Raw genomic sequence first — 115,343 nt, forward strand, 5'->3', positions numbered from 1 at the left:
CGACTCTATTCCTTATGGAGTTCCTTCTTCACTGTGAAGAAGGAACTTAATTAAAGTAGTTAAATCGATTAAAACCGATTATTTAGCGTTACGAGCTTCGATAACAGCTTGTGCAACGTTGTTTGGTGCTTCATTGTACTTCAAGAACTCCATTGAGTATGAAGCACGACCTTGCGTTTGTGAACGCAGGTCAGTCGCGTAGCCAAACATTTCTGACAATGGTACTTGTGCACGGACAATTTTACCAGTTGCCATGTCATCCATACCTTCAATCAGACCACGGCGACGGTTCAAGTCACCAATTACGTCACCCATGTAGTCTTCTGGTGTTTCCACCTCAACTTTCATGATTGGCTCAAGCAGAACAGGTTTCGCTTTTTTGAAGCCATCTTTAAACGCGATTGATGCCGCCAGTTTAAATGCCAGTTCAGATGAGTCAACATCATGGTAAGAACCAAAGTGCAGACGAATCCCCATGTTAACAACAGGGTAACCAGCCAGTGGGCCAGATTTCAACTGCTCTTGGATACCTTTATCAACGGCAGGGATGTATTCACCAGGGATAACACCACCTTTGATTTCGTTGATAAATTCGTAATCCATTGGAACGCCGTCTTTATCATTTTTGTCAAGTGGGTACATATCGATAACCACGTGACCGTACTGACCACGACCACCAGACTGTTTCGCGTGTTTACCTTCGATATCAGTAACTTTCGCAGTGATAGCTTCACGGTAAGCAACTTGTGGTTTACCAACGTTCGCTTCAACTTTAAATTCACGACGCATACGGTCAACCAGAACGTCCAAGTGCAATTCACCCATACCAGCGATGATAGTTTGACCTGTTTCTTCATCACTTGATACGCGGAATGATGGGTCTTCCTGAGCCAGACGGCCCAATGCGATACCCATTTTTTCTTGGTCAGCTTTAGTTTTTGGTTCAATTGCAACAGAGATTACTGGCTCTGGGAATTCCATACGTTCTAGGATGATTGGTGCATCAACCGCACACAGAGTATCACCTGTAGTAACGTCTTTCAGACCGATAGCAGCCGCGATGTCACCAGCGCGAACTTCTTTAATCTCTTCACGCTTGTTAGCGTGCATCTGAACGATACGACCAAAACGTTCTTTTTTAGCTTTAACTGGGTTCAGTACAGTGTCACCTGAGTTAACAAAACCAGAGTAAACACGGAAGAACGTCAGGTTACCAACGAACGGGTCAGTTGCAATTTTAAATGCTAAAGATGAGAACGGCTCATCGTCACTTGCGTGACGTTCCGCTGGAGTATCTTTACCGTCATCCAGAATACCGTTGATTGCAGGTACATCTGTCGGAGATGGTAAGTACTCAATAACTGCATCCAGCATTGCCTGAACACCTTTGTTCTTAAATGCAGAACCACAGGTAACCAGGATAATTTCGCTTGCAAGAACGCGTTGGCGAAGAGCCGCTTTGATCTCTTCTTCAGACAGTTCATCACCGCCCAAATATTTTTCCATCAGTTCTTCTGATGCTTCAGCAGCAGATTCAACGAGGAAGTTATGCCATTCTTCAGCTTGTTCTTGCATGTTTGCAGGGATATCTTCGTATTCGAAGGTAACGCCCTGATCTTCATCGCTCCACTTGATCGCTTTCATTTTGATCAAGTCAACAACGCCGGTGAAGCCTTCTTCAGCACCAACTGGCAGTTGAAGTGGAACTGGGTTTGCAGCCAAACGTGTTTTTAATTGATCAACAACACGCAGGAAGTTTGCACCCATACGGTCCATTTTGTTAACGAACGCGATACGTGGAACTTTATATTTGTTAGCCTGACGCCATACTGTTTCAGACTGTGGCTGAACACCACCAACTGCACAGTAAACCATGACCGCACCATCAAGAACACGCATAGAACGTTCTACTTCGATTGTGAAGTCAACGTGTCCTGGGGTGTCGATAATGTTAATACGGTGTGGTTCGAATTGTTTTGCCATACCAGACCAGAATGCAGTAGTCGCTGCAGACGTGATAGTAATACCACGTTCTTGCTCCTGCTCCATCCAGTCCATTGTTGCAGAACCTTCGTGAGTTTCACCAATTTTATGGTTTACACCTGTATAAAACAGAATACGTTCAGAAGTTGTTGTTTTACCGGCGTCGATGTGTGCACTGATACCGATGTTACGATAGCGTGATATGGGCGTTTGACGAGCCATTTTTTCCTCTCTCGTGGGCGTTCAATTCATCATTTAAAGGGTAGCAGAAAGCTACCCTCAGAAACACTAACGTGGTGAAATTACCAACGGTAGTGAGCGAACGCCTTGTTAGCTTCTGCCATACGGTGAACGTCTTCACGTTTCTTAACAGCAGAACCTTTGTTTTCAGCTGCATCCGATAATTCGTTTGCCAGGCGCAGAGCCATTGACTTATCACCGCGTTTACGAGCAGCATCAACGATCCAACGCATTGCCAGTGCATTACGACGAACCGGACGAACTTCTACAGGAACTTGGTAAGTTGAACCACCAACACGGCGGGATTTAACTTCCACAGTCGGACGCACGTTGTCTAGTGCAAGTTCGAATGCATCAAGTTCACTCTTACCAGAACGCTGAGCCAGGGTCTCAAGCGCGTTATATACGATTGCTTCAGCAGTAGATTTTTTCCCGTCTACCATCAGGATGTTCACAAATTTGGCCAGTAATTCTGATCCGAACTTAGGATCTGGAAGAATTTTACGTTGACCAATTACGCGACGACGTGGCATGGATATTACTCCGTTTTTAATTCAGGTTTGCCCAAAACTCGATTCGAGTATTTTGACATTAAGTTTAAAAATGTTTGGCCTTACTTAACGGAGAACCATTAAGCCTTAGGTTTCTTAGCACCGTATTTAGAACGGGCTTGTTTGCGGTCTTTAACACCAGAGCAGTCCAGTGCACCGCGAACGGTGTGATAACGCACACCTGGCAAGTCTTTAACACGACCGCCACGGATCAGGATTACGGAGTGTTCCTGCAAGTTGTGGCCTTCACCACCGATGTAGGAAGAAACTTCATAACCATTAGTTAAACGAACACGGCATACTTTACGTAGTGCTGAGTTTGGTTTTTTAGGAGTGGTGGTATATACACGAGTACATACGCCACGTTTTTGCGGGCAAGCTTCCAGTGCTGGAACGTTGCTTTTAACAACTTTCGAGCTACGTGATTTGCGTACCAGCTGATTAATAGTTGCCATTATTAAAAAAGCTCCTGGTTTTTTTGCTTCGTAAACACGGATTTTCGACCTCGTTCGCCAACATGACGATACACGAGGACGCGAAATTTTATTGCTGACTGACTCAGGTGTCAAGAAATATACAACTTTTAACCCTTTTATAGGGCAAAATGTTGTTTATGACTCACTGTGAGCTGTACAAAATCTCGATATGAGGCTAAAGACACCTGCTCTGAAATCATATTCTGCAAGCCGCGGGCATTAACATCTGCATCTAATGCGTAGACTCGCGCACCTTTTTGTTGCAGTTCACGTAAATGAGTCGATTGACTTACCGCGGCAATCACACCGTCTTGTATCAGTAATACCGCATCATCTGGCGCAATCAGCCGCAAAATGGCCGTGAAATCACAATGAAAAGGTGAAGTTGCTATAGTATAAAGCATAGAAAAGATCCTACAACAGATCAAAATTTAAGCACAACATCACATTTGGATAATTTATCGCGAATTTGTGTCGAATTGATGACACTCGCGTCCACAATCCATCGACTCTCTTCGCAAATTCCTCTTTCCTTTAAAGAATCAGAGCAAATGTAAATATTGTCGATATCGTAAAGCGGCAAAATTTTAAAGGTAGAAATATAGTCCCGCGCTAAAATTTCAGTGGGATTTTGATTTGCCAGTAACTGGCACACACCATCCGACAAGAAAAACACTGAAATATCCTCCGTCAGTGCTGATGTCGCCAATAAGGCATCTAACCCTTCTCGGCCACTGGCATTTCCATGAGGCATTGATGTAAAAACAAAAGCGAATTTTTTCATATCTGCTCTAAATAATTCGAAATGCGGCTAGGCATTGAGGTAACGGCATCATTCGCACGGATCCCCCACGAACGTCACCATTTCTACTGCAATATCATGCTATTTTTGCAGTATAACGAGGAAGCCCTAAAAACGGATAGTACGATCTGCCGTCATCATTGCTTCTGCCAAACTGCCTAATCCGCTCATGATAAAGCCATCACCGAGGTTACTGACAGCAAGGGAGAGTAGCTCAGCTTGTTCTTTATCGACCACACCACGGCGCAATGCAGCAGACACACAGATATGCATTTCACAACCCGACTTTTGAGCAAGCTGTTGCCATGCTTTCACTAAATTAAATTCATCATTGGCAGGTGAAGTGAGCGCATTCGCATTTGTAACACCTTCACTGTAAAAAAACAGTGTTTTTAAACAATGCCCTTCTTCAAGAAGGGCATGAGCAAATTGGTAAGCACTCGCGGCTTGCTGAGTACCATAAGCAGGCCCGGTCACCAGCAAACAGTATGTTAGAGGTTGTGTGTTCATTCCCCACTCTTAAACTGGCGAATATAGAGATAAACAGTATGTTTAGAGATATTTAGGCGATCTGCAACTTGGTTTATCGCATCTTTGATATCAAAAATCCCTTTTTCATAAAGATTCAGGACAACCTGTTTATTTTTCGCATTATTTGACACATTACGATCAGAGCTAACTTCTTCAATCGTATATTCTAATGTTTGTGCAACCAAATCATCGACTGAGGAGGCAAAGTTAACGTCTGAAGTCACATCTTGCTTCTCTTCAGGGACAAAACTTTTGATGATTTCTGAGAATGGCACATCAAGATTCATGTTAATACACAGTAAGCCAATGACACGCTGATTGCGGTTACGAATGGCAATCGTAACCGATTTCATTAAATCGCCGCTTTTAGCCTTGGTGAAATAGGCTTTTGATACATTAGATTCTTCATCAGCCATGTCATGCAGCATACGCAATGCAAGATCCGTGATTGGTGAACCAATTTTACGCCCTGTATGTTGCCCGTTGGCTATTCTGACGGCTGAACATTTTAAATCTTCCAGAGAATGAAGGACAATTTCACAATGTGCACCTATCAACATAGCTAAGCCATCAACGGCCGCTTCATACGATTTTAGAATTTCATGATCGGTTTGGGTGAAAGGCTCATTATTAAGTAAATTAATATCACTGTGATCATTTGAAAGTACTGAGTTAGACATTTTTAAACACCATCCTTCAAGTGTACGAAAATTCACCAATCTGACTAATGAGGCGTTAATTGTTAGAGGCTTTTGCCTGCATTTCATTATAAAGCGTCAGTAAATAAGGCGAAGAAATAATAAAACGTTATATAGTGAAGTTAAAACTACGGGGCGCTGCCGTCAAGCGATTGCATGCAAGACAGTTTGTTTTATCACAAGTTTTAAACAAAATAAGCATTATTTTTAGCAAATAATCAATAAACTTATTCGAAATCAAATTCCAGATGGCTTTTCTTAAATATGTCAGCATAATCAACTAATTATTTATTATATCTTGTTTAACTTTTTCTTCGCAAAAAATAAGTTGATCCCGCCTTAACGTAAAAAACCCAGACAATGCTGGGTTTTTTAAACTACTGCTTAAAAGTTATTTGCCTGTTGGCTTGATATCTAACAATTCAACATCAAACACCAGTGTGGAGTTAGCAGGAATACCTGGAACACCATTTTCACCGTACGCCAGTTCTGCAGGGATCACTAACTGGATTTTCCCGCCTTTTTTCACGTTAACTAGACCTTCGGTCCAACCTTTAATCACTGAATTCAGTGGGATTGTCAGAGGTTCATTGCGTGAATATGAGCTATCGAACTCAGTACCGTCAACTAATGTACCTTTATAATGAACAACAACGGTATCATCTGCTTTAGGTTTAGCGCCAGTACCTTCTTTTTCAATTTTGTATAACAGACCAGATTTCGTTTTCACTACGCCTTTTTCTTTCGCGTATTTTTCACGATATTCAGCACCTGCTTTTTCGTTAGCCGCTGACTCATCTTTCATTTTTTTTTCAGCTGCTTCTTTCACTTGGCCTTCAAACTGACGCAAAGTTTCTTCAACTTCTGCATCCGTCATTTTACTTTTGTTGTTGAACGCATCTTGAACGCCTGCAAGCAGTTGCGCTTTATCTAAATTGATACCAATATTTTTCTGCTCATCCAGTGAGTTTTGCATATAGCGGCCTAAAGATGCCCCTAACGCATAGGCATTACGCTCTTCGGCTGATTTAAATGCGCTACTTGTTGGCGCTTTCGTTGTCGTTTCAGCGGCCATAACTTGTGGTGCTCCGAAAGCTAGCGCCAATGTCGTTGCCAGAAGACTTGCCTTAAACAGTGATTTCATCCTAATCTCCGATATCTATTATAAGTATGCGTTGTTACTTACTTCATAATCTTTAGTATAGAATAGTAAGCAACAGAATTGACTACTTAGACAACATTAACAAAAAGAGGTTTCAACGCCTATCCTTTTAACTAAAACTTATCTATTGATTTGTAATGTTCAGTTATTATGATGATTTTTTTATGATGAAAAACCATAAGGAGCCACTAAATGGATTCATCGGACGCTTTTGAACAACGCCTTGAGCTTTTGGAAAGCAAAGTTGCTTTTCAAGAGGTAACGATAGAACAGCTCAACCAAGTCATTACGGACCAACAAATGCAACTGTCTAAATTACAAGAGCATATCCGTATTGTGGCTGAAAGACTAAAATCATCACAATCCTCGCACCTTGCGAGGCCTGAAGAAGAAACACCACCGCCACACTATTAAGTTTTCACCCATTATAAAAACAAAAAAGGAAAGCTATTTCAATGCTTTCCTTTTTTAATATTGATTAATTAGTGGCAGCCACAACCGCCGTGTTTGTGACCATGTCCGTGACCTTCGCCACCACCACAGCAACCACCTTCTTCGCCATGGCTATGACCGTGACCACCGCCACAGCAACCCCCTTCATGGTCATGATCATGACCGTGAGCGCCATGTGCGTGACCATGAGCTAATTCTTCTTCTGTTGCTTCACGAATTGCGATGATCTCAACATTGAATTTTAGGTTTTGGCCAGCCAACATGTGGTTACCATCAACGATCACTTCATCACCTTCAATACCGGTAATTTCAACTGGCACTGGTCCCATATCTGTATCAGCCAAGAAGCGCATACCAACTTGTAGTTCTTCAACGCCCATAAACACATCTTTTGGAACACGCTGAACTAAATTTTCATCGTATTGACCATATGCGTCGTCTGATGCCACTTCAACGTCAAAGTGATCACCCACCGCACGGCCTTCTAGCGCTTTTTCCAAACCTGAAATTAAAGAACCACGGCCATGTAGATAGTCGAGTGGCGCATTTGCCGGGGACTCATCAACTAAAACACCGTCTTCTGTTCTTACTTGATAAGCCAAGCTGACTACCAAATCGTTTGCTACTTTCATGACATCTCCTACTACCCATAGAGGGGGAAAAAATTTTGCTAATTGTACCGGAAAACAAGACGGCTGTATTGAGAATTGACAAAATTCTCTTACTCAGGTGTAAAAATTCCGATAACTTGTTCCTGCTTGCGTACATGAGGCGTTGCACTATCGTCAACTTGGCGCTGCTGATCCCCACAATTCACACATTCGACGACATCAATTTTATCTTCACGCCACATCATAAGAGTGTCTTGTGACTGACATTTAGGGCATGTTGCCCCTGCAATAAATCGCTTACGTGTTGACGACATTGTCCTATCCTTTATTCATCATGATTCCAGCTATGAGGCTGGCGGTGCTCTCTAAGCATCTCTTTTTCGAACAGCTCATTTAATTCTCTACGAGCCTCTTTCACACGGGAAATTTGACCACTATCCCCTTCATTTTCAGGGATAATCTCTCTTAATACCCGCATATCTAAGCGCCTAAAATGCTGTTTTGCACGATAGGCTTTATGAGGGTGCATTCCCGTACTGATTAACGCCTTGCTGCCAAGCTCTAGAGCACTGGAGAACGTTTCACGGCTGAAATCTTTAACGCCGCTTTGCAATAATTCATGGGCTTCAACGCGCCCTTTCGCTCTAGCAATAATATGCAGGTTAGGGAAATTTTCTTGGCATAAATGAACAATTTCCATGACCTCTTCGGGAACATCGCTCGTGATCACAATCGCCTTCGCTTTATCTGCCCCAGCAGAGCGTAGCAGTTGTAATTCGCGCGCATCCCCATAATACACCGTATAACCATAACGGCGCATGGTACTAATTGCCGTGACATCCTGCTCAAGTACCGTAATTTTAACTTTGTTCGCCATCAATAAACGCCCGACGACTTGCCCCATCCGCCCAAAGCCAACCAAAATAACGTGTGGGTCGTTATCTTCCACAAAGGGCTTCTCCGTGGACGTTGGCTGGCGATTATAACGGTAGTTGAGGTAGGCATCTATCAACTGCATCACAAGTGGCGTCGTCATCATAGATAAGGTGACGACGACTAACAGTAAATCCATTTGCCTTTCATCAATCACGCTTGCCCCAGAGGCGGTCGCAAAAATAACAAAAGCAAATTCACCACCTTGGCTTAATACCCCTGAAAACTGAGCTCTCGCGCCACCGCGTAATCTTGCTATCCAACTTAAGATATATAAAACCAATGCTTTAACCGTGACTAAAGCCAACACCCCAAGCAAAACTTGCGGTAGGTATGACCAAAGGACTTGTAAATTTAACGACATCCCTACTGAGATAAAAAATAGCCCCAATAATAGCCCTTTAAATGGCTCTATATTGATCTCTAATTCATGGCGAAATTCCGTTTCCGCCAGCATTACACCAGCCATAAACGTACCTAATGCCATAGAGAAGCCAAGGCTTTCCATAATCAGTGCAGAGCCAAGCACCACGAGCAATGCCGCCGCGGTAAAAATTTCATGTACGCCAGATTTTGCAGCAAGACGGAACATTGGGCGTAACAGATAGCGTCCTACAACCCAAAGGCCAGCGAATGCCACCACTTTTATCCCTATACGATACCAATCATTACTTGCTGTATCGCCGGCTAACAGTGGGATCAACGCCATTATCGGGATCACCGCCATATCTTGGAATAGCAAAACCGAAAACCCTAGCTGCCCGCTCTCTTTGTTGGACATCCCTTTTTCGTTCATGAGTTGCAATGCCATTGCGGTTGATGACATCGCCATACCAAGACCACCCACAACGGCAGCTTGCCAAGAGAACTTAGCTAAAAAGAGTAAACCTGCCATTAAAGCAGCCGTCACAACGACTTGAGCCGTTCCTACCCCAAAAATTGAGCGGCGTAGCTCCCACAGTTTGGATGGTTTCAGTTCCAATCCAATCAGAAACATCAAAAAGACAACGCCCATTTCTGAGAAATGGAGAATATCGTCAACGTTATGGATAAAGCCAAATACGAATGGCCCGATCACAATCCCTGCGAGAAGGTAACCCAGTACCGCCCCTAAACGAATTTTTTGTGCGATGGGCACCATCACTACACCAGCACACAAGAAAATAATCACAGATTCAAAGATATCGAGTTGCCCCATTAGGATAGCCCCCCAATTTGTAGCGGCTGTTGAATCCATTCGCGATATCCCGCAATAATCTGTTGTAACTGTTTTTTATCTTGCCGACGTGCTGCATAAATCACACTTGGCTCTAACCATTGCATATCACACATCGCTGCCGTTAATTCAAAAGGCCGTAAAATATCGCTCAAAGGGTAATGGTTATACCCTCCGTATTGATAGGCCTCTTGAGGTTCCCCTGTAGTAATAATGGAACGCCAATATTTCCCTTTTAGCTTTTGATATCCCATATCCGTTGCGAAACGGCGAGTTAATACCCTATCAAACCACTCTTTTAATAAGGCCGGACAGCTATAGGTATAAAGTGGGTGTTGAAATACAATAATGTCGTGCTGGCATAACAATTTTTGCTCTGCCGTCACATCAATAAAATAGTCAGGATACGTCGCATACAGATCATGAATTGTGACATGTTCTAAATCCTCAACGGCTTTGAGTAAAGCTTTATTGGCGACGGATTCATCAGGATCTGGGTGTGCATAGAGCACCAGTATTTTCAATTTATTTGACATCTTTCCCTCCTCAAAGGCGTGTCAGACGGATAATTTTCCGTTACCATGCAGCTTTTGGTAAAGCGCTTTTATTTTTACGCCCCGTCATTTTCATATGGCCATACGCTTGTTGAAAATCTGAGGGTATTCATTATTTAATTTAACATATTTTCAACTGACGGCTGCTATGATTGTTTTCTCTTCCTTACAAATTCGCCGTGGCGTACGTGTTCTTCTGGACAATGCCACCGCTACAGTTAACCCCGGTCAAAAAGTTGGGCTCGTGGGGAAAAATGGCTGTGGCAAATCCACACTGCTTGCGTTACTCAAAGGTGAATTACAAGCAGAAGCAGGCTCAGCTACCTTTCCCAGCACATGGTCACTGGCATGGGTTAATCAAGAAACACCTGCGCTGGATGTTCCTGCTCTAGAATATGTCATTGATGGTGATCGCGAATTTCGTGCGCTTGAGCAACAGCTACAATTCGCCAACGAAAAAAATGATGGTAATGCAATCGCGGCCTTGCATGGTCAACTTGATGCAATTAATGCTTGGAGCATCCGCTCTCGCGCCTCTAGCCTATTACATGGCCTAGGTTTTAGCCAAAACCAGTTACAAGAGCCTGTAAAATCTTTTTCAGGTGGATGGCGTATGCGCCTTAACCTTGCTCAAGCGCTGCTATGTCGCTCAGACCTCTTGCTGTTGGACGAACCGACCAACCACCTTGATTTAGATGCTGTTATTTGGCTAGAAAAATGGCTCAAAAGCTATCCCGGCACATTAATATTAATTTCTCATGACCGAGACTTCCTCGATCCTATTATCGATAAAGTGCTGCATATTGAACAAGAAACAATGTTCGAATATACGGGCAACTACTCCTCATTTGAACGTCAACGCGCCACGAAACTCGCTCAGCAACAATCTCTCTATGAGAGTCAGCAGGCTAAAGCGGCTCACTTACAAAGTTATATCGACCGATTTAGAGCAAAAGCCACCAAAGCGAAACAAGCACAAAGCCGTATTAAGATGTTAGAGCGTATGGAAATGGTGGCACCTGCACATGTGGATAATCCGTTTCATTTTTCATTCCGCCAGCCAGAGAGTTTGCCAAATCCATTATTAAAAATGGAGAAAGTCAGCGCGGGTTATGGTGATAAAGTCATCCTAAGCTCAATCAAATTGAATTTAGTACCAGGCTCTCGTATTGGTTTATTGGGCCGTAATGGCGCAGGTAAATCGACACTGATTAAACTACTTGCAGGTGATTTGCAACCTCTGCAAGGCGTAGTATCGCTAGCGAAAGGGATTAAACTCGGCTATTTCGCACAGCATCAGCTTGAGTACTTGCATGCGGATGAATCCCCTTTACAGCACCTAGCACGAATTGCGCCACAAGAGACTGAACAACAGTTACGTGATTATTTGGGAGGGTTTGGTTTTAAAGGCGATCAAGTTACTGATCCTAGCGGGCGTTTTTCTGGAGGGGAAAAAGCACGCTTAGTGTTGGCATTGATTGTTTGGCAACGGCCTAATCTGTTACTACTCGATGAGCCAACCAACCATCTTGATTTAGATATGCGCCAAGCCTTAACAGAAGCTTTAATTGATTTTGAAGGTGCATTAGTTGTCGTTTCCCATGATAGGCACTTATTACGCTCAACAACGGATGATTTGTATCTCGTGCACGACGGTTTAGTAGAGCCTTTTGATGGTGATTTAGATGATTACCAGCAATGGCTAGCAGAGCAAAATAAACTGGAATTGCAGCAAGTTCGTGAATTGCAAGAAAAAGAGCGACCAACCAATAACGCAACGGTCACTGCGCAAGATAGGAAAGATCAAAAGCGCCGCGAAGCAGAGTTTCGTCAACAAACTCAGCCTATCCGTAAGAAGTTGATTGAGTTGGAAAAGAAAATGGAGAAACATTCAGCGCTGCTAGCAGAATTGGAAGCAACATTATCTGACGCTGCAATTTATGAGCAAGAGCGTAAAGCTGAATTGACCGAGTGCCTGAAAAAGCAAACGGAGCAAAAAAACGCATTAGAAGAGGTAGAAATGGCGTGGATGGAGTTGCAAGAGCAGCTTGAAACCATGACTAGCGAATTTGAGGCCAACGCATAATTGTTTGATTAAGATAGCCCATTTAATATCGGGCTATCTTTTATCGCTTATTCGTCACATGTTTTCACACACATCACATAATATTGGCCATCAATAATTTCTGTTCCTTCTGTTTCATGCTCAAACCCGGGAAATTCACTATCCCATGCCTGTAAACTCCGTAGATAATGAATATGCGGGCTATTTTCATCACCAAAGTTCTCCCCCGATAAGAGCATCGGGATCCCCGGTGGATAAGGGATAATCGAGTTTGCAGCCACTCTCCCCATGAGCTGATCAACGGGTACGGCTTCAACACGGTTAGCGACTATTTGTTGATAGGCATCGCGTGGGGTCATCATCACTTGAGGTAATTGCGAATAGGCCTGATTTAATCGTGCACCCGGATTATTTTTTTGTAGATAGGCAAACATTTTATCGCCGAGATCACGTAATCCCATTTCACCATAAATTTCAGGTGCTGACGCCACGACTTCGGGTAACACCTTTTTCAAGGCAGTGTTGTTATCATAATGGCGTTTAAAGGAAAGTAACGTATTAACTAATGTTCCCCATTTTCCTTTGGTGATGCCCATGGAGAATAAGAACATAATTTGGAAATCCGTCGTTCTTGTTGGCACAATGCCATAGTGATTCAGCCATGCTGTCACGAGAGCGGCAGGAACCCCTGTATCTAACAGCTTTCCATCGTCTCCCATACCGGGAGCAAGAATACTCACTTTAATGGGGTCTAGCATGGCCCAATTATCAGGAATATCATTAAAACCATGCCATTTATCTTCAGGGTGCATTACCCAACAACTCTGTTCCCTCATCAATAATTCAACAGGTGCATCTTCAAAGGCGTATCGTTTCCCTGTTGCGGGGTCTTTCACCATCTCCTGATTCCAAGGTTTGAAAAACCATTCATCATCATTGAGAAACTCTTTATATAGGTAGGCTAAAGATTGCCTAAAGTCGATAGATTCTCGGATCACTTCATCCGTCAGTGAACGTCCACTATTGCCGTCCATCATGTCGGCAGCAATATCATTAGATGCACAAATAGCATATAGCGGTGAGGTTGTTGAGTGCATTAGATAGGCTTGATTAAAACGATTAAAGTCAATGGCGTTACGCCCGTTACGCACATGAATAAACGACGCTTGAGACAGCGCATTGAGTAATTTATGGGTGGAATGGGTAGCGAAGATAGTCGGCTCGTTTTCTGTCCGCTCTTCGTCACGCATGGCAAAGTGGTTACGATAAAGCGGGTTAAAGCGCGCGTAACCATACCAAGCCTCATCAAAATGAATACGGTCTAAAGAGCCATCGAGCAAATCTTGCACTTTACGTGCGTTATAGCAGACACCATCATAAGTACAGTTAGTCACCACACTATAAGCGGGTTTTTGCTTTACTTTACCTTTCGTTAACGGGTTAGCCGCGATTTTAAATTTAATCGCATCTGGGGTCATTTCTTTTGGGTAAATTGGCCCGATAATACCGTAACGGTTACGACTTGGGATCATATAAACGGGTTTTGCTCCCGTTAAAATCAAGCCCTGCTCGATCGATTTATGGCAGTTACGGTCAATCACCACCACATCATCATCGGTCATACAGGCCTGCATAATTGTCCGATTAGAGCCGGACGTACCGACCACCACGGAATAAGATTGGTCGGCGCCAAAAATGCGAGCGGCGTTCTTTTCACACTCACCAAATGCACCGGTATGATCCAGTAGCGATCCCACTGCCACCCGTTCAATACCAATATCTGTACGAAAGAGATTTTCACCAAAGAAATCATGGTAAATACGTCCAGCAGGCGTTTTGGTAAAACCAACACCTCCTTGGTGCCCCGGCGCTGCCCATGAATATTCATGAACATCACTGTATTTAATGAGGCTTTTCATGAGCGGCGGGAGTAGTTGTGAGCGATAACGTTGGATAGCGGCAAGTACTCGACCCGCAATAAAGTCGGCAGAGTCCTCCAATATCCATGCGAACTCGTCAACTTGCTCCATCATATTGCGGTCAAAGGCGACCAATGCCTCTTCACGGTCACTAAGCAAGAAAACCGGTACATCTTCTTGCCTTCGGTGTAATTGCGTAATTAAGCGATGTGCTTGGATTTGTTCGTCACGATCCGACATATCGCGACCGTATAACAAGCAATCAATACTGGTATTTGAACGGATATAAGCGAGGCCATCTTCAAAGTCACGAATAATGACAGTTTCCACATGCTCATCATTCAACTCACTGGCAAGTCTTGCTACAGCATGGCTAATCACGGAATCTTTATCCGTTAGCTCGGTATAAACAATTAGTGCCCTCATTAATAATGCCCCTATAAATTACGTCAAATTATTCACTCACTACATTAGTCTTAACGCAAATAGGTACTTTTTGCAAAAACAAGCGGATTACTAATTGATAAAAAACAGCTTTATTTTTATTCATCTAGCCTGTTGATCATGACTCGCGCATTCATCACCAACATTTTCGCCCGTGCTTCACGTTTTTGTAATAGCGCCATAAACAGCAGATCGGTTAAGGTATTTTGTGCCGTGCGTGAGGAAATCGATGAACTGCGCCATTCATTTTCTTCCGCGATACTCTCAAGCACATAATCAGCTAATTGAGCAAGCGGTGACAGCCGACTACGGGTGATTGCAATCACATTCGCACCTTGCTTACGCGCAATACTCGCGGCGGTCAGCATGTCTTTACGTTTGCCCGTAAAAGAAATGACAATCTGTGTATCTTGTGGGGTCAATGTCAACGCTGCAGCAATTTGCACATGATGATCGGACTCCACCAATGTGGTAATGCCTATCTTTTGTAATTTATAGCTTAAATCCTTCGCGGTTAACCCCGAGCCGCCAATGCCAACAATTTGTACACGCTGGGATTTATCAATGGCATCCACAATTTTTTCAAACAGTTTGAAATCGATATGGCGAGTTGTTTCAGTAATCGAATAATTTTTTTCTAATGCTAATTTTTGTGCAACTACCATCAAGTTATCATTTTGCGTGATACGGTTATGCAACGCCGTATGCGGATTGGCCTCATCAAATTGCTGCCGTCCGATGATCTCACTTAACGCTAACTTCAATGCTGGATACCCTTTGACACCGACTTTTTGGCTAAATTTCACCACAGCGGATTGGCTCACATTTAATGTTTCCGCTAACTGCTGTGACGATAAGCTCAGTACACGCTCTGGCTTCTCAAGAATAAACTGAGCGATCCTACGTTGGTTTTCCGCAAGTCTTGGCAGCAAACAAGTGATGGTATCCAGTAAAGTCATCCTTAATTCCTTATTTGTTGAATATAATAAAAAATAAATTATTCCTATTAGAATAACTTCATTACTTAGTTTTAATCCTTTAAATTCAATAAGTAATTTATTTAAGCAATCTAAATTATCCGAAAATATTCTTTCATATTGGCAATTCAGAATAGAGAACGCCGTGATCATTATCACATCACTGGAATAAATAATTCCTTAATATCGCCTCATTAACTGAGGTAGGAGTAATTTATTATGACCATTGACTTAAGCAGAATGGTAACTGAAAGCCGTAACGCCGCGAGCACCAATATCGATCAACTGTCGACCATCGATATGTTGCAAGTCATTAATAACGAAGACAAGCAAGTGCCTTTAGCGGTTGAGAAAGTCCTGCCGCAAGTTGCCCAACTTGTCGATAAGGTGGCCCAAGCATTTCTTAATGGTGGCCGCTTAATTTATGTTGGTGCTGGCACTTCTGGCCGTTTAGGAATTTTAGATGCCAGTGAATGCCCTCCTACCTACGGTACACCTCATGAACAGGTGGTCGGCTTAATCGCTGGCGGCCACCAAGCTATTTTTCGCGCTGTGGAAAATGCCGAAGATAAGCCAGAGCTGGGTGAGCAAGACCTGCTTAATATCCAATTTAACGATAAAGATGTTTTAGTGGGTATCGCGGCAAGTGGGCGTACACCTTATGTACTCGGGGCACTGGCTTATGCGCGCAAGGTCGGCGCAGTTACCGCTTCAATCAGCTGTAATCCGAATAGCCCTGTCGCAAATGCTGCCGATATCGCCATCACCCCTATTGTCGGGCCTGAAGTCGTGACTGGCTCTTCACGTATGAAAGCAGGTACTGCACAAAAACTGGTGCTCAATATGATCACGACTGGCGCCATGATCCGTATCGGAAAGGTTTTCGGTAATTTAATGGTGGATGTCGAGGCAACCAATGCCAAATTGGTTGAGAGACAAGTCAAAATTGTCATGGAGGCAACTGAGTGTGACAGGCAAACTGCGGAGCTAGCACTACAACAATGCCAAAGACACTGTAAAACTGCAATTTTGATGATCTTATCTGGGCTTGATGCTCAGGAAGCGCGTCAATTGCTATCGGACAACCAAGGTTTTATTCGTACAGCTCTTAATGTCGCAAAGTCCGTTTAATACACGGGAACTGATAGGGTAAATGGCATGGCTAAAATAACAAAAGAAATGATGCAGGCAATCCTGCAAAATGTCGGGGGTAGTGAAAATATTCGTCATGCAGGAAACTGTATGACACGTTTACGTTTGACCCTCAACAATGACCAACTTGTCGATAAAACAGCAATTAAACAGATCCCCGGCGTTCTTGGTGTGATTGAAAGTGAAGATCAATTGCAGATTGTACTCGGCCCCGGCAAAGCACAAACCGCCTCTGATCTCATGAATCAGCTCTTAGAAAGCGATGAATCTGGTTTCTTTTCTAACATCGATACATCATTAGAAAATAACTTAAATGCCCTCGCTTCATCCAATAAACAGCAAATGAAGCAAAAGCAAACAAGTGCAATTCATCGTTTTTTATCTAAGTTTGCGACCATTTTTACCCCTCTTATTCCGGGCTTTATTGCAGCAGGCTTATTACTCGGTTTTGCTACGTTAGCAACTCAAACCCTTTACCCTGGGGGTTTACCGAAGTCGCCTGAACAACAGACATTCGCAGTTCATCTGATCCTGTATATGTCAGTGTTTAGTAAGGGGCTATTTAGCTTTTTAAGCATTCTGATTGGTTATAACGCGCAAAAAGCATTCGGTGGAAGTGGCGTCAATGGTGCTATCATCGCTGCACTATTCGTCCTTGGTTATGACCCAAATGCCACTTCAGGGGTCTTTTCTGGAATGACCAACTTCTTTGGTTGGGATATCGACCCGCGTGGTAGCATTATTGGCGTGTTAATCGCTTGTATTTTCGGTGCATCGGTTGAAAAACAAGTCCGTAAAATCATTCCTTCTAACCTCGATATGATTTTAACATCAACCATCACGTTGCTTATTGTTGGTGCTGCCGCTTATGTTGTCATTATGCCACTAGGAAGCTGGTTATTTAATGGCATGTCATGGCTGTTTATGCACTTAAACGGTAATCCTTTCGGAACGGCAATATTAGCGGGTTTATTCTTGATTGCGGTGATGTTTGGTGTACACCAAGGGTTTGTTCCCGTCTACTTTGCCCTAGTGGATGCACAAGGCTTCAACTCCCTATTCCCTATTTTAGCAATGGCGGGGGCAGGACAAGTCGGTGCAGCATTAGCGCTCTATGCGAAAGCGAAGAAAGGCTCTATCTTACGTAATCAAATTCGTGGCGCTATCATTCCGGGTTTCCTCGGTATCGGCGAACCGCTGATTTATGGTGTCACCTTGCCTCGAGTAAAACCTTTTGTAACGGCTTGCTTGGGGGGTGCTGCGGGTGGTTTCTTCATTGGGCTAATCGCTTGGATGGGGTTACCTGTCGGGCTTAATACCGTATTCGGGCCATCGGGTCTTGTCGCCATTCCGCTAATGACATCAGCCCAAGGCGTATTTGCAGGAATGGCTGTGTATGTTGGTGGTATTGCTGTTGCTTATGTATGTGGATTTATTTTCACTTACTTATTTGGCAGCAAAAATATCGATTTAACATAAAGCCAATCAATGCAATGGGGGGTTGTCTATCCCCCCTTTTTTATTCGAGCCAAATTAATGGCACACACGCCGCGGTTAATAGCCCCATCACTAAGTTGAAAATAAACCACGCTCTGCGACTTTTTAGAAAATGGCCGATCAACGCTCCGCCCGCCATCCAGATTAGCCCTGCCACAAAATTAACGGTAACCACCGCAATACTCATGATGATAATGGATTGCACAAACAGTTCTCCGGGTAGACTATAGCTCCCCACAGCACCTAACCCCATCATCCATGCTTTAGGATTTAAAAATTGTAACAAACCACCTTGATACCATTTGATATTTTTTGTTGCTGTCGTTTCTGTTTTTAGTGGCGAATAACGAGCCGTAGCGGTTTTCCATGCTAACCACAATAGGTACGCACTACCCGCGACTTTCATCGCCACATGCAAAGCAGGATAAAGCAATAAAAGCGCTGCAACACCGAAAGCGGAGAGGTAAAGTATTGATTGCATGCCTAACATAATCCCTAATAATAAGGGAATACTGCGACGAAACCCATAATTTGCCGTGCTTGATGTTAATAGCATGTTATTAGGGCCAGGTGTTATTGCTGCAATGAATAGAAATGTAAAAAGAGAAAAAACCAGCCCTAGACTCATTTATAATCAATCCTCAAAAATTGAGCATACTTGCATCATAAAAAAATAACAGTATGTTATGTGCCCTACAAGGGAATTACTAAATTAAATTAAGGCTATGTCAGAAAACTTTCGCCCTATTAATTGGGCTAAAAATCCACATCTTCAAACATTATTGCCAAGAATTTTTCGTAGAACGCCGAAAATCAAACCAATTTGGCAACGGCTAGAGCTACCTGATGGCGACTTTATTGATCTTGCATGGAGTGAAGCTCCCGAACAGGCAAGCAAAAAACCTCGTTTAGTCATCTTTCATGGCTTAGAAGGTAACTTTAAAAGCCCCTATGCGCATGGGATGCTTGAAAGTGCCCAAAAACAGGGATGGCTGGGTGTGATTATGCATTTTCGCGGTTGCAGCGGCGAGCCTAACCGCCAAAAACGGATCTATCACTCTGGCGAAACCAGTGATGCACGTTACTTTTTGCATTGGTTAAAGCAGACTTGGGGGGATGTTCCGACAGCGGCTGTTGGTTATTCTCTTGGTGGCAATATGTTAGCCTGCTATTTAGCGGAAAATGGTGATGATGCCGATATTGATGCAGGTGTTGTTGTTTCCGCACCTTTAATGCTAGAGCCTTGCTCAATCCGTATGGAAAAAGGGTTTTCTCAATTTTACCAACGCTATTTACTTAATGGATTAAAGCGTAACGCAACACGTAAACTCGTTCGCTACCCGGGTTCATTACCGCTTAATTTGCTACAATTAAAGCAGCTAAAACGTATTCGTGAATTTGATGATGTGATCACCGCAAGAATTCATGGTTTTGAGAATGCGACCGACTATTACCAGAAATGCAGCGCATTACCAAGACTGCCTCGTATTACAAAACCAACATTAATTATTCACGCAAAAGATGACCCTTTTATGGCACCTGAAGTCGTGCCAGATATCTCACGTTTACCTGCTAATATTGAATACCAAATGACAGAGCATGGTGGGCATGTTGGTTTTGTTAGTGGTAGTTTAAGAAAGCCAGAAATGTGGCTAGAGAAACGTATTCCACAGTGGCTAACACCGTATTTGGATAAACAATCATGATTATTCCTTGGAAAGATTTAGCACCTGAAACTTTGGAAAACCTAATTGAAGCTTATGTGCTCCGTGAAGGAACGGATTACGGCGAGCATGAAAAGACGTTACAGCAGAAAGTGGATGATGTGAAACGGCTGTTAGTTTCTGGGGAAATTGTGCTAGTCTGGTCAGAATTGCACGAATCTGTTAATTTTATGCCTAAAAATCAGTTTCGCCCGTAACCCCGTTTCGCTCATGGCTTAAACAGCGTGGACGTAACGCAACACAGGGAGTCCACGATGTCAAAAAAGCACCCCATTATTGCAATTACCGGTTCTAGTGGTGCTGGAACCACCTCAACAAGTCTGGCATTTCGTAAAATATTCCACCAATTAAATATTCAAGCCGCAACCTTAGAAGGTGATAGTTTCCATCGTTATACTCGGCCTGAAATGGACATGGCTATTCGCAAGGCGAGAGAGCAAGGCCGCCATATCAGCTACTTTGGCCCAGAAGCCAATGACTTCGCCTTATTAGAGCAGACACTGTTAGAGTATGGCTTACATGGTAATGGTAAATCGCGTAAGTACCTGCATACCTATGATGAAGCGGTACCGTATGGGCTTCAACCCGGTACATTTACGCCATGGGAGTCCCTGCCTGCGAACAGTGATATTCTTTTTTATGAAGGCTTGCATGGCGGGGTGGTGACGCCAGAAAATGATGTTGCACAACATGTTGATTTATTGGTGGGCGTTGTACCAATTGTTAACCTTGAATGGATTCAAAAGTTGATCCGCGATACGACCGAACGCGGCCATTCACGTGAAGCCGTCATGGACTCCGTCGTTCGTTCAATGGGGGATTACATCAACTATATTACGCCGCAATTTTCACGTACGCATATTAATTTCCAACGCGTCCCCACTGTCGACACATCAAACCCATTTTCTGCGAAAGCGATCCCTTCACAAGATGAAAGTTTTATTGTGATCCGTTTTAGGGGGCTAGAACAAATTGACTTCCCATATTTACTGTCCATGTTAAACGGCTCATTTATATCAGCAATGAATACCATTGTTGTTCCTGGCGGTAAATTAGGCTTAGCCATGGAATTAATTATGACACCTCTCGTTGAAAAATTAATAAAGCAGAAACACGATTAAGCGCCGATGATGCTTATTATTATTTAATAAATAAGCATCATGAATTAAAAAAATTATATAATTAATAAATAAATTATTGATTCTGGATTTCAAAACTGTGGGTAACTTTAACCGCTTTTTCTAACATTAAAGAGACTGAGCAATATTTTTCAGCCGAAAGTTGAACTGCACGTTCAACCGCTTTTTCCGTTAAATCCGTTCCAGTTACAATAAAATGTAAGTTGATATGGGTAAAATAACGTGGAGCTTCATCGCGGCGTTGTGAGGTTAATTTAACTTCACAACCTTTTACGTCATGGCGGCCTTTTTGTAGAATAGACACAACATCCACTGAACTACACCCCCCAACCGCCATTAACACCATTTCCATTGGACTTGGAGCTTTATCACCTGAATTGCCATCCATCATAACTTGATGGCCTGATGCTGATTCTCCTAAAAATGAGAGACCTTCAACCCATTTAACTCTTGCTTCCATATTTAATTCCCCTAGGAAAATATTTTCTAAAAGATAACATTGTTGCATAAATACTTTCAATCAAATAGCTGCTTTAAGATGCTGAACCGATAAAAGCAAGACTTTCTCGGTTGAATATGTTACAAACAAAGTTCCACCTGATAGGGTTAAGATCAAAACTCAAGGTTTCAATTGATAATATTATAGTGTTGGTATTAACTTGCTCTATAATGCGAATTAATATGCTAAGCTAGTGACTTTAAAAACCAGCCGTTCTCGTTACAATTAACTGAATGGCTGTATTAACATACAGAGGATAACGCTAATGGTTCTCGGCAAGCCACAAACAGACCCTACTCTTGAATGGTTTTTGTCACACTGCCATATTCATAAATATCCATCCAAGAGCACTCTGATTCATCAGGGTGAAAAAGCAGAAACCCTTTACTATATCGTTAAAGGCTCAGTGGCTGTTTTAATCAAAGATGAAGAAGGCAAAGAAATGATCCTCTCCTATTTAAATCAGGGAGATTTCATTGGTGAACTAGGGTTATTTGAAGAAGGACAAGAACGTTCAGCTTGGGTTAGAGCAAAAAGTGCCTGCGAAGTCGCTGAAATTTCTTACAAAAAATTCCGTCAACTTATTCAGGTCAATCCTGATATTCTTATGCGCCTTTCTGCGCAAATGGCAAGTCGCCTGCAAACCACCTCAGAAAAAGTAGGTAACCTTGCTTTCCTTGATGTGACAGGCCGTATTGCACAAACTCTGCTTAATTTAGCGAAACAGCCCGATGCGATGACGCATCCAGATGGGATGCAAATTAAGATCACTCGCCAAGAAATTGGCCAAATCGTTGGTTGTTCACGCGAAACCGTTGGTCGCATTTTGAAAATGCTAGAAGACCAAAATCTGATCTCCGCACACGGTAAAACGATTGTCGTGTACGGTACTCGTTAACCGATATTAGTCTCACCACTTTGGTAAGACCGCGATTGCATAATGGCTTTATATCTTTGATATAGAGCCATTTTTGCTTCAACATCACCGAAAACCAGAAAATAGCATTAATATCGTTATTTTATATTATTCATATCTACTAAAAAATAAAATCTAGAATAATTAATATACTATTATTTGAAGGTTTTATTAAAATGAAAATAAGTGAACATCGTCCATCCCTAAAATATATCAACCAAACAATCACGGCTCATGCAGAGATGCTAAAGCGTGGCAATATGACCCCTGAGACAATCTCTGAATCATGCCGGATAAAAAGAAATAATTTAGAGGCAAAATATAAGTTTCTTAACGAAACAAATAGCATTAAGCCAATATCAATCACCTTACCTACACCAGTAAAATTCGATGACAACGCATTTAAAGAGCGACAAGCTAAAATCGATGCGGCAATGAATATCGCCAATATCCTAAAGGAGAGTCAACTCCCTTCTCTGCCCTCATTATCGTTACCATTGAACTATTCATTAAAATCGAAGCATTCAACAAATACGATTAAAGAGCATGATTGTAATATGAGTGGTAACCAGTCAGCTCATTCGCTAAATATACCTAGACCCACAACGGATCTTCGACAAAAACTTGAGCAGTTGAGATCTAAATGTGAGAGGGTTGCTGCTAATTTAGATGCTAATAGTTATTCTGCTGAATCACTAAAGGTGAATTCAATGATCCACCTGAAAAAATTAGAACTCAATGCAAGCCTTATTGGCACTGACTACTCAGAGCTGGATTTAGTATGGTATATGGATAAAAAAGCACAAACTCAATCCGAGAAAGAGGCAATAATTAAAAATTTCACGCCCCCAAAACCAATCGCACATTAAAAAGGAAGCCGAATTCCCCTCAAGATACCGACTATCACTCAGGAATTAGATCAACCTAGAAAAAAACGTTCCATTCATCAGGCTACTGACATTATTTCATCTCATTCTCAGGGCAAGGGGCGAGTGATTATCAATGGGCAGGTAAAAAGAGACCTGAGTGGAGTGGCATTATCCCCTTCGACTGCCGATCCGCGCAAAACAAATATCGATAAAATGTCCAAGAAAGAAATTAGCATTAATCATACAAAAAATATCAATACAAAAAGTGCTAGGGCATGTTGACCTTTGCTGTTTATTTTTTAATAAATCATATAGGGAGCCACATGACTGAACATGCTAAGGCGACCATGCTTTTATAATTGCTTGTTAATTTGTGATACCGAGTTACGACGGCTCGGTATTTCTAAATTTACAGGAAGGCATTTTCAACTACGTGCCAATATTACTTGTCCACAGCTCCTTAATTGAGACAGCGATAATTAGATTTTTAGCCCGAAAAATATAACGCTTGTTGCCGACATCCAGTGTGTGGACTGGCTGAATCATGCCAATGAAGTTATTTATTGAATAAGTGAAATCAAATCTCAGTAGATAAAATTAACTACTGGTAACTGATTGAACAGTTAAGGATTTTTAAGTCTATAGTCGAGGTGATTGTACTGTAAAAACACAAACAGCTAAAGAACACGCGGTAAAATCAAGATAGTATACCATGGGGTACTTGCGCCCCCGCCCATAGCTGATTATTAGTGGTCAGTGGCAGAATGAGCTCGGGTTTACGGCAGGCAGTCACTTTACCCTCACACACCAAGCCGAGTCGTTGATTATCCGGCTGGCTGATAATTTCAATCCTTCTTTATCTGCCATTGCGGCAATATCCACATACAGGCTCTTTTGTCACCCTCATATTCATATCTCGACCAACGGTAATAATTTTCATATGCTTGCGAATAGTACCAACTTCAGCATGTGCAGAAGCCATATTTCCATTTGATACATATTTGCTAGGATTTTTTCTACGTTAGTTTCATTCTATCGTTAATTAACGTTGGACGATTTTTATCACCTAAAAAATAATCCGGTCTATTTCCTTGGTTAGTCTCTTTAAATATTTCGCTTTTTTCTTTATTTATTAATTAATTCCGCTTTCACCTTCGGAATAGATGTATGTGTATTGGCATAGTTAATTTGGCCACCTAAATAGAGCTGTTATTATACACTGCATAACTTAACAGGTGACATGTTTGTTAAGTGCTGTAAGTAAACTCATGTATTTGCTATAAAATCTAAACCAACATACAAAGAGGGGGGAATCCCATACCCCGGCGCTTCGCTTGGGGTAAAACCCAGCCCGAGTTTTATTCCCACCATTCCACGATATGATGAAAGCCCGCCTGTGCTCCGCGTCATTATTTGAAATCGGCACATTCTTCCTATTCGACAGCCTCAAGAAAAGAAGAGATAAAAAAGAGAGTAGAGCGTCGGTATATCAACGATAAAAGCGGTAAAGAAAGTCATTGCTGTGGCAGCGATGGGTTAATGAAACTATATCGTATGTTGGTCTAAATGTTGTAAAACACCTCTTCTAAGATTGTATTTTATGCACTGCAAAATATTCTACTTTTAATTTTCATTATCTATTGATTAAATGTAAATTATTTGTAATTGACCTTGCATTAATGTTACATGTTGGTTATAAAATAACGTGTTTTAAACGGCTTGATTGGTTTTTGGAGTTACTATCGTTTTAAAAGGCATTCAAAATGTATGGAATAGAGAATTTGACATCTATGGGGATTTTTGCATGTGTGGTCGAGTGTTTAAGTTTCACTGATGCCGCTAAATTGCTTGGAATGTCCAAGTCGTCAGTAAGTCGAGAGATTTCCACTTTAGAGATAAGATTAGGGGAGTCCCTACTGAAGAGAACGACTCGTAAAATTGAAATAACAGAGTTTGGATTAAACTATTATCAATATTGCTTCAAAATATTGAACGAATTAAAAGAATCTGAAAGTTTTGTTAAAGGCTATTACGAGAAACCGGCAGGAACAATCGCAATGCTTGCTCCAACAACTTTTGGTATTCAATGTGTTGTTCCTACCTTAAATTCTTTTCTATCACATAACATTCATGCCAAAATTGATTTAGACCTTTCAGATAAAATAATTGATATTAAAAACAGTAGTTATGATATAGCAATTCATGTTTCTCAAGATACACCCTTACATGAACACTGCAAGTTTATAGGTTCAATTCAGTGGGGGTTGTATGCCACACCACGATACATTGCACAAATTAAGAAGATAAATGCCCCTTCTGATTTACCTACTCGTGACTTCCTTCTCTTTCGTGGCATAGCGAGAACATTATCTTTATCTTTTAAGCGAGAAAAACAGAGAGTGGATATCAGCGTACAAAGTCGATTTCGTAGTAATAATAGTATTGCATTGATGAGCATGGCACTTTCAGATTTTGGAATTGCATATTTACCAAATTATGTTGCTAGTGAATATCTGGCCTTGGGGAAACTTGAAAGAATATTACCGAATTGGAGTATGGATGAATATAAAATATGGCTATTATTAAAAACCAAGGACACTCTTACATCGAGTGTCAAAAACTTTACGAGTGAATTACAAAAATGTATTACTAAAGATCGAGTTAAAGATAATCAGTAATATCTAACTCTCCTTGCCTAAGAATTGTAATTGTGTCATTTATTAGAGATATGTGTGTAGTAGCTTTGGTTTGCATATTCTTATTTCTAGTGGGTACGACAAGGTCAACAGCAGTGCCGAAACCTTCTCTGGCTTTCGTAAAACTAACAAGCTTAGTTGAATTGCCATAATAACCAGCAGGAATAACGGCTAAAGGCATTCCTAAAACGGTAATAATTTCGCGGAAAATAGCGTTTTTAACACATACTACAGCAATTGATTTATCCGGTAGGATGTTATTAAAAGCCGCTTCGCTTGCTTTTAAACTAATTTTTAATGGGCCAGGCCAAAAAGTGTTGCTCAGTATATCAAGTTGAATTCTCTCCCATGCACTAACATCAATCCAATCCCAGATTTGTTCTAATTCAGTAAAACAAAATGTGATTTCTTTTACATTCAGTATGGATTTTTGATTAACCAACCAATCTAAGGCCTTAGCGCTATTCGGATTTACAGCAATAGCAAAATGAGTATCAGATGGCACTAAAATAGTGCCATCGTTGTTCAGTATATTAATAACTCGTTCTATAAATGACATGATTGCTCTTTAAGGCGCTAATGCGCCTATATTTTAGTAGTAGTCACCGTGCCGAAAATCCCATGAATTAAATGTATTTGATAATATTTTAATAATCTTATCTACATCCAGCCCCTTACGGATAAGGACAGGACACGGAGTTATATTCCTGTTTTTTTGTTGTTCAGGCACAATGTTCCCTTTTTTATCAACCATGGAAATCATTACACCTTGTTCGTACCTTGTTTTTTCAGTTTCATTAGGCTGAATGGATTTGACATAGTCATTGGCACAGATGATTAAATCAGTATATTCTTCGATACGAGAGCCAATGTTTTCTACTAAACCTCTATTTCCTTGTCCGGATGGATTGGCTGAGCTAGCAAATGATAATTTCCCGTGCTTTTCCCATAACGATTTAGCGATAATTTCTCCAGGTTTACCAAATTTAATGACAAAACAGCTAGTACGGCGGTTGTCCATCATTAATTCTTTGATTCCATTCGAAGGTAGGTTGTTAATAGCTTCTTCTTTCCACGGCAAAATGCATCCCAAAAGAATGTCCTCATCCCAATGAGTTTGATAAAATTTTTCAATCTCTGGCGTCATTTGCGCTAAGCTTTTTAACTGCTCAATACTTCCACACAATACAACACCGGGCTTATTTCGATTTCTTTGTTTTGCTTCAAATTTACGCTCTAAGCCTTCTTTGTCTGAAGTCATAATGATATATCCTACCTTGGTAGGGCAAACAATCATTCCACCAGGAGCAGATAAAACCTTCAAAGCCTCAGGTTGCTCACTACCATTCCAAACTACTTTTTTATCATTCATATTTTGCTCTCATCTTTATCAATACAGTTATGTTCCATATAGATTGACTGCAATGTCTGATGTGACCAACTAGATTGTCAAATTCGAAATGATTGTTTAAGAGCTGCAACAATTAATAGCAATAACAATAAAATCCCCTATTTTGTAAAAAATCATTTAATAGAATCATTGCCTTTCATTTAACTATAGGTGGTCGAATGTTTAACTATGCATTTAATGAATTTTAATAGGGCTAAAATATGAAATTACAAGTTGTTGGTTCTAATGAGTATGCTTTTTTAAGTAAAGACAATGAATTTAATTTTTTTGGCGGAAATGGAGAAAATAAATCCCCTGAGCTTTCATGGACAGATGTACCTGGTGGAACTAAAAGCTTTGCTGTGACAGTTTACGATCCGGACGCACCGACTGGTAGCGGCTTTTGGCATTGGATAGCATACGATATACCACATACCGTTAGAGTTCTTCCTGAAAACTCGGGTTCTAATATTGTTGCTAACAAGCTAAACATGAAACAGGCGGTTTCCGATTTTGGTCAATTAGGATATGGTGGCTGTTGTCCACCCGAAGGCGGCTCACCCCATCGATATATATTTTGTGTTTACGCCCTCAGTATAGAATCTCTTCCAGTCACCGCGGAAACCTCAAATGCAGTTATTAGGTACTTGATACATACCAATACAATTCAGAAAGCCGAATTTACAACCCTATATAAACGTTGATGAGATTGCTGTGGACATAAACATAAAAAAGATATGGATAGCAGTTACTAAACATCCTTTTAAATTAGTTGCAGTTATATTTTTTATTTCATTCTTTTCATTTTATATATATGGATATGACAACTCGAGCAAAGAAGCATTTATTAATGCCCGAGTGGCGCGAATATTGTCCCCAACACAAGGTACCCTTAATTTTTCTCACGGGATATTTCCTGGACAACATGTAGCTAAAAATCAAATGATTGGCTCTGTGCTGGCTGCCCCAGCTAATGATCAAATCATTCAGTTAACAGCACAATATAATGAATTAGATATACAAATAGCGGTAGTTAAAGAGCAGATTACAGGACTAGAGAAACGTCTTGCTATATATAAGACGCAACAAGAAAAATACATATCAGAAAGTGAGGTTCAACGAAAACTAGAGCTAAATCAGGCCAAATCAATACTGCTACAGTTAAGAAATGAATTGAAGGCTATTGATGAAAAAACGAGAGACTTTGTGCTGATAATTTTCAGTATATTTTATTTAATTGGGACTTCTATTGTATCTATTTTTTTCTCTAATTAATTAAAACACTAATAGTATTAATGCAAATTTGGAACAATTTAACCATATTTAGGAAATAAAAGTCTATTTAATATAATAATCATTGCACGTTCCAAAAATTTAAATTCTAATTATTTAACTTAAAGTGGAGAGATGAGCATGCAATCACCTGTAACAAATAATAAGAACCATTCAATGACGCTGACAGAGAAAATATTAGCGCGTGCTAGTGGCCGAGAATTTGTAGTGCCAGACGAAGTCGTTTTTGTGAAAGTTGATGTATTAATGTCTCATGACCCTTGCACTCCGGGCCTTGCTAGTGTGTTAAAGAAAGAATTCGGTGAAAATGCAAAGGTCTGGGATCCAACACGTTTTATAATGATTCCTGATCATTTCACTTATTCAGCCGATCCGCAGGCGAATCATAATATACGTATTATGCGTGAATTTGCTAAAGAACAAAAGATTAGCCATTTTTATGATGTGGGAACACCAAACTATAAAGGAGTCTGTCACATAGGTTTAGTTGAAGGTGGTCACGCACGTCCCGGAGAGGTATTACTAGGAACTGATTCACATACTGTAACTGCTGGTGCTTTTGGAGCATTTGCGATAGGTGTAGGTATTACAGATGGCGCTTATACATTAGGTACCGGAGAAATTCCTTTAAAAGTGCCTACCACAATACGTGTCAATTATACTGGCACTAAGCCTCCAAGTGTACAAGCTAAAGATTTAATTCTAGTTTTACTGAAACAATTGGGTGTGGCAGGCGCAACCTATCAAGCTATTGAATTTGGTGGAAATGTTATAGATGAATTGTCGATAGATGAACGAATGACTCTGTGTAATATGGTTGTGGAGTCAGGCGCGAAAAATGGGATCATGGTTCCCAACAAAGCCACCTTAGAATACTTGGACTCCAGGACAAATGTCCCTTTTACTGTAGTTGAGCCTGATGTTAATGCAAATTATAAGCATACAATTAATATTGATGTAAGCAAGTTGACTCCGATGGTTGCAAAACCTCATTCTCCAGATAATGTGGTACCTATCAATGAGCTGGGTGGTATTTCAATTCAACAGGCATATATTGGTTCGTGCACTGGAGGAAAGACGGAAGACTTCATATCTGCAGCTCGTGTTTTAAAAGGTCATAAAGTAATCATCCCAACTTATGCAGTTCCAGCCACTAAAGAAATATTTCATAATCTAATAACTACCTATATAGATGGTGTTTCGGTGTATCAAATACTTATTGAGGCAGGAATAAATCTTTCTTCGGAACCTGGCTGCGCAGCTTGTTGCGGTGGTCCTTCCGATACATTTGGCCGTATTAACGATCCCATAAGTGTTATATCAACAACTAATCGTAACTTTGTTGGTCGTATGGGAAATAAAGGCGCATTAATATATTTGTCATCCCCTTATTCTGTAGCTGCAACAGCTATTACCGGTGTAATAACAAATCCAGAGCGGTTTTTATCATGATTAATCAATCAAACATTCTTCGCGGCAAAGTCTACGTCTTGGGAGATAATATTGATACAGATCAAATTTTATCTGCTGAATACCTTAAAGTGAATCCAGCCACTGAAGAGGGGAGAAAAGAACTTGCAACACTAGCTATGTGTGGATTACCTGAAGGCTCGATTCCATTTGTGGACAAAAATACAGGCAAAGCTAAATATGATTTCATCCTAGCAAAAAATAATTTTGGATGTGGTTCCTCAAGAGAACACGCGGTCGTATCGCTTGGAGCATCTGGAGTTAAAGCTGTTATAGCGTTATCTTTTGCAAGAATTTTTTTTAGAAACTGTGTATCAACAGGGGAGTTGATGCCAATTACAATACAAAATAGTCACTTTCTGGACTGTATTAAAACGGGAGATATGATTGAAATTAATTTGAAAACTAATCAGATAGTAATACATGGAGAGACTTTAAATATGGCCCCAATCGGAGAACTTGCAAGTATTGTATCCGCAGGGGGGCTATTTGCCTATGCTCGACAAAATGAAAAAATGTAGAGCATTTATAAAACCATAAAGGACAAACAAAGCGCCTCACTTTCTCAGGGCAAGTCGCTTGTTTGTGTGTAGTGGCATAGTTAATTTGGCCACCTAAATAGAGCTGTTATTATACACTGCATAACTTAACAGGTGACATGTATAACAAAGCAAATTCGACGTAACTTCAGGGCGGAATTTAAACGAGAAGCGGCTCAATCAGTTCACTCGACGGCTGACTAAACTGATCGTTGAAACAACATTAAATATGGAATTGACTGAACACTTTGAGCATGAAAAAATCCCCCTCAATCAGGCTCTAATGATCCTGTGCGTAAAGTCATTTATTTAGCGATTGAATCGGCCTCTAAAAAGTAGAGTATGCCAATTCAAAACGGGAAACAGGCAATGAGCCGTTTTATTATTGTATTTGGTGACCGCCTAGATGGTCACCTTTAATGAAAGGCAAATACCCCAAATTATTTATAGGGTCAAAAAGACTCAAAGAGGTATTAACCTCTTTGAGTGTTAAAAATGTATTTATTTCAGAATACGTTCAATCGCTTTTTCTAATTTCAACATACCACTATTAACTTCTTCTTCCGAAATAATTAACGATGGCGTAAAACGTAATACATTAGCGCCAGCATTAAGCATCATTAATCCTTCATTGGCACAAGCTTGTAAAATATCTTTCGAACGATCTTTTAATTCCCCTTTAAGCTCTGCACCAATTAATAGCCCCATACCTCTAATTTCAGCAAAAATATTATATTTCTCATTCAGCTTATTCAAATGAGCAACAAATAATTCACGACGCTTTGTCACACCATCAAGTACCTCTTTTGTATTGATAATATCAAATGCTGCATTACCAACCGCACAGGCTAATGGGTTACCACCATAAGTGGTACCGTGAGTTCCCAACCCCATAGCTTGCGCAATTTCATGGGTTGTTAACATTGCACTGATAGGGAAACCGCCACCTAAAGCCTTAGCTGTAGTCAGAATATCCGGTGTCACGCCGTAGTGCATATAAGAGAATAACTGCCCAGTGCGCCCCATACCACTTTGTACTTCATCAAATACCAGTAATGCATTGTTATCATCACATAGCTTACGCACACCTTGCATAAACTCTTGCGTGGCAGCAGTCACACCACCTTCCCCTTGAACAGGCTCTAATACCACCGCACAGGTATTTTCATCTATCACCGCTTTCACGGCATCGAGATCATTAAATGGCACATGAATAATATCAGCAGGTTTCGGCCCAAAACCATCCGCATATTTCGCTTGGCCTCCAACTGAAACCGTAAAGAAAGTACGCCCGTGGAAAGCTTGTTTGAACGCAATAATTTTGGTTTTATATGGGCTGTGCTTGGTAATGGCATAATGGCGCGCTAACTTAAACGCAGCTTCATTAGCTTCCGCCCCTGAATTGGCGAAGAACACTCGCTCAGCAAACGTCGCATTGATCAGCTTCTGTGCCAATCTTAAGGTTGGCTCATTAGTAAAAATATTACTGACATGCCATAGTTTCTCACTTTGCTCACGAACAGCAGCAACTAATGCGGGATGACAATGGCCTAATGCCAATACCGCGATCCCACCAGCAAAATCGATATATTCTTTACCTTGCTGATCCCAAACTCGGCTACCTTCCCCACGGACAGGAATAAATTCCGCTGGAGAATAAATAGGTAAAATAACCTGATCATAAGTTTGCCGATTTACTGCTTGTGGTTCTTTCATACCCCTCACCTGCCTTATCCAATGCCTAAGTGAAAATATAATCATTAAATATGAATAAAAAATCACAAAAGAGCAATAGCAAAGCGAGTGATGGGAATGAATTTATTTTTTTATAGATACAGTGAGTAACTAATATTTTAAAAAATTATTCAGCAATTCATGGCCTTGTTCACTCAGAATACTTTCTGGGTGAAACTGAACCCCCTCAATTGGCAGAGTTTTATGACGTATTCCCATAATTTCATCTACGTCACCGTTATTCAGTGACCATGCTGAGACATCAAAAGACGCTGGTAATGTTTCTGCGGCAATAACGAGAGAATGATAACGTGTAACTGTTAGTGGCCGATTTAAACCTTTAAATACCCCTTGGTGGTTATGATGAATAGCCGATGTTTTGCCATGCATCACTTCTCTAGCCTTCACAACCGTTGCACCAAAGGCTTGACCGATCGCTTGATGACCAAGACAAATGCCTAAGATAGGGATTTTCCCTGCAAAATATTTAATTGCTTCAAGAGAGATCCCTGCCTCATCAGGCGTACAAGGGCCTGGTGAGATCACTAGGTGTGTAGGCGCTAACAACTCTATCTCTTCGATAGAAATTTCATCATTACGTTTAACGAGTACTTCCGCCCCTAATTCACAGAAGTATTGATATAGGTTATAAGTAAATGAATCGTAATTATCAATAAGTAAAAGCATAGTAGCCTATCCGACTGATTTTTATCATTATATGTTATATTCCCATACACAGTTTTTTGCGCTTAGCAATCAGAACTCTGACTAAAAAATAGCAAAAAATAGTCGGGGGCAGGTATCATAACACAGCCGAAGCAGGAAAATAGCCTATTTAAATCAAGTAATCTGATTTACTGAAGCCAGTTTCCATATAAAAATCATGGAATTATATTCACATACTGATAACAAGTTATTCTTAATTAATAAGAATAACAACGTTCCATTCTACATCTATTCATACAATTGCAAGACAACCGCTTAGGGCATGGCGTTTCATACCCTAAATCTGTTTATCGTTGAAAAACCCGCTTACCGTTTACAAAGGTTGCTTGTATTTCGCCTGCTGTATCACAGAGCGTTAAATTCGCTTGCTTGCTGGGGGCGATTGATCCCAGACGATCCGCAATACCTAATGCTTTTGCTGGATATAAACTGCCATGTAACCATGCTTGTGCGAATGATATGTCGCAAGCTTGCTGCAATGTTTTCACTCCTTGTTCGAGGGGTAAGGTACTCCCTGCGAGGCTACCACTTTCTGTTCTGACAACCCCCTTTTTCATCTGCACAGTCATTTCACCGAGAGAGTATTCACCATCAGGCATGCCAGTAGCACGCATCGCATCTGTAATCAGTAGTAACCGCTCCCCACAGCAGCGGTAAACCACTTTGATAGCGGCAGGATGTACATGATGACCATCACAGATTAATTCAACCTGACATTGGTCGTTGGTTAAGGCTGCACCGACCATGCCTGGCTCACGATGATGTAGGCCATTCATGCCGTTATAGCAATGAACAACCCCATCCGCACCTTGATTTAGCCCATCCTGAGTCAATGCATAATCCGCACTGGAGTGGCCAAGCATGACACGGATCCCTTGTGATTTTAACCAAGGTATTAGCTCAAGAGAGGTTGGATGCTCGGGTGCGAGAGCTACACATTTTAAACTTCCTTCAGCAAGTGATATCCATTGCTGTAATAGGGCTTTCTCAGGTTGGTGCAATAAGCTTTCTGGGTGAGCTCCTTTATGTTGGGCCGTAAAAAATGGCCCTTCAAGATAACTTCCTAGAATTTCGGCGCCATCTACCCCTTGCTTCTGACTATCTTTCACTTGAACCAATGCCCGCTCAATATCTTTATGCTGGGCGGTCACTGTTGTTGCTAAAAATGCGCCAACGCCTTTCGATGCTAAGAAACGAGATATATTATTGAGCGATTCATGGGTCGCATCCATCACATCGGCACCAGCACTACCATGAATGTGGGTATCAATAAGTGCAGGCAATAATGTGAATGGCAATAGCTCTTCAGCAGACTTCGTATTCGGGATAACGTGTTGGATACACCCATTATCATTCAATACGACTAAAACATTATCAGCCCACCCAGAAGGCAATAATGCCCTACGAACATATATCTGTTTATCTGATTTCATCATCTTACATCCTATCAGTGCCTCTTGTATGCGTCAGTAAACACGGCTTACATCATACCTGCACTGCCACAAATATTGATTTTACTTTCAACGACTTTACGCATTGCCTCTTTACCTGGTGTAATATATTTACGAGGGTCATTAGCGTCTGGGTGCTCAGCAAAATGCGCTTTGACAGCATCCGCAAAAGCAATTTTTAAATCTGTTGCCACATTCACTTTGCACACACCAAGTGAAATCGCTCGTTTAATCATCTCTTCAGGGATACCAGAAGCACCGTGTAGGACCAAAGGAATATCGACTTGCTGTTTAATCGCCGCTAAACGCTCAAAATCAAGGTGAGGTTCACCATGATATAAGCCATGGGCGGATCCTATCGCGACGGCCAATGAATCAATACCTGTACGCGTGATATACTCTTTCGCCGCCATAGGATCAGTATAGAAGCTATCTTTGCTATCAACGACTAAATCGTCCTCTTGCCCCCCTAATCGCCCTAACTCCGCCTCAACGCTGACATCATAATTTTGGCAATATTTCACGACTCTACTGACGGCTTCGATATTCTGTTCGAAAGCAAAGTGAGAGCCATCAATCATCACAGAACGAATACCGGCACGTACTTTATGGCAAATATCGTCATACTCCTCATGGTGATCAAGATGTAATGCAATCGGTAAGTGATTCACTCGTGCAGCTTCACGACAAATCGATACCATGTATTCCAATCCTGCATAAGTAAACGTGCTCGGTGTTCCTGCTAAAATAACGGGGGATGACATTGCTGCTGCTGTTTCGACAACAACTTGAACAGTTTCAAGGTTATGTACATTAAAAGCGGGAACTGCATAACCATTACGTTGTGCTTTTTTCAACATTTCACGGTTAGAAATTAAATACATATGCTCTCCTTAAATGCCATCATCATGAGCAACAGATTGTTTTTCACGTTGTTGCTCATGCCACAAACTGGTTAAACCCCGATGCCCACACTCCAATGCCATATCGCGGAATTCTGTTACTGACATTCCATCCCTCTCCAGCATCATTTCTGCGACCATTTGCATATTGGTTCCAGTGATAACTTGGTAGTTTTGATTTTCCAAGGCCATCAATGACGCTTGCCGAAATGGTGAGCCACCTAATAAATCTGTTAAAAAAACGACACCATCACCTTGATCACATTGCTGACTTGCCTTTCTTAATGCTTGTTGAAGCGAATCGGTACACATTCCCTCAGGAAAATCTATCGCAACACATTGTTCTTGTGGGCCAATAACCTGTTGTACTGCTTGTAACAGGCCACTAGCAAAACCTCCATGGCCTGTAATGACGACACCTAACATTTGCCATTCCTCTTATAAGAATCCAACTAATTTACCAAGCACGCCAAATACCACGGTGACACCAATTAATTTCACAGGTGAAAAACCTTTTTTCATTAGCCAGTAGACAAGTAACGTAAAGCTTAATGGCAATAAATTTGGCATCAGTTTGTCTAGAACGTCTGTCTGTAAAGCCACTTTTGCTTCACCAGCCGTCATGATTAGTGGTGTAGAAAGATGCACATAAGAGGCAACTAGGGCGCCGATAACCGTCATTCCAACAATAGAAGCGGCATGTGAGATATTTTTGGTATGTGCTTTTAGCATGGCTATCGCTTTTGTTCCCGCGCGATAACCATAATGAGCCAGTCCAAAACGCAATGCGAAATGCACGATATTGAACATAAGCAGAAAAATAATCGGCCCAAATAAACTGCCTTGTAGTGCGAGTGATGCCCCAATACCAGCACAGATGGGCAATAAGGTTAGCCAGAACAACGCATCGCCGATGCCGCCTAGCGGCCCCATTAACGCTATTTTCACTGCACGAATGGTGGAAATCTTCTCCTTGCTACGCTCCATCGCTAGCACTAAACCGGATAAAAATGTCACATCAAATGGATGCACATTGATAAATTCCATGTGCATTTTCATAGAATTAGATAAATCTTCCGGTTTTTTATGAATTTTACGTAACGCTGGGATCAAGGTATAAAGCCAACCGCCAGCTTGCATACGTTCATAGTTAAAAGAAGCTTGTAGTAATAGCGAACGCAGTGCCATAACGTTAATATCACGGTGAGTCAGTGCTGTTGCAGGTTCGCTATCAAGGTAATCATCACGCTCAACCTGACTAGTTGCCATCGCTTGAGCCATTCGTTGCTCCGCTTTTGCTGCCAGAGCTTCATCATTGTCATTAAATGCCATCATTCATCTCCTGAGCAACTTTAGGTGAGCTGCCGTTATCATTGTTGTCATTACGTGTGCGGTTGAAGAAATCAATCAGTGCGATTGCAAACGCGCCAAGTGCGACCGCAATAATGGGCATATTCAGGAAAGTCACTGAAATAAAACCAAGAATAAAATAGGCAACATACGTCTTTTTCATCATGATTTTCATCAGTAGTGAGAAACCAATCGCAGGCATCATGCCACCTGCCACAGCTAAGCCATCCAATAGCCATTGAGGTGCTTTTTGCACCATGGCGCTTGCGGCATCAGCACCAAAGTAGATGGGTAAGAAAGCAACAATAAAGTAGAAAGAAAACAGAATCAGGATCCCAAAATAGTTCACCATCTCAATACCGCGCCAATTGAGCTTTTTCACCATTTCGTCGCATTTATGCATCATGGGTGAATAGAGTGTGAACAGTAATGTGATACAGCCTTGTACCGCGATAGAAAACGGTACAGCAATACCGATAGCAACTTTAGGATCCGCATGTGTCATGATGGCAAATGTCGTGCCAATAATACCGCCAATCACGACATTGGGTGGCTGAGCACCAGCAAGTGGCACCATCCCCATCCAAACCAGCTCTAACGTTCCTCCGACTAATAACCCCGTTTGCACATCACCTAAAATCAATCCAACAATAGGCCCAATAACCACAGGTCGATGGAAGTGTGTCAAACCATTAAATAAATCGACCCCCGCGATCCCAGCAATCAAAGCGATAAGTAGTGCGTCAGTCATCATACTGACCTCCTTAGCTAATTAGCTTAGAGACGGCTTCCCCCGCCTCATCAGGTACACGACGAATTTCACAAGTGATCCCTAATTTTTCTAATTCGCGGAATGCATTAATATCGCTATCATCCACAGAGACCGTTTTATGAATTTGTTTTTTACCTTCGATAAAGTGCATATTGCCAACATTGACAAATTTGATAGGAACTCCACCTTGAACTAGGGTGAGTACATCTTGAGGCGTTTTACAAACGATAAAAATCTTTTGTCGATCCGCAGCCTTATGGATCACATCAATGGTTTTTTGCAGCGTAAAATAGCGAGTTTGTACACCATCGGAAACCACCATATCCATCAAAGATTGAGCAACGGGATCAACGGCGGCTTCATCATTTGCAACAACCACTAAATTAGCACCAAGAGAATTTGTCCAAGTCACGCCAACTTGACCATGGATCAAACGATTATCGATACGAGTCATCAATATATTTGGGGTAGACATACTCACTCCTATTATTATTTTGTTGATTTGTATGGGTATAGCTGAACACCTTTAACAACACGATTCACTTCCCCCGTCGGACAAGGGTTATCCGGTGATAAACCATGATTGAGAGAAGCTTCAAATGACAAAAGCTGTAAAAAGACGAGATAAGGAAATATCAACCAAATATCATTGAGTGGGCTATCAAGCACGACGGCCTGCTCTAAAGGTAAACTACTCAATGCCACAATGTGTTTTGCCCGCTGGTCATGTTTCAGCTCATTGAGCAAATCTATATCATAGTGACGGCAATACTCTTCGGCTGATAACATCACTATTACCAATGTTTCTTTATCAATCATAAATTTAGGGCCATGGCGAACCCCTAATGTTGAATCAAAGCGCGTTGCAACTTTCCCCGATGTGAGCTCTAACATCTTCAGCGCCCCTTCTTCGGCAATCCCCGTAAAACAACTTGAGCCAAGCACAACCATTCGACTAAAACCATTTCCTGTCATGCCTTGGATCATCGGCAACCATTGTGGAATGCCGGTTTCTGCAAGTGTGGCAATCTCTTCAACATAACTACGTGCTTGAGTAAAATCTTGAACACCAAATAGTAATAATGTCGCTAATGTCATACAGCTAAAGCTTGAGGTCATGGCAAAGCTGCTGTCATGAGAACCATCGGGCATGATTAAAGAGCAAACATGCTTTTTCCCTTCCGCATAACGTGCCAAAGCGCCATCTGGATTACAGGTCAACATAAGGTGATAAACATCGTCGAGTAGCTCATCTGCCAGCTCTACGACACCAACACTTTCAGGACTGTTACCCGAGCGAGCATAAGAAACTAATAATGTCGGTTTATGTTTATCGAGGTAATGCCAAGGTGTTGGTACAATATCGGTAGATGCATACGCATGTACGTCTAATCCACAATATTCACGTAACCAAGGTGCCATGGCTTTCCCTGCAAAGGCAGACGACCCAGCACCACATAACACAATTTGTAAATCCGGCTTGGCGAGCAGTTCAGATAAAAACGGTTGCCATTGCTCCGATTTAGCCGCTAACTCCCGATATAATTCACGCCATAAACGGGGCTGATGAGTAATTTCTTGTGCAGTAAACAGAGCGCCGTGCTGCTCTAACCATGATTGTGAATATGACAATATTTCCTTCATGCCACCGCTCCTTTTGACTGTGATTCACATGCCAACGCATATTGAAGTAATACGCTTCGAACCTTATCCATGACCCACGCTTTTGGGTCATTCTCTAAGTCACCGACTTTAACGGCTTCGGCCTGCTCTGGTAGGTATTGGCTCAGCATCGAAATCGGTACTGGGTTTTGCCGTAAATTGTCCAATAATTTCGCCACTGCTTTTTCAACTTCAGGCTCCGCCCAGTAATAGCGAATACGGTCACTTAAGCTATATTGTCTGTCGATGTATTGCTGATGAGCACTCCCTTTGTAATAAGGGCTCCAACGCTCTGGCTGCTCATTCATAATTTGTTCGAGGGTTGCGTGTAAATGGGCAGCATCACGCTCACCATTCCATTCACGATCTAATTTATCGAGTGCAAATAACCCTTCACGTAAAGCAAACGTTAATGCAGGGCCAACTTTTAAGATCGCAAAATGGTCGCGGACTAACTGACGATACGCCTTTAGTGCTTGGTAATCGGTAGAGTGTGCTTCATAAACAAGATGGGGAACTGATTCGATAAATTGGCTAAGTGCTTTCGCTTTTTCAGGTTGATAATGTTCAACATTGTGATGATCAAATTCGACCCCTGGCTGAACAACCAAGGCAATCACTCGGGGCCACACATCGGCTAACCCATGCTCTTGCCATTTATTTTTATGGATAGACAATGTGGTTTTAGCAGCTTCGGGCGATGTTACTTGTAATCCATCCATCGATTCTTTCGCACCGCCCGGCACAGGAACTTCTGTGCCAATAACATAAACAGGAGCTTCACCACCATGATCTTGCCAGCTACGTTCAGCCACTTGGCATAGCCTTGCCGCACGGGAAGCGACAACGTCATCGCTCAAAGGAATAGGGTCATCAGCACAAGACATTGAACAATCAAGGTGAATTTTACGAAAGCCTGCCGCAACATAATCATAAATGAGTGTTTCTGATAGTTGCATCGCCTCATCAGCGCAACGGTTTTGCCATGCATTAGGGCCTAAATGATCGCCGCCTAACCACACTTTTTCACGTGGGAAAGCCAATCGATCGGCGATTTTCCATACCATTTCACGAAAATCGCAAGGAAGCATACCGGTATAGCCACCGAACTGGTTAACTTGGTTAGAAGTGGCTTCAATTAATACTGAAGAGTTGCGTTGTTTAGCAAAACGAATCGCACTTTCTAGAACCCAAGGGTGTGCGGAACAGACAGAGTAAACCCCAACGTCCTCGCCAGATTTATGGCGATGGATCAGCTGTAATAGCGGCTGCATAATATCTCCAAATAACTCAGATATGATTAAAAACGTTGCGTTTTTAATTAAGAATTAAAATAGATATGCCTTATTCATCAACAACAATGACTTCTACACCAAATGCCGTTAAAGCTTGGCGATAATGAAGTGGAATGCGGCTATCAGTAATAAGACGATGGATCAGTCTAGCTTCGCGTATTAAACAAAAACTCTTTCGCCCAAATTTAGTGCCATCTGCTACAGCGATAATTTGATGTGCCACATCACACATCACACGGTTGAGATGCGCTTCTCCGCTATTCGGTGTGGTGATCCCAGCTTCAAGATCAAAGCCATCTACCCCAAGAAACAACGTATCAAAACGGTACTGTGATAACTGCTGTTCGGCGGCAGGACCATAAAGGGAATAAGAATTTTTGCGTACGTGTCCACCAAGAACCATAACATCTACGCTGTCGAAACCGGCCAGTTCGTATGCGATATTGAGAGCATTAGTCATCACGACTAAATCACGGTGGTGTTTTAAAAAAGGAACGATTTCTGCTGTTGTTGAGCCTGAATCAATGATGAGAGAATCCCCATCATTCACAAATTCCGCCGCTTTTTTGGCAATACGAGTTTTAATTTCTCGATCCATGCGGCCTTTCACTTGTAACGGTCTATCAAAAGCAAATTTATGATTCACCATTGCGCCGCCATAAGAGCGTAAGGCACAACCCTTTTTTTCCAGATAACGTAAATCATTACGAATAGTGACGCTAGAAACATTAAACTGTTTGCTTAAAGCATCGACACGAACACTCCCTTCTTGGCACAACATATCCATGATGCATTCACGTCTTTTTACGGTATCTGTACTCATGTTTATCACTCCGAAAAACATCACCTTGTTATCACGATTGACCATGCTAACAACATATCTGAATTACAGCAGAGTGAGTCAATCGAAAATGTGATCCTTGTTAAAGTTCATTTTTAGAGCAAAAAACCTCAAAAAACCTTTCGATTCCATTCAAATCGAAAGTCACCGCTTTCAATTGATTGACTTATTTTTTCATGCAAATGCCTAGCAAAGGCCAATATTTAAGTTAGTAAATGTATTAACAACGAAACACAAAGAAAAAATGTCAAACAAACCGTTTTCAAACCGCGCGGTGAGCAAGATCACAAAATTGAATTTATGTAAAAATAACTAGCAGGTTAATAAGAAGAAAAGAATGAAAAAAGAGAAGGGAAAAAGAAAATAAATTCTAATTAATGAGGAAATATACTCTGTGAGTACATCACTACATAAATAGCACTCACAGTGATACAGCCTTATACATGAGAAATAATATAAGTGGGTAAATACTAGCGACCTACCCACTCTATCTATTATGGCTTTTTAATGACTTCCGCAGAAATAATTGATATTGGTTCAACAGGCACATTTTGATATGGACCAACATTCTCTGTTTTTACTTTAGAGATTTTATCCACTACATCCATGCCTTTTACCACTTTACCAAAAACAGCGTAACCAAAATCACGTTGACCGTGATCTAAGAAAGCATTGTCAGCGACATTAATAAAAAACTGGCTGGTCGCACTGTCTTTATTCGCTGTACGTGCCATAGAAATGGTTCCACGTAAATTGCGCAAACCGTTATCTGCTTCATTTTTAATTGGAGCACGAGTCTGCTTTTGCTGAAGATCTTTGTTAAAACCGCCACCCTGGATCATAAAACCAGGAATAACACGGTGAAACGTTGTTCCGTTGTAATAACCTTCATTCACATATTGTAGAAAGTTCTCAGTGGTCACAGGTGCTTTTTTATTATTCAGTTCTAATTCAATATTACCTGCTGAGGTGACTAATTTAACATACGTTTCACCCGCAGCTAATGCTAGAGAAGATGCGCTGATAGCACAGACCGCCAGTAAAGGCACAAAAATTCGTTTTAACATTCAAGATCCCTTTCGCTATAGCTAAATGACTTAATTATACTCGAAATAGTTCGAGGTGCAGCTAAGCGCATAAGCAAATATGTGACTCATGTGAATAGACATAGCCAACAAAGCTGCAACTGGAAGTATGACGAGTACAATTCACCAATTCTAGAGCTAAGCTGAATATATTGCTAAAGATTTACCTTTATTTACGTCAGATAAGCGAGTAATCATCAAAAACTGTCAGATGACGCCCAATATGTACGTAAAATCGTTGTTTCAAAAGCAAACAGCTACTGCTCTATCGCAATTTTGGCTTTGTTTGTCTGCCACCAGTCGCTATAATCCCTCAGCCTCAAAAGGTCAACTCAGGGAGAACAACCTATGACAATCAAAAACCATAACTACCATATGACAAAATTTGTCATCAGTGCACCCGATATCCGTCATCTACCAAAAGATACGGGTATAGAAGTTGCCTTTGCAGGCCGCTCCAATGCAGGTAAATCCAGCGCACTAAACGCGCTTACACAACAAAAAAGCCTTGCTCGCACCAGTAAAACGCCTGGACGGACACAGTTAATTAACCTGTTCGAAGTGGAAGAAGGCATTCGTCTTGTCGACTTACCGGGTTATGGCTATGCCGAAGTGCCGGAAGAGATGAAACGCAAATGGCAAAAAGCGCTTGGTGAATACCTACAAAAAAGGGAGTGTATTAAAGGTCTTGTCGTATTGATGGATATTCGTCATCCACTAAAAGACCTTGATATGCAAATGATTGAATGGTCTATTGCGATGGAAATTCCTGTATTAGTCCTTTTGACTAAGGCAGATAAACTCGCTTCTGGCGCACGCAAAAAACAATTAATGGAAGTCCGCCAAGCACTCTCTCCATTAGGGGGAGACGTCGAAGTCGAATATTTTTCAGCATTGAAAAAAATCGGTATTGATAAATTGCGTCTCAAACTTGATAGCTGGTATAGCACGCCAATTTGATCCATTTCGATCCTTGTGCGTCACTCGGCGCACAACGGCAAGCACGATAACTTTACACAAATTTTGGATAAAAAAATGCTCCAGTCAAAATTTTGACTGGAGCAGCTAATATTCAGCTAAATCCGATTACGTGAAGTAAAAGGTCTGAAAGATAGAACATCTTACCTCTGTACCCTACGCCTTATACTTTACTTGATTTTTTACGCGAAAAAAAGCTTTTCTGTAATTTTTTTTCAATGCTTACTACGATTCAGCGAATAAAACATCATAATAATAGCCAAAAAACGTATTTTTATTACATATTTATGAGAGCCAAGTCGCATTAATATGTAATGTAAATTTTTTATCTCATTAGGTAATAACGCGTATTTTGTTCAAATAACAGACAGAAATAAGCTTTATCGCATCTATATGGCAACATGCGATAAAGAAAATAAGAAGAGTGTTTTATCGAATCGGCGAATAGGTTGACGCCATTATTGATGACTCAGAGAATAAGCAAGCTCGCCTCTATTGTTTTATATCCGCTGATGACAATGCGCTTTCGGGAAGTAATGCTCCGCCATCAACGACAATAGTCTGTCCTGTCATATATCCCGCGGCTTGTGAGGCTAAAAATACCATAGCGGCAGCAATATCTTCTGCTTCCCCTAAACGCCCTAGTGGTACAGCACGAGCAATCCTTTGATTCAATTGCTCATCCCCTAAGTTTTCCATCGCAGGTGTTCGTATCATCCCCGGCTCAACGCCATTCACCGTTATCCCAAAAGGAGCCAACTCCAATGCGGCTGACTTAATAAAACCATTAACCCCCGCTTTAGAGGCGGCATAATGCGCAAGCCCTGGGTAAGCGACTTTAGGACCAGTGACAGATGAGGTGATTAAAATACGCCCTCTTCCCTGCCTTTTCATAATCGGTTGAGCCGCTTGAGCCAAATAAAAAGGCGCCATTAAATTAACACTCAGTGTCTGTTGTAATAAAACCTCATCAATTTGCATAAATTCTGTTAGCGGAAAATAAGCTGCATTATGGATAACAACATCTAATTGATGATATTCGCGATCTATTTTTGCAACCAATGCTGTTATTTGTTGCTGCTTTGCACAGTCACAACCTTCCGCCTGAACGTTAAACCCTTTTGCTACTAATGAAGCTGCGGCTGCTTGCGCCTTTTGTAACTGCAAATCAGCCATAATCACGCAAGCCCCTAATTGAGCAAAGGCTTCAACAATCGCTAAACCAATACCTTGAGCCCCACCAGTAACTAGCACGACCTGCCCTTGAAATGCAGTTGGAGAAAATAAGCGTTCCATGATTAATCCTTTGGCTCTGAGATAAGCCTGTCGCCATAAAAGATATTACGTTACATGAACGCTATATTGAGGTAAAAAAATGTACTGTGACAATCGTTCTTAGGTAGTAAATGCACGTTACGTTCGACAGTAAAATAATCTCATTTTTTACACTAACTTAATCAAGTTAGCTCATATAGCAAAACATATACATTAAATTAAACTTTTAAATGTGGTTTTTTATATTTACATTTTAATAGCTGAGCTATAATTTAATTAAAACCTCTTTCTTAAATCCCATTTAGACTAAACTGTAAAAAATTAATTAGGAATTAATAATAATGAATAAAATAATTAAATTATTTATTTTAATAAGTTCAATAATTATAGGTTATAATTGTAACGCAGAGGATTTATTGCAAGTTTATAAAATAACGAAAGATAACAACCCCACATTAAAAAAAACAGAAAGTGAACGTTATCAAGCCTATAAAAAAATAGATGAAGAGCGTAGCTCATTACTCCCTCAATTAAAATTAAAAGCTAATTCAAACTATAAAAACAATGATGGTACAGATGATAATAAAAATATTAAAAACACCGAATTATCTCTACAAATGACACAATCTATAATTGATATATCTAAGTGGAAATCACTATCTATTCAAGAAAAACATGCAGCTATTTCAGATATTAACTATCAAATAAGCCAGCAAGATCTGCTGTTAGAAACGGCTATCTCTTACTTTAATATATTAAAGTTTATTGATGCCCTCACTTACATAAAAGCCCATAAACTCGCGGTTTATCATCAGTTAGATCAAACCACACAACGCTTTAATGTAGGGCTAACGACCATCACTGACGTACAAAATGCGAGAGCTAACTATGACAGTATCATTGCTCAAGAGGTTCTAGGTTACAACGAATTGAAGAATTCAGTTGAGGTATTAAGAAAAATCAGTGGAGTACGATATACTCAATTAGCAAAACTCAATATTAATAAGTTACAACTCACCAAACCAGATAATATCACATTTCTACTTGAAAATGCGCGAATTAAAAACCTGAGCTTATTAAAAGCTCGCCTGTCACAAGAAATATCAAATGATAAAATATCCCTCGCCAAAAGCGGGCATTTACCTATAGTCACTTTAGATGCTTCTACAGCCATCAATAACACTCGGCTAGATAAGAATAGTATCGAAAGCCAGCATAAAATAAATAACCATTCAGGGAAAAACAATGCAGCCCTCTCGTTAAATTTACCAATCTATCAAGGAAATACGGTTAATTCTCAAGTTAAGCAAGCTCAGTATGGTTTTGAGGCTGCAACAGAGCAACTTGAAAGTGATAATCGAAACGTCACCCAGCAAGTTAACTCTTCATACAATAATCTATTGTCGTCAATAAGTAGTATTAATGCCTATAAGCAACTAATCATTTCAACACAAAGCTCATTAGATGCCACAGAAGCGGGTTATCAAGTAGGAACACGCACTATTGTCGATGTACTATCTGCAACTGCCGCCCTCTATCAGTCGAAAAAAAATTTATCGAATGCCCAATATGATTATTTAATCAACCAATTAAAAATGGAATATTTACAAGGTTCCTTAAACGAAAATAGCATTCAGCGTATCAATAAAATGCTAGGTAATGAAATATCAATTTATGAATCAACAATGCAATAATTAGCATTCGAATCATTTAATATTAAATAATTTATTTTAATTAAAACTTAATAAATTTCATTTTTATCACTCATCATTTTCTATGCCATTATTGATTTTAAAGTAAAAATGAGCTCAAGGAAATAAACAGTGAAAGTAAATGAAATGTATTGCATTAAAAATGGAGAAGAGTTAATCATTTCTCCTTCACCACAAAAAAGGAAAATAACCATTCCAAAATTGATGGCATCGAGTAGAGGGCAAAAAACAAAAGCCCATCACCGTCTAGATATCAATGGAAAGCAAGTTGCAATTGCTGAAGTTGATACACGTTATAATCAATATGGAGTTACTTTAATCAGTATATCATCTTGGTCTGGAATTATTGAGCCTAATACCCAAATGAAAATCATGGCTAGTGAAAGAACATCCAAATATTCATCTGTACTTAGTTATGTATTAGTATTAATAGAATAATATATAATTTCACAATAGATAATATGACTAAATAAAACTGAGTCGAATTAAGCATTATCCGACTCAGTTCAGACTCTAGCTAGTGGGCTTCATCCCAGTTATCACCAATACCGACATCAACCTTCAACGGTACATCAAGTTGCATACTTTGTTCCATCAACTCACGTATTTTGGTGGTCACACTATCGAGCTCTGACTCTTTGACTTCGAAAACTAATTCATCATGCACCTGCATTAGCATGTCTGCATGCGGTTTTTCGGCCTGTAACCAAGCATCCACCGCGATCATCGCTTTCTTGATAATATCTGCTGCCGTACCTTGCATCGGTGCGTTAATAGCCTCACGCTCAGCCGCTTTACGACGCATTCCATTACTTGACTTAATGTCGGCAAGATACAAGCGACGCCCTTCTAACGTTTCAACATACCCCTGCTCAGCCGCTTGATGGCGCGTATTTTCCATATAGCGCAGCACGCCTGGATAGCGTTCAAAATAGAGGTCCATATAACGCTGAGCTTCACCACGAGGAATGCCTAACTGTCGAGCAAGACCAAATGCGCTCATACCATAAATCAAACCGAAGTTAATCGCTTTTGCACTACGACGCTGATCACTTGTCACTTCATCCAGTGGTACACCAAATACCTCTGCTGCCGTTGCACGGTGAATATCTTTGCCTTCAGCAAACGCCGTTAATAGCCCTTTATCTTGCGATAGATGCGCCATAATACGTAATTCGATTTGCGAATAGTCCGCGGCCACTACTTTGTAGCCTTTGCGTGCAATAAATGCTTGGCGGATACGGCGACCTTCTTCCGTCCTAACCGGAATATTTTGTAAATTGGGGTCTCGAGATGATAAGCGCCCTGTCGCTGTCACTGCTTGATGATACGAGGTGTGTACCCGTTGAGTTTTCGGGCTGATCATCAACGGCAACTTGTCGGTATAGGTTGATTTCAGTTTTGCGAGACTACGGTGCTCAAGCAAGAGTTTAGGTAGGGCGTGATTTAGAGCCAACTCCTCAAGCACTTCTTCGTTGGTAGACGGTGCACCACTCGGTGTTTTTTTCACTACAGGCAGTTGTAGCTTTTCAAACAGAATCGTTTGTAATTGTTTGGTTGAAGCAAGATTGAACTCTTCACCCGCAAGCTCAAATGCCTCTTTCTCCAATTCTGCCAAACGCGCAGTGATCTCTTTCGATTGGGCCGCTAGTACCGCAGCATCGATTAATACCCCTTTACGCTCCATTCTGACAAGAACAGGCACTAATGGCATTTCAATTTCACGAAAAACGTGATTCAGTTTAGGCTCAGCCTCTAATTGAGGATACAGTGCTTGATGAAGCAATAACGTCACATCGGCATCTTCTGCCGCGTAATTGGCTGCCTGCTCAAGCGCTATTTGATTGAATGTTAGCTGCTTTTTCCCCTTCCCTGCAATCTCTTCAAAAGAGACCGTTTTATGGTTAAGGTGCCGTTCAGCGAGGCTATCCATATCATGGCGCCCCATGCCCGCTACGCTATTTAGCACATAGGATTCCAGCATGGTATCAAATGCAATACCTTTCAGTTCAATATCGTAGTTGAGTAAAACCTCAGCGTCATATTTTAAGTTCTGACCTATTTTGAGTATTTTATCATTTTCCAATATCGGCTTCATGGCAGCCAACACATCATTTAATGGGAGTTGGGCTGGTGCATCAAGATAATCATGACCTAATGGCAAATAGGCCGCATAGCCGGGTTCAATGGCAAATGACATCCCAACTAAACGCGCTTCTTGTGTATCCAAACTGTCCGTTTCAGTATCAAAGGCAAAGATTGAGGCTGACGTGAGTTTTTCTATCCAGCGGTCTAAATCCGCTTTTTCCAAGATAGTTTGATAGTTTTCCGCACTCAACGTCGGTGCTGCCATGACGGCTTCAATTTTCTTTTCTGTTTTACTTGCCGCTGGCGCACTACTTTTACCACTTTTACCATCCATCCACGTGCCATTCTCAACATCCGCTAACCAGCGTTTAAACTCATAACGGCTAAACAACTGGTAAAGTTTGTCTGTGTCTGGCTCGGAGATCGCAAGTTCTTCGCAGCTTTTTTCTAGCTCCACATCGGTTTTGATGGTCGCTAATTGGTATGAAAGGAAAGCAACCTCGCGATTCTCTTCCATTTTCGGGGCTAATGTTTTCGATCCTCTAAAGCCAAGTGGGGCGATTTTATCTAAAGAGTCGTAAATCTCTTTTAAACTGCCAATACCTTGCAGCAAAGCAAGTGCCGTTTTTTCGCCCACACCGGGAACGCCTGGAATATTATCGGAAGAGTCGCCCATCAATGCGAGGAAGTCGATGATCAGCTCTGGCGGAACCCCATATTTATCCTCAACTTCTTGAGGGCCTAAAATGGTATTGGTCATGGTATTGATCAAGGTGATATTAGGCTCAACCAATTGAGCCATATCTTTATCGCCTGTGCTGATCAAGACAGGGATCCCTTTTTGACTCGCTTGCCTCGCAAGAGTACCAATGACATCGTCCGCTTCAACACCGGAAACCACCAGCAACGGTAGTCCCATCGCTTCGACCATTTCATGCAATGGCGCTATTTGCTCACGCAAATCATCTGGCATCGGTGGGCGGTGTGATTTATAACTCTCAAACAGCTCATCACGGAATGTTTTTCCTTTGGCATCAAAGACGACAGCCACATGACTTGGCTTATATTGCATAATCAAGCTACGCAACATATTGAGCACACCATACATGGCTCCTGTCGGTTCGCCCGCACTGTTAGTCAGTGGTGGGAATGCATGATAAGCACGGTACAGGTAAGATGAACCATCTACCAATATAAGGGGATTTTCTGCTATCTGAGCCATAATCTGTCATCATCTTTTTGTCAGGAATGAATAATAATAGGATGCCACAATGTGCGCTTAGATACACGTCGAGTTTCAACTTCATCAACAATCCTCCCCCTACTCAATTAAATAAATTAAATCGTCATTTTACTCCTTCGCTACCCTATTTTGACCGATATAACCTGTGGATAACTCTGTGAGCAAAATAATGTTATGCCTTAGATTCAATGACTAAGAAAAGATCAAGGGGTTAAACAAGAAAATAAAATCAATGAGTTAGACGAAAATCGCTTGATCTAGCTCAAAAAAAGGATTTTAAACGTATTGTGGATATTGATTACGGAACGTGAATAATTATGAATGTGGCGGCGAGTCACGCCGCCACAAGGAGAGATTATTTTTTGTCGAGCAGATAGTTCACAACTTTAGAAAACTCTTGCCCATAATCTTCGGCTTTATCGACCGCAATGCCATCATTACGGATTTGGTATTTACCATCAACAAACATCGCTGGCACACCACGTAGTTTTAGATCTTGCGCTGCGTTTTGTTGTTTAGCGACTAAAGATTTTACAACGAAGCTGTTTAGTGCAGCATCATACTCTTCACCACTCACACCTGCTTTAATAAAGGCGTTACGGATACCGTCTACCGTACGAATAGATTGTGTTTTTTGGATACCTTCAAACAGAATTGGCGTCACTTTATCTTCAACTTTTAGAACGATTGCCACTGCCCAAGATTGAGTGAGGTTTTTCCCTAATGGGCCTAAGAAATCAACGTGGTAACGTTCCATTTTGACGCCTTCAGGTAAGTTTTTCTCTACCGTTTGTGGCACTTTATACACATTTTCAAACTGATAGCAGTGAGGGCAATAGAAAGAGAAGAACTCTAAAACTTGTGGTAAGTTTTGTACTGGTTGTTTTAAAGCAACGTACTCTTTCCCTTCTGAATAGTTTGCGGCCGCTGCCCCAAATGACATGGCAATACCAATTAAAGCCAACATGATTTTTTTCATATACTACGTTCTCCAAAAAATACCACTTATTTATTAAAATTGAGGGTTTAACTGCAAAGGGGCTTCCTGCAATCGTTCAATTTGCTGAGCAAATTCGACGGATTGTTTTTGCCAAAAATCATCATCCTGCAACCATGAAAATGCTCTTGGAAAAGCGGGATCTTGCCAGCGGCGAATAATCCATCCTAAGTAATGAACCATTCTCATGGCTCTCAGTGGCTCGATTAATTTGAGCTCTTTTACATCAAAGTCACAAAACTCATTATAGGCTTCTAACAGCGTATCTAGTTGGACTAATTGATCCTGACGCGAGCCATTTAATAGCATCCACAAATCTTGTACCGCAGGGCCATTACGCGCATCATCAAAGTCCACCAGCCAAGCCTCATCACGCCACAAAATATTACCGGGATGGCAATCCCCCTGTAAACGTATTGGTGATGAGATAGTTGGCCAATACTGCTTCACTTGCGTAATCAATCTATCGAGTGATTCAATAATGGAGGCCTGCCACCTTGGAGCGATCAATTCACTTTGTACGATAATTTGGCGAGGTTGCTCAAGATACTCAGCAACACCCAGTGTTGGGCGAAAAACAAACGTTTCTTTCTTACCAATTTGGTGAATACGGCCTAATAAGCGCCCGACGTCTTCAAGCTGAAATAAATTATCGGTTTCATACTGGCGACCACCAATACTTGGAAAAACAGCAAAGATGAAACCACCAAATTCCAGCACGGTTTGCCCTGCAAACTCCAGTGGCGCAGCCACAGATAAACCCGCATCTTGTAATTCTAATGTGAAATCATGCTCTTCTTGAATTTGTGACCGGCTCCAACGCTCGGGGCGATAGAATTTCACGACAAAGCGTTTTCGGTTTTCATCCTGAAACTGATAAACCCGATTCTCATAGCTATTTAGCTCTGTTAATCCTGATTCAGGGTAAATGCCCGCTTCCATCAACGCATCAAGGATCAAATCAGGGGAAATCCCACTAAAGTGAAAATGAGAGTGTTCGATATTATTCATCTCTGATTAATCTTTTATGATGCCGCGAGCGCGCAATAACGCGGTTTTAAAGTCTTCTTCATAATCTTTTTTCAAGCCCGGTATCGCTTCATCACTGCTTTTTCCACGCATTTTCAGGTGATATATCAACACATCATCTGTTAGCTCAGACAATGGTCCTTTAAAACCTGCCTCATCGGCCAGCTTTTGTAGTAATTCCACTAAGTTTAAGTCTGAGTTGTCTTTCCATACAGGATGCAGCAGCTCAATAACTTCATTTAAGCGATGGCATTTCATGTTTATTCCTTCATCACGAATATTCGGGCTAAATTAATTGCTATCATACAAGAGAAAAAGCGAATTGATGTCAATCTAAGTAAAGTTTAACTTTAATTCGCATGAACATTCGTTGATTTTATAGGAAAATAGAATAAATTTTGGCAAATACTATAACGAAATTTATTTTCGAACATGTTGAAACCTTTTATTGAAGATAGTCAGGAAAATTGAATATGTTAGATACGCAGTCGATTACGGGTGTCATACTCGCAGGCGGTTTAGGTCGGCGTATGGGGGGCGAAGATAAAGGCTTGGTGCCTTTACTCGGTAAGCCACTGTATCAACATATTATTGAACGCCTAATCCCACAGGTAGGCACGCTGATTATCAATGCTAATCGCAACCAAGAGCGCTACCAACAAAGTGGATTTACCGTCATCTCTGACCTCAATCATGATTTTGCAGGGCCACTAGCAGGCATGCAAGCAGGGTTACATCATGCAGCCACAGAGTGGGTACTGTTTGTGCCTTGTGATGTGCCTGCTTTTCCACTCACACTTGCAGCAACCATGTTTCAACACAAAGGTGATAGCTTGGCTTGTTATGCCAATGATACTGAACGTGACCACCCAACTTTTGCCTTACTCCATCGTTCATTAGCACCCTCATTGGATGAGTACCTTGCAAAAGGAGAGCGCAAATTAATGTTTTTTATGCGGGAAATAGCAGCGAAATGTGTGATTTTCCCTCCACAATTAGGCTCTTTTGCTAATTTAAATACCCCTGAAGATAGCCTCAACTGGGAGCAACAACAAAAATAATCATGAAACAAAAATCTCTACCTCTACTCGGCATCACCGCCTATAGTGGCACCGGCAAAACCACACTATTAAAAAAAGTGATCCCATTATTACGGCAACGCAATGTTCGCGTCGGTTTAGTCAAACATACACATCACGATATGGATGTCGATAAACCCGGCAAGGACAGTTATGAATTACGTAAAGCGGGCGCTGATCAAACACTTGTCGCCAGCCAAAAGCGCTGGGCGCTGATGACCGAAACCCCAGCTCAGGATGACGAATTAGACCTGCATTATTTGGCGAGCCGTTTTGATCCTAGCTCCCTCGATCTGATTTTAGTCGAAGGGTTTAAGCATGAGACGATCGATAAGATCGCGCTGTTTAGATCGGAAGTGGGTAAACCATTAGATGGCTTAATTGACCAACATGTGATCGCCGTCGCCAGCAATCAAATTATTGATACCACCTTGCCACAATTAGATATCAATAACCCAGAACAAATCGCTGATTATATTGTGTCTTGGTGGCAAAAAAGCCAATAGCCCCCTGCCGCTGGATTTTGGGTGCATTAAAAGCAGGGAATCAATATGTTAAAAATGGAAACAGTGCGACTCAATAGTATAGCGCGAGCTATTAAGCATGACACAACGGGATTTAGCCAATAAGTAAAGGCACGGTGAATACGATCCATAAAATAGTATCAGCATAGCCCCTACGCTCAGGTATTTCACTGGCAATGATTTAAATGGATTCGTCGGAGTTTAGTTATTTGGAGTGAAATGTCTGAGGCTGAACGGATAACGTTCAGCCTTTTTAACGTGTTGTGACGGTGACTCTTAACGCATTGTCACAAATTCTTCTGCCGCTGTTGGGTGGATAGCCACAGTATTATCGAAATCTTTCTTCGTTGCCCCCATCTTCAGTGCAACGGCAAAGCCTTGTAAGATTTCATCCATACCAAAGCCAATACCATGAATACCAACAATTTTCTCATCCGTTCCCACACACACCAATTTCATACGGCATGGCTGACGATGAGAAGTGACCGCGGTATACATCGCTGTAAATGAAGATTTATAACATTTAACCTGATCCGCCCCGTATTTTTCGATTGCTTCGGGCTCCGTCAAACCAACGGTACCAATAGGTGGATGGCTAAACACAACGGTTGGAATATTACTGTAATCTAAGTGTTCATCTGGCTTATTATTAAATAAACGTTCAGATAGACGACGACCCGCAGCAACCGCAACTGGTGTTAACTCAACAGCCCCCGTGTTATCACCTACCGCATACACACCCGCGACATTGGTGTTTTGGTATTTATCGACTTTGATATAACCTTTTTCATTCAGCTCAACACCCGCTGCTTCAATATTCAGGTTATCAGTCATTGGTTCACGGCCAATCGCCCAAATCAATGCATCGACAGTTTGTTCTTTGCCATTTTCCAATTTCAGAGTCAAAGAGCCATCGGCATTTTTGACGACCTCTTTTGGTACAGATTCTGTATGCAGAGTTGGACCTTCGGTATTCATCACCTCAACCAAAGTTTCAACAATCAGAGGGTCAAACGAACGTAGCGGAGCATGTTTACGGACAAATAGATGAGCCTCACTGCCCAGGCCATTTAAGACACCCGCCAATTCAACCGCAATATAACCAGCACCAACAACCGCAACACGTTTTGGTAAATCTTCAAGCTCAAAGAAGCCGTCCGATGTCATGCCATATTCTGCACCAGGAATGGCAGGGATCACTGGACGGCCACCTGTTGCAATTAAAATATGATCAGCGGTATAAATTTCACCATCGACTTCAACAGTATGCGCATCGACAAAACGAGCAAACCCCTTGATCACATCGACCTTGTTATTACCTAATACACGGTCATAAGATTGATGGATACGATCAATATAAGCAGTACGACTTGCAATTAAGGTTTTCCAATCAAAACGGTTAATTGTGGTATCAAAACCATAGTCAGGGCCATAAGCACGGATCGCCTCAGAGATTTGTGCGGCATGCCACATCACTTTCTTCGGTACACATCCCACGTTCACACAGGTTCCACCTAACGCTTTCGCTTCAATTAGGGCACACTTTTGTCCATACATTGCCGCTCGGTTCATAGAAGCAATACCGCCACTTCCGCCACCAATCGCAATATAGTCGTAATGTTTGCTCATAACTTGGTTATTCCCATTTTTGATTAATTAAAAAGCTAATACTTACTATTATGCTATTTATCAATTTGATCACAATAGCAATAAAAGATAGGTATCTCCTCTTAATGAAATAGAGGCTGCCTATTCAGGCACAATCCACTCGACTAAGGTATGCCCTGTTCCTTCTGGAACGAGGGTTTTGTGTAGCCAAGGGAGCACTTTTTGCATCTGCTGCTCTAATTTCCATGGTGGATTGATCACAATCATACCTGATGCCGTCATGCCTCGTTGATCGCTATCAGGACGTACAGCTAATTCAATTTGCAATATTTTACGGATCCCAGTCGCTTCCAATTGACTGATCATGCGCTTAATTTGTTGTCTCAATACAACAGGATACCAGATCGCATACGTTCCCGTCGCAAAGCGTTTATAGCCTTCGACGATCCCCTTCACGACAGCTTCATAATCAGATTTCAGCTCATAAGGCGGATCAATCAACATAAAACCGCGACGGCTTGGTGGCGGTAATTTCGCTTTCAGTTGTTGATAACCATCGTCTTTGGACACCTGAGCACGGTTATCGCGAGAAAATTCTGCACGCAATAACGGGTAATCAGTAGGATGCAACTCAGTGAGCACCAATTTGTCTTGCTCACGCAATAAGTGCTTCGCTAATAGCGGCGAACCAGGGTAATAACGTAACCGCCCATTTTCATTCATGCGACGGACAATATTCATATAAGGAAGCAATTCCTCTGGTAAGTCCGGCTGTTCCCAAATGCGCGCAATCCCTTGTAGATATTCACCTGTTTTTTCTGCATGTTCACTGGTTAACTGATAGCGACCAGCCCCCGAGTGCGTATCCACATACAGGAAAGGTTTTTCTTTCTCTTTAAGAGATTCAATAATAAGGCTTTGAACAGTGTGTTTTAACACATCTGCATGGTTGCCTGCATGAAAACTATGGCGGTAACTTAACATGACACTTTTCTTTCCTGAGGAAATTCAACACTAGCCAAATATGACTATTATCAAATAGATTCTTTAAAGACAGCCTGTAAAATAAAACATAGACCGAATGATTTGTTCTGATTCTGAACCATTATAGCCAAATTTCGTTAAAATTAGCACTATTCCTAATTTGACAAAGCGGCATGACTTCAACATGATAAAAAGCTATCCTAAACAAAATTAAAATATAATTAAGGACAAAAAAATGCATAAATCACTCATGACAACGATAACAGCGGTTTTACTTTTAGCAGGGACTTCGGCAACGGCAGGAAATAAACAAAATGGCTGTGAAATTAAAAAGCAGAAAATTGAAACTCAAATAAAATACGCCAAAAAACACGGTAACACTTACCGTGTTGCAGGTTTGCAAAGGGCTCTCGATAACGTTAATACCTATTGCACGCCTACATCGCTTTACCGTGACAGCCAAAAAAATGTGGCTGAAAAACGAGAAAAAGTACAAGAAAGAGAAGCTGAATTATTGGAAGCAAAACAAAAAGGAAATAGCGATAAAATCGCAAAGCGCGAACGTAAGCTAAAAGAGGCTCAAGAAGAGCTAAAAGAAGCACAAGCGGAGTTAGAGCTCTATAAAACAGGCCTATAAATTCTTCGTAACCTTCTATTTTTCCGACCAAATTCAGTCCTCATTTGCAATGAAATAACCGACCTTAAAGCCTATTTTGTAGATAAAAATGGGCTTTAAAGTGAAGAATTTTGCAAATTTACGCTATAGTATGGTGAAAATTAAGTAAAATTAGATACGGAGTCAAAGGGGAACGAATGTCGAATATGCATGAAGAAGAGCAAAAAGACGCCAGTAAATTAAAATCAAAGCTCAATAAAAGCATCGATAACAGTAAAAAAGCACTGACATTTTCTATGCGAGTAGTGAATTTTATTTGTGCAATTCCTTTTATTGCACACCTTATTCGTACTGCTCAACGATTCACTGATCGTATGGGGAACCAGTTCGGTGCTGCGATTACCTATTTTTCGTTTCTTTCTTTAATCCCTGTATTAATGTTTACCTTTGCAGCAGCGGGTTTTGTATTAGCCAGTAACCCAGAATTACTTGAACGGCTAGTTCGCGGTATTTCTGCCAGCATCAGTGACCCGACATTAGCCAATACATTAGAAAGAACCATTGATACCGCAATCCGCCAGCGGACTACCGTTGGTTTAACCGGTTTGGCATTAGCCGTTTACTCGGGCGTAAACTGGGTTAACAACTTACGATTAGCCATTTTGGCGCAATCACGCCCTGTTTGGGAGCGCAATGAAGATGAACATGAAAAAATTTATTTCCGCTATTTGCGCGATTTTCTATCCTTAATTGGCCTACTTATCGCCTTGATCGTAACAATTACGCTCACCTCTGTCGCAGGCTCCGCTCAAGCAACCATTGTTAGAACGCTTGGCCTAGATAATATCGAATGGTTAAAACCGGCTTGGACTCTGATTGGTCTGACGATTTCAATTATCGCTAACTTCTTGCTGTTCTTATGGATTTTCTGGATTTTACCGCGTATGCAGCACCGCCGCTCTTCCTTATTGAAAGGCACTCTACTCGCGGCTATTGGCTTTGAAGTGATTAAATCAATCATGACTTGGATTTTACCAAACTTAGCCTCATCCCCTTCTGGCGCGGCTTTCGGTTCGGTGCTGGGCTTAATGGCCTTCTTCTACTTCTTTGCTAGATTGACTCTATTTTGTGCTGCGTGGATCGCAACGGATGAGCCAAAGAACGCAAAAGAGAACGAAATTCTCACTTCTTAACGCATTGACAGGGTGGCAAAAGATCCATCATTTGCCACCCTTCAAAATTTCTCACATGTTACAACTTTACACATTATTTCGTCATTTCTGATACAAGCGTCTCTACCAATACGCTCGCTGGCATCTCTCGCGCTTTCAACGCATTTTGGCCCGCCCAATGTGCGGCAAAATCATCACTCCCCATTTTACTTGCTGCTGCATGCAACTGTTTTCCAAGATCATACGCTATCGGGTAATCCGGTATAGCAGGACAATCATCCGCTTGTGTCATACGAATAAATTGGTTCACAATCCCTCTTGCGGGTCGGCCAGAGATAGCCGCTGTTAATGCCGTGTCCGCTGCATTTTGGCTTTTCAGCTTATGACGGTAACCTTCATTTGCTGCTGATTCAGGGCATAAAATAAACGCTGTACCAAGTTGAGCCGCCACGGCTCCTTGCTCTAAAGCTGTTTTAATTTCTTGCCCATCCATCAAGCCGCCCGCAGCAATAATCGGTAATTGGCTATTTTTCACTAGTAATTCAACCAAGTGGAATGTTGTTATCGCTTCATCTTCGGCATTAACATCAAACATTCCTCGGTGCCCACCCGCTTCAATGCCTTGAGCGATAATGGCATCAATACCTGCCTGCTCGATCAACTGAGCCTCTCGTAAGCAAGTTGCCGTCGCCATTGTATAGATCCCTTGGGCTTTTAACTGATCAATCACCTGTTTATCCGGAATATTAAAATGGAAACTGACAACTGCTGGCCTCATTTCTAGCAGTAGTGCCAACATGTGAGGATCATCTAAGAATGATGTGTAAACTTGGTTTAATTGCTGAGGTGGCAATACGTTAAACTGAGCTAATTGTTGGGCAAAGTAATGAATCCATGCTTGTTCAATCTCACGATTACGTACGGGGGTAGAATGGCAGAACACATTCACATTAAAAGGTTTGTCTGTTAAAGCATTAGTTTTCTCAATCAATGCTTTAGCTTGAGGTACAGAGCTAGCCCCAAGCCCTAATGAGCCTAGCCCCCCTGCCTCAGAAACTGCCGCAGCCAACTCAGGTGTTGAAACGCCCGCCATAGGGGCTTGAATGATTGGGTAACGTAAGCCCAAACGTTGGAGAAATACTTCAGAATGCTCCATTATCTTTCCTTTATCATCAAGTAGGGTTACACTTATTATTCTGTTATTAAGAATAAATATAGCACTATATTCACGAAAAAAGAAAATGAACTCTGAATCCCTAAAAATATTTTGCATGGTCGCAGAAGAACTCAGTATCACACGCGCAGCAATGCGCCTCGGTAGGGTTCCCTCAAATATTACAACGCGTATTCAACAGCTTGAGTCCGATCTGGGAGAGCCGCTGTTTATTCGTCAAGGTAAGCAGATGCAATTGTCAGAAGCCGGCACACGCTTCCTACAATACGCCTATCGTTTACTGGCGTTAGAGCAAGAAGCCCGCCATGTCACGAGTTTAGGCAGAGAAGGAGGACAACTAAGAATAGGTAGCATGGAGAGCACGGCGGCCTGCCGGTTACCTCAACCTTTGGCAGCCTACCACCAACAGCACCCAACAACCCAATTGTCATTATTAACCGGAACCTCACAAGCTCTAATCGAGCAAGTACGTCGTGAACAGTTAGATTGTGCTTTTGTGGCTCTTCCCCAAGATTTGTATGATATTAACCAACTCTGTGATATGGGCATTCAGTCACAAGTCGTTTGGCAGGAGCAGCTAGTCTTATTGCTTCCCGAGCAAGATAAATTAGCAAAGACCGCCTCAGATATTCAAACACGCTCACTTGCTACCTTCGCCCAAGGATGTAGCTACCGCTATATTGCTGAGCAGTGGCTAAATATTCCAAATCAACGAGATTGGCATATTCAGCAACTTAGCTCCTATCATGCGATGGTCGCATGCGTCAGTGCAGGAAGCAGTATCGCGCTACTACCGGCTCAATTATTTCATTCTATGGGGGATACTTCCTCATTGTTAGCCTCGCTCCCCGTCACAACATGTGATACCTATTTGATTTATCGTACTGGATACCAAGTGCCTGCTTTTACAGCTTTTAAGACATTAATTTTATCGCGTGAGGTTAATTAAAAATTCACCGCCTTTCTGGACACATGGCAAGCTGATTATTCAAGTATGTTATAAGTGAATATGAGCACTCACTCTATCTCTAAAGACCAAATGAGTTGGGAGAAAAATGATAACTACACAATATATTCAGCAGTTAGAAGACTTACCTTGCGGCGTTGTGCTTTACTATCACAACCAAAAAAAGGCGAGTATCAGTACATTTTGTGCTAGAGGAAGCGATCTGGCAGGTCGGCCATTGACAGTTGATACCCCATTACGCATTGCCAGTAACACAAAAACGTTTACCGCAGCAGCCATACTTAGGTTAGTTGAAATGGGGAAATTATCGTTAGATGATGCCATTTCACAACATATCACACCTGAATTTAACCAATTACTGTGTGACAGCTATGCCACCGATCATATCACTATTCGTCATCTACTCAGCCATAGTAGCGGGCTTTTTGATCATGCAGATGATCACTACCTCAAACGCGTACTTGCGAAACCGACACACCAGTGGACTCGGTTAGAGCAAATACAGCTCTATGTACGTAAAAAATTCCCCGTTGTCGCACCTTCAGACACATTTATTTATTCAGATACAGGTTACATACTGTTAGGCGATATCATTGAACGTGTTACGGGCCAATCGTTAGGCCACGCCGTTAGGGAGTTATTAAAATTCAATAAAATTGGATTAGATACCGCTTATTGGGAGTATTTAGAGCAACCTACGACAGATGCACCTCGTGCACGCCAATACCTAAAAGAGATAGAAGGTACACATATTCATGCTTCGATGGATGTGTATGGCGGGGGTGGTTTAATTACCTCATCTCAACAAATGGCTCGATTCCTTGAAGCCTTATTTAATGGCGAAATCTTTGAGAAACCAGAAACTCTACAGACAATGCTGAGTGTGGGTCACCATGTGGGCGCCCAAGAGTACCGATTAGGGTTGATGGCAAGTGTTGTAAATGGCATGACGCTATATTCACACCTTGGTTTTTGGGGATCTGCCGCCTATTACTCACCGGAAACCCAGACAAGTGCAGCCGGCTTTGTCGATGACAGGGATTCCCGAGAAACCTTAATTCGGGTGATTGAAGGGTTACTGACGCAACGTTAAAAAACAACAGGATGAAAAGTAAATAGCCCCTAAGTTGGGGCTATTTAATGACAGATTATTTCGCTGCTTTTGCAGGCTCCGCTTCAATTGCCGGTGTAGGCTCAACCTGTGGCCACAGCACCTTAGTAAATTTCTGGCGGATTTGCTCAGCATCCATCAACTGCTTCTCTTTCGGTTGAACCAACACAAAGGCAGCTTCTTGAGACAATAAACGACGCACTTCCATATTCACTTGATCCAGCGTTTGCCCCGCTAAGAAAGATTGCCTTAGTCGTTGATACTGCTCAGGAGCGATATCAACCACCCCATTTTGTTGAGAGATCAAGCGTTGGCCTGCTAACACATCCGTACTGGTACGAGCATAGGCCGCAAACAATTGTGATAATTGCACCTGTTTTTCATTGAGCATTTCATCAAACAATTCAGGTGAAATCCCATTTTGAACAGCGGTTGATAGCTCATTGAGAACAACATCTGTCACTGCTGCCATTTTTTCTGGCGCTGCTGCAACCGTTAACGTACAGCTAGCCTTCTGATATTGCACTCGGCAATCTAAGTTCGAATTCACTTCATCTTGGTTAAACTTTTGGCTAAAGGTTTTTTGTAATGAACGATAAAGTGCTTCACGGGCTAAATCACTTCCCCAATAGCGCATCAGTACGGCAGAGTCATTAATCGGTTGCCAATCGATATCCCAAATCAGGGATAAGCTATCTTTTGTTTGCTTATCTTGCAGAATGTCGATGGATTGAGGTTTCACCTGCGATAAAACAGCTACCGCAACAGGCTCTGAACGTTTACCTTCTAGTGAAGAGAACGTTTGAGTGATGTAATCAGATAACATGCGTGAATCAACATGACCTGCAACATACAGCGTCATAACATCTGGCGTATACCATTTTTGGTAAAACGAATTCACACTCTCTAAATCTACATTATCCTTAACCTTTTGCCCTGGGTCATAGCCCATCATTGCAGAGCCTTTCAGACGTGCGCGCCATACAGGATCCGTCGCATCAATAGGCAATGTAGCAACAGGAGCATTTGTCACACTCAGACCATTGTGCAGTGTGGTTTCAGTATAAGTTGCCCCAGCCGCGGAGGTTGCTAACCAGTTGAGTGCTTGTTTGAGAAGCTCTGGCTTATTGTGTGGTAAGCTCAAGCTATAGATTGTGTAGTCATATGAGACGACCGCTGGCGGAATGGGAACATCAGGATCGGTTGCCTGACGCCAAAAATTTTGCAACGTTGCGGTTGGAAATGCTTCTGTTTGATGTAACAGCGCCATTTTAGGGATTAAGTAGCTGTAACCTTTTTCATTTGCTTTTTCTGACAAAGACCCTGTTTTAATAGCCAATCTCAGTTGAATTCGGTCATTAGGACGCTGTGGAGTCTGCAATAGCTGCCAGCTAAAGCCATTTTCAAGCTTTCCTTGCTGCCATGCTGGATCAGGCTGCAATGGCTCAGCACTCGCAAGGCCAGCGACTGACAGTAGCACCACACTAAAGATATACCGAATTTTCAAACCCTGCATGTAAACCCCTATGTATTTTCTATCCTTGTATTTAACCGCAAAAATATGACTGATAAATTAACGAAAAACGCTAATTATAGGGTTAAACGATATGGTTTGGTCTCATACACTGTAAGTGACACCAATTATTAACGATATTAGACCACAAAGCTCGCCACATGTTCATGACTTAGTCTGAATTTTGCTGTTTTCTTTGGCGGTTATAATTCTTCGCCAATAAGCCTATCTCGTCATCCTTATGATAACCTGATACTTTGATGTCTTGATCGCCGCCATCTTGTAATTCTAGCGCAATTTTACGTAATGGCCTGACAATCATTCGACTTACACACCATGTCATCGCAATCGCAATGATCAAAACTAACAACAAATATGTCGTTATCATTAATGCCAACGTGTTGAAGGCGAATCGATAAACACGATTTGAATCAACTTGCAGCGTTAAATACCCTTGGGGTTTCGCCGTCAAGACGGTATTCCCATAGGCATACAAAGGTACTGTCATCTCTACTGGAATACCGGCAAATTTCACCGCCCAACTAGGAATTGGACGGGGTGTCGCAAAGTCTAAATGGATAACAGTCGCCCCATCGACTGTCACAATCGCTTTGCCCATAATACCCGATGTTTTCAAGCTCACGAGTAGCCGTTTAACTTCGTTCAGATCTGAACTTAATAATGATTCAGTCAATGGTTTTTGAATTTGTACAACCGCATTACTAAGCTGATTGAGATAGTCACCTTTTCTTTGCTCAAGTAAGTAACTAAATTGAATTGCCAAAAAAAGGGCGAGTGAGCTTAACGTGATCACAAAAAATACGATCATGCTTTTTAACGTTAGAGAACGTTGCACCCTGTTCTTCATGTTTCCGAAACCTTCTTTATCAAGCTTCTTTTGAATTGAATATTTTTCGCTTTAAAAAGCGGCCCTTTATCAACAAAGTCAGATAAACACCGACTAACATCCCCCCATTAACCCAACATATCACAATATTTTTTACCAATATTGCGAAACTGCAACTGGGCGCGAATCATTATTCAAGCCAAATAATCAATAAGTTTGGGTAGCGCGCCCAAAAAGGTAGGTTTTATGGGGCATTGGATGTCACTGAGTTATTCTCAGTATACTTGATTTTATCAATAAAGGAGCAGTTAAAAGTGAAAGTTTATGTAATTAAGACAAAGGGGGGATTTACGGAAACAACAACAACGTATCACACTGGATAACGGCAGAAAAGCAATATTTCTGCCGTCTTAGTGGGGATTAACTGGCTACAACGCTATTTTTTTCATCTTCATCGACGGCAAAACAGGCAACCAGTTGCCCTCCGTACTCTTTAAGAGCTGGTTGGAATTGCGTGCATTGCCCGAATGCTCGGCGGCAACGAGCTGCAAAAGCGCACCCCGGTGGTGGATTCAGCGGGCTTGGTAACTCTCCCGTCAACTTGATCCTTTCACGCCGTGAATCAGGGTTTAACCTTGGTGTTGCTGATAGCAGTGCTTGAGTATAAGGGTGCAAAGGATTATTAAAGATCTGTTCTTTAGTTCCTTTTTCTACGCAACGCCCCAAATACATCACCATCACTTCATCAGCTATATGTTCAACCACGGATAGATCATGCGAAATGAACACATAAGATAGCCCTAGCTCTTGCTGCAAATCCATCATTAGGTTAAGCACTTGAGCGCGTACGGAAACGTCCAGTGCTGAAACTGGTTCATCAGCAACAACAACATCAGGATCTAACATTAACCCTCGTGCGATTGCGATGCGCTGGCGTTGCCCGCCCGAAAACATATGAGGATAGCGCTCATAATGCTCCGTTTTTAACCCAACCTTAGCCATCATCGATAACACCTTTTCTCTACGCTGCTCTTTAGATAACGAGGTGTTAATCAATAAAGGCTCCTCAAGTATTTGCCCGACTTTTTTACGAGGATTTAAAGAGCCATATGGGTTTTGAAAGACAATTTGAATTTTTTGGCGACGTAGCTTTTCAGCCGCCTTGTCTTTAACCAGTAGGTTTTGGTCTTGATAGTAAAGCTCCCCCTCTGTGGGTTGTTCAATCATGGTCAGTAAACGACCTAGTGTCGATTTACCACACCCAGATTCTCCAACAACGGCGAGTGTTTTTCCTTTTTCTAGCTCAAATGAAACGCCATCGAGAGCTTTGACTAACCTTTCTGCCGAAAATATACCGCTTTTCGCTGAATAATATTTCTTTAAATTAATAGCCTGTAGTAAAGGCTTATGTTGATTTTCACTCATAGTGTCGGCCTCCCCATATCATCCAGCGGCATGTGGCATTTCACCTGCCTATCTCCAACAGAGCGCAATTCAGGCTCCTCAATACGACAACGCTCTGTCGCATAGGGGCAGCGAGGGTTCAACAGACAACCTTGTGGTCGGTCATATTTCCCCGGCACAACGCCCGGTAATGACGCTAACCGAGATTTATTAGTGGCAAACTCAGGCAAGGCACGTAACAGCGCTTGAGTATAGGGATGACGAGGATGTTTAAAGATATCAGAGGCTTTCGCTGATTCCACGACTTGGCCCGCATACATCACAATAATGTGATGTGCCGCTTCAGCAACCAAGGCAAGATCATGGGTGATCAAGACCAAGGCCATATTCTCTTGTTGTTGTAATTCAAGCAATAACTCAATAATTTGTGCTTGGATCGTCACATCAAGTGCGGTCGTCGGTTCGTCTGCAATCAATAACTTAGGCCGACATGCGATCGCCATCGCAATCATGACCCGCTGACTCATCCCACCTGATAGCTGGTGTGGATAAACATCAAGCCGCGATTTCGGGTCAGGGATCCCGACCATCGTCAGTAAATCAATTGCACGTTGTTTACGCGTACTTTTACTACCGCCTTGGTGCACTTTCAGCGCTTCCATTATCTGATAACCCACTGTAAAACAGGGGTTCAGACTGGTCATAGGGTCCTGAAATATCATCGCTACATCGGCACCAACAATTTGCCGACGCTCTTTTTCGGGAATAGACAATAAGTCACGCCCGTCAAATTGCAACGAATTAGCCATCACTTTCCCAGGATAGTCTATCAGCCCCATTATCGCTAAAGAGCTTACCGATTTCCCCGAGCCAGACTCACCCACTATGCCAACAACCTGACCTTTTTCAACGCTATAGCTGATGCGGTCAACGGCACGGAACGGGGTACTTTCATCACCAAAGTGTACCGAGAGTTGTTCTACATTTAACAATGCCATTAGATTACCTCATCACTGCTTGAGTTTTGGATCAAATGCATCACGCAAACCATCACCCATCAGGTTAAACGCTAATACAGTTAACAAGATTGCCAGACCAGGGAAGGTGACGACCCACCACGCACTTTGAGCGAATTGCAGCACGTCAGACAACATTGTGCCCCATTCAGGTGTTGGTGGCTGTGCTCCCATACCAAGAAAACCCAAAGCAGCCATATCTAAGATGGCATTAGAAAAGCCAAGTGATGCTTGAACAATTAGCGGTGCCAAGCAGTTCGGTAAAATATTAACAAACATCTGACGCGTAGCACCGGCGCCTGCCACACGTGAAGCGGTGACATAATCGCGATTCACTTCTACCAACACCGCGGCGCGAGTAAGCCGGATATAGTGAGGCAATGCAACGAAGGTCAGTGCAAGTGAGGCATTAACGATTGAAGGGCCAAAGATTGCCACCAATACTAAAGCCAGCAATAAACTCGGTAGGGCTAACATGATGTCAACGATACGCATAATCACAGCATCGACCACACCACCAAAATAGCCAGCAATAACGCCGACCGTCACCCCCATAATCAATGAGAGCACCACCACAAGGCAGCCGACTAACAGAGATAAGCGTGCACCATACATTAAGCGAGATAACAGATCTCGACCAACGTCATCCGTACCTAAGATAAATTGCCAACTTCCGCCGGATTCCCAAACAGGTGGTACCAATAAGAAATCGCGGAACTGCTCATCTGGTGCATGAGGGGCTAAAACACCTGCAAAAATAGCCACTAAGATCATTAAAATGATATATGCCATTCCGGCAACCGCACCTTTATTACGCTTAAAGTAGTGCCAGAATTCTTGGAATGGGGTCATCGGCTTAGGGGCGCTGACAACCGTTGGCTCAGTAGATTGAGACATGTAAGCGCTCCTTATTTTTTATGACGAATACGTGGGTTAACGATGCCGTACAGCAGATCAACCACGAGGTTAACAAAAATAATCAAAGTTGCGACTAATAAAACCCCACCTTGAACCACTGGGTAATCACGACGTTGAAGCCCTTCAATCAGCCAACGACCTAGACCTGGCCACGAAAAAATAGTTTCCGTTAGAATTGCGCCAGCGAGCATAACACCCACTTGTAAACCAATCACGGTGACAACAGGCAGCATCGCATTTCTCAGCGCATGAATAAGAATAACGCGTGCACGGCTAACCCCTTTAGCTCGAGCCGTACGAATGTAATCTTCCCCTAGTACTTCTAGCATCGATGAGCGAGTCATACGGACTATCACCGCCAGAGGTATGGTTCCAAGCACAATGGAAGGAAGTATGAGATGCTCAACCGCATCAATAAAGTTCCCTTCATCCCCCCAAATTAAGGTATCAATCAGCATAAAACCAGTCAGCGGATAGGAGTCATCCAAAAATACACTGTCGCTAACGCGCCCAGATACAGGGGTCAAATCCAACTGCACTGACACCAGCATGATTAACATGATCCCCCACCAGAAAATTGGCATTGAGTAACCTGTTAGGGATAAGCCAATTGCTGTGTGATCGAAAATAGAGCCACGCTTCACTGCGGCTAAAACACCGACAGGGATCCCCACTGAAATTGCAAAAATCATCGCACAGATTGCCAGTTCCATCGTGGCTTTAAAACGGGGGAAAAATTCATCCCAAACCGCTATCCGGCTTTTCAATGAAATCCCTAAGTCACCATGAAATATGCCATTAATATAGTGAAGATATTGTTTCCACAATGGCTGGTCTAAGCCCAATTCAGCCATTAAATAAGCGTGTCGTTCGGGCGATAAGCCTCTTTCACCTGCCATAATCATCACGGGGTCACCCGGGATCATATGCACAAATGCGAACGTGAGTAATGTGATACCGATAAACGTAGGGATAACTAGCCCCAAACGTCGGAGGATAAATTGCAACATATCCTGAATCTCTTTTAATAATGCCTTTGACGGCTCTGAGTCCGTTTGGCTAATCAGAAGAGTGTGACTCTTCTGTCTGCTCACAAAGAACTGAGTTTTCTGTTTCCCTGAAATTCAGAGGTGAAAACGCCCTTCGCTATCAAAAAGATGGCGAAGGGCTGATACAAATTAACAACGATTATTTTTCAATATCGACGTTTTCAAAGTGGTGTTTGCCGAGAGGGTCGACAACATAGCCCTTCACTTCTTTACGGACTGGTTCATATACCGTTGAGTGAGCAATGATCAGGGCTGGTGCTTGTTCATTCATAACAACCTGTGCTTGCTTGTAGAGATCAATACGTTTGTTATGATCTGCTGTCATACGAGCAGGCTGGATCAAGTCTTCAAAGCCTTGATAACACCATTTCGAATAGTTAGAGCCTTGCTCTTTCGCCGCACAGCTAAACAGTGTCGCGAAGAAGTTATCAGGGTCACCATTATCACCGGTCCAACCCATCATTACCGTTTGCGGTTCACCATCTTTAGCACGCTTCAGATATTCGCCCCACTCATAGCTCACTACTTTCGATTTAACACCAATTTTTGCCCAGTCAGCTTGGATCATCTCAGCCATACGGCGCGCATTTGGGTTATATGGACGTTGGACTGGCATTGCCCATAAATCAATTTCGAAACCATTCGGGAACCCGGCCTCAGCCAATAACGCTTTTGCTTTTTCAGGATTATATTCATAATCCTTCACATCATCGTTATAGCCCCACATCGTTGGTGGAATTAAGTTTTTCGCTTTCTGTCCTGCACCTTGATAAACGGCATCGATGATAGCGTCTTTATTCACAGCCATAGATAGCGCTTGGCGCACTTTCTGGTTATCTAGTGGTTTTTTCTCAACGTTGAAAGAGAGATAACCGACGTTCAAGCCAGGTTGCTCCATCAATGTAATATTTTTATCTTGCTTCATGCGTTCCAAGTCTGCCGGATTTGGGTATGGCATAACTTGACACTCATTTTTTTGCAGCTTGGCATAACGGACAGACGCATCAGGTGTAATCGAAAAAACTAAACGATCAATCTTAGGTTTATTACCCCAATACTCTTTGTTGGCTTTATAAAGAATACGTGAATCTTTTTGGTACTGCTGTAGCTCAAATGGGCCTGTTCCAATAGGGTTCAAATCCACTTTTTGCGGTGTGCCCGCTGCTAACATTTTGTCAGCATATTCAGCAGAAAGAATGGAAGCAAAGTCCATTGCCATATCAGCTAAGAAAGGTGACTCTGGGCGAGAGAGTGTGAAACGTACGGTGTACTCATCAACTTTTTCAACTTTATCGATGATTTTATCCATATCCATGCCCATAAAGTACTCATAGCTACCGCCGGAGACTTTGTGGTATGGGTGATTCGCATCTTTCTGACGCATGAAGGTATAAATGACATCATCCGCATTAAAGTCGCGGCTTGGCTTAAATTCTTTATTTGAATGCCATTTTACGCCTTTACGTAAGTGGAAAGTATAAACTTTGCCATCATCGCTTACTTCCCAACTTTCCGCTAAACCTGGCTCTATCTCTGTAGTACCAAGTTTGAACTCAACTAAACGGTTATAGAGTGGAATTGAGCTAGCATCGTAAGTCGTACCGGAAGTAAATAGCTGAGGGTTAAAGCCCTCTGGAGAGCCTTCTGAACAGTAGACTAATGTTTTCGCTTGCACAGAAGCAGAAACTGCAAGTGCTGCAAGTGTTAGCCCAATGGTTAAACCTGTCTTTTTGATTGAGAGCGTCATCTGTATGCTCCTGTGGTGTTCATGTGTTATTTGCTTGATGCCCAAACCCATCCTTGAAATGACAGATAGGGGATCTGTATTTTTTTGTTATTCACTGTGCAATTAATCAACTGTCATCCACTTCGTCAATAGTATCTCTCTTTAAACAGACAACTATCTTATAACATTTTAGAAACATATTAAGAGTGTTCTTAGGTCTTTGTATGGTTATTTAAGTCATATAGCAGACATAATAACCATAAAAATACTACAGGATAGTGTTTTATCTCTGGGTGATTTATTTTTATATTTGTGATTAAGTGCTGAATTACTGAACGAAAATAGTGCAACACCTAAGAGAGTGCGGCATAAAGTTCTGGTGTGTTTAAAACAAATAATTACTTTAGGTTGTTATTATTTTGCTTGTTTTTTATTCATATAAAAAAGTACGGTTCATTAAATTTTAACAATTTATTGATTAGTTAATAACTTCAATAATCGCACGATCTACTTGATTTCATTCTCTCTACGGACCTTCACTATATGACTCTGCTCTCATTCAATGACTCGCCTTTTCCAAAATAAATAATTTACTTTAATATCAGCCCATTATAATTATTCACGCCGGAATATCGCTAATCTCATCCCCTTTACTCGCTATATTAATTGCTTTATAAGTATTCCAATGCCTGCACAACAATGCTCAGAGATACCTAAATAGCCGTTATTTGGGAGCTTTATGAGTACAATATAACGGTTTCCTTGAACTCGCTGCTGTGTAACCCTACTTCAACCAGACTTCTGCTTACCTATTTATGTTTGGGCATAAACCATATTCATAGCCAATGAAACTGCGACCAAATAAACTGGCTAATAATCAATACTCACTTTCGCCCCAACATTCACCGCGTTCGTTGCTAATTTCGCCGACTGCCAAAGAGGAGCCTCGATAAAGAGTTGGTAGTTCAAGCGATCAATCTGCCCTCTCACACCAATTTCTGTACCGAATAGCCTGTTTTCTCGCCAAATATGTGCGCTTTGCGAAGATGTCGAGGCGAAATCCAATGCACCATATAGCTCATAACCCCGCCATGGGGTAAACCACCCCCACTCATTTTTAAGTTTCAACGTGTTATCTCCCAAATTCTCCGTTAATACGCTATTTGAGAACCCCCTAATCCCAAATTTCCCAGTAGGACTATTTAGCTCAAGCTGCGGATCTAGTGGCGAGCGACTTAATTGCATTTCAAGCTCATGTCGGTGATACATCGATTGGTTGGCTAAATAAAATTGCCGTTGAAAATCTACCGAAAATAGATATATGCCGGCTCGCTCTAACCCTGTCACTTGGCGCCTTGTGGAACCGAACCAATCCGTATCTTGTTTATAACTCAATGAAAATGTCACATTACCTTGTGCAAAATGACGCTGATGTTTTACCCCAAGTAAGAGATAACTTGTAAAGCGTTGTTGGGTTTTCAAACGATATCGCTCTAAAAAGAGATCTAATGTTTGAATTTGAGTCCCCATACTTATCGACGTTGAGTGATATAAGGCTCGATGAAGAACATACTCAGCTTGTAGCGACAGTAATCGGCTTCTCACATCATTTCTAACTTTAATGCTATCAATTAATTGGAAGTTTTGATGAATGCTGTTCTCTTGATAGCCCGCATATAAACTCAATAACCAATAATGGTAAGGAACTGAATACAAAATGGAGACCGATTTCAATTTCTTTTCAGGCTCTTTTCCAATATCACTATCTAAATTTAGAAAAAAGAAATCATTCAGTGCTAATGGATTAGCTAACATAATCAGATTGCTGACAACATGGGTAGGAAATTGCGGTGATTGTTTCGACGCTAAAAGTAGTTTTCCTTTAAAAGCTCTTGCTGCATTACGTTGGATCACTAAACGGTTCATATTGTTCTGTTCGTGATCGGAAACAATATGAATTTGATGTGGGATCAACTGGGTATTGCGTAAATTAGCCAGACCTTGATTTATAGCGTGGATATCTACGACTTGCCCTTTGCGTAATGGAAAAGCGTACGCTAATGATTGGCTAGCACTATCTTGATACTCAATACTGCCGAGCTTCCCCGCGACTAATTCAACCTGCAACACACCAAATAACAAAGTTTGCTCTGGGTAGTGAATAGACGATGTGATATATCCTACCTCAGCCAACTGTGCGTTAAGAAAGTCTGCATAGCGCAATAGCCCTTCCTCACTAACACATCTCCCTTCAACGCCCTGTTTCCATTTACTGATATCACTCGAGGTAATTAACGGAAATAGTGCCAATGTTGAGAAATGAACTTGGTGAATCGCAATACAGGGCGTTGATGGTGATTTCACCGCAAAATCAAGCTGCCTATTGGCATAACAAGGCAGATAGTTGAACAGTAAAAATAACAAAATAAACAGTGTTGGTGCTGTTTTCATTAACAGGTTCCTTGTTATGAAAAATCCATTGATAGGTAATAAACAACTCGCGACTACATCATGCTTTTCATTACACTCAAGAAAACAACGTTAATGAACATAACAACAGATTATGACGAGAAAGGACAACAAAGTTACTCTGAAAGCGCATGTTGGTAAGTTAGACAAAAACCATGCCACCAGAATCAGTATTTGGATGATGAGAAAAATTACTGTGTGAAATGTTTGCTGATGTTTAAATGCAAAAAACCCCACCTCATATGAGGTGGGGTTCTGGAATCTGGTCGGCGAGAGAGGATTCGAACCTCCGACCCACTGGTCCCAAACCAGTTGCGCTACCAAGCTGCGCTACTCGCCGAAAACGGTGTGAATCATACTGTTGAGCGCCCTTCCCGTCAACCCATTTTTCACTAAATTTGTTTGTATGCTGATAAAACCATCAACTTGATAGGGTTTTTTAACTAATCGCCCCTATAAGACAACATTAAGCCCTTGCAAGATCTTATCCTGCAAGGGCTTATAAAGATTAATAAATGATATTTTTAGTCAATACCATCACTTGTTCACGATTTATTGTAGCAATGAGATATCTGCAACTTTCAAGAACAAATCACGTAATTGGCTAAGCAGAGTTAGACGGTTAATACGTACCGCTTCATCTTCATCCATAACCATAACATCAGCAAAAAATGCATCCACAACTTCACGTAAAGAAGCCAACTCAACTAAGGCATCTTGATAATTACGCTCAGCAAACATTGGCTCTAGTTTTTCTTGTAATACAACAAGGTGTGTAGCCAACTTCACTTCTTGTGGCGCTTTTAGCACAGATGCGAGAACTTTATCAGCCAGTTTCTCATTAGATTTACTCAAGATGTTCGAAACACGCTTATTGGCTGCCGCTAAAGCTTCTGCATCTTCCAATGTACGGAAGTGAGTCACAGCCTTCACACGTGCATCAAAATCGGCTGGTGACGTTGGACGGCGCGTTAACACCGCTTGAATCGTATCAATACTATAGCCAAGCTCTTGATACCAAGAACGGAAGCGGCCAAGCATAAATTCAACAACATCATTCACTACATTTTTGTTAGTGAGTTTATCACCGTAAAGGCGGACGGCTTCTTCTGTCATTTCAACGAGATCAAGCTGATAGCCTTTTTCAACAATAATGCGTAACACGCCTAATGCAGCTCGACGCAGTGCAAATGGGTCTTTATCACCTTTCGGATGCTGACCGATGCCGAAAATACCGGCTAAGGTGTCCATTTTCTCGGCTAAGGCAAGTGCCGCTGAAACATCAGTAGATGGCAACGCATCCCCTGCAAAACGAGGTTGATACTGCTCTTTCAGTGCTAATGCAACATCTTCTGATTCACCGTCATGGCGTGCGTAGTGCATCCCCATCACGCCTTGAGTGTCTGTAAATTCAAACACCATATTGGTCATCAGGTCACATTTTGCCAACAAACCCGCGCGAGTCGCATGATTAACATCTGCACCAATCTTCGCTGCAACCCAACCTGATAAGGCTTCTAAACGGTCAGTCTTATCACGCAATGTGCCAAGCTGTTGTTGAAACAGAACGGTTTCCAAACGTGGTAAATTATCTTCAAGACGTTGTTTACGGTCAGTTTTAAAGAAAAACTCCGCATCCGCCAAACGAGGACGTACCACTTTTTCATTACCGGAGATAATTTGTTGTGGGTCTGAAGATTCAATATTCGCCACAAAAATGAAATTTGGCATCAGGTTGCCAGCATTGTCATAAACAGGGAAATATTTCTGATCCCCTTTCATGGTATAAACCAATGCTTCCGCAGGTACTTCTAAGAACTTCTCTTCAAATTTTGCAGTTAATACGACAGGCCATTCAACTAATGAAGCAACTTCTTCTAGTAAGCTGTCGGTTAAATCCGCTTTCCCACCAAGGGCGAGCGCGGCTTTTTCAGCATCAGCTTTGATGACGGCTTTACGTTCTTCATAGTCAGCAATGACTTTGCCGCGTTCACGTAAGATCGCCGGATATTGGTCTGCATGATCAATCGTAAACTCTGATTCACCCATAAAACGGTGACCACGGATTGTACGACCGCTCTTAATGCCTAGCACTTCACCGTCAACAACATCGCTACCCAATAATAAGGTTACGGTGTGGACAGGGCGCACAAAATGCGTCTCTTTATCGCCCCAACGCATGAGTTTTGGAATGGGTAACTTAGCCAGAGAACGGCTTACCATATCGACCAACAATTCACTAACTGCTACGCCTTTTACTTGAGCGCGATAAAGTAACCATTCACCTTTATCCGTTTTTAAACGCTCGGCTTGGTCAACGGAAATACCGCAACCACGAGCCCACCCTTCAGCAGCTTTGGTTGGTTGACCGTCAGCGCCAAAAGCAGCAGAAATCGCAGGGCCGCGTTTTTCAACTTCACGGTCAGGTGATGAGTCTGCAAGAGCAGCGACTTTTAAGGCCAAACGGCGAGGTGCTGCAAACCAGCTAACTTCACCGTGTGCAATATCCGCGCTATCCAATTCAGCCGTAAAGTTTGCCGCAAATGATTCAGCTAATGAACGAAGAGCCTTCGGCGGTAACTCTTCTGTGCCGATTTCCACTAGGAAAGTCTGTTGAGTCATGACAGCCTCTTAATTCTTGTGACACATAGGGAATCCGAGCGCCTCACGGGAAGCATAATAAGCTTCGGCAACCCCTTTAGTTAGGGTACGGATACGTAGAATATAACGCTGGCGTTCTGTCACTGAGATTGCTTTACGAGCATCCAGTAAGTTAAATGTATGAGCCGCTTTCAAAATGCGCTCATAAGCCGGTAGCGGCAGTGGTGTTTCTAGTGACAGTAAATATTGAGCTTCTTTCTCATACTCTTCAAAGCATTTGAAAAGAAAATCGACATTAGCATATTCAAAGTTATAGGTTGACTGCTCAACTTCATTTTGATGATAAATATCACCATAGGTCGTTTTACCGAGTGGGCCATCGCACCAAACAAGGTCATAAACGCTATCAACACCTTGAATATACATAGCAAGGCGTTCAAGACCGTAGGTAATTTCACCCGTTACAGGCTTGCATTCCAGCCCGCCAACTTGTTGGAAGTAAGTAAACTGAGTGACTTCCATACCATTTAGCCACACTTCCCAGCCTAGACCCCAAGCGCCTAGTGTTGGGTTTTCCCAGTTATCCTCAACAAAACGGATATCATGAACGGTGGGATCAATTCCCAATTCCTTCAATGAACCGAGGTAAAGTTCTTGAATATTGTCAGGTGATGGCTTAATGATCACTTGAAACTGATAGTAATGTTGAAGGCGGTTTGGGTTTTCACCGTAACGGCCATCAGTAGGACGACGAGAAGGCTGAACATAAGCCGCCGCAATTGGCTCAGGCCCTAACGCACGCAAGCACGTCATTGGATGAGATGTTCCTGCGCCGACTTCCATGTCCAGTGGTTGAACAATGGTGCAGCCTTGGCGCGCCCAGTAATCCTGCAATGTCAGGATAAGACCTTGGAAGGTTTTGGTATCAAACTTTTGCATGTTAGATCCGCACGCGATACATATGATTTAATGAAAGTACGTCAGTATACCCTTTGACCGCCAGATATACAGCATTGAATCTACGTCTATTTGCCCTATAAATAAAAAAACTTTATTTTGTCTCTTTTAAACTGGACATTTATACAGTATAAATAAGGCATATAAGCTTTTGCCCCCCTTGAAAGGAGACAAAATGAATTCATCGCCAATTCGTTGCCATTGGGTAAATCAAGACCCAGAATATATTGCCTACCATGATAATGAATGGGGGAAGCCAACAAAGGATAACCAACAGCTATTTGAGATGATCTGCTTAGAAGGTCAACAAGCTGGGCTTTCTTGGTACACCATTTTAAAAAAACGCCAAGATTATCGCATACTGTTCCATCAGTTTGATCCTGCAAAAATTGCCATGATGAGTGAACAAGATGTTGACAGCTTAATGCAGGATCCTCGTATCATTCGGAACCGCGCTAAAATTAACGCGATTATTGCTAATGCAAAGGCTTATTTAAAAATGGCTGAAAACGGCGAGGATTTCTCAACATTTTTATGGCAATTTGTGGGTGGCAAACCTATCGTCAACCAGTGGCAGTCTCACACTCAAGTTCCCACAGAGACAGAGCTTTCAAAACGTTTATCCAAAGCACTTAAAAAACGTGGATTTAAGTTTATTGGTTCCATTACTTGTTATGCTTTTATGCAAGCGACAGGCATGATTAATGACCATTTAAAAGATTGTTGCCAATATAAATAAATCAGAATGAATCGGCATCACCCCCATTATCAAAAGCAACATTCACCATATTTTAACCAATTTTCACAAATATCAGCCCAGAAGTTAATAAAAAAGCAGTATTTTGTATCAATGCTATATTGATTGAAGCTGTTGAACTCTCTTGTCGAGCAGAGTATGTTTTTAAATTCCATTAACAACCTACTTAACATATGTGAATAAATGAGATGATATTTTCTAAATTCGGTAATAAATTCGCACAAAATTCAGGTATATCAACATTAATGAAAGACTTGAATGATGGCTTGAGAACTCCCGGTGCAATTATGCTGGGTGGTGGGAACCCTGCTCATATCCCTGAGATGGATGCCTATTTCCAAACACTATTAGCAGAAATGTGCGCCAACGGTAAATTAACGGATACTTTGTGTAACTATGACGGTCCACAAGGTAAAGATGCCATGTTGAAAGCGCTAGCAGCAACCCTAAAAGCAAAACTAGGCTGGAATATTAGCGCCAAAAATATTGCCCTATCCAATGGCAGCCAAAGCGCGTTTTTCTACCTATTTAACTTGCTTGCTGGTCGTTTTGAAGATGGCATCACTCGTAAGGTTCTATTCCCACTAGCCCCCGAATATGTTGGCTATGCCGATTCAGGGCTAGATGACGATCTATTTGTGGCAAATAAGCCACAAATTGAATATTTACCGAATGGTCAATTTAAATATCACGTTGATTTTAATACATTAGAAGTAACTGATGATATTGGTGTTATCTGTGTTTCACGCCCAACAAACCCTACCGGTAACGTGATAACCGATGAGGAAGTGGAGCACCTTGATAAACTGGCAAAGCAACACAACATTCCATTACTCATTGATAACGCTTATGGAGTTCCTTTCCCTGGCATTATTTTTAGTGAAGCGACGCCATTTTGGAATGAGAATGTCATTCTGTGTATGAGCTTGTCTAAGCTAGGGTTACCCGGTACTCGTTGCGGTATTATCATCGCGAATGAAGAGATCATTGAAGCGGTGAGTAACATGAACGGCATTATTAGCCTTGCACCGGGTAGTGTTGGCCCTGCATTAGCGTTGGAAATGTTGCAGCGGGATGATCTGATTTCTTTATCAAAAAATGTTATTGGCCCCTTCTATAAACAACGTGTAGAAGAGGTTATCCGCATTATCCGTCGTTATATTCCTGAAGATAAATGTCTGATCCATAAGCCTGAAGGTGCTATTTTCTTATGGTTATGGTTCAAAGATTTGCCGATTACTAGCTTAGAACTCTATCAACGACTAAAAAAACGCGGTGTTTTAATGGTTCCGGGGCATTACTTTTTCCCTGGTCTAGAAGAAAACTGGCCACATGCACATCAATGTATGCGTATGAATTATGTGCCAGAGCCAGAAAAAATCGAGAAAGGTATTGCTATTCTTGCTGAAGAATTAGAATTGGCTTATCAAACTGTCGAATGTTAGATGTTCCTGTCGTTAGCTTGTTGTCATCCTTGTATATCAAGGATGACTGGTTAACTAACACGGTTAATAGATACCTGATACCCTAAAAATAAAAAAAAAGCCCTTTTATGAATTAAAAGGGCTAAAAATTAGCGAGAACTCCGTAATCAAATATTACATTACGAATATCATTCAACTGTATTAAACCATCTTTTTAGATTATTCATCGTTTGAATAAACACCATTTTTACCTCTATATATCTAAATACCCTTCTCGCCCATCATCACTTTTAGCAACTATCGTCACAATGTCCAAAATAAAATCGCCAATAGCTGCGGTGAAATAATGCGTAAAAACATCGCTAAAGGATAGACGGTTGCATAAGAGAGAGCCGGTGCCCCACTGGTTGAATGAATATTGTTAGCAAATGCCAGTGCTGGTGGATCTGTCATTGAACCTGCCAGCACACCACACAGGCTGAGGTAATTCATCTTGCCGAAGATCCGAGCGATAAGACCAGTAATAAATAACGGAACAAAGGTGATTAATAAACCGTAGCCGATCCAAGTTAGCCCATCACCTTTAACTAAGGTATCAATAAAACCACCGCCTGAATTTAAACCGACCACAGCAAGGAACATCACAATACCGAGCTCCCGTAATGCAAGGTTAGCACTAGGCGGCATAAACCAATATAAACGCCCTATGGTGCCTATACGCCCTAAAATCAGTGCGATGACCAATGGTCCACCTGCCAGCCCAAGTTTTAATGCTGCGGGGAAACCCGGAATAAAAAGAGGTATCGACCCCAACACAACACCAAGACCTATACCAATAAACACAGGTAGCATTTGTACTTGCTGTAGTTTTTGTTTGGCGTTGCCAAGCAATGCGCTAACGGCTTCAATAGACTCAGGCCTTCCCACAATATTGAGAATATCACCGAATTGCAGTACTGAATTATTATTCGCCACAAGCTCAATCCCTGCTCGATTTAGTCGAGTGACCACCACGTCATATTTCTGTTTTAAGTTCAGATCACGTAGACGTTTACTCAATACTGAATCATTTGTTACTACTACACGAACAGAGTGAAGTATTGAGCCAGATGTCGATAATGATGCATCCACCTCCTCACCAAGAATTAAACGGACTTTATTAAGGTCTTCTTTTTGCCCAACCACATGCAGTAAATCGCCTAATTGAATTTCCGTTGTAGGCTGAGGCACCATAAGCATTTCGCCTCTTTTCAATCTTGAGCAAACAATATCCTCACTTCCTAATAAAGGAATATCTTGCATCATCAAGCCATCTAAGTTGGTATTGCGAACCGCAATATTCATCGTTTGCAATGTTTCTCGCTGATGCACATTCTGGCTGCTAAAAGCTGCGGCTTCTTTATCAACACTGATCCTAAAAATGATACGGATCAACCACATTACTAGCAAAATACCACATATGCCCATCGGATAAGCCATGGCATATCCCATTCCCATTTGCCCAACCAGCGCAGGGTCCGAGCCTAAGTCAGTGAGTATTTGCTGGCCTGCACCTAAAGAAGGCGTATTCGTGACCGCACCAGAAAAAATCCCCAAAATAATTGGTAACGGAATATTGGCTAATTTGTAGATAACCGCGGTTACTACAGCACCTAATACAACAACTAATAAAGCAAAGCCATTTAGTTTTAATCCAGAAACACGCAATGATGAGAAGAAACCTGGCCCCACTTGAATACCGATAGTATAAACAAACAGGATCAAGCCAAATTCCTGAATAAAATGCAGCATGTGACCATTGAGTTGTAAACCATAGCTTTGTGCGAAATGGCCGACAATAATACCGCCAAATAATACCCCGCCGATCCCAAGGCCAACATTACGGATTTTCCAATTACCTATCCATAAGCCAAGTGCAGCAGCTAACGCCAACAAACTCACAGTAAGAGCTAATTCACTCATAGACCGTTATCCTTTTGACGAAAAGTCACTTACAAAGCGTAACGTGAAAGACGATAAAACGTACAACTGAATCGATTATGTCAAATAAAAACAAAGTAATATGTGCATTAGTCCACAGTTCGTCATTTATGAAAAAGAGATTAGCTCACCGATTGATGCCAATACATATACGTATTAAACATTCAATGATATTGGTTAATATTGGTAACAAAATAGATCATTTGTTTAGACAGTTATCAATTTTTATAATACAAATTCAACAATTCATATTATGCTGTGATTGTGAATTTTTGATTTTTAGCTATTATTGTCACAGGGAAAGATAATAAATTTAAAACATAGGTTAAATGGACTATATGGCTGGACTATTGCTAAAAAGAATATTGATATGTTTTACACCATTAATACTTTCAGGCTGTTCAAGCATTATGACTCATGCAGGGCCTTCTGACGGTTATTACCCCGGCTCTAAAAACAGTATCGAAATGATTAAAGATAAAGATACTGGCTGGGTTATGCGCCCGCTATTAGCGATTGATTTACCCTTTACCGCGGTAATGGACACATTGCTTATTCCCTTAGATTATGTGAAATCTGATAGTAACTCTGAAGAGAGTTCACCTAAAAAGCGTATTGAAGCACTCGATAAACAAGCTAATACCCAAATAAATAACCACCCAGACTCTTTAGAGAGCAATCTAGAATAGCGTATTTGTTACAAGTAACATATTCAGTTAATGAGTATTAATTTTATAATTAATTACTCTTTGTTTTACTCTTTATTTGCATACTTTTTTCAATGTTATTCTAATTAACACGATTTAATAATGATTAAATCACCGAATAAATTACTAAGATATAATTAATTAACACTATAAACACTAGCTAATTAATTATATTTCGAGTATTGAGAAGAGGCACTTTCACCTCTTCTCTCTTACTTTATCTAGGTGGTTACCTAGCATGCGATTTAGCATCCTAAGCCTGTTTCTACAATATGAATTTGCCTATACCCCTTTGTGTCATCACGCATAAAAGCAATCAAACGGTCATCAGGTGAAAACACAACGGCGTCCGCAACGGGAGCGGTTGCACTTCGCACCGTCAATCTTTCTAATTCACCTGAAATCACATTGCAACGCATCACGCTGTTATCACAAATAAAGGCAATATGCTTGCCCTGACTATCCCAACTAAAGGCAGATTGGATAGATGAGGAACTCTGTGTAATTTGCTTAAGGCTTCCTGTCGATGTACTGGCTAACCATAACTGAACAACGCCATTATCATCCTTCATTAAACAGGCAATAAAACGGCCATCAGGCGATGAACGTAACCAGTGCCTTGGTTGTTTCGCCAGCCCTGGATATTGCCGCTCATGGGTAAATGTCAACCTACGTTGTTGAATATTTTTAGGGGGAAAAGGTAGCCGAGAATCCGTGCCTTGCAGCGGGAAATCACCTTGTTGCATAAAGGCATTCTCATCCTCGGGCAGGTCAACGATGAAGATTTCAGGAATAATTTCACCATCAAGCGAGTGAGTATCACCAATAAACGCGATTGCCCTGCTTTGCCACTGCCCATTATCTGATAAATACCCTTTTTGCCCAATCCAACCTTCTTCGTAGGCTCGGCTGATTTGATGACTGCCAAGAATCGGCTCTGGGGTTGTGTGGGAAATAACACAGCAGAAATATTCCCCGCTATACTCACGTTGATGACCTTTCGGCTCCACATTGACTGCTTTGATAGGAACAGCGATAGCAACATTACGTTGATCTAACCGAATATCTCTTTCATGCATAACATGGTCGTTATAAGTAAAACTTAACCACTTACCATCGGGACTAAAGACATGAACATGTGTTCCTCCTCTTAATGCTCCTGCAAGATAAGGTGGAGTAATACACATGGCATCAATTGAATGCGCTTCTCCTAATTTATCATCTCTAACGTATACGCCTCTGCGATGATGAAAATCGTATTGCCACTGCTCATCAGGAAATTCAGGGCCATGAATAAAGGCATAACGAGGTGGCTCTTCAGCACTTACCGTCACAACACCCACATGCGCACCATGATTAGCGCGATAGATTTCACATGGCATCTGACGCTCAATATGAATTTTTTCTATGGTCAACCCAGTAAATGAACTCGGACTAGGGCGAACATCATAAGCTATCCATTGGCTATCCGCTGTCCAAACATTAATATTTGTAAGTTGATGACTTCGCTTATCGTGCGTTATTTGAGTTTCTTTATAAGGTAATTTGCCGTTCAATCTGTTATCCTTTGACATCTCTTAATATGGGCTATCGGATTACTTTAACTAATCTATTTTGTAAGGCACTAGAAAATCTCAGTCGAGAATTTCTATAAGTAATATTACCCTTTAGCAATCACTTTAGTGTCGAATAGAATCATTATGTTATTAAGTGTTCTTTATATTATTGGTATTACCGCTGAGGCCATGACAGGCGCCCTCGCAGCCGGTCGCCGTAAAATGGATGTTTTCGGCGTTATTATTATTGCCTCAGCGACCGCCATTGGCGGAGGCTCTGTGCGCGATGTCTTACTTGGGCACTATCCATTAGGTTGGGTTCAAAACCCCGAATATATCTTGACAGTCGCCGGTGCCGCTATCGTTACTATTTGGATCGCACCAATGATGAAACATTTACGTCGTTTGTTTCTAATTTTAGATGCGATAGGCCTTATTGTATTCTCAATTCTAGGTGCCCAAATAGCCCTTGATATGAATTATAGCCCAGTGATTGCCGCGATTGCTGCTGTAATTACCGGAGTATTTGGCGGTGTCCTTCGTGACATGCTATGTAACACCATCCCCCTCGTTTTCCAAAAAGAAGTTTATGCTGGCGTCTCATTTGCTGCTGCATGGCTGTATATTGGGCTTTTATATACCCCACTACCACAAGACATCGTCGTTATTATTACCCTCGTCGCGGGACTAAGCGCACGGCTCATCGCCATACGTTATCGCTTAGGGTTACCCATTTTTAACTACGAAAGCCAAGATTAACAATTTAGGCCATCAAGCGGTTAGATTGATGGCCCGTTTCTTATCTCATCAATAACCTGAAATATCTCTTTGATATCCGGTGTTGAAAGCCATTGATTAAGCTTTGTTTTTTGTATGATAGACAAACCTAACCCCTCTAAAAAAAGCGTATTATTTAATAGGCTTAATTCTGTAATTAATGATAAATGTTTATCTTTTAAAGGGATCCCTAAGCCTTTTAGCCAATTCATGAGTGGTTGCTGCCCCACCAGCCTAAATTGCTCAATGATTTTCTTGGTTTTTTTAGTATTGGGTAGACTGGTTTGCCAACTTGGAGATAACCATGTTGTCAGCTTATTCAGATGGTAATGTTCTGCCCATTCACGCCAAGTAGCTTCACTAATTCCTTTTATCTTCAATTGCTTGCCTAGCCAATTTAAACGAGCAACAAACTGCTGCTCACACTGAGGAGTCATTACAAAACAGCTTAAAGCGTGAAACTGCTTAAACTGAGATAAGTCAGGGTAGGTGCGTTGTTGAAGGCGCCAAATTACCGATTCAAGTTTTGGAATACCATGCCCCGCTAGTGCCACTTGAATAGTATCACCAACCAGCAGATCCTTTTTCTGCCATGATTTCAATGAGCCTAAATAGAGCCGACTCACCTTTTTACTATCTAGTTCAACAGGTTCAATTTCCGCCACCACACTCACAGCCCCCGTTCTCCCCACGCGAAAATGGAGGTCAGTCACTTTTGAGGCGATTCGAGCATAAGGATGCTTCCAAGCTACAGACCAACTGTTGTGATTCACTTGCCATGCCGCTACCCGTGGCGTTGGAAATGACTTAAGTACAATACCGTCTGTCGCAAAAGGCATCGGCTGTTGATAGTAATAGGACTGCCATTTTTTCACTTGTGCCATAGTCGTGACTTTATGGCTATATTGCTGAGTAAGTGGAAACCCTAAATTTGCCAGTTGCCGCCATTGCTCTTCGGCTTTCCCCACTCCCTCTGGCCATGCCCAAATAAAGACATCAATATTGGCCTCAGGGGTTACAGGCTTACTTTTGCGCATTAACCACCCTGCAACTTGATTTCTGGCATTAACCCCACCACTGGCTTGTTGCCTATGATCTTTTAGCCGCCAAAATAGCTCTCCTTGTAATATAAGCTGTGGTTGTGATGTCGGTAGTTGCTTGGGGATAGCTGGAATAAAATCCGCTTTATCACGCCATTCAAGCCCCTCAATACCATTTCCACGACTGATCATTGAAACCAATTTCCCTTGCTGATAAACCAACGAAATGGCAACGCCATCAACCTTCGGTTGTAGCCAGACCTCCTCCCGTGTATCTATCCATTTTCCAATATCCACTTCATTTAATTTTTTTAAGCCCGTATGCACAATAGGATGCTTGGCTGTGCGCGAATGAGGTGGCAAATGGATAGGCGGTAATTGCCCAGACAAATTTTGGCACTTTTGCCATTGTTGCCATGTATTCAGCAGTTGATCATATGTTTCATCTGTTACGGGGCTATTCCCCGATAAACGGTATAGACGGTTCCATTGCTGCAACTGCTCGCCCAATTTCTGGCTCTCTTTTTTTAACTCATCCTGACTCAATGTTGAGCATTGGTGGGGATAAAAAAGCCGTGTTGCGTCGGCTGACACATAGCTACAGTAAAAACTCAGTACCACAAAGACGTATTGAGCAGCCCGCCCTCTTTTTTCCTGAACAAATCCCTTTTGCATAAGCTGTCCTTATTCCTTTAGTTATCCCTTCAGATTGCACATCGATCCTGACGCGATAATCCAAAACTATCAGCTTAATTTCGATACTTCTGCAAAACATTTCGCAAAAAGAGTGTACTTTGCATCAATAAAAAAATATTTTCTGGAACGGCTTCGCAATTCATCTATTTCTTAAATAAATTGCGCTGTATACTCTAGATAATTTGAGATGCAATAAGAAATGAATCGCTATCAGCGCACTGCCGTTTGCCGTTCGCGTTAATGAATATCATCAAGAATATGGCAGCTTAAAGAGAAACAAGCATGCTTCATGCTTGATTGATAACGCTGCATGTTGGTGTAAGTCCGTGTATACTATGTGGGGTTTATCATTATCATTTATGTTTAACCCTCGATTATTCAAGAAACCATCATGATACAAGGCACATTATATATTGTTTCTGCGCCAAGCGGTGCAGGTAAGTCCAGCCTGATCCAGGCGTTGTTGAAAACACAACCGTTGTATGACACTCAAGTTTCAGTCTCTCATACAACAAGAGCTGCACGCCCCGGTGAAGTTCATGGTGAGCACTATTTCTTTGTATCTGAAACTGAATTTTTGGCAATGGTCGAAAATAATGAGTTCTTAGAGCATGCCTGTGTCTTTGGCAACTACTATGGTACTTCACGGCCGATCATTGAAGAAGTCCTCAAAAGTGGGGTTGATGTTTTTCTCGATATTGACTGGCAAGGTGCGCAACAGATTCGTGCCGCCATGCCAGAAGCACGTAGTATCTTTATACTACCGCCATCAAAAGATGAGCTTTATCGCCGTTTGCGAGGTCGTGGCCAAGACAGCGATGAGGTCATTGAGAAACGCATGTCACAAGCTGTTGGCGAAATTGAACATTACAATGAGTACGACTATCTCATTGTAAATGATGATTTCAATACCGCATTGAGCGATTTGCAATCGATTATTCGCAGCGAACGCTTAAGATTGGAGCGCCAAGTCCAGCGACATGATGCTTTAATCAGCAAATTACTGGCAGACTGAGCATAGTTTCAGTATCATATCAGGTCATTTTTTTATTTCTTTTGGAGTAGCACATTTATGGCACGCGTAACGGTTCAAGACGCTGTAGAAAAAATTGGTAACCGCTTTGACCTTGTACTGGTCGCGGCTCGTCGAGCTCGTCAGTTGCAAACTGGCGGTAAAGATCCTTTAGTTCCTGAAGAAAACGATAAATATACAGTTATCGCACTACGTGAAGTAGAAGAAGGTTTAATTAACGGTCACATACTGGATGTACGTGAACGTCAAGAACAGCAGGAGCAAGAAGCGGCTGAAATGCAAGCAGTTTCTGCTATCGCTGAAGGTCGTCGCTAATTACTAAGGTGGGTCTGCCTTGTATCTGTTTGAGAGCCTAAATCAAGTAATTCAGAAGTATCTTCCCGAAGAACAGATTGAATTACTGAAAAAAGCCTATGTTGTCGCACGGGATGCCCATGAAGGACAAACCCGTTCAAGTGGTGAGCCTTATATTACTCATCCCGTTGCTGTGGCCTGTATTCTTGCCCAAATGCGTTTGGATCATGAAACATTAATGGCAGCGCTACTTCATGATGTCATTGAAGATACTCCAGCGACATTTCAGGATATAGAAGAGCTATTTGGCACCATAGTTGCGGGGCTTGTTGAAGGTGTGTCTAAATTAGATAAACTCAACTTCCGCGACAAAAAAGAAGCTCAAGCAGAAAACTTCCGCAAAATGATCATGGCGATGGTTAAAGACATTCGCGTCATTTTGATAAAACTGGCAGACCGCACTCATAACATGCGCACGCTTGGGTCGCTTAGGCCTGATAAGCGTCGGCGCATTGCAAGAGAAACGCTGGAAATCTACAGCCCTCTTGCGCACCGGTTAGGTATTCACCACATCAAAACTGAGCTAGAAGAGCTGGGCTTTGAGGCGTTATATCCAAACCGTTATCGCGTTATTAAAGAAGTGGTCAAAGCCGCCCGTGGCAACCGTAAAGAGATGATCCAAAAAATCCTCTCTGAAATTGATGGCCGCCTTACTGAAGCGGGTATTCCCTGCCTAGTCAGTGGCCGAGAAAAACATCTTTACTCTATTTATCGTAAAATGCACCTTAAAGAGCAGCGTTTCCATTCCATTATGGATATTTATGCGTTTAGGGTGATCGTAAAAGATGTTGATACCTGCTACCGCGTCCTCGGGCAGATGCATAACCTCTACAAACCACGCCCCGGTCGTATTAAAGACTATATTGCCATCCCCAAAGCCAATGGTTACCAATCACTGCACACGTCATTAATCGGCCCACATGGTGTTCCCGTTGAAGTGCAAATTCGCACTGAAGACATGGATCAAATGGCTGAAATGGGGGTTGCAGCCCATTGGGCATATAAAGAGCAAGGCGAACAAGGCACTACCGCTCAAGTTCGTGCTCAACGCTGGATGCAAAGTTTACTTGAACTACAACAAAGTGCGGGAAGCTCTTTTGAATTTATCGAGAGTGTTAAGTCTGACCTCTTTCCTGATGAAATTTATGTGTTCACACCGGAAGGCCGTATTGTTGAGTTACCGACAGGCGCAACTCCGGTCGATTTCGCCTATGCCGTCCACACGGATATCGGTCATGCTTGCGTAGGTGCTCGGGTTGATCGCCAACCTTACCCACTTTCTCAGGCACTCACCAGTGGTCAAACGGTTGAAATTATCACTGCCCCTGGTGCAAGGCCGAATGCAGCTTGGCTCAATTTTGTTGTCAGCTCAAAAGCGCGCGCGAAAATCCGCCAATTATTAAAGAACCTTAAACGAGAAGATTCCATCAATTTGGGCCGTCGCCTATTGAATCATGCGCTCGGGGCGGGCTGTAAACTCAACGATGTGCCACAAGCGAATATCGATCTTGAATTAGCACGCATGAAGCTCAATTCAATTGATGACTTACTTGCTGAAATTGGTTTGGGTAATGCGATGAGCGTTGTTGTGGCGCGTAATTTGCAAAGTAATCCACAGACTGCACCTGAAGATGAGCCTGTCGTGACGACACGCAATAAGCTCTCCATAAAAGGGGCTGATGGCGTTCTTATTACCTTTGCGAAATGTTGTCGCCCTATCCCAGGCGACCCCATTGTGGCTCATATCAGCCCCGGTAAAGGGCTTGTTATTCACCACGAGTCTTGCCGTAACATCCGTGGCTATCAAAAAGAGCCTGACAAATTTATGGCTGTAGAGTGGGATAATGATACCGATACCGATTTTATTGCTGAAATCAAAGTCGATATGATTAACCATCAAGGGGCCCTTGCCAATTTAACAGCTGCCATTAATGATGCTAACTCAAGCATTCAGAGCATGAATACCGAAGAAAAAGATGGCCGAGTCTATTGTGCCTTTATCCGCCTAACGACGAAAAATCGCGTTCAATTAGCCAACGTGATGCGTAAGATCCGGATCATGCCTGATGTGTTACGTGTTAGCCGGAACCGTAATTAACGATGAATGAACGCCGCTATCGCCGCATTTGCCAAATGATGGCGATGCGGCAACCCGATCTCACCATATGCCTTGAAGAAGTTCACAAACCCCACAACGTTTCAGCGATCGTACGTAGTGCAGATGCCGTTGGTATCCATACCATTCATGCTATTTGGCCTGACCAACAAGTCAAACTCTCTGTCTCTTCTGCTGCGGGCAGTAACAGTTGGGTCAATGTGATTTCACACCCATCAACAGAGGCTGCTATTAGCCAATTAAAATCACAAAACATGCAAGTGCTTGTCACCCATTTGTCTGAACAAGCCGTCGATTTTCGTGAAATTGATTATACTCAGCCGACCTGTATTATGGTGGGACAAGAGAAAAAAGGGATATCAGCAAAGGCGCTTGAGCTTGCTGATAAGCACATTATCATTCCAATGGTAGGGATGGTGCAGTCTCTGAATGTCTCTGTGGCTTCCGCCTTGATCCTCTATGAAGCACAACGCCAACGGCAGCTTGCGGGAATGTATTCTCGAGAAACCAGCCTTCTTTCTGAGCAAGAGCAGCAGCAGTGGCTATTTGAAGGTGGCTATCCCGTCCTTGCAGAGGTTGCCAAACGTAAAGGCCTACCTCGCCCCTATATTAATGCACAAGGGCAAATAGAGGCTGAAGAGTCTTGGTGGGCACAGATGCAGTTAACCGAAAAAATGAAAAAACGACAGTTAGGTTAAGGAAGAAATAATGAACAGTGGGCTGCTTGATACCATTTCACTGACGACTCTACACGGCGTAGGGGCTAGCCAATCGGAAAAATTAAGCAAGATAGGCCTAAATACCGTTCAAGATTTATTGCTGCATCTTCCACTTCGTTATGAAGATCATACTCGCCTTTACCAAATCCGCGATCTTTTACCGGGCACAACCGCGACTATCGTTGGTGAAGTGCTCCAAACAAAAGTGGTGTTTGGTCGTAAGCGAATGATGACCTGCTTAATTACCGATGGTACAGGGAATTTAACATTACGTTTTTTCAATTTTTCTGCTGCCATGAAAAATAGCTTAGCAGAAGGCCGCCATGTTATTGCATATGGTGAAGTCCGTCGTGGCAATACTGGGCCTGAAATTATTCATCCTGAATATAAAGTGTCCCAAGATACCTCAAATATCTCACTGCAAGAAAACCTAACGCCCGTTTACCCTACAACCGAAGGGGTAAGACAAGCAACATTGAGAAAGTTAATTGAACAGGCTTTGAAGCTGTTAGAAGGGGGGCAGATCAAAGAGTTGCTACCGGAAGAGCTTAGTCGTGGCTTAATCAGCCTCCCAGACGCGATCCGCCTTTTGCATACTCCCCCCCCTGATGTGGCATTAAGTGAGCTTGAGAAAGGGCAGCACCCGGCTCAAAAACGTTTGATATTAGAAGAATTGCTCGCACACCATTTAAGCATGTTAGCCATTCGAGCCGGTCACCAACGCCTCTATGCTCAACCAATGGTGATCACAGGTCAATTAAAGAGCCAATTTTTGGCAAGCCTACCGTTTACCCCAACCCATGCACAAACACGGGTTGTCGGCGAGATAGAGCAAGATCTGATTAAAGATGCACCGATGATGCGCTTAATTCAAGGTGATGTTGGCTCAGGAAAAACTCTGGTCGCGGCTCTCGCTGCATTATCTGCCATTGAAAATGGCAAACAAGTGGCTTTAATGGCTCCCACCGAGATTTTGGCTGAGCAACATGCCAATAACTTCAAATTATGGTTTGAGCCTTTAGGCATCAATGTGGGCTGGCTTGCAGGGAAACAAAAAGGTAAAGCGCGCGAGCAGCAACAAGAGGCTATCGCCAAGGGTGAAGTGAGTATGGTTGTTGGTACACATGCCCTGTTCCAAGAGCATGTGACGTTTAAAGCTCTTGGACTGGTCATTATTGACGAGCAGCACCGATTCGGTGTTCACCAGCGCCTCGCTCTACGTGAAAAAGGTGAACAACAAGGTTTTCATCCTCACCAACTTATCATGACCGCAACGCCTATCCCTCGCACACTGGCGATGACCGCTTATGCCGATATGGATACCTCTATCATTGATGAGCTGCCTCCTGGACGAACTCCGGTAACGACAGTCGCCATTCCAGATACACGGCGTAAAGATATTATTGAACGTGTCAGGCAAGCTTGTATTGATGAAGGGCGCCAAGCCTATTGGGTATGTACTTTAATTGATGACTCCGATGTATTAGAAGCACAAGCGGCACAAGCGACGAGTGATGAATTAGCATTAGCGCTACCTGAATTGAAAGTGGGATTAGTACATGGACGCATGAAACCGGCTGAAAAGCAAAGCATTATGGCGGCATTTAAAAATAATGAGATTCAGCTACTGGTTGCAACTACCGTTATCGAAGTGGGTGTTGATGTTCCAAATGCGAGCTTAATGATCATTGATAACCCTGAACGGCTTGGCCTAGCCCAATTGCACCAATTAAGAGGACGTGTTGGTCGCGGCGCAGTCGCTTCCCACTGTGTGCTTCTCTATAAAACACCGTTGACCCATACGGCAAAACAGCGGTTACAAGTACTGCGTGATAGCAATGATGGTTTTGTTATTGCTCAAAAAGATCTGGAAATTAGAGGCCCCGGGGAGTTATTAGGTACTCGGCAAACGGGGAATGTCGATTTTAAAGTCGCCGATTTGTTACGTGACCAATATATGCTGCCTGAAGTACAACGTATCGCGCGCCATATTCAGCAGAACTATCCTGAAAATGCCAAATTAATTATTGAAAGATGGCTACCTGAACGCGAGCAATACAGCCAAGCTTAATTCAATCATAACTCGATAAATACCTTAATATTTATTGTAAAAATTAAAAGTCATAGCAACAAGGGATAGTGGAACATGAAGATACAAATCTTAATTGGTAGTGTTCGACAAGCACGAATAGGACCTCAGATAGCACGCTGGGTTAAGGATGTTGCCGAGAAAAAATACCCTACTGAAATCCTTGATCTCAGAGATTGGCATTTACCAATGGATGATGAGCCCTATCTCCCCGCCGAAGGAATATATACCCAAGAGCATACCATTGCTTGGAGCAAAAAAATCGCTGAAGCCGATGCTTATATTTTTGTTTTCCCACAATATAACTGGGGCTATCCCGCTGCACTAAAAAATGCGATAGACCATTTGTATAAAGAGTGGAACAACAAACCTGCCTTAATGGTCAGTTATGCCAATCGAGGTGGAGGAAAAGCTGCGGAGCAGTTGCAACAAGTTTTGCAAGGCATTCATATGCGTACTACAGAATCTCATTTAGAAATTAAACTCTCTGAAGTTAATTTCTCACCTTCCAACAGTGATGCCTCTTACCCTGAAACACTTTACCACTATGAAAATGCGCTAATTTCAGCGCTAAATCAGCTGAGCCTGTTGCACACATCACGCTAATTGCATCATTTTGTACCCTATAAACGAAAATTGCCGTGAATAAATTCACGGCAATACCTGCTATTTACCTTTATATATTTTTTATCTGTTATCCAGCCACTGATGGGAATACGGGTAACATTAGATATAGTTTGATCACAATCGCGTTAACGATATCAATAAAGAATGCGCCAACCATTGGAACAACTAAGAATGCAAGGTGTGATGGACCAAATTTGTCCGTGACCGCTTGCATGTTCGCGATTGCTGTTGGCGTTGCACCTAGGCCGAAACCACAGTGCCCTGCCGCCAATATCGCCGCATCATAGTTTTTACCCATCACGCGGAAGGTAACGAAAATAGCATAACCCGCCATCACACAGGCTTGGACTGCCAAAATAATCAGCATAGGAATCGCTAAAGATGCCAGTTCCCACAACTTCAGGCTCATCAGAGCCATCGCAAGGAATAGGGAAAGGCTAACGTTACCAACAACAGAAACCGCGCGGTCAAACACGCGATAAAAGCCCGCTAAAGATAGGCTATTACTTAAGATAACCCCAACAAATAACACACAAACGAATTTAGGAAGTGCAAAGGCAGTATCTGCCAGTAAGCCAGCAATAAAACTCCCCGCCATCAAACAAATCGCAATTAATGCAATAGTTTCAATCAACACCATAGAGGTGATCATTCGGCCTGATTGCGGCTTCTCAAATGCTGTTGGTACATCTTTATCATCTTCAGCAGTGCCTGGCGTTGGAATATTACGGATTAAGAAACGTGCAACTGGCCCACCAATGAGCCCGCCAAGCACAAGACCGAATGTTGCACATGCCATAGCAACTTCAGTCGCACTCTGGAAACCATAGCTATCTGTAAAGATTTTACCCCAAGCAGCCCCTGTACCATGACCACCAGATAAAGTGATAGAGCCAGCAAGCAGCCCCATTAGCGGGTCAAGGCCAAGTAATTCGGCTAAGGCAATACCAACCGTATTTTGTACTAATAGTAAACCTACAACGACAAAAATGAAAATAAACAGTGCTCTACCACCAGCTTTCAAGCTGGCTAAGTTTGCGTTTAAACCAATCGTGGCAAAGAATGCCAACATCATAGGTTCTTGTAATGAAAGGTCGAAAGACAAGCTCCAATCAAATACTTGCTTGATCACCAATAAGCTAAAAGCGACCAGCAACCCGCCTGCAACAGGCTCCGGGATAGTATATTTTTCGAGGAAAGGAACTGATTTTACAAGCTTACGTCCGAGCAATAGCACAAGGGTAGCAGCCACAAGCGTACCGTAGACATCGAGATGATACATTTATGTACCTCGTCTGTTGTTAATATTATTTAAAACTAGTAAGACGTTAATTTCTTCCTTAAAACGCCAAAAGCAGGTTCCTGAATTAGAAAAAAAATCGGAGATAAACACAAGTTAAAACATATAAAAATGTGACATTCCTTATCTAACTATAAAGAAATATTTTTCGCGCAAACGATTGCTTTTTTACGTGGTCGCTTTACAATGCGTTTTTTGTTGGCAGAGAAATACCAAAATGACCACCGAAGCATCTCAAAGACAGGCCGTTGAAGTCGAGCCAAAAAGTGAACTCATTTACCGTTTAGAAGATAGGCCACCACTCCCTCAGGCGTTGTTTGCTGCGGGTCAGCACCTTCTCGCCATGTTTGTGGCCGTCATTACCCCCGCAATGCTTATTTGCCAGTCATTAGGGCTACCCGCCCATGATACACAGCGCATTATCAGTATGTCACTGTTTGCTTCGGGTATTGCTTCCTTAATTCAGATCCGTGCTTGGGGGCCTGTTGGCTCCGGGCTATTATCTATCCAAGGCACCAGTTTTAACTTTGTTGCACCTTTAATTATGGGGGGTGTTGCACTCAAACAAGGTGGCGCTGATATCCCCTCAATGATGGCGGCACTGTTTGGCACACTGTTGGTCGCAGCACTCACTGAAGTTGTTTTATCGCGTTTTCTGCATTTAGCACGTCGAGTGATTACCCCATTAGTATCTGGCGTGGTAGTCATGATCATTGGGCTGTCACTGATCCAAGTCGGTCTGACTTCTATTGGTGGCGGGCACAGCGCAATAACTGATAATACCTTTGGCTCCCCCGATTATTTGCTACTGGCAGGTATTGTGTTGGCTGTCATTATTTTACTCAATCGCCAAAAAAACCCTTACTTACGCGTCGCCTCTTTGGTGATAGCTATGGCAATCGGCTATCTTGCGGCTTGGTGGATGGATATGCTTCCCACAACTCAAGACACCGATAGCACACAATCCGTGATCACCATACCTGAACCTTTCTATTATGGATTATCCTTTGATTGGAACTTGCTGATCCCACTCATGCTCATTTTTATGGTGACCTCTTTAGAGACAATTGGCGATATCACCGCGACCTCCGATGTCTCCGAGCAACCTGTGCGCGGCCCCATTTATATGAAGCGAATTAAAGGCGGAGTGTTAGCAAATGGTTTGAACTCCATGGTATCTGCTGTATTTAACACCTTCCCTAACTCCTGCTTTGGCCAAAATAATGGCGTGATCCAGCTTACTGGCGTGGCAAGCCGCTACGTGGGTTATATCGTTGCTTTAATGTTGATCCTATTAGGGGTATTTCCTGCTGTCGCCGGCTTTGTTCAACAAATTCCTGAGCCTGTTTTAGGCGGTGCCACCATTGTGATGTTTGGTACGATTGCAGCTTCTGGTGTGCGTATTGTTTCCCGTGAACCCCTCAACCGCCGTGCAATTATGATTATCGCCTTATCGCTTGCGGTCGGTATGGGGGTTTCACAACAGCCACTTATTTTACAATTTGCCCCTGATTGGCTGAAAACACTCTTTTCATCCGGTATTGCCGCAGGGGGTTTAACCGCAATTGTTCTGAATTTAATTTTCCCTCACGAAAAGTAACCTGTCATTTACCGCCAGAGTTGAATACACTGGCGGTTATTCTGTATTCTATCTTGATAATTTATCCATCAGCGCATTTACCCATCAGTCCAATTATGGAGGGGCAGATAAACCATGAGGTGGTTAACCAAGCTCATCATAGCGCTTCTGCTACTGTTCTTACTCGCCGTGATATTCACCTATGCAGGGTTGCAAACACGCTGGGGTGCATCCTACGCTAGCCATTTTTTAAGTAAATTCACCGATTTTGATATTGATGTTGGTATCATGGGGCATGAGTTTTCGAATGCGGGTGAATTTGTTTTCCAAGACGTAAAAATCGCTTCGCGTAATCAAGACATGACACTGGATGCGAAACAAATTGTTGTCGATGTTAATTGGCGGAATCTGTTTAGCGGTACCGCAATTCGTCGCTTCGTGATCACGCAAGGTAATTTAGCGGCGACGACCTCAGAAACGTCAACGCCAATTCCATTGAGTGCAAATATCCTCCAGTTTGAAAATAGCAATATCCAGCTAAACCAAGCAGAAAATCGCCTTCAAGTTTCTGGGTTCACAGGTGGCATCACACCATGGCAGCCAACCACAAACCATCCGTTTGGTTATGGTGATTTCCGCTTCACCACTAAACAGTTAGATATCAATGAATTGCCCTTAAAAAATGTTGCAATCACAGGGAAGCTTCAAGAGAATCTCACTGAATTTACCGATGCCAGCGGCTATCTTAATAATGGCTACATCACAGGCTCAGGAAAAGCATTAGCAGACGGTTCTATCACCATTAATTCTTTAGCGATGGATAAAGTTGGCTGGCAAAATAGCATTCCCTTTGACTCATTGCGTGAAGCAATCGAGAGCCAACGCACTATCTCATTAAAAAATGTTGCGCTAACTAATGTTGATCTCCAAGGTAAAGACTGGGCAATCTCAGGGCTTAATACTGAAATTGACCATATCAACTGGGTGAGAGGAAGTTGGAGCAGTCCTGAGAGCCATATTAACTTTACTGTTAATCAATTGGTTATCAAGGATCAACAGGTCGATACACTGATTGGTGATCTCAATATTCAGGGCGATAACCTCAACATTGAAAAGCTTTCAGGTTATTACTATAAAGGGGTATTTAGCCTTAATGGTGTGTGGCAACGTAACGACCAAACCCTTACCCTCAATGACGCAAAACTAGCCGGTATTTTATACACTCTGCCTGAAAATTGGCTGCAATTTTTCAGTCAACCTTCTCCTAATTGGCTATCAGGGCTGACTATCAAACAATTTACCCTATCTCAATCATTGCTTATGAATATCGACTCTCGTTTCCCATTCGAATTGACTGCGCTCAGTGGCAACGTAGAAAATGTGAGTCTTATTAAGCAAAAACAGTGGGGAATTTGGAGTGGTAAAGCCTCATTCAATGCAGATAGCGGAACGGTTAATCAAGTTATGATACGCCGGCCTTATATGGATTTACGCCAAAGTGGGCAAGCCTCTGCTGCGGCTTCATTAACTGCCAGCACTGATAAAGGAGTTGTGAAGGTAGGTCTATTGGTGAAGCAGTCACCTAAAAAAGTGCCATTTTTACTGCGAGCTTCAGGTACGAATGTCGACCTTTCCGTCCTAAATCAATGGGGCTGGCAAGGCTTTCCACCTCAAGTCATTGGCGATTTTGATACATCACTACAAGGGGATTTATTAGCGCCATCCTTAGCAAAAAGCGTAAATGGTGAATTAGTCGCTACTCCACTGCAAGGGAAGCAAATGTATCGGACTGTGGTGAACGGTGTTGTTACCTCTTCTGTTGAGAGTGATGCGCCCCCTACCGAGTCACAACCTGTTGGCTCTCTACCAACGAACGATCAGCTCCCAGCGCTACTTACGCAATAATAGAAAGGCAGGCCAATCATCTCATTGGCCTGCCTCTCAATCGCTATCATCAAGATGATTTTATGGTCTTTTCCACCGGTAAAACCATATAGACACCGCTAAATACTGCTCCAACCTCACTGTTCGCGCCACTGACGGCTACCTCAAGTTTCACTCTCGCTTTACTTCCTCTTGCGAGACGGTCAAGGTCGCCACTCATATGTGACATATCGGCAACGGCTGTTGGCCTGCCACTAACAGGCTTGCTATAACGAATTCTGGCATCCACTAAGACAATATCACCACCGAGTTGGTGCTCTTGCATGAGTAGCCAAATCAAACCCCATCCCGTTAATGTTGCCAGTGAAAATTGGCTACCTGCAAAAATTGTTTCATGGGGGTTTTGGTTACCCGCTTCAGGCATCGTGGTAATAAATTTTTTCCCTGTATATTGTTCAATACGAACACCCATTTTTTCACTTAACGGGATATATTTATACCACGCTTGTTGCAGTTCGCCGCACCAATCGGGTCGATGGAGGATTTGATCGAGGGTTTCAATCGGTTTAATCATTAAATAGTGGCGAACGGGTGTTTTCAGTTCACCAGCGATAAGGCCACGACTTTCAAAGCCGATCTTACTAAAGAAAGGAACGGCCTCTTCCCGAACACTCGATACAATGCGTTTTACACTTTCTTGTCGCGCAATGGACTCTAGGGCCATCAAGATGAGTTTACCTAAACCTTTACCTTGCATCACAGGATTAACAGCAAGAAAGCGGATCGCGCCTTCATTATCGGCATTAATATAAAGCCGCCCGATCGCTAAAATACGGTTTTTATCATCAACGACCATTTGATGATAAGCAGTAAGATCATAGCCATCTTTCTCAGAACCAAGAGGCTGATTAAAGGGTTTACGTAACATCTCCCAGCGGAACTGGTAATAAGCATCAAACTCAGCGTCATCTTTAGGTGCACGCAGATGGTACATAGTCTCCCCCTAAATAGTTGAATCAGACTTGCAACCAGAAAGTCACAGGACCGTCGTTGGTCAGGCTGACTTGCATATCCGCGGCAAATTGCCCTGTTTCAGTGATCACACCTTGTTGGCGACTCTGTTCAACAAAATATTCATATAGCTGTTCAGCGCGTGCAGGCTCTGCTCCACCTGAAAAGCTGGGTCTCATCCCTTTTTTCGTATCTGCTGCCAATGTAAATTGCGAGACAACTAACAAATGACCGCCAGCTTGTTGAACATTCAGGTTCATTTTTCCCTGTTCATCACTAAAAATTCGATAACCAAGTACTTTCTCACACAGCCGTTTTGCTTTTTGTTCGTCATCATCTTTTTCAACGCCGAGTAAAACAAGTAACCCAGAACCGATTTGACCAACAACTTGCTCATTCACAACAACTGCTGCATGAGCGACTCTCTGTATTAATGCAATCATGGTAACTCTATAAAAATATGGAGTAACGGTTTAGGTTACTCCACGGTGATAACTCATTAATTATTCGACTTCAGCGTTGAAGTCATAAGTACGAAAATATTCAGGTACAGTGTCTTTGTTAACGACATGAACACCTTTGATACCTAGCGCTTCGGCAGCCTTAATATTGTCCTCAACATCATCAAAGAATATGGCATCTGCCGCGTCAAACTCTTCAGATTCCAGAACATATTGGTAAATGGCTGGATCAGGTTTGCGCATCCCCAAGTCTTGAGAGAGGTAGAGGAAATCAGAGGAGGCTGCAATTTCAGGGTAATGTTCAGGCCAGTAATCAAGGTGTAGGCGGTTGGTGTTAGATAAAACAACAACACGATGCCCTTGCTCACGTAGGCGCTCCATTATATCAATAACTTCTGGGCGCACCGACATAAAGATAGCGTGCCAGCCTTCCGCAAACTCTTCAAAACTGAGTGTAATGCCGAGTTCTTCGCATAGCATTTCAGCAAATTCAATATCTGAAATTTTGCCACACTCATGTTGTTGGAAGATATTCCCAAAAGTAAACCGTGATTTGATCTGCTCAGAAGGCGTACCGCTCAGCTCTGACCATTTATCAAAAACACGATTAAAGTCGATATCAATAATCACATTACCCATATCGAAGATATACAGCATACCGTTTCCTCGTTGTTATTAACTAAATTCACTTTAATCATAATTCATACAACTGAACAGCCCTAATTGCAGATTATTTGTTGTTTTTTTATTAATAAAGGGTGCCATCATCTCTATCATGACAATAGATTCGAAACAGTCGAGCTAGATGCTCCCCTGCTGGCGACAAGGTATGATCCCGCCGTTGCACCAGCGCAAAAGTTGCATAAGGCAATTTTTCAGCCAAATCTAGTGCGATAAATTGCTGGTCAAATAAAGGGTCATCAATTGTATCAACAGAGACAATCGTCAAAAAATCGCTTTGTGCCACCAAGCTCATGCAGCCAATTAATGTTTCACATGTCACACTAAAGCTCATTGGTCTCTCCATTCTGGAGAACACTTCAGAAAGCTGCTTATAATAAGTGCCTTTCGGTGTCGGCATTGTCCAGTCACAATTTGCTAATTGCTCTAATGACGTAGCATGCCTCATCGGGTGATCTTTACGCATGATCACCTTATATTCTTTGCGCATTAACCTTTCAAAATTAAATTCAGCATCCAAACTACCGGGGTAATAAGTATTCACCGTAAAATCTAATTCACCTTGGCGTAATTGCGGCAACATCGTCAATAATTGCCCTTCCATGATACGGATCTTGATATTGGGAAAGTCACGATGAAATTGAATAATGACTTTTGGCATCACTGAACGTGCAATACTCCCTGCGACACCAATATTAATCGTACCGCTGGATAATCCAATGCGCTGCTGTATTTCCTCTTGCCCTACACGTAACTCTTCCAAAATAATACTGGCACGACGTAAAAAACTTTCTCCACAATCCGTTAAATAGATCCCTTGATTACTACGAATAAATAATTTTGCTCCCAAAGAGCTTTCTAATTCACGAATGGATTTGGTCAATGCTGGCTGAGAAAGCTGTAAAAAACGGCTTGCCGCCCTAATGCTGCCATGGCGACTCACTTCAACGAATGCCCTCAATTGATTCAACTTTATTGGCAAAGCCATATTAGCCCCTGATAACCATTAGTTATATAGACAAAGATAATCGTATCTTTTTTACCCTATTTTGATTGTGTACAGTCAACTTTTGATAATAACAAATAATTAACATAACTACTTATTAACTATTTTTTAATTATTAAAACAATCAAATGCAGCATATTAAATTAGTTTAAAAATATTAAATAAAATTTAATTTTATTTAAATTGAATCGTTCTGGGTATTTATACCGAGCCACTCCCACTTTGTCGTGATAACTAAAAGAGATAACAATTATGGAGATTTCTTTAAATAACGCTATTGGATCCATCACACATCAATTACAAATTTGGCGGCGTGATTTTCATCAATATGCCGAATCCGGTTGGTTTGAATTTCGAACTGCAACATTAGTTGCTGATGAGCTGGACCGCCTCGGCTACCAATTACAACTAGGAAAGGAGGTCATCAACGCTGAAGATCGCATGGGGCTTCCCTCACCACAGCAATTGGCAGAGCAAGAAAAACGAGCCATTGAGCAAGGCGCGCTAACCAAATGGCTTCCCTATTTTTCAGGAGGATTTACGGGGATCGTTGCGACGTTAGATACGGGTAAACCGGGGCCTACACTGGCGTTTCGTGTTGATATGGATGCGTTAGATCTGAATGAAGATCTCACTGAGCAACACCGTCCACACGCAGAAGGCTTCTCTTCTTGTAATGCCCATATGATGCACGCCTGTGGTCACGACGGTCATACCGCCATTGGCCTCGGTTTGGCACATATCTTGAAGCAATTTCAATCACAACTGACTGGTCGTATCAAAATTATTTTCCAGCCTGCCGAAGAAGGAACCCGTGGAGCAAAATCAATGGCAACCGCTGGCGTTGTGGATGATGTCGATTTCTTTGTCGCCATACATATCGGCACTGGAGTGCCTAAAGGGGAATTAGTGTGTGGCAGTAAAAGTTTTCTTGCGACCACTAAATTTGATGTCACTTTTCAAGGGAAAGCCGCACATTCAGGAGCAAGACCAGAAGATGGCAAAAACGCATTAGTTGCCGCCGCTCAGGCCACACTGGGTCTATATGGTATTCCTCGGCATAGTGAAGGTAGTTCTCGTATCAATGTTGGTGTACTCAATGCAGGAATTGGACGTAATGTCATTGCTGATCACGCATTAATGAAAGTTGAGACGCGCGGCGAAACGAATGATATTAATGCGTTTATGTATCAAAAAGCCCTCAATATCATTGAAGGTGCCGCCAAAATGCAAGATGTTGAGTTCAACATCAAATTAATGGGCGCTGCACAAAGTAGTCATCCTAGCCCGCAATGGGTCGATTTCATTATGCGTCTAGCACAGAACAATATTCCTGAGCTGACTTCCGTTATTAAAGATAAACCTCAAGCAGCAGGTTCAGAAGATGCAACCTACTTTATGGAGCGCACCAAAGCACTTGGTGGGCAAGCAACCTATATGATTTTCGGTACTGAGCTTAGCGCAGGGCATCACAATGAACGTTTTGATTTTGATGAAGATGTTATGCCTGTTGCCGTCAAAACCTTAGCCACTATTGCGCTTTCGCTACCTGAATTTGGAGATCACCCTAATGAGTAACGCATTCACATCATTCATCAATCATTATATTGAACAGAATCGCGCACGTTTCACCCAATTAAGCGATGCGATTTGGGATCATCCAGAAACCCGTTTTGAAGAGACCTTCTCGGCTGGGCTACTCGCTGATGCACTGGAGCAAGAGGGCTTTACTGTAGAAAGAGGGGTGGGCGATATTGATACCGCATTTATTGCCAGCTTTGGCTCCGGCGCCCCTGTGATAGCGCTGCTGGGTGAATTCGATGCGCTTGCTGGTTTAAGTCAGCACTCCGCTTGTAGCCATCCTAGCCCCATTATTGAAAACGGTAATGGTCACGGTTGTGGGCATAATTTATTGGGAACTGCCGCATTAGCTGCCGCCTTTGCCGTAAAAGCTTGGATAGAGGAAAACCAACTACCAGGTACAGTACGTTTCTATGGCTGTCCGGGTGAAGAAGGCGGCTCAGGTAAGACTTTTATGGTAAGAGAAGGCTTATTTGATGATGTAGATGCGGCGGTAACATGGCACCCTGAATCATTTAGTGGTGTTTTCAATGTTCAATCCCTCGCCAATATTCAAACTGCATTTCGCTTCAAAGGCATTGCAGCACACGCGGCAAACTCCCCACATTTAGGCCGTAGCGCACTTGACGCGGTTAGCCTAATGAATGTTGGTGTTCAATTTTTACGTGAACATATTATTCAAGAAGCGCGCATCCACTATGCAGTCACGAATACGGGAGGCGCTTCCCCTAACGTCGTTCAAGCAGATGCCGAAGTTTTGTATCTGGTTCGTGCACCACAGCTAGACCAAGCTCAAGATATTTATCAACGAGTTATTGATATCGCTAAAGGCGCAGCTTTAATGACTGGTACACAATTAGAGATCCGACTCGATAAAGCATGCTCAAATTATGTTCCTAATCGCACTATTGAAAAAGCGATGTATCAGCATATTACCCATTACGGTATTCCTGAATACAGCGAGCAAGAGCGCCAATTTGCAGAAGAGATCCATGCCACCTTAACCAAAGATGATTTGCACAACGCAAAACTGAATGCCGCGCGTAGTGGTGGTGAACAAGCGATAAAATGGGGTGAGCGCCAAGGTAACAAGGCTCTGACGGATGAAGTTTTACCCTATGTTGAATCAAAAGAACTGATGTATGGCTCAACGGATGTGGGGGATGTCAGCTGGGTCACACCAACGGCACAATGCTTTAGCCCTTGCTTTGCATTCGGCACACCTCTGCATACATGGCAATTGGTTGCGCAAGGAAGAACATCTATCGCCCATAAAGGCATGCTATTAGCAGGGAAAATTATGGCAGCTACCGCCGTTGATCTACTCACAACACCGAACTTACTCGCTCAAGCAAAAAGTGAGTTCCAACGTCAACGTGCTCAACAACCTTACCACTGCCCAATTCCCCCTGACGTTAAGCCGTCTAAATTGCAGTAATTTTGTATTGGCGGGTCAATAACAATCACAAATCCCGCCATCAAGACCATAAAAATAACAATAATTGCAAATACATAGGAAAAACATCATGAGCCAAACCACAACATCAATGAATAAGAGCCCAGGTGCTATTTTTCGTTGGATAGAGCGTGTTGGGAATAAAATACCAAACCCTTTCATTCTTTTTGTCTATCTTCTGGCGATCTTAATGGTCGCTACGGCTATCCTTTCTTGGTTTGATTTATCGGTAAAGAACCCAGCTAACGGCGAACTCGTTTCCGTAAAGAACCTATTGAGTGTCGAAGGCATACAGTGGATTTTGCCTAATATTGTCAAAAACTTCAGTAGCTTTGCTCCATTAGGCGCCATCTTAGCACTCGTCATCGGGGCAGGACTCGCTGAAAAAGTGGGTTTATTACAAGCCTTAATGTACAAGATGGCATCAGGGATTAATAAACGTTACGCCAGCTATATGGTGTTATTTATCGCCTTTTTCAGCCATATTTCATCAGATGCCGCTTTGGTGGTTATGCCCCCTTTAGGTGCATTAATTTTTATTGCGGTTGGTCGTCACCCCGTCGCGGGTCTACTCGCGGCTATTGCTGGCGTAGGCTCCGGCTTTACCGCTAACCTCCTGATTGTTACAACGGATGTTTTACTCTCTGGGATCAGTACGGAAGCCGCCATGATCATCGACCCTAACTTACATGTTAGTGTCATTGATAACTGGTATTTTATGGCTACATCCGTCATCGTCTTAACGATTGCAGGTGCCATCTTAACGGATAAATTTATTGAGCCACGATTACCAAAGTGGGAAGGCACTTCTCATGACCGCTTAGAAAAATTAACCCCATTACAAAATCGTGGGTTATTAATGAGCGGGCTCTCGGCATTAATATTTATTGGACTCGTCGCATTAATGGTTGTACCTGAAGGTGCACCACTTCGTGACCCACAGACAGGCTCGGTGATCCCTTCACCATTTATTAAAGGTATTGTGCCTGTCATCATTATTTTCTTCTTTGTCGTCTCAATTACTTATGGTATTTCGACCAAGCAAATTAAAAAACCAAATGATATTCCTGACCTATTAGTTGACCCCATGAAAAGCATGGCGGGCTTTATTGTCATGGTTTTCCCTCTGTCTCAGTTCGTTGCGTTTTTCAACTGGAGCAACATGGGGAAATTTATGGCGATTGGCTTGACTGATTTACTCGAAAATTTAGGAATGACAGGCGTGCCTGCCTTTATTGGTTTGATGTTTTTATCTGCATTCTTATGTATGTTTATTGCCAGTGGCTCCGCAATTTGGTCTATTTTAGCGCCAATATTTGTGCCAATGTTTGTGCTGTTAGGCTTCCACCCTGCTTTTGCACAGATAGTCTTTCGTATCGCTGACTCCGCGGTACTCCCACTTGCACCGATGTCACCATTCTTACCTCTATTTTTAGGGTTTCTACAGCGATATTACAAAAATGCCCAACTTGGTACTTATTACACCTTAATTCTGCCTTACCCACTGGTTTTCTTTGCAGTATGGATATTGCTGCTCGTCGGTTGGTACTATGCCGGTTTACCAATAGGGCCAGGGGTTTATCCTCAACTGACACCTTAATAAGTCACCCATTACCTTTAAAATTTACTGTATCAATAGAAGGTGGGATAGCTTCCCGCCATCCTCTTACCCTACCGTACATACAGCGCTGTATGCACGGTAGTTTGTACTTATTCCGCTCAGGTCGTCACACATGTGTGTCGCTAATAATTTCGTTACTGTTCGTTTATTGCGACTAACAAAATTAAGGTGATTTTGGGAAGTGCTTTCCTTCTCCACGCGCGATGACTGATTATTCGTTATATCTACTCAAGTTGCAGTGTGATAATAGATATCACTCAGAACTGATTGATTTTACGAACGTAAATATCCTTCCAAAATGTGTTTATCTCGTGCGATAGCTTGGAATTAATATGATGGGAATGAGAGGCTTTGAATATGTCGGCTAGCTCACTATTTATACTAGCCCCATAACAGCAAAGTCCTAACCTTTTAGGCTAGGACTTTGTTAGCAATCTGAAAGCGCCCAATGAGCGCCTTCAGCAAGAAGAATAACTAAAAATTAGTCTTCTTTTGAACGGTTCGCACGGCGACGATCGTTTTCAGTTAAGTGACGTTTACGCAGACGGATAGACTGTGGAGTCACTTCAACTAATTCGTCATCATCAATAAACTCTAGTGCTTGTTCCAAAGTCATTTTAATTGGTGGTGACAAGGTTGTCGCTTCATCCGTACCAGACGCACGCATGTTAGTCAGTTTTTTACCTGTTAAGCAGTTCACAGTCAGGTCATTTGAACGTGAGTGAATACCAATGATTTGGCCTTCATACACTTCTGCACCATGACCTAAGAATAGCTTACCGCGGTCTTGTAGGCTGTACAGGGCGTAAGCAACTGCTTTACCTTGACCATTCGAGATCAATACGCCATTTTGACGACCACCAATTTCGCCTGGGCGAACATCATCGTAGTGGCTGAATGTTGAGTACAGCAAACCCGTACCTGACGTCATCGTCATAAATTCAGTACGGAAACCGATCAAACCACGGCTTGGGATAACATAATCAAGACGTACACGGCCTTTACCATCTGGCATCATGTCACGTAGGTCACCTTTACGCTCACCCAACGCTTTCATGACATCACCTTGGTGCTGCTCTTCAACGTCTAAAGTCACTTGCTCAAATGGCTCTTGTTTACGGCCATCCACTTCACGGAAGATAACTTTTGGACGAGAAACACCTAACTCAAAGCCTTCACGACGCATGTTTTCGATCAGAACTGACAAGTGCAATTCACCACGACCGGAAACTCGGAATGCATCTGGATCTTGAGTTTCTTCAACACGCAATGCCACGTTGTGCACTAGCTCTTTGTTCAAACGGTCAAGGATCTGACGTGAAGTCACATATTTACCTTCACGACCACAGAATGGTGAGGTGTTAACACAGAAGAACATGCTCACGGTTGGTTCGTCGACCGCCAATGCTGGTAACGCTTCAACATTACCCACATTACAGATAGTGTCTGAAATGTTTAGTTCACCTAAACCCGTCAGAGCAACGATATCACCTGCTTCTGCATGTTGAGAATCAATACGTTCTAAACCTAAGTGAGTCAGAACTTTACCGATTTTACCGTTACGTGTTTTGCCTTCGCTATCGATAACTGTCACTTGTTGGTTTGGCTTAACAGTACCACGTTTGATACGACCAATACCGATAACACCTAAGTAGCTGTTGTAATCTAGTTGTGAAACTTGCATCTGGAAAGGCCCTTCCAGATCAACTTTTGGTGGCTCAACATATTTGACAATTGCTTCATAAAGCGGGGTCATGTCTTCTGCCATATCTGTATGGTCAAGACCCGCGATACCGTTTATTGCTGACGCGTAAACGATAGGGAAATCAAGCTGTTCATCCGTTGCGCCTAAGTTAACGAATAAATCGAATACTTGGTCAATAACCCAATCAGGGCGTGCACCAGAGCGGTCAACCTTATTGATAACAACAATCGGTTTTAAGCCATTATCGAACGCTTTTTGGGTAACGAAGCGTGTTTGTGGCATAGGGCCATCAGTGGCATCAACCACCAGCAGAACGCTGTCAACCATTGACATTACACGCTCAACTTCTCCACCAAAGTCGGCGTGACCTGGGGTATCTACGATGTTGATGCGATAGTCATTCCATTTGATAGCGGTATTTTTGGCAAGGATAGTAATACCACGCTCTTTCTCCAAGTCATTGGAGTCCATAACACGCTCATCCACAGTTTCACGTTCACCGAACGTGCCTGATTGCTGCAATAATTTACCAACCAGTGTTGTCTTGCCATGGTCAACGTGAGCGATGATGGCGATATTTCTTAAGTTTTGAATTGACAAGGATTTTTACCGTTTAATTGACAGGAAAGGAATATGCTTTATAGAGCCTAACTATAAAACTGCAAAATAGGAAGCATACTTTCTACGTTAATTTGCTGTTATTTTACACGTTTTTCCGCGCAAGTGGAATAAATGTGAATTTCATCACTGTATAAAAAGTTTTTAACTAAAAAACATTTAGTTGCGTAACAACTACGGAATATCTCAAAAAATAACTGGTATCAATACTGAGAAATCACAAAGTAACAGAATAATACGCTATATTTTAAATTTTAACAGCCGTAAAAAAGAATAAAAAATAGAAATTCTTCTACTAACTCCCTCTTTCACGCTTTTTTCTGTAATTTAGATATATCTAAATTGACCAATTAGATATATCTAATTATATTTGTTCTCGTAAATTCGATATATCTAATCAAGGAGAATTATATGCGAATTCATTGTTGCCGTCATGTTTATCATTCACGCCATGAAGACGGTCATGGACACCAATGTTGCCACGGCGAAGGTCGTCATGGTCATGGCGAAGGTTGCCATGGTCGCGGTGAGGGACGTGGGCAGGGTGGTGGTCGCCATAAAGGTCGTGGATTACGCCGTTTATTTGATCATGGTGATTTGCACATTATGGTACTTTCATTAGTGGCTAAAAAACCTAGCTATGGCTATGAAATTATCAAAGATATCCAAGAAGCCTCAAATGGCCTTTATGTACCAAGCCCAGGTGTTATTTATCCAACGCTAACACTACTCGAAGAACAAGGTTTCCTTGAGTCAGAAGTGGTTGAACGTAACCGTAAAAGTTTCAAAATCACGGCGGAAGGTGCAGCACATTTAAAAGCGAATCAAGAGACAGAAACCATTATTTTCCGTAAATTAGCCAAAGCGCGTGATATGCAGCACGGCGGTAATTTATCTGAAGAAATCGAAATGGCTGTCAGCCGTTTTAAAGCGCTCTTGCGCCATAAAATGGTTTTAAAACAATTAAGTGAACAACAAACTCGTCAAATTGCGCAAATCATCAATGATGCCGTACAGCAAATTGAGCAAGTCAACATTTTATTAACTGATAACATTGATGAATAAAAAGCGGGTTGGTTAATCATTTATTTTATCTAAATGGCCTTGTGTTTTGACGTCAAGCACAGGGCTAACGGTCAAAGCTCCCCCTCTCTACTAGCCATTAATAATGACTTTACTTTGGTACGGCAAAACCTTTGTGTAGCCGCTAATCCTCGCTTTTTATCACTAAAGCACCAATATGGTGCACTCCACACAGAAAGTGCACCATATTGGTGCAGTAATTCACATGTACTCTCCTACTAATTTGTCATAACGGCGTAACACTCCATATTTAGGCTATTTTAAAAAGTTGGCACGTTTTTCGCTTATACTTTTATGTGAGAAGTTACACCTTGATTAACTGATGCTGAAAAGCCAGAAATAATTGCAAAAAGTAACGCAACTGTATGTGGTTATTTTGCAGACCCGACCTGACCAGGAGAGCCGACGATGTCCGCAGAACACGTTTTATCGCTGATAGAAGAGCACAAAGTAAAATTTATTGACATGCGTTTTACTGATACCAAAGGTAAAGAGCAACACATCACCATCCCTGCTCATCAAGTCAACGAAGACTTCTTTGAAGAAGGTAAAATGTTTGATGGTTCATCAATTGGTGGCTGGAAAGGCATTAACGAGTCTGACATGGTGCTAATGCCAGATCCATCCACTGCAATGCTCGACCCATTTTTTGCCGACCCAACTTTGATCATTCGTTGCGATATTCTTGAACCAGGCACAATGCAAGGTTACGACCGTGACCCGCGCTCTATTTCTCAACGTGCAGAAGATTTTTTACGTGCCAGCGGTATTGCTGACACCGTGCTGTTTGGGCCAGAGCCTGAATTCTTCATCTTTGATGATATTCGTTTTGGTAACAGCATGCACAGCAGCTACTATCACATTGATGATATTGAAGCGGCTTGGAATACTGGTACAAAATATGAAGGCGGTAACAAAGGCCACCGTCCGGGTGTAAAAGGCGGTTACTTCCCAGTTCCCCCCGTCGATTCTTCACAAGACCTCCGTTCTGCGATGTGTACCACCATGGAAGAAATGGGCTTAGTCGTTGAAGCTCATCACCATGAAGTGGCTACCGCAGGTCAAAACGAAGTGGCATGCCGCTTTAATACAATGACCAAAAAAGCAGACGAAACACAGATTTATAAATATGTCGTGCACAATGTTGCCCATGCTTACGGTAAGACGGCGACCTTTATGCCTAAGCCATTAGTCGGTGATAACGGTTCAGGTATGCACTGCCATATGTCACTGTCAAAAGATGGTATTAACCTATTTGCAGGCGATAAATACGGTGGTTTGTCAGAAATGGCGCTTTACTACATTGGCGGCATTATCAAGCACGCACGCGCACTGAATGCCTTCACTAACCCAACAACCAACTCGTATAAACGTCTGGTTCCGGGCTTTGAAGCACCAGTTATGTTGGCTTATTCTGCACGTAACCGCTCTGCATCTATTCGTATCCCTGTGGTTGCAAGCACCAAAGCGCGTCGTATTGAAGTGCGTTTCCCTGACCCAGCAGCCAACCCATACTTAGCGTTTGCTGCGCAATTAATGGCGGGTCTTGATGGCATTATCAATAAAATCCATCCGGGCGACGCCATGGATAAAAACCTATACGACCTGCCACCAGAAGAAGCAAAAGAGATCCCAACAGTGGCTGGTTCACTAGAAGAAGCCTTGGCTGAGCTCGATAAAGATCGTGAATTCTTAATTCGCGGTGGTGTATTCACCAACGATGCAATTGATGCCTATATCGAACTACTCCGTAGCGATATTCAACGCGTTCGCATGACCCCGCATCCATTAGAATTTGAAATGTACTACAGTGTGTAACACGCCGTTCCACTGCTAGTCTTTGTTGCCGTGAAACATTTGCCCCATCTCTGATGGGGCCTTTTCTCCTACTTTCAGTGGTATCATTTTATTTACGGCACCGTTATTCAAATTGCAGCTTTGTTGGGTAAATCAAGTATAATGCACCAAAATAGTGCAGGAGCAGAATTACATGAAAGCCGAACATTTGCCAGCACCGGAACATATTCTTGATTCACTGTTAAACAGCGTCCTAATCGTTGATTATGACCTTGTGATCCATTATGCCAATCATGCGGCTTTACAAATACTTGCCCAAAGCCAACGTAAAATATATGGCACCCCATTACCTGTACTTTGCAATTATTGCTCCTTAAATGATGAGCTAATGTTAAATAGCTTAAAAGAGGGCCATAGCTTCACCGATAACGAAGTTACGCTCGTTTTTAATAATCATTCCCATGTTATGTCGTTAAGTGCACAGCCTTTCTCTGCTCAGTTTATTTTGTTGGAACTGTCTCAATTAGATAGCCAACGCAGGCTCAGCCAAGAGCAGGTACAAAATGCTCAGCAATTGGCAGCAAGAGAGCTGATCCGGGGTTTGGCTCATGAAATAAAAAACCCATTAGGCGGCTTAAGAGGCGCTGCACAGTTGCTTTCAAGGGCATTACCTGACCCAAAACTGAATGAATATACGCAAGTTATTATTGAACAAGCCGACCGATTAAGGGCATTAGTCGATAGATTACTTGGCCCTCAATACCCTGGGCCAAAAACACAACAGAGTATTCACCACAGCGCTGAAAATATCGTGCGCCTTGTGTCATTAGAGAAGCCCGAAAATATCACGTTAATACGCGATTATGACCCTAGTTTGCCTGATCTTGAGTACTATCCCGATCAAATTGAACAGGTTCTACTCAATATTATCCGTAATGCGTTACAAGCACTTTCCGATACGGGTGGCACAATAACGCTACGCACTCGCACAGCATTTCAGGTCATGTTACAAGGGGAGCGTTATCGCTTAGCCGCTCGTATTGATGTTGAAGATAATGGCCCAGGTATTCCACCCGCTATCCAAGATACGTTGTTTTACCCTATGGTAAGTGGTCGCGAGGGCGGAACAGGATTAGGCTTATCTATCGTTCACAGTTTAGTGGATCAGCACGCTGGGAAAATTGAATTTACCAGTTGGCCCGGTCATACCGAATTTTCTATTTATCTACCAATTAAAAAATAGGGGATAACAATGCAGCAGGGAAAAATCTGGGTTGTTGATGATGACAGTTCTATTCGTTGGGTGCTTGAGCGCGCCTTAAATAGTGCCTCTTTTCATTGCACCTGCTTTGACAGTGCCGATGCTGTTCTTGCCGCTTTAGAGCATGATTGCCCTGATGTTTTGTTATCAGATATTCGTATGCCGGGTATTGATGGTTTAGCCTTACTTAATCGGCTAAAGCAGTCGCACCCATCGCTTCCCATTATTATTATGACGGCACACTCTGATCTTGATGCAGCGGTAAATGCTTATCAATCGGGGGCTTTTGATTACCTACCTAAGCCTTTTGATATTGATGAAACCGTCGCTTTAGTCGAACGCGCCTTGAGCCATAGCCGAGAACAAAACCACCTCGAACGTGATTCTAAACAGAAAACGGAGAGTGTCTCTTCCACCATGATAGGTGAAGCTCCTGCTATGCAAGAGGTTTATCGGATCATAGGTCGCCTCTCTCGCTCATCCATTAGTGTGCTGATTAATGGTGAGTCCGGTACAGGTAAAGAATTAGTTGCACATGCACTGCATCAGCATAGCCCCCGTGCCAACGGCCCTTTTATTGCTCTCAACATGGCGGCTATTCCTAAAGATCTCATTGAGTCAGAGCTATTTGGTCATGAAAAAGGGGCCTTTACTGGCGCCACACAGGTTAGGCAAGGCCGTTTCGAGCAAGCTAATGGCGGCTCACTATTTCTTGATGAAATTGGCGATATGCCTCTAGATATACAAACACGACTATTGAGAGTTCTTGCGGAAGGGCAATTTTATCGTATCGGCGGTTATACTCCGGTAAAAGTCGATGTGCGTATTATCGCAGCAACACACCAAAATCTAGAAAAACGTGTTAAAGAGGGGCTATTCCGTGAGGATTTATTTCATCGCTTAAATGTCATCCGTGTACAGCTCCCACCATTACGTGAAAGAACAGAAGATATCCCACGTCTTGCCCATTATTTTTTACAAAATACTGCCAAAGAGCTAGGTGTCGATAGTAAGGTACTACATCCAGATAGTGAACATATTCTGCAACGCTATCATTGGTCCGGTAACGTGAGGCAATTGGAGAACGTTTGTCGCTGGTTAACGGTTATGGCGGCTAGCCAAGAAATTCTACCGCAAGATTTACCAGAAGACCTGTTGGATAGCCCACAACCGGACGATGCTAGCGAAGAGCCAGCAGCACGTCAGTCTGTCACAAGTCATCATCCATCATGGTTTGAACTGCTCGAGCAGTGGACACACAGTGCATTAGCTGAAGGTAAAGAAAACTTATTAGCTCAAACCGTTCCTCTAATGGAGCATACCATGCTAAATTGCGCCCTCAAATATACGAATGGGCACAAACAAGAAGCGGCTCGTTTATTAGGTTGGGGGCGAAATACTCTCACCCGCAAATTAAAAGAGTTGGGTATCGAGTAAATCACCACAGGCTTATTTCTGCACCTCTGCAAGTAGCCAATGACGAAAGATAGCCATTGCAGGGGTTGTCGGTCGTGATTTCAATCGACTCAGCCAATATCCCCCTAAAGTGACGCTAATATCAAACGGTTGAACCAATGTACCGGCGCTCAATTCGTGCTCGAACATACAACTTGGAGCCAGCGCCACGCCATCCGTTAACAGCGCAGCTTCAACCATTAAGCGCGAAGAGTCGAAAATTGGCCCTTTCACTCGCCATGGCTCAAGCTCTGCTGCTATCTGCCATTTTTCCCATTCGTCTTTACGATAAGAGCGCATCAAACTGTGATCTTTTAAATCTAATGGATGAGTTAACTTATTGGCCACTTTTTCAGAGCACAGTACGGTATGAGCCGCTGAAAATAGCGCCGTATTTTCTGCTAATGGCCACAATCCTTCCCCAAAACGGATCGCAAAATCAACCCCCTCAGCTGCTAAATTAACCACGTTATTGTGCGTCATGATGCGCAAATCGATATAAGGATACAATGCAGCAAAAGCGGGTAAGCGTGGTAATAACCAACCTACGGCAAACGTACCGACAACGGAGACACTCAAGACTTCATGGTAATGCCCATCTTCAAATTGTTGTAACAATGACTCTATTTGGTCAAATGAGCGGCTGAGTACAGGAAGTAAAGCCAACCCTTCATCGGTCAGAGCCAGCCCCCGAGGTAAGCGAATAAATAGCTCAAGTCCAAGCTGCTCTTCCAGCAAACGTACCTGCTGACTCACAGCGGCTTGGGTCACATTCAACTCCAGCCCTGCTCTTGTAAAGCTTAGGTGCCGCGCTGAAGCTTCAAATGCTCTCAACGCATTCAAAGGGAGACGATGACGATAATTCCCTGACATAAGTTTTTCTTTTACCTCATCGAATTTTATATCGTTTCAAATCAGAATTTAAAATAGGCATACTCTTTGCTCATCATCGGACAATACGGTATTAATCAATGCCTCAGCATCTAAGGCATGTGGAAATTAGAATACCTGAATTTTAATTATCAATAACTAAAACTTTTACTTTAATGGATAACTCTATGAAAAATATTTTTCGTCAGGGGCGGCTTTTTATCGCCTTAAGTTTAGCAATGACATCGATTTCCGCCTTTGCCCTTACACAGCAAGAGGTCGATGACATTATCAAGCCCCTGATGAAACAAGAACAGATCCCGGGTATGTCTGTTGCCATCTCAGTGAATGGCAAACAAGCTATTTACCATTACGGTGTTCAGTCAAAACAGACCCAAATTCCTGTTTCTGATAGGACGCTGTATGAAATTGGCTCCTTATCAAAAACCTTTACCGCAACACTGGCAACTTATGCGCAAATTCAAGGAAAACTCGACTTTAGCCAAAGTGTCAGTCACTACCTACCTGAATTAAAAGGCAGTGCTTTTGATAATGTTAGCGTGATGAATTTAGCCACCCATACATCAGGGTTATCGCTATTTGTACCTAGCGATATCAAAACCAACGATCAATTAATGGCGTATTATCAAAAATGGCTTCCTGACAATGAGGTTGGACAATATCGTTCTTATTCAAATTTAGGGGTTGGGTTACTTGGTATCGTGACGGCAAAGCAACTTAATATGCCTTTTTCTCAGGCTATGGAAAAATTGATGCTGCCTTCACTTGGCTTAAAACATACTTATATCCATGTTCCCAAAAGCCAAGAGAAATATTACGCACAAGGCTACAATAAGCAAAATCAGCCTGTTCGCTTAAACCTAGCAATCCTTGGTCCAGAGGCTTATGGCCTAAAGTCCAATGCCAAAGATTTGATCCGTTATTTAGAAATCAATATGCAATCCATTAAAGTGGCGAAAACTTGGCAAGAAGCGATTGAAAACACCCATACTGGCGTTTACCTAACCGATTCGTTTGTGCAGGATATGATGTGGGAAAGCTATCCATGGCCGGTGTCGCTTTCACAATTACTGCAAGGCAACCGTGATGATATGGCTCTCAAACCACAAAAAGTGGAATTGATTAAGCCAGCCATGGCGCCAGAAGTACGCGCTTATTATAACAAGACTGGCTCTAGCAATGGCTTTGCGACATACGCGATATTTATTCCAGAAGAGAAGATTGCCATTGTTATGCTATCCAATAAATGGATACCTATTCCTCAGCGCATTACAGCGACTTACCAGTTACTAGAGAAAATCGAACGCTAAATACTCAAACGGCTCCATTGTAATATGGAGCCATGTATTTAAATAACACGAGAAAATTGGCGTTGACGCATTTGATTACGCAAATAGACATCAAAGCACATACAGATATTACGGATCAGCAAGCGCCCTTGAGGAGTCACCTTAATCGCGGTTTCTGTTATTTCGACTAAGCCATCTTCTTCCATCGGTTTTAACAGCGCTAAATCCTCTGCAAAATAGCGTTTAAACTCGATAGGATAAAGCGCCTCAATTTGCGCATAATGAAGTTGGAAATTACAAATCAGTGTCTTTATCACATCTCGGCGTAAGCAGTCATCATTGGTTAACACTAACCCACGCCACAAAGCATGCCCTTGCTCTTCTACTTGCGCATAATAGGTTTTTAAATCTTTTTGGTTCTGCGCATAACTATCACCCAACATACTGATCGCCGATACGCCCAATCCTAATAAATCACAATCCCCTTGAGTGGTGTAGCCTTGGAAGTTGCGATGTAAAATCCCTTCACGCTGTGCAACGGCTAACTCATCTTGTGGTTTGGCAAAGTGATCCATACCAATAAACTGATAGCCTTCTGAGGTTAAGGTCGCGATGGTTTCTTGCAAAATATCCAGTTTTTGCTCAGCATTTGGCAAGTCTTCATCTTTAATTTTACGCTGTGCCGCAAACAAGTTAGGCAAATGAGCATAGTTAAACACGCTCAAACGATCCGGTGACAGTTCAATCACTTTTTTCAAGGTAAAAGCAAAGCTTTCTGGGGTTTGCTTTGGTAGACCGTAAATCAGGTCAATACTGGTTGATGTAAACCCCGTTTCTTTTGCTCGATTAATGAGCGCAAAAATAAAATCTTCATCTTGTTCGCGGTTAACTAAAACCTGAACGTCTTTATTAAAATCTTGCACCCCCATACTCAGGCGGTTGAACCCTTCGCTGCGCAAATGATCTATCATATCCAGTTCAATTTCACGGGGATCTACCTCTATCGACATTTCAACGTCATCAGAGAAATGGAAGTGTGTTTTGAGCAAAGCGACCAAATGGCTAACTTGAGCCTTATCGAGATAAGTAGGTGTGCCGCCGCCCCAATGCATCTG

At 42.2% G+C, this 115,343-nt stretch carries 104 protein-coding genes, 1 tRNA gene and 2 pseudogenes (1 of these 107 running past the window's edge); 44 read left to right on the forward strand and 63 right to left on the reverse strand.

Annotation, left to right across the window (positions count from 1 at the left end; translation table 11 throughout):
• Positions 1–78: 78 nt before the first annotated feature.
• The 8 genes from fusA to fkpA all read right to left on the reverse strand — a co-directional run bounded on the left by fusA (position 79) and on the right by fkpA (position 6,425).
• Positions 79–2,205 carry an elongation factor G gene (gene fusA, locus PR675_RS11665; protein ID WP_004923927.1) on the reverse strand — a complete coding sequence of 709 codons (2,127 nt, stop codon included), beginning with the start codon at positions 2,203–2,205 and terminating at the stop codon, positions 79–81.
• 80 nt (positions 2,206–2,285) lie between these two features.
• Positions 2,286–2,756 carry a 30S ribosomal protein S7 gene (gene rpsG / locus PR675_RS11670; RefSeq protein WP_004923925.1) on the reverse strand — a complete coding sequence of 157 codons (471 nt, stop codon included), beginning with the start codon at positions 2,754–2,756 and terminating at the stop codon, positions 2,286–2,288.
• A gap of 98 nt (positions 2,757–2,854) precedes the next feature.
• Complete coding sequence (rpsL, locus tag PR675_RS11675) at positions 2,855–3,229, reverse strand: 30S ribosomal protein S12 (protein ID WP_004923923.1); 375 nt, start codon at positions 3,227–3,229, stop codon at positions 2,855–2,857.
• Between the two features lie 137 nt (positions 3,230–3,366).
• Positions 3,367–3,654, reverse strand: coding sequence for a sulfurtransferase complex subunit TusB (gene tusB / locus PR675_RS11680; protein WP_004923919.1), 288 nt, complete (start codon positions 3,652–3,654; stop codon positions 3,367–3,369).
• 20 nt (positions 3,655–3,674) lie between these two features.
• Positions 3,675–4,034, reverse strand: a complete 360-nt coding sequence (tusC, locus tag PR675_RS11685) for a sulfurtransferase complex subunit TusC (protein WP_004923916.1) — start codon at positions 4,032–4,034, stop codon at positions 3,675–3,677.
• 126 nt (positions 4,035–4,160) lie between these two features.
• The gene (tusD, locus tag PR675_RS11690; RefSeq protein ID WP_014656962.1) at positions 4,161–4,562 is read right to left on the reverse strand and encodes a sulfurtransferase complex subunit TusD; all 402 of its coding nucleotides are present in this window, start codon (positions 4,560–4,562) and stop codon (positions 4,161–4,163) included.
• Positions 4,559–5,263: a helix-turn-helix transcriptional regulator gene (locus PR675_RS11695; protein ID WP_014656963.1), complete on the reverse strand. Its 705-nt coding sequence runs from the start codon at positions 5,261–5,263 to the stop codon at positions 4,559–4,561. The genes tusD and PR675_RS11695 overlap by 4 nt, the downstream gene beginning before the upstream one ends.
• 409 nt (positions 5,264–5,672) lie before the next feature.
• The gene (fkpA, locus tag PR675_RS11700; protein ID WP_004923907.1) at positions 5,673–6,425 is read right to left on the reverse strand and encodes an FKBP-type peptidyl-prolyl cis-trans isomerase; all 753 of its coding nucleotides are present in this window, start codon (positions 6,423–6,425) and stop codon (positions 5,673–5,675) included.
• Positions 6,426–6,635: 210 nt separating this feature from the next.
• Between fkpA and PR675_RS11705 the strand changes: the two genes are divergently transcribed.
• Positions 6,636–6,857 carry a SlyX family protein gene (locus tag PR675_RS11705; protein WP_004923904.1) on the forward strand — a complete coding sequence of 74 codons (222 nt, stop codon included), beginning with the start codon at positions 6,636–6,638 and terminating at the stop codon, positions 6,855–6,857.
• Between the two features lie 68 nt (positions 6,858–6,925).
• Here the strand turns inward: PR675_RS11705 and slyD are convergent, their stop codons facing one another.
• The 4 genes from slyD to kefG form a co-directional block, all read right to left on the reverse strand.
• Positions 6,926–7,528, reverse strand: a complete 603-nt coding sequence (gene slyD, locus PR675_RS11710) for a peptidylprolyl isomerase (RefSeq protein WP_004923903.1) — start codon at positions 7,526–7,528, stop codon at positions 6,926–6,928.
• 89 nt (positions 7,529–7,617) lie between these two features.
• Complete coding sequence (locus tag PR675_RS11715; RefSeq protein WP_004923902.1) at positions 7,618–7,821, reverse strand: YheV family putative zinc ribbon protein; 204 nt, start codon at positions 7,819–7,821, stop codon at positions 7,618–7,620.
• An 11-nt stretch (positions 7,822–7,832) separates the two neighbouring features.
• Complete coding sequence (kefB, locus tag PR675_RS11720) at positions 7,833–9,638, reverse strand: glutathione-regulated potassium-efflux system protein KefB (protein ID WP_004923898.1); 1,806 nt, start codon at positions 9,636–9,638, stop codon at positions 7,833–7,835.
• A complete protein-coding gene (kefG, locus tag PR675_RS11725) occupies positions 9,638–10,192 on the reverse strand; it encodes a glutathione-regulated potassium-efflux system ancillary protein KefG (protein WP_004923894.1) in 555 nt (184 codons plus the stop codon). Before kefG ends, kefB begins: the two co-directional genes overlap by 1 nt.
• Positions 10,193–10,358: 166 nt before the next feature.
• Between kefG and PR675_RS11730 the strand changes: the two genes are divergently transcribed.
• Positions 10,359–12,296 carry an ABC transporter ATP-binding protein gene (locus PR675_RS11730; RefSeq protein ID WP_060561255.1) on the forward strand — a complete coding sequence of 646 codons (1,938 nt, stop codon included), beginning with the start codon at positions 10,359–10,361 and terminating at the stop codon, positions 12,294–12,296.
• 47 nt (positions 12,297–12,343) lie between these two features.
• Here the strand turns inward: PR675_RS11730 and adiA are convergent, their stop codons facing one another.
• On the reverse strand, positions 12,344–14,620 hold the full coding sequence (adiA, locus tag PR675_RS11735; RefSeq protein WP_004923888.1) for an arginine decarboxylase: 2,277 nt from the start codon (positions 14,618–14,620) through the stop codon (positions 12,344–12,346).
• A 116-nt stretch (positions 14,621–14,736) separates the two neighbouring features.
• Positions 14,737–15,597, reverse strand: a complete 861-nt coding sequence (locus PR675_RS11740; protein WP_014656964.1) for a MurR/RpiR family transcriptional regulator — start codon at positions 15,595–15,597, stop codon at positions 14,737–14,739.
• A 237-nt stretch (positions 15,598–15,834) separates the two neighbouring features.
• Between PR675_RS11740 and murQ the strand changes: the two genes are divergently transcribed.
• The gene (gene murQ / locus PR675_RS11745; RefSeq protein ID WP_040132705.1) at positions 15,835–16,746 is read left to right on the forward strand and encodes an N-acetylmuramic acid 6-phosphate etherase; all 912 of its coding nucleotides are present in this window, start codon (positions 15,835–15,837) and stop codon (positions 16,744–16,746) included.
• A 27-nt stretch (positions 16,747–16,773) separates the two neighbouring features.
• Positions 16,774–18,246 carry a PTS N-acetylmuramic acid transporter subunit IIBC gene (murP, locus tag PR675_RS11750; protein ID WP_004923877.1) on the forward strand — a complete coding sequence of 491 codons (1,473 nt, stop codon included), beginning with the start codon at positions 16,774–16,776 and terminating at the stop codon, positions 18,244–18,246.
• A 40-nt stretch (positions 18,247–18,286) separates the two neighbouring features.
• Here the strand turns inward: murP and PR675_RS11755 are convergent, their stop codons facing one another.
• Positions 18,287–18,892 carry a LysE family translocator gene (locus tag PR675_RS11755; RefSeq protein ID WP_060561256.1) on the reverse strand — a complete coding sequence of 202 codons (606 nt, stop codon included), beginning with the start codon at positions 18,890–18,892 and terminating at the stop codon, positions 18,287–18,289.
• A 97-nt stretch (positions 18,893–18,989) separates the two neighbouring features.
• On the opposite strand from PR675_RS11755, the gene PR675_RS11760 reads away from it, so the two are divergent.
• From PR675_RS11760 to PR675_RS11770, 3 genes are read left to right on the forward strand one after another with little or no spacing between them, the layout of a single operon-like run.
• The gene (locus PR675_RS11760; RefSeq protein ID WP_004923872.1) at positions 18,990–19,970 is read left to right on the forward strand and encodes a hydrolase; all 981 of its coding nucleotides are present in this window, start codon (positions 18,990–18,992) and stop codon (positions 19,968–19,970) included.
• Positions 19,967–20,185: a YheU family protein gene (locus PR675_RS11765; protein ID WP_004923869.1), complete on the forward strand. Its 219-nt coding sequence runs from the start codon at positions 19,967–19,969 to the stop codon at positions 20,183–20,185. The genes PR675_RS11760 and PR675_RS11765 overlap by 4 nt, the downstream gene beginning before the upstream one ends.
• Positions 20,186–20,242: 57 nt before the next feature.
• Positions 20,243–21,109 carry a phosphoribulokinase gene (locus PR675_RS11770; protein ID WP_004923866.1) on the forward strand — a complete coding sequence of 289 codons (867 nt, stop codon included), beginning with the start codon at positions 20,243–20,245 and terminating at the stop codon, positions 21,107–21,109.
• A 73-nt stretch (positions 21,110–21,182) separates the two neighbouring features.
• Here PR675_RS11770 and PR675_RS11775 read toward each other — a convergent pair whose 3' ends face one another.
• Positions 21,183–21,587, reverse strand: a complete 405-nt coding sequence (locus PR675_RS11775; RefSeq protein ID WP_014656965.1) for an OsmC family protein — start codon at positions 21,585–21,587, stop codon at positions 21,183–21,185.
• Positions 21,588–21,891: 304 nt separating this feature from the next.
• On the opposite strand from PR675_RS11775, the gene crp reads away from it, so the two are divergent.
• Complete coding sequence (crp, locus tag PR675_RS11780; RefSeq protein WP_004923862.1) at positions 21,892–22,524, forward strand: cAMP-activated global transcriptional regulator CRP; 633 nt, start codon at positions 21,892–21,894, stop codon at positions 22,522–22,524.
• 194 nt (positions 22,525–22,718) lie between these two features.
• Complete coding sequence (locus PR675_RS11785; RefSeq protein WP_239686471.1) at positions 22,719–23,411, forward strand: hypothetical protein; 693 nt, start codon at positions 22,719–22,721, stop codon at positions 23,409–23,411.
• A 307-nt stretch (positions 23,412–23,718) separates the two neighbouring features.
• On the opposite strand, the pseudogene PR675_RS11790 reads toward PR675_RS11785, so the two are convergent.
• Positions 23,719–23,853, reverse strand: a pseudogene (locus tag PR675_RS11790) (IS5/IS1182 family transposase); the annotation flags it as partial.
• Between the two features lie 414 nt (positions 23,854–24,267).
• Positions 24,268–24,393, reverse strand: coding sequence for a cytidine deaminase-like fold-containing protein (locus PR675_RS11795; RefSeq protein ID WP_258313105.1), 126 nt, complete (start codon positions 24,391–24,393; stop codon positions 24,268–24,270).
• Positions 24,394–25,174: 781 nt separating this feature from the next.
• On the opposite strand from PR675_RS11795, the gene PR675_RS11800 reads away from it, so the two are divergent.
• A complete protein-coding gene (locus PR675_RS11800; protein ID WP_060561257.1) occupies positions 25,175–26,089 on the forward strand; it encodes a LysR family transcriptional regulator in 915 nt (304 codons plus the stop codon).
• On the opposite strand, the gene PR675_RS11805 is transcribed toward PR675_RS11800, so the two are convergent.
• Together PR675_RS11805 and PR675_RS11810 are read right to left on the reverse strand one after the other, a co-directional pair.
• Positions 26,073–26,666, reverse strand: a complete 594-nt coding sequence (locus tag PR675_RS11805) for an L-threonylcarbamoyladenylate synthase (RefSeq protein WP_060561258.1) — start codon at positions 26,664–26,666, stop codon at positions 26,073–26,075. The genes PR675_RS11800 and PR675_RS11805 overlap by 17 nt on opposite strands.
• Before the next feature lie 33 nt (positions 26,667–26,699).
• Positions 26,700–27,479, reverse strand: a complete 780-nt coding sequence (locus PR675_RS11810; RefSeq protein WP_060561259.1) for an L-threonylcarbamoyladenylate synthase — start codon at positions 27,477–27,479, stop codon at positions 26,700–26,702.
• A gap of 239 nt (positions 27,480–27,718) precedes the next feature.
• Here PR675_RS11810 and PR675_RS11815 point away from each other — a divergent pair, with 239 nt between their 5' ends.
• The 5 genes and pseudogenes from PR675_RS11815 to PR675_RS11835 form a co-directional block, all read left to right on the forward strand.
• Positions 27,719–28,201: a YbhB/YbcL family Raf kinase inhibitor-like protein gene (locus tag PR675_RS11815; protein ID WP_060561260.1), complete on the forward strand. Its 483-nt coding sequence runs from the start codon at positions 27,719–27,721 to the stop codon at positions 28,199–28,201.
• A gap of 10 nt (positions 28,202–28,211) precedes the next feature.
• Positions 28,212–28,772, forward strand: coding sequence for a hypothetical protein (locus PR675_RS11820; RefSeq protein ID WP_060561261.1), 561 nt, complete (start codon positions 28,212–28,214; stop codon positions 28,770–28,772).
• Positions 28,773–28,910: 138 nt separating this feature from the next.
• Positions 28,911–30,242 (forward strand): 3-isopropylmalate dehydratase large subunit, encoded by a 1,332-nt coding sequence (locus PR675_RS11825; RefSeq protein ID WP_227698365.1) that lies wholly within the window; start codon positions 28,911–28,913, stop codon positions 30,240–30,242.
• The gene (locus tag PR675_RS11830) at positions 30,239–30,781 is read left to right on the forward strand and encodes a LeuD/DmdB family oxidoreductase small subunit (protein ID WP_060561262.1); all 543 of its coding nucleotides are present in this window, start codon (positions 30,239–30,241) and stop codon (positions 30,779–30,781) included. The genes PR675_RS11825 and PR675_RS11830 overlap by 4 nt, the downstream gene beginning before the upstream one ends.
• 297 nt (positions 30,782–31,078) lie before the next feature.
• A pseudogene (locus PR675_RS11835) lies at positions 31,079–31,219 on the forward strand (IS256 family transposase); the annotation flags it as partial.
• Between the two features lie 81 nt (positions 31,220–31,300).
• Here the strand turns inward: PR675_RS11835 and argD are convergent.
• The 12 genes from argD to ppiA form a co-directional block, all read right to left on the reverse strand.
• Complete coding sequence (gene argD, locus PR675_RS11840) at positions 31,301–32,515, reverse strand: bifunctional acetylornithine/succinyldiaminopimelate transaminase (RefSeq protein WP_060561263.1); 1,215 nt, start codon at positions 32,513–32,515, stop codon at positions 31,301–31,303.
• Positions 32,516–32,644: 129 nt separating this feature from the next.
• Positions 32,645–33,220: an aminodeoxychorismate synthase component II gene (locus PR675_RS11845; protein ID WP_004923848.1), complete on the reverse strand. Its 576-nt coding sequence runs from the start codon at positions 33,218–33,220 to the stop codon at positions 32,645–32,647.
• Between the two features lie 326 nt (positions 33,221–33,546).
• A complete protein-coding gene (nagA, locus tag PR675_RS11850) occupies positions 33,547–34,695 on the reverse strand; it encodes an N-acetylglucosamine-6-phosphate deacetylase (RefSeq protein WP_081045583.1) in 1,149 nt (382 codons plus the stop codon).
• 44 nt (positions 34,696–34,739) lie between these two features.
• Positions 34,740–35,594 (reverse strand): tagatose bisphosphate family class II aldolase, encoded by an 855-nt coding sequence (locus tag PR675_RS11855; RefSeq protein WP_036942171.1) that lies wholly within the window; start codon positions 35,592–35,594, stop codon positions 34,740–34,742.
• Positions 35,595–35,603: 9 nt separating this feature from the next.
• A complete protein-coding gene (agaF, locus tag PR675_RS11860; RefSeq protein ID WP_004923836.1) occupies positions 35,604–36,038 on the reverse strand; it encodes a PTS galactosamine/N-acetylgalactosamine transporter subunit IIA in 435 nt (144 codons plus the stop codon).
• Between the two features lie 12 nt (positions 36,039–36,050).
• On the reverse strand, positions 36,051–36,944 hold the full coding sequence (locus PR675_RS11865; protein ID WP_036942174.1) for a PTS system mannose/fructose/sorbose family transporter subunit IID: 894 nt from the start codon (positions 36,942–36,944) through the stop codon (positions 36,051–36,053).
• Positions 36,934–37,716 carry a PTS N-acetylgalactosamine transporter subunit IIC gene (gene agaW / locus PR675_RS11870; RefSeq protein WP_004923830.1) on the reverse strand — a complete coding sequence of 261 codons (783 nt, stop codon included), beginning with the start codon at positions 37,714–37,716 and terminating at the stop codon, positions 36,934–36,936. The genes PR675_RS11865 and agaW overlap by 11 nt, the downstream gene beginning before the upstream one ends.
• Before the next feature lie 10 nt (positions 37,717–37,726).
• Complete coding sequence (gene agaV, locus PR675_RS11875) at positions 37,727–38,209, reverse strand: PTS N-acetylgalactosamine transporter subunit IIB (RefSeq protein ID WP_014656972.1); 483 nt, start codon at positions 38,207–38,209, stop codon at positions 37,727–37,729.
• Positions 38,210–38,223: 14 nt separating this feature from the next.
• Positions 38,224–39,378 (reverse strand): SIS domain-containing protein, encoded by a 1,155-nt coding sequence (locus tag PR675_RS11880; protein ID WP_004923826.1) that lies wholly within the window; start codon positions 39,376–39,378, stop codon positions 38,224–38,226.
• Positions 39,375–40,670, reverse strand: coding sequence for a D-tagatose-bisphosphate aldolase, class II, non-catalytic subunit (locus PR675_RS11885; RefSeq protein WP_004923825.1), 1,296 nt, complete (start codon positions 40,668–40,670; stop codon positions 39,375–39,377). Before PR675_RS11885 ends, PR675_RS11880 begins: the two co-directional genes overlap by 4 nt.
• 70 nt (positions 40,671–40,740) lie before the next feature.
• A complete protein-coding gene (agaR, locus tag PR675_RS11890; RefSeq protein ID WP_014656973.1) occupies positions 40,741–41,514 on the reverse strand; it encodes a transcriptional repressor AgaR in 774 nt (257 codons plus the stop codon).
• Between the two features lie 512 nt (positions 41,515–42,026).
• A complete protein-coding gene (ppiA, locus tag PR675_RS11895; protein ID WP_014656974.1) occupies positions 42,027–42,599 on the reverse strand; it encodes a peptidylprolyl isomerase A in 573 nt (190 codons plus the stop codon).
• Between the two features lie 366 nt (positions 42,600–42,965).
• On the opposite strand from ppiA, the gene yihA reads away from it, so the two are divergent.
• Complete coding sequence (gene yihA / locus PR675_RS11900) at positions 42,966–43,577, forward strand: ribosome biogenesis GTP-binding protein YihA/YsxC (protein ID WP_004923816.1); 612 nt, start codon at positions 42,966–42,968, stop codon at positions 43,575–43,577.
• A gap of 112 nt (positions 43,578–43,689) precedes the next feature.
• Here yihA and PR675_RS21010 read toward each other — a convergent pair whose 3' ends face one another.
• A complete protein-coding gene (locus PR675_RS21010; protein WP_438361642.1) occupies positions 43,690–43,737 on the reverse strand; it encodes a hypothetical protein in 48 nt (15 codons plus the stop codon).
• Positions 43,738–44,087: 350 nt separating this feature from the next.
• Entirely contained in the window at positions 44,088–44,891 is an 804-nt protein-coding gene (locus tag PR675_RS11905) for an SDR family oxidoreductase (RefSeq protein WP_272582747.1), read from the reverse strand.
• A 320-nt stretch (positions 44,892–45,211) separates the two neighbouring features.
• On the opposite strand from PR675_RS11905, the gene tolC reads away from it, so the two are divergent.
• Together tolC and PR675_RS11915 are read left to right on the forward strand one after the other, a co-directional pair.
• The gene (tolC, locus tag PR675_RS11910; RefSeq protein WP_060561264.1) at positions 45,212–46,564 is read left to right on the forward strand and encodes an outer membrane channel protein TolC; all 1,353 of its coding nucleotides are present in this window, start codon (positions 45,212–45,214) and stop codon (positions 46,562–46,564) included.
• A 129-nt stretch (positions 46,565–46,693) separates the two neighbouring features.
• On the forward strand, positions 46,694–47,020 hold the full coding sequence (locus PR675_RS11915; protein WP_053110237.1) for a hypothetical protein: 327 nt from the start codon (positions 46,694–46,696) through the stop codon (positions 47,018–47,020).
• A gap of 79 nt (positions 47,021–47,099) precedes the next feature.
• Here the strand turns inward: PR675_RS11915 and polA are convergent, their stop codons facing one another.
• The 4 genes from polA to PR675_RS11935 form a co-directional block, all read right to left on the reverse strand.
• Positions 47,100–49,892, reverse strand: coding sequence for a DNA polymerase I (gene polA / locus PR675_RS11920; protein WP_060561265.1), 2,793 nt, complete (start codon positions 49,890–49,892; stop codon positions 47,100–47,102).
• Positions 49,893–50,268: 376 nt separating this feature from the next.
• Entirely contained in the window at positions 50,269–50,892 is a 624-nt protein-coding gene (gene dsbA, locus PR675_RS11925; RefSeq protein ID WP_272582748.1) for a thiol:disulfide interchange protein DsbA, read from the reverse strand.
• Between the two features lie 33 nt (positions 50,893–50,925).
• The gene (locus PR675_RS11930; protein WP_004923797.1) at positions 50,926–51,921 is read right to left on the reverse strand and encodes a serine/threonine protein kinase; all 996 of its coding nucleotides are present in this window, start codon (positions 51,919–51,921) and stop codon (positions 50,926–50,928) included.
• Between the two features lie 6 nt (positions 51,922–51,927).
• The gene (locus tag PR675_RS11935; protein ID WP_004923794.1) at positions 51,928–52,197 is read right to left on the reverse strand and encodes a YihD family protein; all 270 of its coding nucleotides are present in this window, start codon (positions 52,195–52,197) and stop codon (positions 51,928–51,930) included.
• A 215-nt stretch (positions 52,198–52,412) separates the two neighbouring features.
• Between PR675_RS11935 and mobA the strand changes: the two genes are divergently transcribed.
• Positions 52,413–53,000 carry a molybdenum cofactor guanylyltransferase MobA gene (gene mobA, locus PR675_RS11940; RefSeq protein ID WP_004923792.1) on the forward strand — a complete coding sequence of 196 codons (588 nt, stop codon included), beginning with the start codon at positions 52,413–52,415 and terminating at the stop codon, positions 52,998–53,000.
• A 2-nt stretch (positions 53,001–53,002) separates the two neighbouring features.
• Positions 53,003–53,524, forward strand: coding sequence for a molybdopterin-guanine dinucleotide biosynthesis protein MobB (gene mobB / locus PR675_RS11945; RefSeq protein ID WP_004923791.1), 522 nt, complete (start codon positions 53,003–53,005; stop codon positions 53,522–53,524).
• Between the two features lie 294 nt (positions 53,525–53,818).
• Here the strand turns inward: mobB and gorA are convergent, their stop codons facing one another.
• Both gorA and PR675_RS11955 read right to left on the reverse strand, forming a co-directional pair.
• Positions 53,819–55,171: a glutathione-disulfide reductase gene (gene gorA / locus PR675_RS11950; RefSeq protein ID WP_004923788.1), complete on the reverse strand. Its 1,353-nt coding sequence runs from the start codon at positions 55,169–55,171 to the stop codon at positions 53,819–53,821.
• A gap of 120 nt (positions 55,172–55,291) precedes the next feature.
• On the reverse strand, positions 55,292–56,134 hold the full coding sequence (locus PR675_RS11955) for a 23S rRNA (adenine(2030)-N(6))-methyltransferase RlmJ (RefSeq protein WP_004923787.1): 843 nt from the start codon (positions 56,132–56,134) through the stop codon (positions 55,292–55,294).
• A gap of 235 nt (positions 56,135–56,369) precedes the next feature.
• Between PR675_RS11955 and PR675_RS11960 the strand changes: the two genes are divergently transcribed.
• The gene (locus tag PR675_RS11960; RefSeq protein WP_004923780.1) at positions 56,370–56,771 is read left to right on the forward strand and encodes a DUF1090 domain-containing protein; all 402 of its coding nucleotides are present in this window, start codon (positions 56,370–56,372) and stop codon (positions 56,769–56,771) included.
• A 176-nt stretch (positions 56,772–56,947) separates the two neighbouring features.
• A complete protein-coding gene (gene yhjD / locus PR675_RS11965; protein WP_014656980.1) occupies positions 56,948–57,943 on the forward strand; it encodes an inner membrane protein YhjD in 996 nt (331 codons plus the stop codon).
• Between the two features lie 73 nt (positions 57,944–58,016).
• On the opposite strand, the gene PR675_RS11970 is transcribed toward yhjD, so the two are convergent.
• Positions 58,017–59,078 (reverse strand): NAD(P)H-dependent flavin oxidoreductase, encoded by a 1,062-nt coding sequence (locus PR675_RS11970; RefSeq protein WP_036942188.1) that lies wholly within the window; start codon positions 59,076–59,078, stop codon positions 58,017–58,019.
• Between the two features lie 85 nt (positions 59,079–59,163).
• Here PR675_RS11970 and PR675_RS11975 point away from each other — a divergent pair, with 85 nt between their 5' ends.
• The gene (locus tag PR675_RS11975; protein ID WP_072197220.1) at positions 59,164–60,045 is read left to right on the forward strand and encodes a LysR family transcriptional regulator; all 882 of its coding nucleotides are present in this window, start codon (positions 59,164–59,166) and stop codon (positions 60,043–60,045) included.
• 106 nt (positions 60,046–60,151) lie between these two features.
• Positions 60,152–61,156 (forward strand): serine hydrolase domain-containing protein, encoded by a 1,005-nt coding sequence (locus PR675_RS11980; protein WP_060561267.1) that lies wholly within the window; start codon positions 60,152–60,154, stop codon positions 61,154–61,156.
• Positions 61,157–61,211: 55 nt separating this feature from the next.
• On the opposite strand, the gene PR675_RS11985 is transcribed toward PR675_RS11980, so the two are convergent.
• The 11 genes from PR675_RS11985 to glyQ form a co-directional block, all read right to left on the reverse strand.
• The gene (locus PR675_RS11985; protein WP_014656983.1) at positions 61,212–62,690 is read right to left on the reverse strand and encodes a M16 family metallopeptidase; all 1,479 of its coding nucleotides are present in this window, start codon (positions 62,688–62,690) and stop codon (positions 61,212–61,214) included.
• 169 nt (positions 62,691–62,859) lie between these two features.
• Positions 62,860–63,555: a HAMP domain-containing protein gene (locus PR675_RS11990; protein WP_004923758.1), complete on the reverse strand. Its 696-nt coding sequence runs from the start codon at positions 63,553–63,555 to the stop codon at positions 62,860–62,862.
• Positions 63,556–63,954: 399 nt separating this feature from the next.
• Positions 63,955–64,959 (reverse strand): dipeptide ABC transporter ATP-binding subunit DppF, encoded by a 1,005-nt coding sequence (gene dppF, locus PR675_RS11995; protein ID WP_004923755.1) that lies wholly within the window; start codon positions 64,957–64,959, stop codon positions 63,955–63,957.
• A complete protein-coding gene (gene dppD / locus PR675_RS12000) occupies positions 64,956–65,936 on the reverse strand; it encodes a dipeptide ABC transporter ATP-binding protein (protein WP_004923750.1) in 981 nt (326 codons plus the stop codon). The genes dppF and dppD overlap by 4 nt, the downstream gene beginning before the upstream one ends.
• A gap of 12 nt (positions 65,937–65,948) precedes the next feature.
• A complete protein-coding gene (dppC, locus tag PR675_RS12005) occupies positions 65,949–66,851 on the reverse strand; it encodes a dipeptide ABC transporter permease DppC (protein WP_004923748.1) in 903 nt (300 codons plus the stop codon).
• Between the two features lie 11 nt (positions 66,852–66,862).
• Entirely contained in the window at positions 66,863–67,882 is a 1,020-nt protein-coding gene (dppB, locus tag PR675_RS12010) for a dipeptide ABC transporter permease DppB (protein ID WP_040132698.1), read from the reverse strand.
• Positions 67,883–68,060: 178 nt separating this feature from the next.
• Positions 68,061–69,668 (reverse strand): dipeptide ABC transporter periplasmic-binding protein DppA, encoded by a 1,608-nt coding sequence (gene dppA, locus PR675_RS12015; RefSeq protein WP_060561268.1) that lies wholly within the window; start codon positions 69,666–69,668, stop codon positions 68,061–68,063.
• 849 nt (positions 69,669–70,517) lie between these two features.
• Entirely contained in the window at positions 70,518–72,098 is a 1,581-nt protein-coding gene (locus PR675_RS12020) for a ShlB/FhaC/HecB family hemolysin secretion/activation protein (protein WP_060561269.1), read from the reverse strand.
• A 281-nt stretch (positions 72,099–72,379) separates the two neighbouring features.
• Positions 72,380–72,456: transfer RNA gene (locus PR675_RS12025), tRNA-Pro, on the reverse strand.
• Between the two features lie 212 nt (positions 72,457–72,668).
• On the reverse strand, positions 72,669–74,738 hold the full coding sequence (glyS, locus tag PR675_RS12030) for a glycine--tRNA ligase subunit beta (protein ID WP_060561270.1): 2,070 nt from the start codon (positions 74,736–74,738) through the stop codon (positions 72,669–72,671).
• A gap of 9 nt (positions 74,739–74,747) precedes the next feature.
• Positions 74,748–75,656 (reverse strand): glycine--tRNA ligase subunit alpha, encoded by a 909-nt coding sequence (gene glyQ, locus PR675_RS12035; RefSeq protein ID WP_004923728.1) that lies wholly within the window; start codon positions 75,654–75,656, stop codon positions 74,748–74,750.
• Between the two features lie 193 nt (positions 75,657–75,849).
• Between glyQ and PR675_RS12040 the strand changes: the two genes are divergently transcribed.
• Positions 75,850–76,413 carry a DNA-3-methyladenine glycosylase I gene (locus PR675_RS12040; RefSeq protein ID WP_004923725.1) on the forward strand — a complete coding sequence of 188 codons (564 nt, stop codon included), beginning with the start codon at positions 75,850–75,852 and terminating at the stop codon, positions 76,411–76,413.
• A 206-nt stretch (positions 76,414–76,619) separates the two neighbouring features.
• A complete protein-coding gene (locus tag PR675_RS12045) occupies positions 76,620–77,876 on the forward strand; it encodes a valine--pyruvate transaminase (RefSeq protein WP_004923720.1) in 1,257 nt (418 codons plus the stop codon).
• A 282-nt stretch (positions 77,877–78,158) separates the two neighbouring features.
• Here the strand turns inward: PR675_RS12045 and PR675_RS12050 are convergent, their stop codons facing one another.
• Positions 78,159–79,817 carry a putative transporter gene (locus PR675_RS12050; RefSeq protein ID WP_004923717.1) on the reverse strand — a complete coding sequence of 553 codons (1,659 nt, stop codon included), beginning with the start codon at positions 79,815–79,817 and terminating at the stop codon, positions 78,159–78,161.
• A gap of 347 nt (positions 79,818–80,164) precedes the next feature.
• On the opposite strand from PR675_RS12050, the gene PR675_RS12055 reads away from it, so the two are divergent.
• Positions 80,165–80,524, forward strand: a complete 360-nt coding sequence (locus PR675_RS12055) for a YceK/YidQ family lipoprotein (protein ID WP_004923714.1) — start codon at positions 80,165–80,167, stop codon at positions 80,522–80,524.
• A 263-nt stretch (positions 80,525–80,787) separates the two neighbouring features.
• Here PR675_RS12055 and PR675_RS12060 read toward each other — a convergent pair whose 3' ends face one another.
• Entirely contained in the window at positions 80,788–82,116 is a 1,329-nt protein-coding gene (locus tag PR675_RS12060; RefSeq protein ID WP_060561271.1) for a DUF3748 domain-containing protein, read from the reverse strand.
• 126 nt (positions 82,117–82,242) lie between these two features.
• Here PR675_RS12060 and PR675_RS12065 point away from each other — a divergent pair, with 126 nt between their 5' ends.
• Positions 82,243–82,857: a trimeric intracellular cation channel family protein gene (locus PR675_RS12065; protein ID WP_004923710.1), complete on the forward strand. Its 615-nt coding sequence runs from the start codon at positions 82,243–82,245 to the stop codon at positions 82,855–82,857.
• A 20-nt stretch (positions 82,858–82,877) separates the two neighbouring features.
• Here PR675_RS12065 and ligB read toward each other — a convergent pair whose 3' ends face one another.
• On the reverse strand, positions 82,878–84,590 hold the full coding sequence (ligB, locus tag PR675_RS12070) for an NAD-dependent DNA ligase LigB (protein WP_060561272.1): 1,713 nt from the start codon (positions 84,588–84,590) through the stop codon (positions 82,878–82,880).
• Positions 84,591–85,002: 412 nt separating this feature from the next.
• Here ligB and gmk point away from each other — a divergent pair, with 412 nt between their 5' ends.
• The 6 genes from gmk (at position 85,003) to PR675_RS12100 (ending at position 91,528) form a co-directional block, all read left to right on the forward strand.
• Positions 85,003–85,626, forward strand: a complete 624-nt coding sequence (gmk, locus tag PR675_RS12075; RefSeq protein ID WP_004923701.1) for a guanylate kinase — start codon at positions 85,003–85,005, stop codon at positions 85,624–85,626.
• A 57-nt stretch (positions 85,627–85,683) separates the two neighbouring features.
• Positions 85,684–85,959: a DNA-directed RNA polymerase subunit omega gene (gene rpoZ, locus PR675_RS12080; RefSeq protein WP_004262665.1), complete on the forward strand. Its 276-nt coding sequence runs from the start codon at positions 85,684–85,686 to the stop codon at positions 85,957–85,959.
• A 19-nt stretch (positions 85,960–85,978) separates the two neighbouring features.
• On the forward strand, positions 85,979–88,096 hold the full coding sequence (gene spoT / locus PR675_RS12085) for a bifunctional GTP diphosphokinase/guanosine-3',5'-bis pyrophosphate 3'-pyrophosphohydrolase (RefSeq protein WP_004923698.1): 2,118 nt from the start codon (positions 85,979–85,981) through the stop codon (positions 88,094–88,096).
• A gap of 2 nt (positions 88,097–88,098) precedes the next feature.
• A complete protein-coding gene (gene trmH / locus PR675_RS12090) occupies positions 88,099–88,812 on the forward strand; it encodes a tRNA (guanosine(18)-2'-O)-methyltransferase TrmH (protein WP_040132696.1) in 714 nt (237 codons plus the stop codon).
• A gap of 10 nt (positions 88,813–88,822) precedes the next feature.
• Positions 88,823–90,904, forward strand: coding sequence for an ATP-dependent DNA helicase RecG (recG, locus tag PR675_RS12095; protein ID WP_040132695.1), 2,082 nt, complete (start codon positions 88,823–88,825; stop codon positions 90,902–90,904).
• Between the two features lie 75 nt (positions 90,905–90,979).
• Complete coding sequence (locus PR675_RS12100) at positions 90,980–91,528, forward strand: NADPH-dependent FMN reductase (RefSeq protein WP_060561273.1); 549 nt, start codon at positions 90,980–90,982, stop codon at positions 91,526–91,528.
• An 88-nt stretch (positions 91,529–91,616) separates the two neighbouring features.
• On the opposite strand, the gene gltS is transcribed toward PR675_RS12100, so the two are convergent.
• The gene (gene gltS, locus PR675_RS12105) at positions 91,617–92,831 is read right to left on the reverse strand and encodes a sodium/glutamate symporter (protein WP_004923688.1); all 1,215 of its coding nucleotides are present in this window, start codon (positions 92,829–92,831) and stop codon (positions 91,617–91,619) included.
• A 235-nt stretch (positions 92,832–93,066) separates the two neighbouring features.
• On the opposite strand from gltS, the gene PR675_RS12110 reads away from it, so the two are divergent.
• Complete coding sequence (locus tag PR675_RS12110) at positions 93,067–94,449, forward strand: uracil-xanthine permease family protein (RefSeq protein ID WP_004923685.1); 1,383 nt, start codon at positions 93,067–93,069, stop codon at positions 94,447–94,449.
• Between the two features lie 114 nt (positions 94,450–94,563).
• Complete coding sequence (locus tag PR675_RS12115) at positions 94,564–96,333, forward strand: hypothetical protein (RefSeq protein ID WP_014656998.1); 1,770 nt, start codon at positions 94,564–94,566, stop codon at positions 96,331–96,333.
• Between the two features lie 49 nt (positions 96,334–96,382).
• Here PR675_RS12115 and fabY read toward each other — a convergent pair whose 3' ends face one another.
• From fabY to PR675_RS12135, 4 genes are all read right to left on the reverse strand, one after another.
• The gene (gene fabY, locus PR675_RS12120; RefSeq protein WP_060561274.1) at positions 96,383–97,306 is read right to left on the reverse strand and encodes a fatty acid biosynthesis protein FabY; all 924 of its coding nucleotides are present in this window, start codon (positions 97,304–97,306) and stop codon (positions 96,383–96,385) included.
• A 22-nt stretch (positions 97,307–97,328) separates the two neighbouring features.
• On the reverse strand, positions 97,329–97,766 hold the full coding sequence (dtd, locus tag PR675_RS12125) for a D-aminoacyl-tRNA deacylase (RefSeq protein ID WP_004923673.1): 438 nt from the start codon (positions 97,764–97,766) through the stop codon (positions 97,329–97,331).
• Between the two features lie 60 nt (positions 97,767–97,826).
• Entirely contained in the window at positions 97,827–98,441 is a 615-nt protein-coding gene (yihX, locus tag PR675_RS12130; RefSeq protein WP_004923670.1) for a glucose-1-phosphatase, read from the reverse strand.
• A 91-nt stretch (positions 98,442–98,532) separates the two neighbouring features.
• On the reverse strand, positions 98,533–99,453 hold the full coding sequence (locus tag PR675_RS12135) for a LysR family transcriptional regulator (protein ID WP_014656999.1): 921 nt from the start codon (positions 99,451–99,453) through the stop codon (positions 98,533–98,535).
• 270 nt (positions 99,454–99,723) lie between these two features.
• On the opposite strand from PR675_RS12135, the gene PR675_RS12140 reads away from it, so the two are divergent.
• The 3 genes from PR675_RS12140 (at position 99,724) to abgT (ending at position 104,108) form a co-directional block, all read left to right on the forward strand.
• Positions 99,724–101,049 carry a M20 family metallo-hydrolase gene (locus PR675_RS12140; RefSeq protein ID WP_060561275.1) on the forward strand — a complete coding sequence of 442 codons (1,326 nt, stop codon included), beginning with the start codon at positions 99,724–99,726 and terminating at the stop codon, positions 101,047–101,049.
• On the forward strand, positions 101,042–102,490 hold the full coding sequence (locus PR675_RS12145; protein ID WP_060561276.1) for a M20 family metallopeptidase: 1,449 nt from the start codon (positions 101,042–101,044) through the stop codon (positions 102,488–102,490). Before PR675_RS12140 ends, PR675_RS12145 begins: the two co-directional genes overlap by 8 nt.
• A gap of 88 nt (positions 102,491–102,578) precedes the next feature.
• Positions 102,579–104,108, forward strand: coding sequence for a p-aminobenzoyl-glutamate transporter (gene abgT / locus PR675_RS12150; protein ID WP_014657002.1), 1,530 nt, complete (start codon positions 102,579–102,581; stop codon positions 104,106–104,108).
• Between the two features lie 502 nt (positions 104,109–104,610).
• Here abgT and typA read toward each other — a convergent pair.
• Entirely contained in the window at positions 104,611–106,434 is a 1,824-nt protein-coding gene (typA, locus tag PR675_RS12155) for a ribosome-dependent GTPase TypA (protein ID WP_004923655.1), read from the reverse strand.
• Positions 106,435–106,863: 429 nt separating this feature from the next.
• Here typA and PR675_RS12160 point away from each other — a divergent pair, with 429 nt between their 5' ends.
• The 4 genes from PR675_RS12160 (at position 106,864) to glnG (ending at position 112,030) form a co-directional block, all read left to right on the forward strand.
• A complete protein-coding gene (locus tag PR675_RS12160; protein ID WP_272582749.1) occupies positions 106,864–107,517 on the forward strand; it encodes a PadR family transcriptional regulator in 654 nt (217 codons plus the stop codon).
• A 426-nt stretch (positions 107,518–107,943) separates the two neighbouring features.
• Positions 107,944–109,353, forward strand: a complete 1,410-nt coding sequence (glnA, locus tag PR675_RS12165) for a glutamate--ammonia ligase (protein ID WP_004923644.1) — start codon at positions 107,944–107,946, stop codon at positions 109,351–109,353.
• Positions 109,354–109,525: 172 nt separating this feature from the next.
• Positions 109,526–110,575, forward strand: coding sequence for a nitrogen regulation protein NR(II) (glnL, locus tag PR675_RS12170; RefSeq protein WP_004923641.1), 1,050 nt, complete (start codon positions 109,526–109,528; stop codon positions 110,573–110,575).
• A gap of 9 nt (positions 110,576–110,584) precedes the next feature.
• Complete coding sequence (glnG, locus tag PR675_RS12175) at positions 110,585–112,030, forward strand: nitrogen regulation protein NR(I) (RefSeq protein ID WP_004923638.1); 1,446 nt, start codon at positions 110,585–110,587, stop codon at positions 112,028–112,030.
• 12 nt (positions 112,031–112,042) lie between these two features.
• On the opposite strand, the gene PR675_RS12180 is transcribed toward glnG, so the two are convergent.
• A complete protein-coding gene (locus PR675_RS12180; RefSeq protein ID WP_014657004.1) occupies positions 112,043–112,921 on the reverse strand; it encodes a LysR family transcriptional regulator in 879 nt (292 codons plus the stop codon).
• 173 nt (positions 112,922–113,094) lie between these two features.
• Here PR675_RS12180 and ampC point away from each other — a divergent pair, with 173 nt between their 5' ends.
• Complete coding sequence (gene ampC, locus PR675_RS12185; RefSeq protein WP_004923631.1) at positions 113,095–114,249, forward strand: class C beta-lactamase; 1,155 nt, start codon at positions 113,095–113,097, stop codon at positions 114,247–114,249.
• 38 nt (positions 114,250–114,287) lie between these two features.
• On the opposite strand, the gene hemN is transcribed toward ampC, so the two are convergent.
• Positions 114,288–115,343 carry the 3' portion of an oxygen-independent coproporphyrinogen III oxidase gene (gene hemN, locus PR675_RS12190; protein WP_060561277.1) on the reverse strand. The gene runs 318 nt beyond the window's last position, so 1,056 of the gene's 1,374 nt are visible here — the last part of the coding sequence; the start codon falls outside the window, past its right edge; it ends in the stop codon at positions 114,288–114,290.

This window comes from Providencia sp. PROV261, assembly GCF_028477945.1.
Taxonomy (GTDB): domain Bacteria; phylum Pseudomonadota; class Gammaproteobacteria; order Enterobacterales; family Enterobacteriaceae; genus Providencia; species Providencia stuartii.

Coding starts and splice junctions, on each gene's coding strand:
- fusA (WP_004923927.1), bottom strand. CDS start 2,205: ATGGCTCGTCAAACGCCCATATCACGCTATCGTAACATCGGTATCAGT.
- rpsG (WP_004923925.1), bottom strand. CDS start 2,756: ATGCCACGTCGTCGCGTAATTGGTCAACGTAAAATTCTTCCAGATCCT.
- rpsL (WP_004923923.1), bottom strand. CDS start 3,229: ATGGCAACTATTAATCAGCTGGTACGCAAATCACGTAGCTCGAAAGTT.
- tusB (WP_004923919.1), bottom strand. CDS start 3,654: ATGCTTTATACTATAGCAACTTCACCTTTTCATTGTGATTTCACGGCC.
- tusC (WP_004923916.1), bottom strand. CDS start 4,034: ATGAAAAAATTCGCTTTTGTTTTTACATCAATGCCTCATGGAAATGCC.
- tusD (WP_014656962.1), bottom strand. CDS start 4,562: ATGAACACACAACCTCTAACATACTGTTTGCTGGTGACCGGGCCTGCT.
- PR675_RS11695 (WP_014656963.1), bottom strand. CDS start 5,263: ATGTCTAACTCAGTACTTTCAAATGATCACAGTGATATTAATTTACTT.
- fkpA (WP_004923907.1), bottom strand. CDS start 6,425: ATGAAATCACTGTTTAAGGCAAGTCTTCTGGCAACGACATTGGCGCTA.
- PR675_RS11705 (WP_004923904.1), top strand. CDS start 6,636: ATGGATTCATCGGACGCTTTTGAACAACGCCTTGAGCTTTTGGAAAGC.
- slyD (WP_004923903.1), bottom strand. CDS start 7,528: ATGAAAGTAGCAAACGATTTGGTAGTCAGCTTGGCTTATCAAGTAAGA.
- PR675_RS11715 (WP_004923902.1), bottom strand. CDS start 7,821: ATGTCGTCAACACGTAAGCGATTTATTGCAGGGGCAACATGCCCTAAA.
- kefB (WP_004923898.1), bottom strand. CDS start 9,638: ATGGGGCAACTCGATATCTTTGAATCTGTGATTATTTTCTTGTGTGCT.
- kefG (WP_004923894.1), bottom strand. CDS start 10,192: ATGTCAAATAAATTGAAAATACTGGTGCTCTATGCACACCCAGATCCT.
- PR675_RS11730 (WP_060561255.1), top strand. CDS start 10,359: ATGATTGTTTTCTCTTCCTTACAAATTCGCCGTGGCGTACGTGTTCTT.
- adiA (WP_004923888.1), bottom strand. CDS start 14,620: ATGAGGGCACTAATTGTTTATACCGAGCTAACGGATAAAGATTCCGTG.
- PR675_RS11740 (WP_014656964.1), bottom strand. CDS start 15,597: ATGACTTTACTGGATACCATCACTTGTTTGCTGCCAAGACTTGCGGAA.
- murQ (WP_040132705.1), top strand. CDS start 15,835: ATGACCATTGACTTAAGCAGAATGGTAACTGAAAGCCGTAACGCCGCG.
- murP (WP_004923877.1), top strand. CDS start 16,774: ATGGCTAAAATAACAAAAGAAATGATGCAGGCAATCCTGCAAAATGTC.
- PR675_RS11755 (WP_060561256.1), bottom strand. CDS start 18,892: ATGAGTCTAGGGCTGGTTTTTTCTCTTTTTACATTTCTATTCATTGCA.
- PR675_RS11760 (WP_004923872.1), top strand. CDS start 18,990: ATGTCAGAAAACTTTCGCCCTATTAATTGGGCTAAAAATCCACATCTT.
- PR675_RS11765 (WP_004923869.1), top strand. CDS start 19,967: ATGATTATTCCTTGGAAAGATTTAGCACCTGAAACTTTGGAAAACCTA.
- PR675_RS11770 (WP_004923866.1), top strand. CDS start 20,243: ATGTCAAAAAAGCACCCCATTATTGCAATTACCGGTTCTAGTGGTGCT.
- PR675_RS11775 (WP_014656965.1), bottom strand. CDS start 21,587: ATGGAAGCAAGAGTTAAATGGGTTGAAGGTCTCTCATTTTTAGGAGAA.
- crp (WP_004923862.1), top strand. CDS start 21,892: ATGGTTCTCGGCAAGCCACAAACAGACCCTACTCTTGAATGGTTTTTG.
- PR675_RS11785 (WP_239686471.1), top strand. CDS start 22,719: ATGAAAATAAGTGAACATCGTCCATCCCTAAAATATATCAACCAAACA.
- PR675_RS11795 (WP_258313105.1), bottom strand. CDS start 24,393: ATGGCTTCTGCACATGCTGAAGTTGGTACTATTCGCAAGCATATGAAA.
- PR675_RS11800 (WP_060561257.1), top strand. CDS start 25,175: ATGTATGGAATAGAGAATTTGACATCTATGGGGATTTTTGCATGTGTG.
- PR675_RS11805 (WP_060561258.1), bottom strand. CDS start 26,666: ATGTCATTTATAGAACGAGTTATTAATATACTGAACAACGATGGCACT.
- PR675_RS11810 (WP_060561259.1), bottom strand. CDS start 27,479: ATGAATGATAAAAAAGTAGTTTGGAATGGTAGTGAGCAACCTGAGGCT.
- PR675_RS11815 (WP_060561260.1), top strand. CDS start 27,719: ATGAAATTACAAGTTGTTGGTTCTAATGAGTATGCTTTTTTAAGTAAA.
- PR675_RS11825 (WP_227698365.1), top strand. CDS start 28,911: ATGCAATCACCTGTAACAAATAATAAGAACCATTCAATGACGCTGACA.
- PR675_RS11830 (WP_060561262.1), top strand. CDS start 30,239: ATGATTAATCAATCAAACATTCTTCGCGGCAAAGTCTACGTCTTGGGA.
- argD (WP_060561263.1), bottom strand. CDS start 32,515: ATGAAAGAACCACAAGCAGTAAATCGGCAAACTTATGATCAGGTTATT.
- PR675_RS11845 (WP_004923848.1), bottom strand. CDS start 33,220: ATGCTTTTACTTATTGATAATTACGATTCATTTACTTATAACCTATAT.
- nagA (WP_081045583.1), bottom strand. CDS start 34,695: ATGATGAAATCAGATAAACAGATATATGTTCGTAGGGCATTATTGCCT.
- PR675_RS11855 (WP_036942171.1), bottom strand. CDS start 35,594: ATGTATTTAATTTCTAACCGTGAAATGTTGAAAAAAGCACAACGTAAT.
- agaF (WP_004923836.1), bottom strand. CDS start 36,038: ATGTTAGGTGTCGTCATTACAGGCCATGGAGGTTTTGCTAGTGGCCTG.
- PR675_RS11865 (WP_036942174.1), bottom strand. CDS start 36,944: ATGGCATTTAATGACAATGATGAAGCTCTGGCAGCAAAAGCGGAGCAA.
- agaW (WP_004923830.1), bottom strand. CDS start 37,716: ATGATGACTGACGCACTACTTATCGCTTTGATTGCTGGGATCGCGGGG.
- agaV (WP_014656972.1), bottom strand. CDS start 38,209: ATGTCTACCCCAAATATATTGATGACTCGTATCGATAATCGTTTGATC.
- PR675_RS11880 (WP_004923826.1), bottom strand. CDS start 39,378: ATGAAGGAAATATTGTCATATTCACAATCATGGTTAGAGCAGCACGGC.
- PR675_RS11885 (WP_004923825.1), bottom strand. CDS start 40,670: ATGCAGCCGCTATTACAGCTGATCCATCGCCATAAATCTGGCGAGGAC.
- agaR (WP_014656973.1), bottom strand. CDS start 41,514: ATGAGTACAGATACCGTAAAAAGACGTGAATGCATCATGGATATGTTG.
- ppiA (WP_014656974.1), bottom strand. CDS start 42,599: ATGTTAAAACGAATTTTTGTGCCTTTACTGGCGGTCTGTGCTATCAGC.
- yihA (WP_004923816.1), top strand. CDS start 42,966: ATGACAATCAAAAACCATAACTACCATATGACAAAATTTGTCATCAGT.
- PR675_RS11905 (WP_272582747.1), bottom strand. CDS start 44,891: ATGGAACGCTTATTTTCTCCAACTGCATTTCAAGGGCAGGTCGTGCTA.
- tolC (WP_060561264.1), top strand. CDS start 45,212: ATGAATAAAATAATTAAATTATTTATTTTAATAAGTTCAATAATTATA.
- polA (WP_060561265.1), bottom strand. CDS start 49,892: ATGGCTCAGATAGCAGAAAATCCCCTTATATTGGTAGATGGTTCATCT.
- dsbA (WP_272582748.1), bottom strand. CDS start 50,892: ATGAAAAAAATCATGTTGGCTTTAATTGGTATTGCCATGTCATTTGGG.
- PR675_RS11930 (WP_004923797.1), bottom strand. CDS start 51,921: ATGAATAATATCGAACACTCTCATTTTCACTTTAGTGGGATTTCCCCT.
- PR675_RS11935 (WP_004923794.1), bottom strand. CDS start 52,197: ATGAAATGCCATCGCTTAAATGAAGTTATTGAGCTGCTGCATCCTGTA.
- mobA (WP_004923792.1), top strand. CDS start 52,413: ATGTTAGATACGCAGTCGATTACGGGTGTCATACTCGCAGGCGGTTTA.
- mobB (WP_004923791.1), top strand. CDS start 53,003: ATGAAACAAAAATCTCTACCTCTACTCGGCATCACCGCCTATAGTGGC.
- gorA (WP_004923788.1), bottom strand. CDS start 55,171: ATGAGCAAACATTACGACTATATTGCGATTGGTGGCGGAAGTGGCGGT.
- PR675_RS11955 (WP_004923787.1), bottom strand. CDS start 56,134: ATGTTAAGTTACCGCCATAGTTTTCATGCAGGCAACCATGCAGATGTG.
- PR675_RS11960 (WP_004923780.1), top strand. CDS start 56,370: ATGCATAAATCACTCATGACAACGATAACAGCGGTTTTACTTTTAGCA.
- yhjD (WP_014656980.1), top strand. CDS start 56,948: ATGTCGAATATGCATGAAGAAGAGCAAAAAGACGCCAGTAAATTAAAA.
- PR675_RS11970 (WP_036942188.1), bottom strand. CDS start 59,078: ATGGAGCATTCTGAAGTATTTCTCCAACGTTTGGGCTTACGTTACCCA.
- PR675_RS11975 (WP_072197220.1), top strand. CDS start 59,164: ATGAACTCTGAATCCCTAAAAATATTTTGCATGGTCGCAGAAGAACTC.
- PR675_RS11980 (WP_060561267.1), top strand. CDS start 60,152: ATGATAACTACACAATATATTCAGCAGTTAGAAGACTTACCTTGCGGC.
- PR675_RS11985 (WP_014656983.1), bottom strand. CDS start 62,690: ATGCAGGGTTTGAAAATTCGGTATATCTTTAGTGTGGTGCTACTGTCA.
- PR675_RS11990 (WP_004923758.1), bottom strand. CDS start 63,555: ATGAAGAACAGGGTGCAACGTTCTCTAACGTTAAAAAGCATGATCGTA.
- dppF (WP_004923755.1), bottom strand. CDS start 64,959: ATGAGTGAAAATCAACATAAGCCTTTACTACAGGCTATTAATTTAAAG.
- dppD (WP_004923750.1), bottom strand. CDS start 65,936: ATGGCATTGTTAAATGTAGAACAACTCTCGGTACACTTTGGTGATGAA.
- dppC (WP_004923748.1), bottom strand. CDS start 66,851: ATGTCTCAATCTACTGAGCCAACGGTTGTCAGCGCCCCTAAGCCGATG.
- dppB (WP_040132698.1), bottom strand. CDS start 67,882: ATGTTGCAATTTATCCTCCGACGTTTGGGGCTAGTTATCCCTACGTTT.
- dppA (WP_060561268.1), bottom strand. CDS start 69,668: ATGACGCTCTCAATCAAAAAGACAGGTTTAACCATTGGGCTAACACTT.
- PR675_RS12020 (WP_060561269.1), bottom strand. CDS start 72,098: ATGAAAACAGCACCAACACTGTTTATTTTGTTATTTTTACTGTTCAAC.
- glyS (WP_060561270.1), bottom strand. CDS start 74,738: ATGACTCAACAGACTTTCCTAGTGGAAATCGGCACAGAAGAGTTACCG.
- glyQ (WP_004923728.1), bottom strand. CDS start 75,656: ATGCAAAAGTTTGATACCAAAACCTTCCAAGGTCTTATCCTGACATTG.
- PR675_RS12040 (WP_004923725.1), top strand. CDS start 75,850: ATGAATTCATCGCCAATTCGTTGCCATTGGGTAAATCAAGACCCAGAA.
- PR675_RS12045 (WP_004923720.1), top strand. CDS start 76,620: ATGATATTTTCTAAATTCGGTAATAAATTCGCACAAAATTCAGGTATA.
- PR675_RS12050 (WP_004923717.1), bottom strand. CDS start 79,817: ATGAGTGAATTAGCTCTTACTGTGAGTTTGTTGGCGTTAGCTGCTGCA.
- PR675_RS12055 (WP_004923714.1), top strand. CDS start 80,165: ATGGACTATATGGCTGGACTATTGCTAAAAAGAATATTGATATGTTTT.
- PR675_RS12060 (WP_060561271.1), bottom strand. CDS start 82,116: ATGTCAAAGGATAACAGATTGAACGGCAAATTACCTTATAAAGAAACT.
- PR675_RS12065 (WP_004923710.1), top strand. CDS start 82,243: ATGTTATTAAGTGTTCTTTATATTATTGGTATTACCGCTGAGGCCATG.
- ligB (WP_060561272.1), bottom strand. CDS start 84,590: ATGCAAAAGGGATTTGTTCAGGAAAAAAGAGGGCGGGCTGCTCAATAC.
- gmk (WP_004923701.1), top strand. CDS start 85,003: ATGATACAAGGCACATTATATATTGTTTCTGCGCCAAGCGGTGCAGGT.
- rpoZ (WP_004262665.1), top strand. CDS start 85,684: ATGGCACGCGTAACGGTTCAAGACGCTGTAGAAAAAATTGGTAACCGC.
- trmH (WP_040132696.1), top strand. CDS start 88,099: ATGAATGAACGCCGCTATCGCCGCATTTGCCAAATGATGGCGATGCGG.
- recG (WP_040132695.1), top strand. CDS start 88,823: ATGAACAGTGGGCTGCTTGATACCATTTCACTGACGACTCTACACGGC.
- PR675_RS12100 (WP_060561273.1), top strand. CDS start 90,980: ATGAAGATACAAATCTTAATTGGTAGTGTTCGACAAGCACGAATAGGA.
- gltS (WP_004923688.1), bottom strand. CDS start 92,831: ATGTATCATCTCGATGTCTACGGTACGCTTGTGGCTGCTACCCTTGTG.
- PR675_RS12110 (WP_004923685.1), top strand. CDS start 93,067: ATGACCACCGAAGCATCTCAAAGACAGGCCGTTGAAGTCGAGCCAAAA.
- PR675_RS12115 (WP_014656998.1), top strand. CDS start 94,564: ATGAGGTGGTTAACCAAGCTCATCATAGCGCTTCTGCTACTGTTCTTA.
- fabY (WP_060561274.1), bottom strand. CDS start 97,306: ATGTACCATCTGCGTGCACCTAAAGATGACGCTGAGTTTGATGCTTAT.
- dtd (WP_004923673.1), bottom strand. CDS start 97,766: ATGATTGCATTAATACAGAGAGTCGCTCATGCAGCAGTTGTTGTGAAT.
- yihX (WP_004923670.1), bottom strand. CDS start 98,441: ATGCTGTATATCTTCGATATGGGTAATGTGATTATTGATATCGACTTT.
- PR675_RS12135 (WP_014656999.1), bottom strand. CDS start 99,453: ATGGCTTTGCCAATAAAGTTGAATCAATTGAGGGCATTCGTTGAAGTG.
- PR675_RS12140 (WP_060561275.1), top strand. CDS start 99,724: ATGGAGATTTCTTTAAATAACGCTATTGGATCCATCACACATCAATTA.
- PR675_RS12145 (WP_060561276.1), top strand. CDS start 101,042: ATGAGTAACGCATTCACATCATTCATCAATCATTATATTGAACAGAAT.
- abgT (WP_014657002.1), top strand. CDS start 102,579: ATGAGCCAAACCACAACATCAATGAATAAGAGCCCAGGTGCTATTTTT.
- PR675_RS12160 (WP_272582749.1), top strand. CDS start 106,864: ATGCGAATTCATTGTTGCCGTCATGTTTATCATTCACGCCATGAAGAC.
- glnA (WP_004923644.1), top strand. CDS start 107,944: ATGTCCGCAGAACACGTTTTATCGCTGATAGAAGAGCACAAAGTAAAA.
- glnL (WP_004923641.1), top strand. CDS start 109,526: ATGAAAGCCGAACATTTGCCAGCACCGGAACATATTCTTGATTCACTG.
- glnG (WP_004923638.1), top strand. CDS start 110,585: ATGCAGCAGGGAAAAATCTGGGTTGTTGATGATGACAGTTCTATTCGT.
- PR675_RS12180 (WP_014657004.1), bottom strand. CDS start 112,921: ATGTCAGGGAATTATCGTCATCGTCTCCCTTTGAATGCGTTGAGAGCA.
- ampC (WP_004923631.1), top strand. CDS start 113,095: ATGGATAACTCTATGAAAAATATTTTTCGTCAGGGGCGGCTTTTTATC.